The sequence below is a fragment of the Kitasatospora sp. NPDC050543 genome (assembly GCF_044457565.1).
Lineage (GTDB): Bacteria > Actinomycetota > Actinomycetes > Streptomycetales > Streptomycetaceae > Kitasatospora.
In genome coordinates this window covers 1-110,203 of the sequence record NZ_JBITGZ010000009.1, presented here as the reverse complement: position 1 = coordinate 110,203, position 110,203 = coordinate 1, and the positions used below count along the sequence as shown (strand labels likewise).

The 110,203-nt window shown below is 71.9% G+C and carries 106 protein-coding genes and 6 pseudogenes; 57 read left to right on the top strand and 55 right to left on the bottom strand.

The features are described 5' to 3' along the window. Window positions 1–443 precede the first annotated feature (443 nt). A complete protein-coding gene (locus tag ACIBH3_RS14060; RefSeq protein WP_396312347.1) occupies window positions 444–575 on the bottom strand; it encodes a hypothetical protein in 132 nt (43 codons plus the stop codon). Between ACIBH3_RS14060 and ACIBH3_RS14055 the strand changes: the two genes are divergently transcribed. Both ACIBH3_RS14055 and ACIBH3_RS14050 read left to right on the top strand, forming a co-directional pair. Continuing rightward, on the top strand, window positions 520–1,050 hold the full coding sequence (locus ACIBH3_RS14055; protein ID WP_396312344.1) for a helix-turn-helix transcriptional regulator: 531 nt from the start codon (window positions 520–522) through the stop codon (window positions 1,048–1,050). The two genes, ACIBH3_RS14060 and ACIBH3_RS14055, sit on opposite strands and share 56 nt — an antisense overlap. Continuing rightward, the gene (locus tag ACIBH3_RS14050; protein WP_396312188.1) at window positions 959–1,534 is read left to right on the top strand and encodes a TetR/AcrR family transcriptional regulator; all 576 of its coding nucleotides are present in this window, start codon (window positions 959–961) and stop codon (window positions 1,532–1,534) included. The genes ACIBH3_RS14055 and ACIBH3_RS14050 overlap by 92 nt, the downstream gene beginning before the upstream one ends. Window positions 1,535–1,683: 149 nt before the next feature. Here ACIBH3_RS14050 and ACIBH3_RS14045 read toward each other — a convergent pair whose 3' ends face one another. Further along, window positions 1,684–2,619, bottom strand: a complete 936-nt coding sequence (locus ACIBH3_RS14045; RefSeq protein ID WP_396312187.1) for a LysR family transcriptional regulator — start codon at window positions 2,617–2,619, stop codon at window positions 1,684–1,686. Window positions 2,620–2,818: 199 nt separating this feature from the next. Between ACIBH3_RS14045 and ACIBH3_RS14040 the strand changes: the two genes are divergently transcribed. Together ACIBH3_RS14040 and ACIBH3_RS14035 are read left to right on the top strand one after the other, a co-directional pair. After that, entirely contained in the window at window positions 2,819–3,517 is a 699-nt protein-coding gene (locus ACIBH3_RS14040; RefSeq protein ID WP_396312186.1) for a type 1 glutamine amidotransferase domain-containing protein, read from the top strand. A 4-nt stretch (window positions 3,518–3,521) separates the two neighbouring features. Further along, a pseudogene (locus ACIBH3_RS14035) lies at window positions 3,522–3,659 on the top strand (TetR/AcrR family transcriptional regulator); the annotation flags it as partial. Between the two features lie 48 nt (window positions 3,660–3,707). Here the strand turns inward: ACIBH3_RS14035 and ACIBH3_RS14030 are convergent. From ACIBH3_RS14030 to ACIBH3_RS14020, 3 genes are all read right to left on the bottom strand, one after another. After that, window positions 3,708–4,169 (bottom strand): DUF4262 domain-containing protein, encoded by a 462-nt coding sequence (locus tag ACIBH3_RS14030; RefSeq protein ID WP_396312343.1) that lies wholly within the window; start codon window positions 4,167–4,169, stop codon window positions 3,708–3,710. Window positions 4,170–4,447: 278 nt separating this feature from the next. Beyond that, window positions 4,448–5,143, bottom strand: a complete 696-nt coding sequence (locus ACIBH3_RS14025; protein ID WP_396312185.1) for a DUF1062 domain-containing protein — start codon at window positions 5,141–5,143, stop codon at window positions 4,448–4,450. Between the two features lie 671 nt (window positions 5,144–5,814). Continuing rightward, window positions 5,815–6,768 (bottom strand): helix-turn-helix domain-containing protein, encoded by a 954-nt coding sequence (locus ACIBH3_RS14020; RefSeq protein ID WP_396312184.1) that lies wholly within the window; start codon window positions 6,766–6,768, stop codon window positions 5,815–5,817. 71 nt (window positions 6,769–6,839) lie between these two features. Between ACIBH3_RS14020 and ACIBH3_RS14015 the strand changes: the two genes are divergently transcribed. Then, window positions 6,840–7,472 (top strand): DJ-1/PfpI family protein, encoded by a 633-nt coding sequence (locus ACIBH3_RS14015; protein ID WP_396312183.1) that lies wholly within the window; start codon window positions 6,840–6,842, stop codon window positions 7,470–7,472. A 122-nt stretch (window positions 7,473–7,594) separates the two neighbouring features. Here ACIBH3_RS14015 and ACIBH3_RS14010 read toward each other — a convergent pair whose 3' ends face one another. Next, window positions 7,595–8,872, bottom strand: a complete 1,278-nt coding sequence (locus ACIBH3_RS14010) for an MFS transporter (RefSeq protein ID WP_396312182.1) — start codon at window positions 8,870–8,872, stop codon at window positions 7,595–7,597. 100 nt (window positions 8,873–8,972) lie between these two features. Here ACIBH3_RS14010 and ACIBH3_RS14005 point away from each other — a divergent pair, with 100 nt between their 5' ends. Both ACIBH3_RS14005 and ACIBH3_RS14000 read left to right on the top strand, forming a co-directional pair. After that, complete coding sequence (locus tag ACIBH3_RS14005; protein ID WP_396312181.1) at window positions 8,973–9,962, top strand: DUF5937 family protein; 990 nt, start codon at window positions 8,973–8,975, stop codon at window positions 9,960–9,962. A 404-nt stretch (window positions 9,963–10,366) separates the two neighbouring features. Beyond that, window positions 10,367–11,731 carry a hypothetical protein gene (locus ACIBH3_RS14000; protein WP_396312180.1) on the top strand — a complete coding sequence of 455 codons (1,365 nt, stop codon included), beginning with the start codon at window positions 10,367–10,369 and terminating at the stop codon, window positions 11,729–11,731. Between the two features lie 129 nt (window positions 11,732–11,860). Here ACIBH3_RS14000 and ACIBH3_RS13995 read toward each other — a convergent pair whose 3' ends face one another. The 8 genes from ACIBH3_RS13995 to ACIBH3_RS13960 all read right to left on the bottom strand — a co-directional run bounded on the left by ACIBH3_RS13995 (window position 11,861) and on the right by ACIBH3_RS13960 (window position 17,713). After that, the gene (locus ACIBH3_RS13995; RefSeq protein WP_396312179.1) at window positions 11,861–12,445 is read right to left on the bottom strand and encodes a flavodoxin family protein; all 585 of its coding nucleotides are present in this window, start codon (window positions 12,443–12,445) and stop codon (window positions 11,861–11,863) included. 46 nt (window positions 12,446–12,491) lie between these two features. Next, complete coding sequence (locus tag ACIBH3_RS13990; protein ID WP_396312178.1) at window positions 12,492–13,385, bottom strand: universal stress protein; 894 nt, start codon at window positions 13,383–13,385, stop codon at window positions 12,492–12,494. A gap of 135 nt (window positions 13,386–13,520) precedes the next feature. Further along, window positions 13,521–13,985, bottom strand: coding sequence for a universal stress protein (locus tag ACIBH3_RS13985; RefSeq protein ID WP_396312177.1), 465 nt, complete (start codon window positions 13,983–13,985; stop codon window positions 13,521–13,523). 229 nt (window positions 13,986–14,214) lie between these two features. After that, complete coding sequence (locus ACIBH3_RS13980; RefSeq protein ID WP_396312176.1) at window positions 14,215–15,231, bottom strand: Acg family FMN-binding oxidoreductase; 1,017 nt, start codon at window positions 15,229–15,231, stop codon at window positions 14,215–14,217. 55 nt (window positions 15,232–15,286) lie between these two features. Next, the gene (locus tag ACIBH3_RS13975) at window positions 15,287–15,568 is read right to left on the bottom strand and encodes a dsRBD fold-containing protein (RefSeq protein WP_396312175.1); all 282 of its coding nucleotides are present in this window, start codon (window positions 15,566–15,568) and stop codon (window positions 15,287–15,289) included. 269 nt (window positions 15,569–15,837) lie between these two features. Continuing rightward, the gene (locus ACIBH3_RS13970; RefSeq protein ID WP_396312174.1) at window positions 15,838–16,281 is read right to left on the bottom strand and encodes a universal stress protein; all 444 of its coding nucleotides are present in this window, start codon (window positions 16,279–16,281) and stop codon (window positions 15,838–15,840) included. Between the two features lie 81 nt (window positions 16,282–16,362). Next, window positions 16,363–17,082 (bottom strand): CBS domain-containing protein, encoded by a 720-nt coding sequence (locus ACIBH3_RS13965; RefSeq protein WP_396312173.1) that lies wholly within the window; start codon window positions 17,080–17,082, stop codon window positions 16,363–16,365. A 115-nt stretch (window positions 17,083–17,197) separates the two neighbouring features. After that, window positions 17,198–17,713: a hydrogenase maturation protease gene (locus tag ACIBH3_RS13960; protein WP_396312172.1), complete on the bottom strand. Its 516-nt coding sequence runs from the start codon at window positions 17,711–17,713 to the stop codon at window positions 17,198–17,200. Between the two features lie 172 nt (window positions 17,714–17,885). Between ACIBH3_RS13960 and ACIBH3_RS13955 the strand changes: the two genes are divergently transcribed. Genes ACIBH3_RS13955 through ACIBH3_RS13935 form a run of 5 tightly spaced genes read left to right on the top strand, consistent with a single transcriptional unit; the run spans window position 17,886 to window position 22,509 of the window. Beyond that, entirely contained in the window at window positions 17,886–19,046 is a 1,161-nt protein-coding gene (locus ACIBH3_RS13955) for a 4Fe-4S dicluster domain-containing protein (protein ID WP_396312171.1), read from the top strand. Further along, window positions 19,043–19,513, top strand: coding sequence for a cyclic nucleotide-binding domain-containing protein (locus ACIBH3_RS13950; protein ID WP_396312170.1), 471 nt, complete (start codon window positions 19,043–19,045; stop codon window positions 19,511–19,513). Before ACIBH3_RS13955 ends, ACIBH3_RS13950 begins: the two co-directional genes overlap by 4 nt. Beyond that, window positions 19,510–20,343 (top strand): FAD/NAD(P)-binding protein, encoded by an 834-nt coding sequence (locus ACIBH3_RS13945; RefSeq protein ID WP_396312169.1) that lies wholly within the window; start codon window positions 19,510–19,512, stop codon window positions 20,341–20,343. The genes ACIBH3_RS13950 and ACIBH3_RS13945 overlap by 4 nt, the downstream gene beginning before the upstream one ends. Window position 20,344: 1 nt before the next feature. Next, the gene (locus tag ACIBH3_RS13940) at window positions 20,345–21,133 is read left to right on the top strand and encodes an oxidoreductase (protein WP_396312168.1); all 789 of its coding nucleotides are present in this window, start codon (window positions 20,345–20,347) and stop codon (window positions 21,131–21,133) included. Next, window positions 21,130–22,509: a Ni/Fe hydrogenase subunit alpha gene (locus tag ACIBH3_RS13935; RefSeq protein WP_396312167.1), complete on the top strand. Its 1,380-nt coding sequence runs from the start codon at window positions 21,130–21,132 to the stop codon at window positions 22,507–22,509. Before ACIBH3_RS13940 ends, ACIBH3_RS13935 begins: the two co-directional genes overlap by 4 nt. A gap of 26 nt (window positions 22,510–22,535) precedes the next feature. On the opposite strand, the gene ACIBH3_RS13930 is transcribed toward ACIBH3_RS13935, so the two are convergent. Both ACIBH3_RS13930 and ACIBH3_RS13925 read right to left on the bottom strand, forming a co-directional pair. Beyond that, a complete protein-coding gene (locus ACIBH3_RS13930; RefSeq protein WP_396312166.1) occupies window positions 22,536–25,475 on the bottom strand; it encodes a cation-translocating P-type ATPase in 2,940 nt (979 codons plus the stop codon). Next, the gene (locus ACIBH3_RS13925) at window positions 25,472–26,350 is read right to left on the bottom strand and encodes a universal stress protein (RefSeq protein WP_396312165.1); all 879 of its coding nucleotides are present in this window, start codon (window positions 26,348–26,350) and stop codon (window positions 25,472–25,474) included. The genes ACIBH3_RS13930 and ACIBH3_RS13925 overlap by 4 nt, the downstream gene beginning before the upstream one ends. A gap of 222 nt (window positions 26,351–26,572) precedes the next feature. On the opposite strand from ACIBH3_RS13925, the gene ACIBH3_RS13920 reads away from it, so the two are divergent. Continuing rightward, complete coding sequence (locus ACIBH3_RS13920) at window positions 26,573–27,010, top strand: universal stress protein (RefSeq protein WP_396312164.1); 438 nt, start codon at window positions 26,573–26,575, stop codon at window positions 27,008–27,010. A gap of 119 nt (window positions 27,011–27,129) precedes the next feature. Here the strand turns inward: ACIBH3_RS13920 and ACIBH3_RS13915 are convergent, their stop codons facing one another. Further along, entirely contained in the window at window positions 27,130–30,747 is a 3,618-nt protein-coding gene (locus ACIBH3_RS13915; protein WP_396312163.1) for a hydantoinase B/oxoprolinase family protein, read from the bottom strand. Between the two features lie 136 nt (window positions 30,748–30,883). Between ACIBH3_RS13915 and ACIBH3_RS13910 the strand changes: the two genes are divergently transcribed. After that, complete coding sequence (locus ACIBH3_RS13910) at window positions 30,884–32,050, top strand: NAD(P) transhydrogenase subunit alpha (RefSeq protein ID WP_396312162.1); 1,167 nt, start codon at window positions 30,884–30,886, stop codon at window positions 32,048–32,050. 93 nt (window positions 32,051–32,143) lie between these two features. Here ACIBH3_RS13910 and ACIBH3_RS13905 read toward each other — a convergent pair whose 3' ends face one another. Next, the gene (locus tag ACIBH3_RS13905) at window positions 32,144–32,785 is read right to left on the bottom strand and encodes a PhoU domain-containing protein (protein WP_396312161.1); all 642 of its coding nucleotides are present in this window, start codon (window positions 32,783–32,785) and stop codon (window positions 32,144–32,146) included. 433 nt (window positions 32,786–33,218) lie between these two features. Here ACIBH3_RS13905 and ACIBH3_RS13900 point away from each other — a divergent pair, with 433 nt between their 5' ends. From ACIBH3_RS13900 to ACIBH3_RS13890, 3 genes are read left to right on the top strand one after another with little or no spacing between them, the layout of a single operon-like run. After that, window positions 33,219–33,728, top strand: coding sequence for a flavodoxin domain-containing protein (locus ACIBH3_RS13900; protein ID WP_396312160.1), 510 nt, complete (start codon window positions 33,219–33,221; stop codon window positions 33,726–33,728). Between the two features lie 25 nt (window positions 33,729–33,753). Continuing rightward, a complete protein-coding gene (locus ACIBH3_RS13895; protein ID WP_396312159.1) occupies window positions 33,754–34,674 on the top strand; it encodes an ABC transporter ATP-binding protein in 921 nt (306 codons plus the stop codon). Beyond that, window positions 34,671–35,492: an ABC transporter permease subunit gene (locus tag ACIBH3_RS13890; protein WP_396312158.1), complete on the top strand. Its 822-nt coding sequence runs from the start codon at window positions 34,671–34,673 to the stop codon at window positions 35,490–35,492. Before ACIBH3_RS13895 ends, ACIBH3_RS13890 begins: the two co-directional genes overlap by 4 nt. A gap of 51 nt (window positions 35,493–35,543) precedes the next feature. Here ACIBH3_RS13890 and ACIBH3_RS13885 read toward each other — a convergent pair whose 3' ends face one another. Both ACIBH3_RS13885 and ACIBH3_RS13880 read right to left on the bottom strand, forming a co-directional pair. Beyond that, a complete protein-coding gene (locus ACIBH3_RS13885) occupies window positions 35,544–37,958 on the bottom strand; it encodes a glycoside hydrolase family 65 protein (RefSeq protein ID WP_396312157.1) in 2,415 nt (804 codons plus the stop codon). Beyond that, window positions 37,955–38,683 (bottom strand): helix-turn-helix domain-containing protein, encoded by a 729-nt coding sequence (locus tag ACIBH3_RS13880; protein ID WP_396312156.1) that lies wholly within the window; start codon window positions 38,681–38,683, stop codon window positions 37,955–37,957. The genes ACIBH3_RS13885 and ACIBH3_RS13880 overlap by 4 nt, the downstream gene beginning before the upstream one ends. Window positions 38,684–38,938: 255 nt before the next feature. Here ACIBH3_RS13880 and ACIBH3_RS13875 point away from each other — a divergent pair, with 255 nt between their 5' ends. Next, window positions 38,939–41,689 carry a GNAT family N-acetyltransferase gene (locus ACIBH3_RS13875; protein WP_396312155.1) on the top strand — a complete coding sequence of 917 codons (2,751 nt, stop codon included), beginning with the start codon at window positions 38,939–38,941 and terminating at the stop codon, window positions 41,687–41,689. 282 nt (window positions 41,690–41,971) lie between these two features. Further along, a pseudogene (locus ACIBH3_RS13870) lies at window positions 41,972–42,088 on the top strand (CBS domain-containing protein); the annotation flags it as partial. Window positions 42,089–42,169: 81 nt separating this feature from the next. Here ACIBH3_RS13870 and ACIBH3_RS13865 read toward each other — a convergent pair. Continuing rightward, the gene (locus tag ACIBH3_RS13865) at window positions 42,170–43,501 is read right to left on the bottom strand and encodes an MBL fold metallo-hydrolase RNA specificity domain-containing protein (RefSeq protein ID WP_396312154.1); all 1,332 of its coding nucleotides are present in this window, start codon (window positions 43,499–43,501) and stop codon (window positions 42,170–42,172) included. Window positions 43,502–43,755: 254 nt separating this feature from the next. Here ACIBH3_RS13865 and ACIBH3_RS13860 point away from each other — a divergent pair, with 254 nt between their 5' ends. After that, on the top strand, window positions 43,756–44,451 hold the full coding sequence (locus ACIBH3_RS13860; protein WP_396312153.1) for a CBS domain-containing protein: 696 nt from the start codon (window positions 43,756–43,758) through the stop codon (window positions 44,449–44,451). 33 nt (window positions 44,452–44,484) lie between these two features. On the opposite strand, the pseudogene ACIBH3_RS13855 reads toward ACIBH3_RS13860, so the two are convergent. Next, a pseudogene (locus ACIBH3_RS13855) lies at window positions 44,485–44,646 on the bottom strand (hypothetical protein); the annotation flags it as partial. Window positions 44,647–44,946: 300 nt separating this feature from the next. Between ACIBH3_RS13855 and ACIBH3_RS13850 the strand changes: the two are divergent. Genes ACIBH3_RS13850 through ACIBH3_RS13840 form a run of 3 tightly spaced genes read left to right on the top strand, consistent with a single transcriptional unit; the run spans window position 44,947 to window position 46,663 of the window. Further along, window positions 44,947–45,612 carry an OsmC family protein gene (locus ACIBH3_RS13850; protein ID WP_396312152.1) on the top strand — a complete coding sequence of 222 codons (666 nt, stop codon included), beginning with the start codon at window positions 44,947–44,949 and terminating at the stop codon, window positions 45,610–45,612. Continuing rightward, complete coding sequence (locus ACIBH3_RS13845) at window positions 45,591–46,064, top strand: cyclic nucleotide-binding/CBS domain-containing protein (RefSeq protein WP_396312151.1); 474 nt, start codon at window positions 45,591–45,593, stop codon at window positions 46,062–46,064. The genes ACIBH3_RS13850 and ACIBH3_RS13845 overlap by 22 nt, the downstream gene beginning before the upstream one ends. After that, on the top strand, window positions 46,061–46,663 hold the full coding sequence (locus tag ACIBH3_RS13840; RefSeq protein ID WP_396312150.1) for a CBS domain-containing protein: 603 nt from the start codon (window positions 46,061–46,063) through the stop codon (window positions 46,661–46,663). The genes ACIBH3_RS13845 and ACIBH3_RS13840 overlap by 4 nt, the downstream gene beginning before the upstream one ends. Window positions 46,664–46,682: 19 nt before the next feature. Here ACIBH3_RS13840 and ACIBH3_RS13835 read toward each other — a convergent pair whose 3' ends face one another. Continuing rightward, window positions 46,683–47,321 (bottom strand): hypothetical protein, encoded by a 639-nt coding sequence (locus ACIBH3_RS13835; RefSeq protein ID WP_396312149.1) that lies wholly within the window; start codon window positions 47,319–47,321, stop codon window positions 46,683–46,685. A gap of 394 nt (window positions 47,322–47,715) precedes the next feature. Between ACIBH3_RS13835 and ACIBH3_RS13830 the strand changes: the two are divergent. The 9 genes and pseudogenes from ACIBH3_RS13830 to ACIBH3_RS13790 all read left to right on the top strand — a co-directional run. Next, window positions 47,716–47,874 (top strand): annotated as a pseudogene (locus tag ACIBH3_RS13830) (response regulator transcription factor); the annotation flags it as partial. Between the two features lie 108 nt (window positions 47,875–47,982). Further along, window positions 47,983–48,264, top strand: a complete 282-nt coding sequence (locus ACIBH3_RS13825) for an SHOCT domain-containing protein (RefSeq protein WP_396312148.1) — start codon at window positions 47,983–47,985, stop codon at window positions 48,262–48,264. A 176-nt stretch (window positions 48,265–48,440) separates the two neighbouring features. After that, window positions 48,441–49,109 (top strand): DUF4389 domain-containing protein, encoded by a 669-nt coding sequence (locus ACIBH3_RS13820; RefSeq protein ID WP_396312147.1) that lies wholly within the window; start codon window positions 48,441–48,443, stop codon window positions 49,107–49,109. Window positions 49,110–49,146: 37 nt separating this feature from the next. Next, window positions 49,147–50,691: a cation-translocating P-type ATPase gene (locus tag ACIBH3_RS13815; protein WP_396312146.1), complete on the top strand. Its 1,545-nt coding sequence runs from the start codon at window positions 49,147–49,149 to the stop codon at window positions 50,689–50,691. Continuing rightward, complete coding sequence (locus tag ACIBH3_RS13810; protein ID WP_396312342.1) at window positions 50,682–51,761, top strand: HAD-IC family P-type ATPase; 1,080 nt, start codon at window positions 50,682–50,684, stop codon at window positions 51,759–51,761. The genes ACIBH3_RS13815 and ACIBH3_RS13810 overlap by 10 nt, the downstream gene beginning before the upstream one ends. A 697-nt stretch (window positions 51,762–52,458) precedes the next feature. After that, entirely contained in the window at window positions 52,459–52,713 is a 255-nt protein-coding gene (locus tag ACIBH3_RS13805; RefSeq protein ID WP_396312145.1) for a DUF1918 domain-containing protein, read from the top strand. A gap of 11 nt (window positions 52,714–52,724) precedes the next feature. Continuing rightward, window positions 52,725–52,909 (top strand): annotated as a pseudogene (locus ACIBH3_RS13800) (alcohol dehydrogenase); the annotation flags it as partial. Between the two features lie 608 nt (window positions 52,910–53,517). Beyond that, window positions 53,518–54,003 carry a pyridoxamine 5'-phosphate oxidase family protein gene (locus tag ACIBH3_RS13795; RefSeq protein ID WP_396312144.1) on the top strand — a complete coding sequence of 162 codons (486 nt, stop codon included), beginning with the start codon at window positions 53,518–53,520 and terminating at the stop codon, window positions 54,001–54,003. Window positions 54,004–54,094: 91 nt separating this feature from the next. Continuing rightward, the gene (locus ACIBH3_RS13790) at window positions 54,095–54,748 is read left to right on the top strand and encodes a hypothetical protein (RefSeq protein WP_396312143.1); all 654 of its coding nucleotides are present in this window, start codon (window positions 54,095–54,097) and stop codon (window positions 54,746–54,748) included. A gap of 123 nt (window positions 54,749–54,871) precedes the next feature. Here the strand turns inward: ACIBH3_RS13790 and ACIBH3_RS13785 are convergent, their stop codons facing one another. The 9 genes from ACIBH3_RS13785 to ACIBH3_RS13745 form a co-directional block, all read right to left on the bottom strand. Beyond that, entirely contained in the window at window positions 54,872–56,599 is a 1,728-nt protein-coding gene (locus ACIBH3_RS13785; protein WP_396312142.1) for an aminotransferase class V-fold PLP-dependent enzyme, read from the bottom strand. A gap of 263 nt (window positions 56,600–56,862) precedes the next feature. Continuing rightward, window positions 56,863–57,135, bottom strand: coding sequence for a BON domain-containing protein (locus tag ACIBH3_RS13780; protein WP_396312141.1), 273 nt, complete (start codon window positions 57,133–57,135; stop codon window positions 56,863–56,865). Window positions 57,136–57,199: 64 nt separating this feature from the next. Continuing rightward, window positions 57,200–57,964, bottom strand: coding sequence for a hypothetical protein (locus ACIBH3_RS13775; RefSeq protein WP_396312140.1), 765 nt, complete (start codon window positions 57,962–57,964; stop codon window positions 57,200–57,202). A gap of 846 nt (window positions 57,965–58,810) precedes the next feature. After that, window positions 58,811–59,338: a flavodoxin family protein gene (locus ACIBH3_RS13770; protein ID WP_396312139.1), complete on the bottom strand. Its 528-nt coding sequence runs from the start codon at window positions 59,336–59,338 to the stop codon at window positions 58,811–58,813. Between the two features lie 423 nt (window positions 59,339–59,761). Further along, entirely contained in the window at window positions 59,762–60,619 is an 858-nt protein-coding gene (locus ACIBH3_RS13765) for a universal stress protein (RefSeq protein ID WP_396312138.1), read from the bottom strand. A 419-nt stretch (window positions 60,620–61,038) separates the two neighbouring features. Beyond that, window positions 61,039–61,401: a cupin domain-containing protein gene (locus tag ACIBH3_RS13760; RefSeq protein ID WP_396312137.1), complete on the bottom strand. Its 363-nt coding sequence runs from the start codon at window positions 61,399–61,401 to the stop codon at window positions 61,039–61,041. A gap of 204 nt (window positions 61,402–61,605) precedes the next feature. Further along, window positions 61,606–62,586, bottom strand: a complete 981-nt coding sequence (locus tag ACIBH3_RS13755) for a zinc-binding dehydrogenase (protein ID WP_396312136.1) — start codon at window positions 62,584–62,586, stop codon at window positions 61,606–61,608. Window positions 62,587–62,666: 80 nt separating this feature from the next. Then, window positions 62,667–63,251 (bottom strand): TetR/AcrR family transcriptional regulator, encoded by a 585-nt coding sequence (locus tag ACIBH3_RS13750; protein WP_396312135.1) that lies wholly within the window; start codon window positions 63,249–63,251, stop codon window positions 62,667–62,669. 289 nt (window positions 63,252–63,540) lie between these two features. Beyond that, entirely contained in the window at window positions 63,541–64,158 is a 618-nt protein-coding gene (locus tag ACIBH3_RS13745; protein WP_396312134.1) for a TetR family transcriptional regulator, read from the bottom strand. 108 nt (window positions 64,159–64,266) lie between these two features. Between ACIBH3_RS13745 and ACIBH3_RS13740 the strand changes: the two genes are divergently transcribed. From ACIBH3_RS13740 to ACIBH3_RS13700, 9 genes are all read left to right on the top strand, one after another. Beyond that, complete coding sequence (locus tag ACIBH3_RS13740) at window positions 64,267–64,986, top strand: CocE/NonD family hydrolase (protein WP_396312133.1); 720 nt, start codon at window positions 64,267–64,269, stop codon at window positions 64,984–64,986. A gap of 141 nt (window positions 64,987–65,127) precedes the next feature. Beyond that, window positions 65,128–65,421, top strand: a complete 294-nt coding sequence (locus ACIBH3_RS13735) for a CocE/NonD family hydrolase C-terminal non-catalytic domain-containing protein (RefSeq protein WP_396312341.1) — start codon at window positions 65,128–65,130, stop codon at window positions 65,419–65,421. Next, window positions 65,346–65,855 carry a CocE/NonD family hydrolase C-terminal non-catalytic domain-containing protein gene (locus ACIBH3_RS13730; RefSeq protein WP_396312132.1) on the top strand — a complete coding sequence of 170 codons (510 nt, stop codon included), beginning with the start codon at window positions 65,346–65,348 and terminating at the stop codon, window positions 65,853–65,855. The genes ACIBH3_RS13735 and ACIBH3_RS13730 overlap by 76 nt, the downstream gene beginning before the upstream one ends. A gap of 29 nt (window positions 65,856–65,884) precedes the next feature. Continuing rightward, complete coding sequence (locus ACIBH3_RS13725; RefSeq protein ID WP_396312131.1) at window positions 65,885–66,331, top strand: DUF6069 family protein; 447 nt, start codon at window positions 65,885–65,887, stop codon at window positions 66,329–66,331. A 186-nt stretch (window positions 66,332–66,517) separates the two neighbouring features. Further along, complete coding sequence (locus ACIBH3_RS13720; RefSeq protein ID WP_396312130.1) at window positions 66,518–67,471, top strand: oxygenase MpaB family protein; 954 nt, start codon at window positions 66,518–66,520, stop codon at window positions 67,469–67,471. Between the two features lie 307 nt (window positions 67,472–67,778). Further along, window positions 67,779–68,111 carry a hypothetical protein gene (locus ACIBH3_RS13715; protein WP_396312129.1) on the top strand — a complete coding sequence of 111 codons (333 nt, stop codon included), beginning with the start codon at window positions 67,779–67,781 and terminating at the stop codon, window positions 68,109–68,111. A 50-nt stretch (window positions 68,112–68,161) separates the two neighbouring features. Further along, window positions 68,162–69,733: a WXG100 family type VII secretion target gene (locus ACIBH3_RS13710; RefSeq protein WP_396312128.1), complete on the top strand. Its 1,572-nt coding sequence runs from the start codon at window positions 68,162–68,164 to the stop codon at window positions 69,731–69,733. Between the two features lie 8 nt (window positions 69,734–69,741). Next, complete coding sequence (locus ACIBH3_RS13705) at window positions 69,742–70,182, top strand: protease inhibitor I42 family protein (RefSeq protein WP_396312127.1); 441 nt, start codon at window positions 69,742–69,744, stop codon at window positions 70,180–70,182. 46 nt (window positions 70,183–70,228) lie between these two features. Then, a complete protein-coding gene (locus ACIBH3_RS13700; RefSeq protein WP_396312126.1) occupies window positions 70,229–70,609 on the top strand; it encodes a hypothetical protein in 381 nt (126 codons plus the stop codon). Window positions 70,610–71,087: 478 nt separating this feature from the next. Here the strand turns inward: ACIBH3_RS13700 and ACIBH3_RS13695 are convergent, their stop codons facing one another. Beyond that, on the bottom strand, window positions 71,088–71,918 hold the full coding sequence (locus tag ACIBH3_RS13695; RefSeq protein ID WP_396312125.1) for a LysR family transcriptional regulator: 831 nt from the start codon (window positions 71,916–71,918) through the stop codon (window positions 71,088–71,090). Window positions 71,919–71,987: 69 nt separating this feature from the next. Here ACIBH3_RS13695 and ACIBH3_RS13690 point away from each other — a divergent pair, with 69 nt between their 5' ends. Further along, entirely contained in the window at window positions 71,988–72,710 is a 723-nt protein-coding gene (locus ACIBH3_RS13690; protein WP_396312124.1) for an SDR family NAD(P)-dependent oxidoreductase, read from the top strand. Window positions 72,711–72,984: 274 nt separating this feature from the next. Here the strand turns inward: ACIBH3_RS13690 and ACIBH3_RS13685 are convergent, their stop codons facing one another. The 5 genes from ACIBH3_RS13685 to ACIBH3_RS13665 all read right to left on the bottom strand — a co-directional run bounded on the left by ACIBH3_RS13685 (window position 72,985) and on the right by ACIBH3_RS13665 (window position 80,390). Next, window positions 72,985–73,404, bottom strand: coding sequence for a hypothetical protein (locus ACIBH3_RS13685; RefSeq protein WP_396312123.1), 420 nt, complete (start codon window positions 73,402–73,404; stop codon window positions 72,985–72,987). A 127-nt stretch (window positions 73,405–73,531) separates the two neighbouring features. Beyond that, window positions 73,532–74,683: a substrate-binding domain-containing protein gene (locus tag ACIBH3_RS13680; protein ID WP_396312122.1), complete on the bottom strand. Its 1,152-nt coding sequence runs from the start codon at window positions 74,681–74,683 to the stop codon at window positions 73,532–73,534. A 68-nt stretch (window positions 74,684–74,751) separates the two neighbouring features. Next, entirely contained in the window at window positions 74,752–75,828 is a 1,077-nt protein-coding gene (locus ACIBH3_RS13675) for an ABC transporter permease (RefSeq protein WP_396312121.1), read from the bottom strand. A 14-nt stretch (window positions 75,829–75,842) separates the two neighbouring features. Beyond that, complete coding sequence (locus tag ACIBH3_RS13670) at window positions 75,843–77,381, bottom strand: sugar ABC transporter ATP-binding protein (RefSeq protein WP_396312120.1); 1,539 nt, start codon at window positions 77,379–77,381, stop codon at window positions 75,843–75,845. 180 nt (window positions 77,382–77,561) lie between these two features. After that, window positions 77,562–80,390, bottom strand: a complete 2,829-nt coding sequence (locus tag ACIBH3_RS13665) for a SpoIIE family protein phosphatase (protein ID WP_396312340.1) — start codon at window positions 80,388–80,390, stop codon at window positions 77,562–77,564. A gap of 418 nt (window positions 80,391–80,808) precedes the next feature. Here ACIBH3_RS13665 and ACIBH3_RS13660 point away from each other — a divergent pair, with 418 nt between their 5' ends. Then, window positions 80,809–81,693, top strand: a complete 885-nt coding sequence (locus tag ACIBH3_RS13660; RefSeq protein ID WP_396312119.1) for a cyclase family protein — start codon at window positions 80,809–80,811, stop codon at window positions 81,691–81,693. A 189-nt stretch (window positions 81,694–81,882) separates the two neighbouring features. On the opposite strand, the gene ACIBH3_RS13655 is transcribed toward ACIBH3_RS13660, so the two are convergent. Beyond that, entirely contained in the window at window positions 81,883–82,500 is a 618-nt protein-coding gene (locus ACIBH3_RS13655) for a dihydrofolate reductase family protein (RefSeq protein WP_396312118.1), read from the bottom strand. A 413-nt stretch (window positions 82,501–82,913) separates the two neighbouring features. On the opposite strand from ACIBH3_RS13655, the gene ACIBH3_RS13650 reads away from it, so the two are divergent. Further along, window positions 82,914–83,570, top strand: a complete 657-nt coding sequence (locus ACIBH3_RS13650; protein WP_396312117.1) for a TetR/AcrR family transcriptional regulator — start codon at window positions 82,914–82,916, stop codon at window positions 83,568–83,570. A gap of 263 nt (window positions 83,571–83,833) precedes the next feature. Further along, window positions 83,834–84,577, top strand: a complete 744-nt coding sequence (locus tag ACIBH3_RS13645; protein WP_396312116.1) for a class I SAM-dependent methyltransferase — start codon at window positions 83,834–83,836, stop codon at window positions 84,575–84,577. Between the two features lie 114 nt (window positions 84,578–84,691). On the opposite strand, the gene ACIBH3_RS13640 is transcribed toward ACIBH3_RS13645, so the two are convergent. The 4 genes from ACIBH3_RS13640 to ACIBH3_RS13625 are packed head-to-tail and all read right to left on the bottom strand — an operon-like array spanning window position 84,692 to window position 86,414. After that, complete coding sequence (locus ACIBH3_RS13640) at window positions 84,692–84,817, bottom strand: hypothetical protein (RefSeq protein ID WP_396312115.1); 126 nt, start codon at window positions 84,815–84,817, stop codon at window positions 84,692–84,694. Then, the gene (locus tag ACIBH3_RS13635; protein WP_396312114.1) at window positions 84,814–85,233 is read right to left on the bottom strand and encodes an arsenate reductase ArsC; all 420 of its coding nucleotides are present in this window, start codon (window positions 85,231–85,233) and stop codon (window positions 84,814–84,816) included. The genes ACIBH3_RS13640 and ACIBH3_RS13635 overlap by 4 nt, the downstream gene beginning before the upstream one ends. Before the next feature lie 45 nt (window positions 85,234–85,278). Further along, window positions 85,279–86,025, bottom strand: coding sequence for an aquaporin (locus ACIBH3_RS13630; protein ID WP_396312113.1), 747 nt, complete (start codon window positions 86,023–86,025; stop codon window positions 85,279–85,281). Then, window positions 86,022–86,414 (bottom strand): ArsR/SmtB family transcription factor, encoded by a 393-nt coding sequence (locus ACIBH3_RS13625; protein WP_396312112.1) that lies wholly within the window; start codon window positions 86,412–86,414, stop codon window positions 86,022–86,024. Before ACIBH3_RS13625 ends, ACIBH3_RS13630 begins: the two co-directional genes overlap by 4 nt. 88 nt (window positions 86,415–86,502) lie before the next feature. Between ACIBH3_RS13625 and ACIBH3_RS13620 the strand changes: the two genes are divergently transcribed. Next, window positions 86,503–87,009, top strand: coding sequence for an ArsI/CadI family heavy metal resistance metalloenzyme (locus ACIBH3_RS13620; RefSeq protein ID WP_396312111.1), 507 nt, complete (start codon window positions 86,503–86,505; stop codon window positions 87,007–87,009). 315 nt (window positions 87,010–87,324) lie between these two features. Continuing rightward, entirely contained in the window at window positions 87,325–88,593 is a 1,269-nt protein-coding gene (locus ACIBH3_RS13615) for a cytochrome P450, cyclodipeptide synthase-associated (protein WP_396312110.1), read from the top strand. A gap of 136 nt (window positions 88,594–88,729) precedes the next feature. Here the strand turns inward: ACIBH3_RS13615 and ACIBH3_RS13610 are convergent, their stop codons facing one another. Together ACIBH3_RS13610 and ACIBH3_RS13605 are read right to left on the bottom strand one after the other, a co-directional pair. Next, complete coding sequence (locus ACIBH3_RS13610) at window positions 88,730–89,077, bottom strand: hypothetical protein (protein ID WP_396312109.1); 348 nt, start codon at window positions 89,075–89,077, stop codon at window positions 88,730–88,732. Window positions 89,078–89,191: 114 nt separating this feature from the next. Further along, window positions 89,192–89,764, bottom strand: coding sequence for a hypothetical protein (locus tag ACIBH3_RS13605; RefSeq protein ID WP_396312108.1), 573 nt, complete (start codon window positions 89,762–89,764; stop codon window positions 89,192–89,194). 329 nt (window positions 89,765–90,093) lie between these two features. Here ACIBH3_RS13605 and ACIBH3_RS13600 point away from each other — a divergent pair, with 329 nt between their 5' ends. After that, entirely contained in the window at window positions 90,094–90,552 is a 459-nt protein-coding gene (locus ACIBH3_RS13600) for a carboxymuconolactone decarboxylase family protein (protein WP_396312339.1), read from the top strand. Window positions 90,553–90,807: 255 nt separating this feature from the next. Here ACIBH3_RS13600 and ACIBH3_RS13595 read toward each other — a convergent pair whose 3' ends face one another. The 3 genes from ACIBH3_RS13595 to ACIBH3_RS13585 all read right to left on the bottom strand — a co-directional run bounded on the left by ACIBH3_RS13595 (window position 90,808) and on the right by ACIBH3_RS13585 (window position 93,337). Further along, complete coding sequence (locus ACIBH3_RS13595; protein WP_396312107.1) at window positions 90,808–91,602, bottom strand: VOC family protein; 795 nt, start codon at window positions 91,600–91,602, stop codon at window positions 90,808–90,810. Between the two features lie 143 nt (window positions 91,603–91,745). Beyond that, complete coding sequence (locus tag ACIBH3_RS13590; RefSeq protein ID WP_396312338.1) at window positions 91,746–92,921, bottom strand: RNA polymerase sigma factor; 1,176 nt, start codon at window positions 92,919–92,921, stop codon at window positions 91,746–91,748. An 8-nt stretch (window positions 92,922–92,929) separates the two neighbouring features. Beyond that, the gene (locus ACIBH3_RS13585) at window positions 92,930–93,337 is read right to left on the bottom strand and encodes a YciI family protein (RefSeq protein WP_396312106.1); all 408 of its coding nucleotides are present in this window, start codon (window positions 93,335–93,337) and stop codon (window positions 92,930–92,932) included. Window positions 93,338–94,107: 770 nt separating this feature from the next. On the opposite strand from ACIBH3_RS13585, the gene ACIBH3_RS13580 reads away from it, so the two are divergent. Then, entirely contained in the window at window positions 94,108–95,205 is a 1,098-nt protein-coding gene (locus ACIBH3_RS13580) for a hypothetical protein (protein WP_396312105.1), read from the top strand. Window positions 95,206–95,484: 279 nt separating this feature from the next. Here ACIBH3_RS13580 and ACIBH3_RS13575 read toward each other — a convergent pair whose 3' ends face one another. Further along, entirely contained in the window at window positions 95,485–96,444 is a 960-nt protein-coding gene (locus ACIBH3_RS13575; RefSeq protein ID WP_396312104.1) for a GNAT family N-acetyltransferase, read from the bottom strand. A gap of 54 nt (window positions 96,445–96,498) precedes the next feature. Between ACIBH3_RS13575 and ACIBH3_RS13570 the strand changes: the two genes are divergently transcribed. Continuing rightward, on the top strand, window positions 96,499–97,131 hold the full coding sequence (locus ACIBH3_RS13570; RefSeq protein WP_396312103.1) for a TetR/AcrR family transcriptional regulator: 633 nt from the start codon (window positions 96,499–96,501) through the stop codon (window positions 97,129–97,131). A gap of 289 nt (window positions 97,132–97,420) precedes the next feature. Here ACIBH3_RS13570 and ACIBH3_RS13565 read toward each other — a convergent pair whose 3' ends face one another. After that, window positions 97,421–98,710 carry a hypothetical protein gene (locus tag ACIBH3_RS13565; protein ID WP_396312102.1) on the bottom strand — a complete coding sequence of 430 codons (1,290 nt, stop codon included), beginning with the start codon at window positions 98,708–98,710 and terminating at the stop codon, window positions 97,421–97,423. Between the two features lie 306 nt (window positions 98,711–99,016). Here ACIBH3_RS13565 and ACIBH3_RS13560 point away from each other — a divergent pair, with 306 nt between their 5' ends. After that, window positions 99,017–99,583 (top strand): SUKH-4 family immunity protein, encoded by a 567-nt coding sequence (locus ACIBH3_RS13560; RefSeq protein ID WP_396312101.1) that lies wholly within the window; start codon window positions 99,017–99,019, stop codon window positions 99,581–99,583. Between the two features lie 353 nt (window positions 99,584–99,936). On the opposite strand, the gene ACIBH3_RS13555 is transcribed toward ACIBH3_RS13560, so the two are convergent. Beyond that, window positions 99,937–100,398: a VOC family protein gene (locus ACIBH3_RS13555; RefSeq protein ID WP_396312100.1), complete on the bottom strand. Its 462-nt coding sequence runs from the start codon at window positions 100,396–100,398 to the stop codon at window positions 99,937–99,939. Next, window positions 100,395–100,517, bottom strand: coding sequence for a hypothetical protein (locus tag ACIBH3_RS13550; protein ID WP_396312099.1), 123 nt, complete (start codon window positions 100,515–100,517; stop codon window positions 100,395–100,397). Before ACIBH3_RS13550 ends, ACIBH3_RS13555 begins: the two co-directional genes overlap by 4 nt. 142 nt (window positions 100,518–100,659) lie before the next feature. On the opposite strand from ACIBH3_RS13550, the pseudogene ACIBH3_RS13545 reads away from it, so the two are divergent. After that, a pseudogene (locus tag ACIBH3_RS13545) lies at window positions 100,660–101,134 on the top strand (helix-turn-helix transcriptional regulator); the annotation flags it as partial. 79 nt (window positions 101,135–101,213) lie between these two features. Here the strand turns inward: ACIBH3_RS13545 and ACIBH3_RS13540 are convergent. Beyond that, the gene (locus ACIBH3_RS13540) at window positions 101,214–101,609 is read right to left on the bottom strand and encodes an RICIN domain-containing protein (protein WP_396312098.1); all 396 of its coding nucleotides are present in this window, start codon (window positions 101,607–101,609) and stop codon (window positions 101,214–101,216) included. Between the two features lie 1,934 nt (window positions 101,610–103,543). Between ACIBH3_RS13540 and ACIBH3_RS13535 the strand changes: the two genes are divergently transcribed. The 3 genes from ACIBH3_RS13535 (at window position 103,544) to ACIBH3_RS13525 (ending at window position 105,340) form a co-directional block, all read left to right on the top strand. Then, the gene (locus ACIBH3_RS13535; protein WP_396312097.1) at window positions 103,544–104,047 is read left to right on the top strand and encodes an RICIN domain-containing protein; all 504 of its coding nucleotides are present in this window, start codon (window positions 103,544–103,546) and stop codon (window positions 104,045–104,047) included. A 59-nt stretch (window positions 104,048–104,106) separates the two neighbouring features. After that, entirely contained in the window at window positions 104,107–104,562 is a 456-nt protein-coding gene (locus ACIBH3_RS13530; RefSeq protein ID WP_396312096.1) for a hypothetical protein, read from the top strand. 367 nt (window positions 104,563–104,929) lie between these two features. Then, entirely contained in the window at window positions 104,930–105,340 is a 411-nt protein-coding gene (locus ACIBH3_RS13525; protein WP_396312095.1) for a VOC family protein, read from the top strand. 450 nt (window positions 105,341–105,790) lie between these two features. Here the strand turns inward: ACIBH3_RS13525 and ACIBH3_RS13520 are convergent, their stop codons facing one another. Then, a complete protein-coding gene (locus tag ACIBH3_RS13520) occupies window positions 105,791–106,405 on the bottom strand; it encodes a TetR/AcrR family transcriptional regulator (RefSeq protein ID WP_396312094.1) in 615 nt (204 codons plus the stop codon). A 107-nt stretch (window positions 106,406–106,512) separates the two neighbouring features. Here ACIBH3_RS13520 and ACIBH3_RS13515 point away from each other — a divergent pair, with 107 nt between their 5' ends. Then, window positions 106,513–107,631: an FAD-dependent oxidoreductase gene (locus ACIBH3_RS13515; protein ID WP_396312093.1), complete on the top strand. Its 1,119-nt coding sequence runs from the start codon at window positions 106,513–106,515 to the stop codon at window positions 107,629–107,631. 382 nt (window positions 107,632–108,013) lie between these two features. Here the strand turns inward: ACIBH3_RS13515 and ACIBH3_RS13510 are convergent, their stop codons facing one another. Then, on the bottom strand, window positions 108,014–108,775 hold the full coding sequence (locus ACIBH3_RS13510; protein WP_396312092.1) for an SDR family NAD(P)-dependent oxidoreductase: 762 nt from the start codon (window positions 108,773–108,775) through the stop codon (window positions 108,014–108,016). 292 nt (window positions 108,776–109,067) lie between these two features. On the opposite strand from ACIBH3_RS13510, the gene ACIBH3_RS13505 reads away from it, so the two are divergent. Continuing rightward, window positions 109,068–109,643, top strand: a complete 576-nt coding sequence (locus tag ACIBH3_RS13505; RefSeq protein ID WP_396312091.1) for a TetR/AcrR family transcriptional regulator — start codon at window positions 109,068–109,070, stop codon at window positions 109,641–109,643. Window positions 109,644–110,203 lie beyond the last annotated feature (560 nt).

Genomic DNA, 110,203 nt, shown 5'->3' with positions numbered 1-110,203 from the left:
CTTCGCGGCTTCCGGATCGGCTTCGGGCGGGGTGCCCGGCCCCTGTAAGAGACGCTAGGGCGCCCCTGCAGTCGATCTTGGACGGCGCTGCACCACGCCTTGACTGAGAACGCACGTTCTCCGCCATGGGTGGCAAGGGGCGGCACGGCGGTTCGAGGGCGCACCCCCGCCCCGAAGGGCGCACCCTCCGCCGAGCGAGGGCAGAGTGCCGGCCGAGCCGCCGTACGGCGCCGCGCACACCACCGGGGCGTACCCGGCGACCAGGCGACACCCGGGCGATCATGCCGCGCTCCTCCGGTGGAACGCCGATCATGCTTCGCATCCTGGGTGGATACGATGAAGTCGTCGAGCAGGACGGACGGCAGACCCTGCTGCACCCGGGGGATCTGGCCTTCTACGACACAACCCGCCCCTACATGCTCGGTTTCCGCGAACCCATGGAGTTAGAGCGGCGCGCGGCTGGCCGCCAGTGCCGTCGGCATGCTGGAGAGCCTGGCCGCCGAGCGCAGCGGGCGGCAGGTGCCCGGCGCGGAGGCCGCCCAGGTGTCGCTCTCGTTGCAGATCCGCGCCTTCATCAACGAACACCTGCCCGACCCCGGCCTTTCCCCCGACTCGATCGCCCGTGCCCACCACGTCTCGGTGCGCTACCTGCACAAGCTCTTCCAGCACGAGGGGACCAGCGTGCACAGGTGGATCCAGCAGCGCCGGCTGGAGGAGGCCAGGCGCGAACTGAGCAAGCAGGGCCGCGCGGCTGTCACGATCGCGTCCGTGGCCCACCGCTGGGGATTCGTCGACCCCGCCCACTTCAGCCGTTCGTTCCGCGCGGCCTACGGAATGACCCCGCGCGAGTGGCGGGAATGCGGCAGGACCGCGGGGGAAGCCGAGGCGGGCCCGGTGCGCGGGGCGAGCCTCGCGAGTACCGTGGGAGAACGAGAGTTCTCGAAAGAGGGTGCAAGGGATGCTCAGTCCGGAGATAGCCCGGGCGCAGGTGCTCGACGCGGCCGAAGCGCTCTTCTACCGCCGGGGCATCCAGGCCGTGGGCATGGATGAGATCCGCAACGCCTCGGGGGTCTCCCTCAAACGGCTCTACCAGCTGTACCCCTCCAAGAGTGAGCTCGTGGAGGCGTACCTGTGGCGACGCGATGCGAGGTGGCGCCGGCGACTGGCCGAGTACGTCGAAGCACGGCCCTCGCCCCGGGAGCGGATCCTGGCGGTCTTCTCCTGGCTCCACGACTGGTTCAGCCAACCGGACTTCCGCGGCTGCGCCTTCATCAACTCCTACGGGGAGCTCGGAGCGATCTCCCCGGCCGTCGCCGAAGCCGCCCGCGCACACAAGCAGGCGTTCCAGCGGTACCTCGCCGACCTGGTGGCCGACGCGGGCGAGCCGTCGTGGGCGGCCCAGCACCTCAGCCTCCTCGCCGAGGGCGCCATGACCACGGCCGCGATCTGCGGATCTCCCGAGTCCGCACTCCAGGCCCGGGATGCCGCACGGATTCTCCTGGACTCGGCCCGCACCGCCAGCCGGGCGGCGTGACGCGACTGCCGCCCACCCCGCCCGGTGCGCCACGTCCGGTACGCCCCGGGTGGTGCGCCCCGCGAACAGCCGATGGACAGCCGGCGGACGGTCGGCGGACGACCCGCGGCCTGGACGGGTACACGCGGCCGGCCGTCCTCACTCGGCCGTCACCAGGCGCGGGCCGCGTTCAGCAGCTGGTCGCGAACACGGGTCAGGTGGGGGTTGACGAAGGTGCCGGGCCGCTGGACGAGGTAGGCGGTGTTGATCGGCGGGTCCTCGGGTTCGTGCAGGCGCACCAGGGCGCCGGTGGCGAGTTCCGTCCGGCAGAGATAGCTGGGCAGGACGCTGAACCCGGCGCCCGCCGTGACGGCCGCGAGGACTCCGCGCAGGTCCGGGACGGTTACCGCGGCCGGGCAGTTGAGGCGGCGCTCGAAGACGTGCCGCCAGTAGCGGCGGGCGATGGGCAGCTCCTCCGCGTAGCTGATCAGCGGGACACGGTGCAGCGCGGCGGGCAGGTCGGCCCCGGCGAGGCGCTCGGCCCAGCCGGGCGCGGCGACCAGCACGAACTCCTCGTCGGCGAGCGGCACCGCGGCGAGCGCCCGGCCGCGCGGTCGGTGGGTGGAGATCACCAGGTCGTGCCGGCCGGCCCGGAGCTCCTCCAGCAGCGGCTCGGTCAGACCGGTGGCCAGTCGCAGCCGGACACCGTCAGCGACCAGCGGCGCCAGCGCGGGCAGCAGGGCCACGCAGAGGAACTCGGCAGGCCCGGCCAGGTGCACCGGCTCCGCCGGGCCGGTGCGCTCCTCGCCGGTGACGGCGACGGAGACGGCGGTCAGCTGGTCGAGCGGGCCGGAGAGCTGGGTCGCGAGCTCGTCGGCGAAGGGCAGTGCGGCGACACCGCGCGCCTGGCGTTCGAAGAGTTCGCGGCCCAGCCGTCGCTCCAGCGACCGGATCTGAGCGGTGACCGTGGGTTGGGAGAGGCCTAGCAGCTGGGCGCCTGCGGTGAACGAGCCGGCGCGGTGGACCGCCAGGAAGGTCCGCAGCAGGTTCAGGTCCATCGGGGCGGAGCCGGTAAGGCCTGAGCCATTGGCATTCCGATCGCTCATGGGGCCCAGTCTATGCCTGTGACGGCTACGCGACGTCGGCCATTCCCGTTCGCTCCATCGGTTCCCCGATGGCAGCCATCGGCGTTTCCATTGGTGACCGGTACTCGGCCAGGTCTACCTTCGAGGTCATGAGCACGCTGACGTTCTGGGTCCAGAACGTCAGAGCGTGGAACCACCACCCTTGGAGTGAACTCCCACCATGGCCAAGAAGATCCTCTTCGTGATGACCGGCGTCGACCACTGGACGCTGGCCGACGGCACCGAGCATCCGACCGGCTTCTGGGCCGAGGAGGCCGTCGCCCCGTACGAGGCGTTCACGGCGGCGGGCCACCAGATCGTCGTCGCCACCCCCGGTGGCGTGATCCCGACCGTCGACCGGGCCAGCCTCGCCCCGCAGTTCAACGGCGGCGAGGAGGGCGCCGAGAAGGTCGCGGACGCCCTCGCCTCGATCACCGAGCTCCAGCACCCCGTCAAGCTGGAGGACATCAGCCTGGACGACTACGACGCCGTCTTCTACCCCGGCGGCCACGGCCCGATGGAGGACCTGGCCGTCAACGCCGACTCCGGCCGGCTGCTGACCCAGGCGCTCAGGTCCGGCATGCCGCTGGGCGTGGTCTGCCACGGACCCGCCGCGCTGCTGGCCGCCGCCAACGACGACGGCAGCTCGCCGTTCGCCGGTCGAAGGCTGACCGGCTTCACCAACGCCGAGGAGATCCAGGCCGGCCTTGGCGACAAGGCCAAGTGGCTGCTCCAGGACCGCCTGGTCGAGCTCGGCGCCGACTTCCAGGAGGGCGAGCCCTGGGCCCCGCACGTCGTTGTCGACGGCAACCTGATCACCGGCCAGAACCCCTCCTCCTCCGCCCCGCTCGCAGCCCAGTTGCTGAAGAAGCTGGCCTGATCCCGTGCCCGCCGACCGGATCGGCGAGGTGCTCGACGCCACCTATGCCTGCCTGACCAGGTACGGGGTGCGGCGCACCACGATGGACGACATCGCCGGCGAGATGGGCGTGTCACGGTCGGCGGTCTACCGGCACGTCCGCAGCAAGGACGACGAACTCCACCGAGGCGTCGGCGCCACCGCTTCATCGTCAGGCGGCTTCCTCGGTCCAGACGCCCTTCGGGTGCTCGTCGACCGGAAGCCACAGGCTGGGCTGCGCGCGGCAGCCCGGGCTGGCCTGCTCGTCCGAAGGCCAGCGGTGTTCCCGGTCGGGCCAGACCAGCTGGACAACGGGGACCGGGGTCCGTTGGTAGAAGCCGACGGCGGTTCCGAGCAGGGGACGGTGCCAACCGGCATCCACAGGTTGGAGCTGGAGCTGGTAACCCTCGATGACATCGGGGAGCAGTGTGCCGGGATCCGTTGATGCCCCGTCTCGCAGGTGGGCCGCAGCAGCGCCGACCCAGTGCATCAGCCCGCGCACGTCCAGGCCGAACATGGCGACCTCCGGAATCCGATGGGAGTGCCACAGGCCGACGGTGAAGGCCCAGTCGGGGACTTCCTCTCCGCCACCCACGCCAACCACGTGCCAGCCATGCTCGCGGACGTGTGCCATCGCCGAGGCCCAGCGCTTCCTCCGCTGCCGCCGCGCGCGGAAGGTCGCGGCGGCGGCGGGAACACAGAGCACACAGGGGCATGGAGAAGTCGCAGTCAGGTCGGTCATCCGGGTATCCAAGCAGATCAGGGCCGGTCGCCCCGGCCGAGGGGCTGGACGATCCTCCCCACTGCCCGGACCGGGTTGTGGTGGGTGCCGCGCACGAGCGCAGGGCCTCCTGGTGGCTCGAAGGGTGTCTACGCCAACAAGCTCTCCAGGCGGCCCTGCTGCTCGCTGTCCTACGCTCCCGCCGTCGCCGAGCGCGACAGTTGCTGCGCTGTGTCGTGCAACCCGAAGTGGCTCAGATCAGTGCGCACGTCGGTCGGAGCGCCGAGGAGCTTCGAGTGTTCCGCGGCGTCGACGGAACCTGGTCCGTGGATGGTGAGCTCGAAGTCCTGATGCGCCTTGGCGTCCAGAGCCAGCGGCAGGTGGATACGCCCGGCCCCGACCATGCGTCGTATCCGAGTGCGGCTGAGACCGAGCCCGAGCATGAGCAGTCGTTCGACGCGGACCGGCGCGGGCAGCTCGAAGCTGACCAGTACCTTGAGCGGTGTCGGGTCGTCGAGTGCGTAGAGGGGCGTGCGGGTCGCCAGCTCCCAGGTACCGGTCCAGTCGAGGCGGTATCCGTTCTTCGCGGCGAGCGACGCACTCATCGTCAGCTCCCGTACCACGGCCGGGTCGTTGGTCTCGTACGCCACCCGGCGAGCGGGCTCCAGCGACGAGACGTGGACGCGTTCGTGGACGGGCACCTTCGAGGTCCGGTCGCACGCTGCACAGCTCAGGAGAAGCCAGACGTCGAGGAGCTTGCCGTTCGCGTTGACGCGGATCTTGCCCGAGGGACGGTGACGCGTGCCGGAGCAGTCCGGGCAGGGCCGTACGACGGTGGGCAGAGCGGACTGACGCACGGCCCACAGGGCCTTGCGGTCGGTATTCATGGATGTGGTTGCTTTCAGGGCTCAGCAGGAGCTCTCGCGGGCCAGGCCGCGGCTCCCGGGATCTGACGGATGCACACGAGGGCGCGAGTCATCGCCTCGGGGCCGAGTCGTCAGGCTCCGAGGTCGATCGCGCGACAGGTCGATGTGGGTACGTGCAGCCGTTACAGGTCCATGCGGGCCATCCTGATCGAGGCCGGGGCCCTCGGGCAACCCATTATCAGCCGGCCCGTCGGCCCGTCGGCCCGTCGGCCCGTCGGCCCGTCGACGAGCCACAGGCTCAGCGTTGGCGGCGCCTCACGCGAGGGCATCTGAACCACGGGTTCGGCGATGCCGGTATCGCTGTGCGCCCCTGATGCATCAGTCCTCCCGGCCCTCGGGGCCGATGTCCGGCCGCTCCTGGGCCGCCCCGCCGGCTACGTACGTGGGCGGCCCGGGGCGGGAGACCAACTCGTGCGGTGGCGTGGCGTCCGCACACACCGCCATCCCCGGTCATGACGGAGGCTCAACCACGGTGGCTCGGAGGCCGACTGGCTTCGCACCGAGCGTGCTCGCCTCCTGTACTTGAACTGCCGGTGAGAGGTGACGGCACTCCATCGAGGTGTCGACAGTGCTGACGGCCCCGCATCGACGGAGGGTGAAGCCGCCCTGGATGACGAGCCTCGTGCTGGTGGTCAGTGTTGGTACTGGCGCCGGTAGGCCGAGGGGCTGACACCCATCAGTTCCCGGAAGTGGTGGCGGAACCCCGCGACGGTCAGGCCGACGCGGTCGGCCACTGTGTCGATCGGATGGTCCGCGGCCTCCAGTAGTGCGGCGCCGGCCCGGATCCGCTGCTGCGTGATCCAGCGCCCCGGCGGCAGGCCGGCCGCGTCGACGAAACGGCGTTCGAACTGCCGCACCGACAGGTGCGCGACACCGGCCAGTTCGTCGACGGTGAGACGCCGGTGCAGGTTCTCCAGCGCGTACCGCATGGCGGTGCCGATCGGGTCGTCGGCGGGCTCCTTGCCCACCGGATGCTCCGCGAACTGGGCCTGGCCCCCCTCACGGTGTGCGGCCACGACCATGCGGCGGGCCACCCGGGCGGCAATCTCGGCGCTGTGGTCCTTGCGGATGAGGTGCAGGCAGGCGTCGATCCCGGCGGCGGTGCCGGCGGCGGTGATGACCGATCCGCCGTCGACGTAGAGTACCGACGCGTTCACCGTTACCTCCGGATGGCGTTCCTGGAGCAGCCGGGCGTGCCGCCAGTGCGTGGTCGCCTCCCTGCCGTCCAGCAGGCCCGCGGCGGCCAGGGCGAACGCGCCGCTGCAGATGGACACCACTCGCGCTCCTCGCGCGTACGCCTCCCGCAGTGCGTTCAGGACTGCCGGGGAGACGTCGCGGCGCACGTCCGCGACCCCCGGGACGATCACGGTGTCGGCGTACCGGAGCCGGTCCAGGCCGTGGTGCACCACGATGTCGAAGCCGCCGACGACCCGGTGCGGCCCGGGCGTCTCGGCGCACAACTCGAATCGGTACCACCAGTCCACGTCCAGCTCCGGCCTGGGGACCGCGAACACCTCGGCGACCGTGGCGAGTTCGAACGGGGCCATCCCGTCGAAGGCGAGGCAGGCGATCCGGTGATGGCGCATGACGGAATCCTAGCGGTCAATACCGTTTCCGACACTATCGGGCGGCGCCCGTCAGGCCCGAGCCTTGAGGCATGCAACCTCACACCACCACTCCGCTCACCTTCGCAGTGCTCGTGTTCGACGAGGTCGAGGTGCTCGACCTGGGAGGCCCCTTCGAGGTCTTCAGCACCGCAGGCCGGCTGGCCCGCACCGCCGCCGACGAGCCCCTGCTGCGCGTCCTGACGGTCGCCGCCGCCGGCCACCCGGTCCGCGCCCGCGGAGGACTGAAGGTCGTGCCGGATCACACCCTCGACGAGGATCCGCCCTTCGACGTGCTGGTGGTCCCCGGCGGCGTCACCGCGGCGGTCGAGGCGGACGCGGACGTCATCGACTGGCTGGCCCGGCGCCGGAAGACGTCCGCGCTGACGTTCAGCATCTGCACCGGGGCCTTCCTGCTGGCCTCCACCGGGGCTCTGAACGGCCGCCCGGCCACGACACACTGGGAGGATCAGGAAGAGCTGGTCCGGCGCTGGCCGGACATCCGGCTGCGCACCGACGTGCGGTGGGTCGACGACGGCGACATCGTCACCTCCGCGGGAATCAGCGCGGGCATCGACGCCAGCCTGCACATCGTGGGCCGGCTTTTCGGCGAACAACTTGCCCGGCGCACCGCCCGCCAGATGGAGTACGTGTGGACGGCTCAGCCCACCGCCGAGGCCGGCTGACACGACGGGAACGCCCTGTCGATCCGAAAGGTCCAAGGACGGTCCGGCTTCGGATGACAGCAACCGAAGGCGGAGCGGCTGACGGATCCGCCACTGTTTGACGCAGTCGGCGCCGGGCCGGTTCACGCTTGCGCCGCCGTGCCCGGCAGGTCCCGCATGCCGCGAAGCGGTGAGCGGTAGATCGGGACCCACACCACGGCCAGTCCCAGCGCACCGGCCCACAGGGCGGCGCGGAGGGAGGCGACGGTGGCCAGCAGGCCGGCCAGGGCGGCGCCGGCGGTGAGCGCGCCGGTGAGCAGGAAGCGCATGGTGGCGTTCATCCGGCCGAGCAGGTGGTCCGGAGTGACGTGCTGACGGAAGCTCACCTTGATGACGTTGTCGATGCCGACCTTGAGCGTGGTCAGAAGCCAGGCCCCGGCGGCGCACCAGAGCAGCGGGCCACGGTCGACCAGTGCGACCAGGACGCCGAGTGGCGCGACCGCCAGGCCCATCAGCCAGAGCACCCGCCCCGCTCCGAGCCGGCGGGCCAGCGGACGGGCGAGCAACGAGCCGAGGAAGACGCCCACCCCGCCGAGCGCGAAGAAGAGGCCGAGCACGCCGTTGGGCAGGTTCAGGGAGCGGGCGAAGAGTACCGGGAGCACGGTCTGGCAGAGCTGGATGGACAGGTTGGTGCAGGCGCCGGCCAGCGCGATCGGGCGCAGCAACGGGTCGCCCAGCACGAAGCGCAGCCCGTCCCGCACCTCGCCCACCAACCCCCGCCCAGTAGCGCCGGCCGGCCTGGGGGAGGTCACCGGCTCCGGACGGCGGATCCGTAGCAGCAGCAGGGCCGAGCCCAGGTAACTGATCGCGTCCACCAGCACCGCCACGGGCGACGACACCAGTGCCACCAGGAAGCCGCCCGCCGCGCGGCCGCCGACCTGGGTGGCCGCATCCGCCGTGACCAGGTGCGCGTTGGCCCGGTTGAGGCCGGCCCGGCCCACCACCGCCGGTAGGTTGCTCAGCGCGGCCACGTCGAAGAAGACGGTCGCCGCCCCCGTGAGGACCACCACCAGGGCGATTCGGGTGAAGGTCAGACAGCCGAGCAGCCAGGCCGCCGGGACCGAGGCGAGGAGCGCGGCTCGGACCAGGTCGGCGGCTATCATCACCGGGCGCTTCGGGAGCCGGTCCACCCAGGCGCCGACCGGGAGCCCGATCAGCAGGAAGGCGACCGTGCTCAGCATCGCCAGCAGGCCCACCTGGCCGGCCGAGCAATGCAGTGCGAGCACCGCGACCAGGGGCAGCGCGAGCGAACTGACAGCGGTGCCGAGCTTGCTGACGGTGGCGGCGGCAAGGAGCAGCCGGAAGTCCGAATCGGGCGAGGTGGAGAGGCCGGGCTGGTCGGCCCGCAGATCTGTGGTCATGGCGCACAAGCCTGGCCGCGGCCAGGAACCCCGGCCATGAATTTAGGCTGAGCTCAATTGACGGGCCGCCGCCCGCCACCCACCGAGGAGGGCCCGCCCCATGCTGGAGTTGGACTTCACCGCCCGCGACCTGGCCCACACCCGGTTCGCCGTCTCCCCGCTCTGGGAGGTGGTGGCCAGTATCCGGGTGCTGCGGCGGCCGGACGATCATCCGATGCACCGACCATGGCTGGCGGCGGTCCGCCCCCGGCTGGCCGCCGCCCGGCTGGACTGGCGGCTGCTCGCCGACCTGGTGCCGGAGGGGCCGTTGGCGATCCCGGTCTTCGTGGCGCCGCCGCCGACCTCCTCGGTGCCGGATCTCGGAGTGGAGCTCGCGGCGCTGCGGGCCACCCCGCCCGAGCAGGTCCGGGCCGAGCTGGACGGGCCACGGGCGCCGCGCACCGAGCGGGTCGAGGCGCTGCGCCAGGACCCGGAGGCCGAACTGGTCCGGCTGGCTGACACCGTGGCGGCGTACTGGGAGCTCGCGCTGGCGCCGTACTGGCCGCGGCTGCGCGCCCTGCTGGAGGGAGACGTGCTGCACCGGGCCCGGCTGCTCGCCCAGGGCGGCATCCAACAGCTCTTCACCGACCTCGACCCGCGCGTGAGTTGGGCCGGTGAGCGGCTGTCGATCGAGCACCGCTACGGGGGTGGCGGGCGCCGGCTGGGCGGGCGGGGACTGCTTCTGATCCCCTCGGCCTTCGTCTGGCCGCGGCTGTTCTCGGTGACCGTCCCCGGCCGCCAGCCGACCCTGCGCTACCCGCCGCGCGGGGTGGCCGCCCTCTGGGAGCGGCGCGAACGCGAGCCGGCGCAGGCGCTGGCGGCGGTGCTGGGGCGCTCGCGGGCCCAGCTGCTGACCGAGCTGGACGCCCCGGCGGCCACCGCGGAGCTGGCCCGCAGGACCGGGATCACGGCGGGCGGCGTCTCCCAGCACCTCGGCGCGCTGCGCGCCGCGGGACTGGTCGCCGCCACCCGGGCCGGCCGCCAGGTCCTGTACCGGCGCACCGAGGCGGCCGAGGTCCTGCTCACCGCGGCCGACCGCGACCCGGGCTGACACCGAAGGGCATCCCGCCGCCGCGTTCGCCGCTGGCGGCCCCAGCCTCCTCGGCGCCTTCACGGTGGACGGCTGCGCAGCCCCCGGCCTCGGCGTCGCGGAGCCGCTCGGGGCTGATGCCGACGGCGCACGAGGGCGCACGGGGGCGCGGGCGCCGATCAGCGAGTGCCTCTTGGCGCGGTGTGCGCCCCAGGTGTCGCTGCCGCCCGGACTCGATCGGTGCACATACCTTTCCCTGTTGGCAGGACCGCGCAAGTCATCGGTGGTGGGACACCGCCGCCGGCGCGGGCGCCCGGCGTACCCCGGGTAGCCAGAACCGCCACCGCGTCGCGGCACCACCCGGCCGACAGGCGGTCCCTGCGGTGACTCATCCGACGAACAAGGGAAGGCGGCAGTACATGGCCATGCGCAGCAGCGAACCGAGGGTCGACGTCAGCACCGATCCGTGGACGAACGCGGAGGGCGCCGAGACGACGCAGGGCAGCGCGCCGGAACCGCTCGGGCAGGGAGTACTGTTCACGCCCGCCCTGCGGACGGACACGGCCCGCAAGGTGAACAAGCCGAACACGGTGTGGCAGCTCACCGGCGCGTGGGAGTACGAGGGGGAGACGGCCACCGGCACCGCCGCCGTCTACTACGGTCTCGCCCCCGACGGCACGCCCCACGAGGGTCTGGTCAACCCGATGATCTTCGCGGACGGGTTCAACTTCGGCGAGAGCAACCTCGGCGATCTCTACGCCCACCTCGACGCGCCCTACAGCGCCGACGGCAAGCGGCTGCTCAGCCAGCTGCTCGCCGCGGGTGTGGACGTCATCCTGCTGGGCTTCAAGGTGCGCCACACCCACATCCAGGCCAACGCCGCCGTCGCGGTCAGCGCCATCCGCAAGGCCATCGCCGACCAGCAGGAGGGCGGCGCACCCCTGATCGTGGGCGGCGTCAGCATGGGCGGACTCATCACCAGATACGCGCTGACCTGGATGGAGAACGAGGGTGAGGACCACAACAGCCGCATCTACCTCTCCTACGACTCACCGCACAACGGCGCCTGGATCCCGGTCGCGCTGCAGCAGCTGGCGTACTTCTTCGAGTCCGTCCCGGACCCCTCCGGCAAGCCGAAGCAGGCCGAGCTGATCAGGAGCGCCGCCGCCCAGCAGCTCCTGTGGGCCTGGGTGCCGAACGCCAGGGACTCCGGCGCCGTCGCGACCTGGAGCGAGAAGCGCGGCAAGTTCCTCCAGGACCTGAAGGACATCGGATGGTTCCCGTCCAAGCCGGGCCTGCGCAGGATCGGCGTCGCCAACGGCACCGGCGACGGCACCACGGGCCCGCTGCTGCCCGACGAGCTGGTCTTCGACTGGACGTCCCCGGGAATCGCCCGCGCGGTGCTGCGCACCCAGCCGGCCTTCGGTCAGCTCCAGGAGGTCGTGCGGATGTCGGCCCTGATCCTCGGCTACCGTACGAGCCGAACCAGTGAGATCCCCCCACTCGACGGCGCGCCCGGCGGCACCCTCGCCTCCTACGGCATGCTCGCCGACGCGCTCGGCGCCACGATCGACGACCGCCACCGCTCCGGCTGCTTCGTGCCCTCGGTCAGCGCCGTCGCCCTCAAGTACGACCCCGTCACCTGGGACGTCGACCTCACCACCAACCTGAACGACCTCCCCGCCGGCCGCAGCGAGCTGGACGCCTTCCACTGCGACACCACCAACTCCGAGCACAGCCTGGTGACCGAGAGCCTCGCCGAGTGGATCCTCGCCGAACTCACCGCCTGACCGCACCGGCTGCCGGCACGGGTGGCAGCCTCGGCCTGAAGGGCCTGACCCCGTCCGCATGACCACGAGCACCGGTGCCGCTGCGCCTCACCACGGGCGCAGCGGCACCGGTGCGACCGCCGGCCTCACTTACGAACCGCCCGGACCGGGCCCGTACGAAGTACCCGACGGTGGGTGCGGCCGCCGGGTCAGCCCCGCTCCCCAGGCTACGGCCCGCTCGCGCTCACCCGTCCGCAGCGGACCCTCGGTGCCCTCGACGATGAATCCCTCGGGATCTGCCACCAGGTCGTAGTGGTGGTGGGCCAGCCTGCGGGCGATGCCGTGGGCGGCTCCACCGCTCATCAGCATGTCCGCGCGGGTGTCGAAGGCGGCCGCGTGGGTTCCGGGTTCCGTGTTCGGCAGTGAGTGGAACCAGGTGCGCAGCCCCGGGCCGACCTCAGGCCCCGAGGCGTGCGCCGCCTGCTCGTCCCCCTCGGCCATTGTCGCGGCGAGTCGAGCCATCCTGCGACTCGGTCCGGTGGTCATCCCGTAGACATGGGTGGGACCGCCGATCACCAGGAGGTCGGCCGTGCGGGTGACGTCCGGTCCCGCCTCGGCCACAGGAAGGCAGCTGACCGTGGCGTCGGGCCGGGATTCTCGAACACCTTCGGCGATCGCCTCGGCGATGGTGCGGGTGTTGCCGTACACGCTCTCGTACACGATGACTGCCTGCATGAGCTCTCGCCTCTCGATCGAGCCGTTCGGTCCGCCGGCTGTCGCGTCAGCGGTACGGGACGACCGCGACGGGGCATGACACGTGATGGATCGCGGCATGCGCGACCGGTCCGAGATGCGGCCCGACCGGTGTGCGCCGGGTGCGCCGGCCGATCACCAGAAGCCCGGCCTGCGAGACCGCCCCCACCAACGCGGGTGCGGCGCTGCCGAGCGTCACCTCCTCGATCACCACCACGTGTGGGTACCGCTCCCGCCCAGGCCTCAGCGCGTCCGCGAGTGCCTGGCGCTCGGCCGCGGCCAGGTTGTTCGCCATGGAGCCGGTCGCCGCGAAGGCCATGAACTCGCTGCCGTACGGAGGCGCCCAGGCATGGACGACCCTCAGGGGCGCCGAACGGAGTGCGGCGCTCTTGAAGGCGAAAGCCACCACCTCGTCGCACCGGTGCTGGAGGGCCAACCCGAGGGCGACCTCGCGGAACGGAGTGTCAGTCGACGGGTTGCCCTCGTCGGACACCAGGTGTTCGTCTGCCGCGGTGTCGCCCGCGCGAACCAGTACCACCGGGCAGGCGGCCCGGCTCAGCACCTCCTGGCTCACCGAGCCGACCAGGAATCCTCGCATCGTGCCGAGCCCACGTGAGCCGAGCACCAGCATCGAGGCGTTCCTCCCCGCCGCTTCCAACACCGAGGGCGCGGCGTCCGGAACATGGACGGCGCTCACCTCGACCCCGGGGAGCGCCGCCCGGAGCGCGACCTCCCGCTGGACCAGTCGCTGTCTGCCCCACCGCTTCGCGTCGTCGCTGCCGAGCACATGGGGCTCCGTCCAGGGCCAGGCGTGGACCAGTTCCAGGGGTAGTCGGTGCCGCAGCGCCTCGCGGGCTGCCCAGTCGGTGGCGGCGACGCTCTCGGGCGATCCGTCGAATCCGACGACGATCGGTCCGTCCACGGTGCCCTCCGAGGGTCGGGTCGTCAGGAACTGAAGTGCGGTGGGGAATCCGTACGGTCGCGCTGGCTGACTGGCTGACTGGCTGACTGGCTGGCGGGCCGGCGGCGACGCCAGACCGGGTGAGGCCTTCTCCGCTCAGCCTCGGGCGGTAGAGGTGCCCGTGCTGCGCACGACCACCACCGGGCAGGGCGCGTGCTCCACACAGTGCCGGCTCACGGAACCGAGCAGCGTGCCGGTGAAGCCGCCCAGACCCCTGCTCCCGACGACCAGAAGGTGCGTCCCGCGGGCGGCCTCCAGCAGGACGTCCGCCGGGTGGCCGTACTCGATGCGCTGCCGGACCGGGACCGGCGGCCGTGTCGAGTCCTGCTCCTGCTTCACGGTGTCGACCAGAGCCAGCCGGGCCGCCTCCTCGATCTCCGGCCCCGGGATCGTCAGGCCCCAACCGCTCAGTGGCGGGTAGTCCCAGGCAGCAACCGCGTCGATGGAGGAACCGTCCAGCTGCGCCTGTCCCAGGGCCCAGCGAAGCGCCGCCCGCGAGGAGGGTGAGCCGTCGACGCCGACGACGATGACGTGCTGTGCACTCTCGGGTGTGCTTCCCATGATGAACCTCCTCGCTTCGGTGTTCCGCCGGGCGGGTGGTGACGGACATCTGCTCGGGCGCCCGTCCGGTCCGATCGGTGACCGACACGACGCCGTCCACGGACCGGCAGAGACGCAGCACGATCGGTATGAGGTACGGGGGCGGCTCGATGGTGCCCCTGAGGACGACACGACCCTGACCGACCTCCACCCCCGTCGCGGGTCGTCACGTCCTGGACGGTGCGGTGCCTCAGCACGGCGACTCTCCGTGTGCGGCGGCGTCCCGATAGCCGGTCAAGTCGAGGATCTCGTCGACCGGACGGCGTGGGGTGGCAGGTCCGGGCGGGCCGAACCCGAGGCGCAGGACGAGCTGGACGTGGCCCACTCCTTCGGCGGGATCGCGCAGGCCCCAGCGGGTGTCGGGCCACTCGACGGCCTGGTGCAGGACGGAGGCGCGCAGGCCGTGGGCCGTCGCCAGCAGCCAGACACGTTGCAAGGCCTGGCCGGCGCGGAGCCAGTCCGCCGGCAGGTCGCCGTGGGTGGTGAGAGTGGCCAGCTGGGGCAGAGCCTCGAAGCGCTGGGACGGCGTCGTGGGCAGCGTCCGGCCGGCGAAGCCGCGCATGGGCACGCGGGCGTCATGATCCTGTGGGCCCAGAGCGGCTGCCGGGATCCCGTCCGCCGCCGGCTCCTCCAGCCGCAGCCAGGTGCGCGTCTCGGCCATCCGCGCCAGGTCGGCGCCGGTGCGGCGTTCGGCGTCGCCGGTGAGGGAGAGCACCCGGCGCACCCCGTCCTCCTCCAGGGCGGAGATCACTGCTCCTTCGCCGAGGGCCGCAGCGGTCAGCTCGCCGAGGACCGCCTCGGGCACGTCGCGGTTGGCGAACGGCTGGCGGCTGGAGTGGCGCTGCCAGATCGCCTCGAAGAGGTCCGTTCCGAACGCGGGCGACGAGGGGGCGGGACGGGAGAGGCGGACCGCGGCCGCCAGGTTCGGCTCGGCCGTGTCGGGGAGCAGCCGCACCTCCGGGTCCCGTCCGAGCCGGAGGGCGGCGACCCGCAGGTTGAACAGGGCCGCCCCCACCGAGATGTGCAGCGCCCGGCCGGCCGGGTCGGTGAGCGGCACGGCGCGCTCGGGGTCGGTGTAGACCTGCATGCCGAGTGAGTCGGGCATGGGTGCGAAACGCCACGGCTGGCTGTTGTGCAGTGATGGCGCCGCGCTTGCGGCGGAGGCCAGGAGGCGCAGCTGATCCAGGGTCAGTGCTTGCTCGGTCATGGCGGCAGCTCCTCTTCCAGCTCTCCCCGTTCAGGGGTGGGCGGCCAACGCGGTGTCATGAGTGGAGGTCCGGGTCGAACGCTGCGGCGTCGGTCGTCCCCGCGCGCAGCAGTTGGTGGCCGAGGTCGACCAGGGCGCGTCCGGCTGCGAACTCGTCGCCGATCTCGGGGACGGCCGGGTCGTCCGGGCTGCGCCGCGCGGTGGCGCGGCTGCGGAGGGTGTTGTCGCCGGTGTCGAGGACGGCGTGCACCGTGGTGAGGTCGCCCTCCTCGAACAGCTGCAGGTGCAGCGTCCACTGCTTGGTCCGGTGCTGCTCGGTGCTGCCGGTGGTGGTCATGACCAGTACGTCCTTCCGGTCGGCGCTCCGGGCTGCCGCTCGGGCGTCGGCACCCGGCTCCCCGTTCGATCTCGCTTCCATCCTGCTCCGCGCGGGGCGCCCGGGCATGGGCCCACCGGCCCCAGAACCTCCGCCGGCCAGCCCGGCCCGGGCGCGTGTCGGTGCTCTCACCAGCTTGCCTGCCGCCGGCCGGGTGAGGGCGACTCTGGTCAGGGCCGGCCGTGGTGTTGCCGGAACGAGTCGCAGCGGCGGCCGATGAGCTCGGCCGGTCAGTTCGCACGGTCGCGGATCACGACGACCGGGCATGACGCGTGCTGCACGCAGTACTGGCCCACCGATCCCAGGAGGGCGCCGGTGAACCCGCCGTGGCCTCGGCTGCCCACCACGAGCAACTCGGCTCCCCGTGAGCGCTCCACGAGCACCTCGGCGGCGTTGCCCAGCACGGCCGTCTCGCGGAGCCCCATCGGCCGGACCTCTCCGAAGGCGTGGGCGACCGCCTGCTCCAGCACCTTCGCGGCGACATGGCCGAGCTCCCGGTCCACCGACATCGGAGCCCGCCCGTACATCGTCGGGAGGAGCCAGCAGATCACCGCATCCACCGTGGCACCGGTCAGGCGTGCCTGAGCGACCGCCCACCGCAGTGCCTGTTCGGACGACGGAGAGCCGTCCACCCCGACGGCGATCCGGGGTGCCGCCGGGGTGACCCTGTCCATCGCGTACCTCGCTCTCGGCCGGCAGGGGGGATCGGTTCACAGTCGCGTGTCCGGGACGGCGTGCGCGGGTTCGGCCGGCGGTCAGCCGTGGGAGCCGTGGGAGCCGTGGGAGCCGAGGCTGCCGGAGACGCCGGGCCGCTGCCGGGTGCCGATGTCGTCGAGGGGGTGCTCGATGCTCTGGTGGACGGAGACCACGCCGTCGACGGAGGCGCAGAGACGTTCGATGACGGGGACCAGGTCGTTCTGTTCCACTCTCCCGGTCAGTGTGACAACCCCATCATTGACGGTGACGCGCACGGCGCTGGGGCTGAGATGCAGGGTTCGGTCGAGGATGTCACGGTTGATCTCCTCGCGGATGGCCGTGTCGTGCCGCAGGAAGAGCCGGAGCAGGTCGGAGCGGCTGACGATGCCGGTGAGTCGTCCGGCCTCGTCGACGACCGGGAGGCGCTTGATCTTCTCGCGGTCCATGGTCCGGGCGGCCTCGACGATGCTCCATTCGGGGCGGGCGCATACTGCCGGGCTGGTCATCAGGCCGTCTGCGGTCTCGGCATCGGTGAGGGCGCTGTCGTGAGGTTGCCCTCGGAGGTTGCCGGTGTGGCCCTGGGGGTCGGGGAGGTGGGCCTGCTTGCGGAGCAGGTCCGCCTCCGAGACGATGCCGAGCGGGTGGTCCCGCTCGTCCACGACCGGGACGGCGGTGATGTCGTTGCGCTCGAAGAGCTCGGCGATCTCCTTGAAGGGGGTGCCGGGCCGTGCGGTGACGACCCCGTGGGTCATCACGTCGCTGACGGTGCGGTGCTGCATGGTTCTCACTCCTCCGCCGGGTTCTCCTGTTCACACTGTCCACCTGCCTCGACGCGCCGGACAGGGCCGTTCGGGCCCCCTTGGGACGGCCGGTCGGGACCGAGCGGCCGTCGGTTCACCGGCGGCTCAGCGGCTGCTGGCGCGGCCCGTGGTGCTGCGCGATCTGCTCCGCGATCTGTTCGGCGAGGCTCTCCACGGCGGCCCGGACCGGTGCGGACAGGCCTGTCCCGAGGGAGCAGTCGGCTCCCTCCACGGCGTACACGATCAGGATGCGCGGCAGGCGATCCAGCTCACGGGCGAGTTCCACGGCATCGCCGAGGCCGAGCCCGTGGGAGCTCGTCGCGCTGTCCTCCCGTGCGAGCCGTCCGCCGGCCAGCTCCAGGCGGTGCACCCGGCCGGGCTGCCCGGGGTGCGCGTGCGCCGCATCCACGACGACGGCGAGGTCCGCCCCGTCCCAGTGCGAGATCAGCCGGGCGGGGTCGCCGTCGCACACCACGAGGGAGGGCCTGCCCGGCAGCGGATGCTTCTCGGCGCGTTCCGCCATCCGGGCGACGACGGCCCAGCCGACACCGTCGTCACGCCGGTACTCGTTGCCGACGCCGATGACGGTGATCCGGGCAGCGCTGTTCACAGGTCCTTCCCTTCCCGCCCGCGACGTCCCGCAGCCGGGGCAGGCCTCGCAGAAGTCCGCACGAGGTCGGGACAGAGCCACCTGGACCACACCGGCACCGGCTTCCCGCGCCAGGCGGCGGCTCGTTCCACATACTGGGCAGCACAGCGGCATCGGTCCGGGAGGTGCGGTGATGACGGACGGCAGCAGTTCGGCGGTGATCGACAAGGACGGCCTGGACGCGCTGATCGCGGTCCTCGGCGGCCGTGGCCGCACGGTCGTCGGCCCGACCGTCCGTGACGGCGCGATCGTGCTGGCCGAGATCTCCGGTGGAGCCGAGCTGCCCTACGGCTGGGGGGTCGAGCTGGAGGCCGGAACGTATCGCCTGCGGGCCCGCGAGGACGGTGCCGCGTTCGCGCACAGCGCGGGGCCGCAGTCCTGGAAGACGTTCCTGCACCCGGCGCGGGTGCGGGAGTGGAGCGCCGACCGCACGGCCGACGGCGACCTGGTGCTGGTCGAGGACGACGCCGCGCCCCCGTCGTACGCGTTCCTCGGGGTGCGCCCCTGCGACCTGCGGGCCATCGCGATCCAGGACCGGGTGCTGTCCGGCGGCCGGTACACCGATCCCACCTACCGAGGGCGCCGTGAGCGGGCCTTCCTGGTGGCGGTGGAGTGCACCGAGCCGGGCGCCACCTGCTTCTGCGTGTCGATGGGTACCGGGCCGGCAGTGGGGCCCGGCTACGACTTGGCGCTGACCGAGGTGGTGGACACCGAGGGCCACCGCTTCCTGGTGCGCGCGGGGAGCGAGGAGGGCGAGGCGGTGCTGGCCGAGCTCCCACGCACCCCCGCCGACGCCGCCACCCGGACCGCGGCCGGCGACCGCGTGGCCGAGGCGGCGGACCGGATGGGCCGCAGCATGCCGCCGGTGGACCTGCAGATGCTGATGCGCGAGACCCTCACGGCCGAACGCTGGGACGACGTCGCCGCCCGCTGCCTGACCTGCGGCAACTGCACCATGGTCTGTCCGACCTGCTTCTGCACCAGTACCGAGGACGTTACGGACCTGACCGGCGACCACGCCGAGCGCTGGCGGCGCTGGGAGTCCTGCTTCGACCTCGACTTCTCCCACCTGCCGGCCGGGCCGGTCCGCGAGTCGCCGCGCAGCCGCTACCGGCAGTGGGCCACCCACAAGCTCGGCACCTGGTTCGACCAGTTCGGCAGCTCGGGGTGTGTCGGCTGCGGGCGCTGCATCGTGTGGTGCCCGGTCGGCATCGACATCACCGAGGAGGCCCACGCACTCGACCGGGAGCGGGAGCGCGCGGCCCGGCCGCCCGAGCAGGAGAGCCGGTCGTGACGCTCGTGCACCAGGGCTTCCTCGGCGCGCTGCCGCCGGGTCACCGGGACCGGCTGGCCGCGTCCGCCCGCGAGGTCTCGATCCCCGCGGGCACCCGGATCTTCGAGGAGGGCGGCCTCGCGGACCGGTTCTGGATCATCCGTTCCGGGCTCGTCGTGCTGGACGTCCACGTCCCCGGCCGACGGGCGGCCGTCGTGGAGACCCTCGGCGAAGGTGACCTGCTCGGCTGGTCCTGGCTGTTCGAGCCGTACCGGTGGCAGCTGGGCGCCCGGACCCGTGGTACCGTGCTGGCCGCCGAGTTCGACGCCGAGCGCGTCCGGGCCGCGTGCGAGGACGACCCGGTGTTCGGCCTGGCGGTGACCCACGGCGTCGCGACGGTGGTCGCACGCAGGCTGAGAGCCACCCGCACGCGCCTGCTGGACCTCTACGGACCGCCCGGCGCCGATCCCGGCGGACCGGCGACATGACGGCTCCCACCATGGTGGCCGGCCCCGCCGTGCTCCCCGTGCCGTACCGGGTGGTCGCACGGGAGGCCGAGACACCCGACACGGCCACCATCGTCCTGGAGCCCGTCCGATCAGCCCTGCCGCCCTTCGCGCCCGGGCAGTTCGCGATGGTGTACGCCTTCGGCGTCGGCGACATCCCGCTGTCGGTCACCGCGATCGACGGAGACCGGGTGACACACACCGTCCGGGCCGTCGGCGCGATCTCCGCCGCCCTGCACGGACTGGGCGCCGGCCGGACGGTCGCGGTGCGCGGCCCGTTCGGCACCGGCTGGGACCTGCCCGCCGCGACCGGCCGGGACCTGCTGGTCGTGGCCGGCGGCATCGGCCTGGCGCCGCTGCGTCCGCTGATCCGCTCCGCCCTCGCCGCGCCGCAGGAGTACGGACAGCTGAACGTCCTGATCGGCGCCCGCACGCCCCGGGACGTGCTCTACGCCCCGGAGAAGCGCGAATGGGAGGCACAGGCCCGGGTGTTGACCACCGTGGACCGTCCCGACGCGCTCTGGAAGGGGGAGGTCGGTGTCGTCACGACGCTGCTCGACCGGGCCTCCTTCGACCCGCAGACGGCGGTGGCCTTCATCTGCGGCCCCGAGCCGATGATCCGAGCCACCGCAGCCGAGCTCACCCACCGTGGCGTCGGCCCGGACCGGATCAAGGTCTCGCTGGAGCGCACCATGCACTGCGGCACCGGCCACTGCGGGCACTGCCAGCTCGGCCCCCTTCTGCTGTGTCGCGACGGCCCCGTCGTCACCTGGACCACCGCCCGATCCCTCCTCGCGGTAAGGGAGTTGTGACATGAAGGCCGAGGCCCGCCGGCGCCCGAGGCTCGCGGTCTGGAAGTTCGCCTCCTGCGACGGTTGCCAGCTCACCCTGCTGGACTGCGAGGACGAACTCCTCCGCCTCGCCGACCAGGTGGAGATCGCGCACTTCCTGGAGGCCTCCAGTGCGAGCGCACCGGGCCCGTACGACCTGTCACTGGTCGAGGGTTCGGTGACCACCGCGCAGGACGTCGACCGGATCCACCACATCCGCGCCGTCTCGGACCGTCTGGTGACCATCGGCGCCTGCGCCACCGCCGGTGGCGTCCAGGCACTGCGCAACTACGCGGACGTCGCCGAGTTCCAGGCCGCCGTCTACGCCCGCCCCGACTACATCTCCACGCTCGCCACCTCCACCCCGATCAGCGCCCATGTGCCCGTCGACTTCGAACTGCGCGGCTGCCCCATCGACCGCCGCCAGCTCCTGGAGGTCATCACCGCCCACCTGGCCGGACGCCGGCCGGACGTCCCCGCGCACAGCGTCTGCTTCGAGTGCAAGCAGCGCGGTACGGTCTGCGTGACGGTCGCCCACGGCACCCCCTGCCTCGGCCCGGTCACCCACGCCGGCTGCGGCGCCATCTGCCCCGTCTACGGGCGCGGCTGCTACGGCTGCTTCGGCCCGAGCGACTCCACCAACTTCCCCTCCTTCGTCCCGCTGCTGCGCCGGGACGGGATGGACACCCTCGACGTGGTGCGGGTGCTGCGCACCTTCAACACCGCCGCCCCCGAGTTCGACGCGGCCTCGGGGAAGGAGCTGGAACGGTGACCCATCGCGGCTCCAGGGTGCTGCACGTCGGATCGCTCTCCCGCGTCGAGGGCGAAGGTTCGCTGTACCTGCGGGTGCAGGGCGACGAGGTCGCCGAGGCCCGACTGGCCATCTACGAACCCCCGCGCTTCTTCGAGGCGTTCCTGCGCGGACGCTCGTACACCGAACCGCCCGACATCACCTCGCGGATCTGCGGGATCTGCCCGGTCGCCTACCAGCTGAGTGCCTGTCGCGCGATCGAGGACGCCTGCGGTGTCGTCGTGGACGGCCAACTGGCCGCGCTGCGCCGCCTGATCTACTGCGGTGAGTGGATCGAGAGCCACACCCTGCACGTCCATCTCCTCCACGCACCCGACTTCCACGGCTGCGACAACGTCATCGAGCTGGCCCGGGCCAGGCGCGCCGACGTCGAGCGTGGACTGCGGCTCAAGCAGGCCGGCAACGCGATCATCGAGCTGCTCGGCGGCCGGGCGATCCACCCGGTGAACGTCCGCCTCGGCGGCTTCCACCGCGTTCCGAGCAGGTCCGAACTACGGCCACTGGCAGAGCAGTTGCGCCGGGCGCGCGAGGACGCCGTGCTGACCGTGCGCTGGGTGGCCGGATTCGACTTCCCCGACGCAGGGTGCGACCACGACCTGCTCGCCCTGGCCGAACCCGACACCTACGCCATCGAATCGGGCACGCCGACGGTCATGCCGGCCCCGCACACCGCCGCACTGCCCGCCACGAGCCGGCGCGCCCTGCCCACCCGCACCTTCGGCGTCCGCGAGTTCGGCGACCACGTCGTCGAGAGCCAGGTCCCGCACTCCACCGCCCTGCACGCCCGGCTGGACGGCCGCCGCAACCTCACCGGCCCGCTCGCCCGGTACGCCATCAGCGGCCGCCTGCTCTCCCCGATCGCCCTCCAGGCCGCCCAGGACGCCGGACTCGGTGACCCCCGGCAGGGCACCGTCTGCCGCAACCCCTACCGCAGCATCATCGTCCGGGCGGTCGAGGTGCTCCACGCGGTCGACGAGGCCCTGCGCCTCATCGAGGGCTACGAACCCCCGCCGCGCCCGTACGTCGAGGTGCCGCCGCGCGCCGGCACCGGTCACGGAGCGACCGAGGCGCCACGAGGCCTGCTCTACCACTGCTACACCCTCGACGCCCGTGGGACCGTCACGAATGCGGTGCTGGTCCCGCCGACCGCGCAGAACCAGGACGCGATCGAGGAGGACCTCCGCCGCACCGTGCAGGAACAGCTGCGGGCGGGGGAGCGCACGGACGCCGAGCTGACCACGATGTGCGAACGGGCCATCCGCAACCACGACCCGTGCATCTCCTGCTCCACCCACTTCCTCGATCTCACCGTCGACCGGACCTGCGGCGGCGCCTGAGCGCACTGCCGCCGGTCCTCGCCGCGTCACGGCGTCCGGCGGCCGTGCTCGGCGGCGACCCGGTGGGCGTGGGCGACGATCTCCTCAGCGGCGTGTTCGCTGATGCCGAGAGCGTGCTGGAGCCGGTGCGCGCTCCAGCCGTGGCGTGCGAGCAGGACGGCGACGGGGTGATGTCCGGAGGCCTCGACGGATGGTTGCAGCGGCGCGGGGGCGAAGCGCACCGGCGTGACAGGGGCGGGCGTGCGGCGGCATACCAGGGCTCTGCGCAGTTCGTCCGCGCCCCAGACGACGAACGGGAACGGTGCCACGATCGCCAGCTGGGTGGGATCGAGTGCGGCAGTGCCGAACACGTGGTGCAGCGGGGGGAGGTAGACGATCGCGGCGGCGAAGGCCAGCGAGAAGCCGATGCCGACGAGCAGTTGCCGGTTGCTGAGGACGCCGATGGAGCGCAGCGAGGCGCGCTCGGTGCGGGCGGCGAAGGCGGTGCCGATCTGGCAGGCGACGATGCCGAGCCAGGTGACCGTGGTGGCCTGCTGGTACGTCAGGTGCAGGGCGGTGCCGGGGCCGGTCGGGTCGCCGGGGTGCCACCCGCCCAGGGTCAGGGTGAGCAGGAAGCCGCCCATCACGAGGCAGGCCGAGATCAGGCCGAGGAAACCCCACGCCCGGGCCAGCATCGAGCGCTGGATCACCTTCTCGCCGCGCGGGCGCGGCGGGCGGTCCATCAGGCCGGGCTCGGCGCGTTCGCGGCCGAGCGCGAGCGCGGGGAGGGTGTCGGTGCCGAGGTCGACGGCCAGGATCTGCATCACCGTGAGGGGAAGCGGGACGGCGCCGCCCGCGAGGGCGAAGACCAGGAAGGGCACGACCTCGGGGACGGCGTGGGCGAAGATGTAGACGATGAACTTGCGGATGTTGTCGTACGTCCGCCGGCCGGCCTCGACGGCCGCGATGATCGTTGCGAAGTTGTCGTCGGTGAGCACCATCGTGGCGGACTCGCGGGCGACGTCGGTGCCGGAGCGGCCCATGGCGACGCCGATGTCGGCGCGCCGCAGGGCGGGCGCGTCGTTGACGCCGTCGCCGGTCATCGCGACGGTGTGGCCCTCGGCCCGCAGGGCGTCCGCGATCCGGAGTTTGGCTTCGGGGGAGGTACGGGCGAAGATCACCTCCTCGCCGCGGGCGAGCAGCGTGTCCAGCTCCCGGTCGCCCATGGCCGCCAGCTCGGTGCCGGTGACGATGCGGGAGCCGTGATGGCCGATACCGACCTGGCCGGCGATGGCGGCGGCGGTCAGGCCGTTGTCGCCGGTGACGACGTGGACGGTGATCCCGGCGCGGTGGGCGAGGGTGATCGCGTGGGCAACCTCGGGCCGGGCCGGGTCGGCCATCGCGATCAGGCCGACCAGGCAGAGGTTCTGCTCGGCCTCCTCCCGCCGGTCGGGCGGAGCCTGGCCAGGTGGAAGCGGCCGTCGGGCCACGGCGAGCACCCGCAGTCCCCTGGCGGCCAGGGTGCCGACGGCGTGGACCACCGCGGTCCGGTCGGCCGGTGTGAGATGCCGCTGCGAACCGTGATCGAGGAGCTGGTCCGCGTGGGTGAGGACCTCCTCGGGTGCGCCCTTGGTGTGCAGGACGACCGTGCCGTCCTCGGAGTCCGCGGTCGTCATCAGCTTGATGCGGGGATCGAACCGGAACAGCGCCCGCCGGTCGAGGTCGCGCTGCTCGGGCGCGCACGTCACACCGAGCCGGCCGGCCAGATCGAGCAGGGCCACCTCGGTGGGGTCGCCGTGGCCTGCATCGGGGTGGGCCGTGGTGCAGGCTGCCGCTGCTCTGGCGAGCAACTGGACCTCCGGAGGCGGATCCACCGCGACGTCGACAGGGCACTCGCCGCCCGGCGTCCAAACGGCGGTGGCCAGCATCCGGTTCTCGGTCAGTGTGCCGGTCTTGTCGGTGCAGACGACCGTGGTGGAACCCAGCGTCTCCACGGCGGAGAGGCGCTTGACCACGGCCCCGCGCCGGGCCAGGTCGCGGACCCCGGAGGCCAGCGACAGCGTGATCGTCGGGAGCAGACCCTCGGGCACGTTGGCGACGAGCAGGCCGATCGCGAAACTCACCGCAGCGGCGAGCGACAGCCCGGCGGCGAGGCCGATCGGCAGGAAGGCCAGCCCGACACCGATCGCCACCAGCGCGATCAGCCGGGCGGCCCGCTTGACCTGGTGCTCCAGCGGGCTCTCCTCGCGCCGGGTGCGCTGGCTCAGCGCCGCGATCCTGCCCAGCTCGCTGTGCATCCCGGTGGCGGTGACCACGGCCTGGGCCTGCCCGCCGGTACAGGCCGTCCCGGAGAACAGCAGGTCACGGGCGTCCAGCAGCGATCCCTCGACGTCCACCAGCTCCGCCGAGCGGAACACCGGCACCGATTCACCCGTCAGCGCCGAGAGGTCCACCTCCACCCCGCCGGACAGCAGCCGGGCGTCGGCGGAGATCCGCTCGCCCTCCTCGACCACCAGTACATCCCCGGGGACCAGTGACGTGGCCGCCACCTCCTGTCGCACGCCCTCGCGGACCACGGTCGCCTGCTCCGGCAGGAAGGAGGCCAGCGCCTCCACCGCGTTCTCCGCCTGCTGCTCCTGGGCGAAGGCGAGCATGGCATTCAGCAGGATCACGGCCACGATCGCCACGGCCAGCGCCGGCGCCCCGCTGACGGCGGCCAGGACCGCCGCGAGCGCCAGAAGCAGGGCGAGTGGGTGGGTGAACTGCTGCGCGAGCTCGCGGGGCCAGCGCCGGCCGCCGCGGCGGGCGAGGGTGTTGGGGCCGTACACGGCCTGGCGGCGGGCCGCCTCGCGTTCCGGCAGGCCCCGGCCAGAGGTGCGTAGGTCCCGGAAGAGCAGCGCGATCGGCTCGCGTGGGTCCGGCGTGTCCCCGCCTTCCGGCTGTCGGTCCGTGGCCTGCCGCAGGGCGCCGGGGCCGTCGGGCCTCATGCGCCCGGTTCGTCGGCCGGCCGGGGCACGGTGACGATCGGACAGTGGGCGTGGTGCAGGAGGCCGTGCGGTACGGAGCCGAGCCGCATGCCGGTGAACCCGCCGTGTCCGCGACGCCCGACCACGACGGCGAGGGCGTGCGCCGAGGCCTTGGCCAGTTCTTCCACGGGGTGGCCGCGGATCACCTCGTGGGTCAGCTTCACGTCGGGGTACCGGTCGGCATGACCGGCGGTGGTCTCGGTCAGCAGCCGCCGCAGCGTCTGGACGGCGTCATGCTCGTCGACCCGGGCGATCAGCTGCGACTGCCAGACCCAGATGGCGCGCAGCGCGGCTCCCCGCCGGGCCGCCAGGTCGAAGGCGACGTCGACCGCGGCGGCGGACGCCGGGCTGCCGTCCACCCCGACCACGAGGTAGGGCGGGTCCTGGGTGATGTGCTCGGGATCGCGCACCACGACCACCGGGCAGGCGGCCTGGGCACTGACCGGGACGGCCACCGAGTAGGTGCTGAGGAGCTCCTCCGTGCGGGAGAGCCGGCGCGAGCCGAGCACGACGAGCTCGGCGTGCCGCGACTGCCGGCACAGCGCCTGGCCAGGGTTGCCCTCCACCAGGGTGCTGGTCACCTCCAGGTCGGGGTGCCGCTCGCCTGTGAGGGCTGCGGCCTTGTCGAGCATCTGGCGGCCGTTGTGGTGGAGTTCCTCGTGGTGGCGTCTTTCGAAGCCGTGCAGATCACGTGCCGGCTTCGGAACGGCATGGACCATCACCAGGGGCAGTTTGCGGCGGTCGGCCTCATCGGCGGCCCAGGATGTCGCGAGTCGACCGGGTTCCCGGGCGTCCACGCCGAGGACGATCGGACGGCGTTTGCTGGCGGATGCCATGGCTCCTCCACGGGTGATCGTGGGGCGGCCCGAATCCTGGGCCCTGTAGGTACCGTAGGCGCGCACGACACGAGATGGCAGGGCCGAGCGGCCCCAAGGTGATGGCTGAGTGCCCTGGTCCGATGACCCCCGCCGCGATGAGCCTCAGTGGGACTTCGCTGGCGGACCGGGCGGGGGGAGTGCAGCGTGGGAGGTGACGGAAACGAAATGAGGTGGTTGCGCGTGACCGGGAACGGTTCGACCGCTCGTGTCGTGGTGGGCATCGACGGCTCGCCCTCGTCACAGGCTGCGCTGCGCTGGGCGGTGCAGCAGGCAGCCCTGCTGGGCGCGACGGTGGATGTGGTGGGCGCGTGGGAAGCCACCCCGCTTTTCGCGGGCCCGACCGTGGTCGACCCCACACTGGAGGCGGAGACGGCGCGCCGACGGTTCGACCAGGAGATCAACGAGGTGCTCGGGGACGCCCGGCCGGTCGAGGTCCACGAACAGCTGGTTCGCGGCAACCCGGCCGACGTCCTGCTGGCAGCGGCCGACGGTGCTGACCTCCTGGTTGTCGGCAGCCGCGGCCACGGGACCTTCGCCCGCGCCCTGCTCGGCTCGGTGAGCACGCGCTGCGCGATGCACGCGTCGTGCCCCGTGGTGATCGTCCGCCCGCCCAGCTGACCGCCGTCCCCGGCGGTTGCGGGGCGGGCTTCGGCGGCACAGACTTCGGCGGCCGGCGCACGGTCCCAGGATGCTGGGGCCTGCCGGTCTCGAACGAGCGGGAAGTGAGCCGGGTGCCTTCAACCGGTGCCGTAGCCGCCCCCGCCGGGGGTCTCGATCACCAGCACGTCTCCTGCCTTGAGGTCGGCGCGGTCGCAGCCGTCCAGGCGCAGGATGCTGCCGTCGGTGCGCTGCACCCGGTTGGCTCCGAGAGCGCCGGGCGATCCGCCGGCCATGCCGTAGGGGGCCACCCGCCGGTGTCCGGACAGGAGGCTCACCGTCATCGGCTCCCGGAACCGGATCCGGCGGATCGCTCCGTCGCCTCCGTGCCACCGCCCCGCGCCCCCGCTGCCGTGCCGGAAGGCGAACTCCTCCAGCAGGACGGGCAGACGCCATTCGAGCACCTCGGGGTCGGTCAGCCGGGAGTTGGTCATGTGCGTCTGCACCACGCCGGCCCCGTCGAATCCGTCGCCTGCTCCGGAGCCGGAGGCGACCGTCTCGTAGTACTGGTGGTGCTCGTTGCCGAAGCTGACGTTGTTCATCGTGCCGGACCCCTCGGCCTGGGCTCCCAGTGCCGCGTAGAGCGCGCCGGTGATCGCCTGCGAGGTCTCGACGTTCCCCGCGACCACGGCGGCCGGGTATGCGGGGGCGAGCATCGAGCCGGCCGGGATGACGATGCGCAGCGGGCGCAGGCAGCCGTCGTTGAGCGGGATGTCGTCGGCGACGAGGGTGCGGAAGACGTAGAGCACGGCTGCGGTGACCACGGAGGACGGTGCGTTGAGGTTGGTGTCGAGCTGCGGCGAGGTGCCGGTGAAGTCAACGGTGGCGCAGCGCCGTTGACGGTCGACGGAGATCCGTACCGCGATCACCGCGCCGGAATCCGTCTCGTAGCGGTAGGCGCCGTCGGCGAGGGAGTCGATGACGCGGCGGACCGCTTCCTCCGCGTTGTCCTGCACGTGCCGCATGTAGGCCTGCACGACGTCCAGGCCGAAGTGGTCGATCATCCTGGTGACCTCGTCGACTCCCTTCCGGTTGGCGGCGATCTGCGCCCTCAGGTCGGCGAGGTTGGTCGCCGGGTCCCTGGAGGGGTACGGCGCCTCGGTGAGCAGCCGTAGCGTCTCGGCCTCGCGTAGCCTGCCGTTCTCGACCAGCAGCCAGGTGTCGAAGAGGACGCCTTCCTCGTGGATCTCGCGGCTGTCGGCCGGCATCGAGCCCGGGGTGAGCCCGCCGATCTCGGCGTGGTGGCCGCGGGAGGCGACGAAGAAGAGGATCCGCCGGTCATCTGCGTCGAACACCGGTGTCACCACGGTGATGTCGGGCAGGTGGGTGCCGCCGTGGTACGGGTCGTTGACCGCGTACGCGTCGCCGGGCTTCAGCGCTCCGGCGCGGCGGCGGATCACCTCCTTGACGGTGGTGCCCATGGATCCCAGGTGCACAGGGATGTGGGGGGCGTTGGCGATGAGGTTCCCGTCCGGGTCGAAGAGCGCGCACGAGAAGTCCAGCCGCTCCTTGATGTTGACCGACTGCGCCGTCGACTCCAGCCGTGCGCCCATCTGTTGGGCGATGGCCATGAAGAGGTTGTTGAAGATCTCCAAGAGCACGGGGTCGGCCTCGGTCCCGACGCCGGCCTCAGCGCGTGCGGCCACCCGCTCCGCCAGCAGGTGACCGACCGGCGTCATCGTCGCCTGCCACCCCTCGTCCACCACCGTGGTCGCGCCGGCCTCGGCGATGATCACGGGGCCGGTCACCGTGTCACCGGGCCGCATCGCCGCCCGCTCCAGCAGCGGGGCCTCGCGCCAGGCCCCGCGCGTGTACAGCCGTACGGCCCCTGCCTCACTGCTGAAGCCCGGTCCGCCGAGGTGGCCCAGGTCGGGCTGTTCGGTGAGCCCGGTCGCCTCGACCGAGAGGGCCTCGATGACGATCGGACGATCCATCAGGAACGAGTAGGTGGCGCGGTGGCTCGTCTCGAAGGCGGCGGTCATGGCATCCGGCTCCGCCAGCTCGACCGCGACGGTGGTGTCGGTACCGTCGTAGCGCAGCTGCGCGCGGCGGGTCACCCGGATCCGCTCGGGTGGTGTCCCCTCGTCGAGCAGCTCCGCGCGCGCCGCCGATTCGAGGTCGTCGGCGACGGCCTGGACCCGCGGCATCGAGGCCGGTTCGAGCGGGCTCTCCACGGACTTCTCGCGCATGACCGTGGTGTCGGCGAGGCCGATGCCGAGTGCGGAGAGCACCCCGGCCATGGGGGGCACGAGCACGCTGCGGATGCCCAGCGAGTCGGCCACCGCGCAGGCGTGCTGGCCGCCCGCACCGCCGAACGTGGTCAGCACGTAGCGGGTGACATCACGGCCCTGCTGCACGGAGATCCGCTTGACGGCGTTGGCGATGTTCACCACCGCGATCTGGAGGTAGCCCTCGGCGACCTGCTCGGGCGAGCGCCGGTCACCGGTGCGCGCCCGGATCTCGGCGGCGAGCTCGGTGAACCGCCGGCGCACCAGGTCACCGTCGAGCGGCCGGTCGCCGGATGGTCCGAACACGTGCGGGAAGTGCGCGGGCTGGATGCGGCCGAGCATCACGTTGGCATCGGTGACGGTCAGCGGGCCACCGGCACGGTAGGACGCCGGGCCCGGGTCCGCGCCCGCCGAGTCGGGCCCGACCCGCAGCCGGCTGCCGTCGAAGTGCAGGACGGAGCCGCCGCCGGCGGCCACGGTGTGGATGGCCAGCATCGGTGCGCGCAGCCGCACCCCGGCCACCTGGCTGGTGGACAACCGCTCGTACGCTCCGGCGAAGTGGGACACATCGGTGGAGGTGCCGCCCATGTCGAAGCCGATCACCCGGTCGAAGCCGGCGAGTTGAGACATCCGCACCATGCCGACGATGCCGCCGGCCGGGCCCGAGAGGATCGCGTCCTTGCCGCGGAAGTGGCCCGCCTCCGCGAGGCCGCCGTTGGACTGCATGAACATCAGGCGCACGCCCCGCAGTTCCTCGGCGACCTGCGTGACGTAGCGGCGCAGCACCGGAGACAGGTAGGCGTCGACCACGGCGGTGTCGCCGCGCGGAACCAGCTTCATCAGCGGGCTCGCCTCGCTGGAGAGCGACACCTGCGGGAAGCCGAGCTGCTCGGCGAGGCGGCCGATGGCCTGTTCGTGCGCGGGGTGGAGGTAGCTGTGAAGGCAGACCACCGCCACCGCGCGGATGCCGTCCTCGTGGACGCGCCGCAGGTCTTCGCGCAGCCGGTCGAGATCCGGCGCGCGCAGCACGGTGCCCTCGGCCGTGATCCGCTCGTCGACCTCGATGACCCGCTCGTAGAGTGGCTCGGGCAGGATGATCCGGCGGTCGAAGATGCGTGGCCGGTTCTGGTAGCCGATGCGCAGCGCGTCGCCGAAGCCGCGGGTGATCACCAGGGCGGTTCGCTCGCCTTTGCGCTCCAGCAGGGCGTTGGTGGCCACCGTCGTGCCCATCCGTACCACGTCGATCCGGGCATCGGCCAGTGGCCGGTCCGCGGGCAGGCCGAGCAGTGCGCGGATCCCCGCCACCGCGGGGTCTCGGGTGGGATCGCCGCTCCCGGCCGAGCCTTGAGGGTGCCCCGGGGAGTGTGACAGCAGCTTGTGCGTCAGCAGCCGGCCGTCCGGGCTCAGGGCAACGACGTCGGTGAAGGTCCCGCCACGGTCGACCCAGAACTGCCAGCCCTCGTGTTCCACGCCCGGCTCCCTCCGCCGCCCGGCGCGATGGCCGTTTCCGCAGCGTGTCGTGGTCGAGTATCCGACCGGGCGATCGAGCACCGCAAACGCGACATACTGGAACGTGTCGGCTTCCTCCGGACGGAGGTGACGGGTGATGGTGGCCATCACGGTCGGCGTCTACCGGGAAACGGCGCCGGGTGAGCGGCGGGTCGCGCTCGTTCCCGACCTCGTCAGCACCGTCAGAGCCCTCGGCCTGGACGTCATGGTGGAGAGCGGAGCCGGCGCGGCGGCCTGGTTCGCCGACGACGACTACACCAGGGCCGGCGCCGACATCGTCCCGCGCGGCGAGTTGTTCCGCAGTGCGGATGTCCTCGTCGGGGTCCAGGCCCCCAACGTCGAGTTCCCCGACCCGTTCCGGAACGGGCAGACGCTGGTGGCGCTCCTGCGGCCGACTCGGATCCCCTTCCTGATCCGCCGCTGGGCGGACGAGGGGGTCACCGTGATCAGCCTCGACCTGGTCCCGCACACGCTCAGCGGCGCGTACCCGGTGGACGCCGGCGTGTCCCAGGCCAGGATCGCCGGTTACCGGGCAGTCCTCCTCGCGGCCGGTCTCCTGAGCCGCTGCCTGTCGCCGTGGGGATCGGCCGCGGCGGTCTTCGCACCCGTACGGGTGCTGGTCGTGGGTGCCGGAGCCGCCGGGCTGCAAGCGATCGACACAGCCCGCGGCCTCGGCGCGGTCGTCCATGCCCACGACCTACGTCGCCGTCCACGGGAGGAGATCACCGCTCTGGGTGGCACCTTCCTCGACCTCCCTGATCTCCGGCCGGCCGCCGACGACGCGGAATTCGTCCGGGCGCTCGACACCGAGCAGGACGCGTTGCGCCGGGGCCTGGCCGCGGTGCTGCCCCTCTTCGACATCGTCATCGCGGCCGTCGAGCCCCCCAGCGGGCCCGCGCCGACCCTGATCACCACCCGGGCGATCCGGGACATGCGCCCCGGCTCGGTCGTCGTCGACGTGACGGCCGGACCACCGGGCGGGAACGTCGAGGCCGCCGAGCCGGACACCACGACCCTGGTCGGTGACCAGGTCACGGTGATCGGCGCGGGCAACCTTGCGGCACAGGTCCCGACGACCGCGTCGACCGCCTACGCGCACAACGTCGCCGCGCTGCTCGAACGCCTGACGCACGGTGGATCCCTGACGATTGATCCGACTGATCCCCTGCAGGCCGCGATCGTGGTGACCCACCACGGCAGCGTCCTCCACGCTCCCACCTGGCAGCTGATCCTCGACGCGATCGCCGTGGCCGGTCTGCCCTGAACGGACCGGACCATGCTCTCCGGCCCGGTCGGGCGACCATCCTGACCGTTCGGCCGACGCCTGGGACCGTCAGGCGACGGACCCGACTGTCGTTCAGCCAGCCAGCTTGGAGTCGGCGAAGAAGGCCGCGTGGCGGGCCATGGACACGGCGTGGCTCGCGCATCGCTCGTAGCAACAGCTCAGCAGCGTCGCGTCGGCGACGTCACCGGGCTCGGCCTGGTCGGCTTCGGAGAGCATCTGGTCATACAGCAGCCGCTGGCGCTGGGCGATCTCGTGCATGCCTCCGAGAAGGTCGGCGACGGTCTCGGATTCTGTGGACTCCAGCACGTCACCCGCCATGGCGACCATGGTCAGGGCGAGGTTGCCCATGCCTCGCAAGGGGAGCCGCAGCCGTGCCGGCATGGGTTGCCCCGACTGCCGCGCCCAGGCGAGCGCGACCAGCTGTCGGGCGAGAGCCGCCAGGCATTCCACATCGGTGCCGACGTGGACGCCGACGACGATCGTGCGCAGGTCAGCCGTCGGCGAACCGTCCAGCAACAGGGCCGAAGCGTCGTCCTCGATCTCCTCGCGGAGCTCGTACAGCGCCTTCTCAGCGGCCGTCGCGTTCTCGGCGGCCGTGTCGGCCGTGTCGAGCAAGGCGGCAGTGGCTTCGCCCAGCGCCGTGTGCGCGAGCCGAATCATTCCGGCCAGGTCTCCGAGCAGCCGACCGGACCGGTCCTGGCCGGTCTCAGACATCCGCCAACTCCTGTTCCAGGACACCGGCTCCCTCGCCGACCGCGTCCGCGCGGTGCGCCTCTGCCGGCCGCGAGGGAGGCGACCGCCTGAGCGTGCGCCGTGTCCCATTCCTCCCTTCAAGTCTCACACCGCTCCTGCGGACGGCAAGGTGCAAGGTGCCGAACGGTCCGGACCGGGAAGAGCCGACCCGGTAGAAGCGGGAAGGGAGGCCGCGTCGACTGCAATCGGTCGGTCCCGCGCCACGGACGGCTCTGCGGATCGGGCTCCCACGTCTCACCCTCCCGGGACAGCGCCCCGCTGACGGTCGCGGCAGGGCCTACCGGCCCCGGGAACAGGGCGAGCGGCCCTGGCGCCGATGCCCTGCACAGGCCCAGGCTGGACCTGTCGGCAGCACCGACCGGCAGCCGCACCCGGCACCCACAGGAGGGCCGCCATGAAGAAGCAGAAGATCCTCGTGGCCTACGGCAGCAAGCACGGCGCCACCACCGGCATCGCCCGGGAGATCGGTCGCACGTTGGAGCAGGACGGGTTCGACACGGACGTCGTCCCCGCCTCGGACGTCCAGGACGTGACGCAGTTCGACGCAGTCATCCTCGGCAGCTCGCTCTACGCGGGCCACTGGCAGCGCGATGCCCTGAGCTGTGCCGATCGCAATGCCGAGGCGCTGGCCCACCGTCCGGTCTGGCTGTTCAGCAGCGGCCCGGTGGACAGCTCAGCCGAGCAGCACGAGATCCCGCCGGTGCCCGGCGCGGCCAAGGCGATGGAGCACCTGCACGCCCGCGGGCATGTCACCTTCGGCGGCAGCCTCACGTCCGAGACCCCCGGCTGGATCGCCCGCACCCTGGTCAAGCACGGCAAGGGCGGCGACTTCCGAAACCCTGAGCACATCCGGACCTGGGCCCACGAGATCGGGAACGAGCTGCGCTCCCAGAACTCGGCGTGACACCGAGGAGGGAAGGAGCGCGTTCGTGCCCGCCTCGGAGTCGGCGATCGAGATCGGCTCGCTGACCAAGCGCTACGGGCGGACGGTCGGCGTCGAGCAGCTCGACCTCACCGTGGCCGCCGGCGAGGTCTTCGGCTTCCTCGGGCCGAACGGAGCCGGCAAGACCACCACGCTGCGCTGCCTGATCGGCCTCCTGCGGCCCACCGCGGGGCGGGTCCGAGCACTGGGCCTGGACCCCGTCACGGATCATCGCCGACTCGCCCCCGCGCTCGGCTATCTGCCCGGCGAGCTGCGCCTCTACCCCGAACTGACCGGACACCAGACCCTCAAGCTGCTCGCCGATCTGCAGGGCGCTCCCACACCCCGCCGCGCAGAGCTGTGTGAGCGCCTGGCCCTGTCGGCGTCCGTACTGGGCCGCACCGTGCAGGAGTACTCGCGTGGCATGAAGCAGAAGCTCGGCCTGGTGCAGGCGCTCCAGCACGACCCCGAACTCGTGGTGCTGGACGAGCCGACCGAGGGCCTGGACCCGCTGGTCCAGGAGACCTTCTTCGAACTGCTGACCGAGGCGCAGGCGGCAGGTCGCACCGTGATGCTCTCCAGCCACGTCCTGCCAGAGGTACAGCGGACCTGCTGCCGGGTGGCGATCATCCGGGACGGGAGGCTGGTGACCGTGCAGAGCGTCGCGGCGCTGCGTGAGGCACGGGCACGGAAGATCCGGCTGACCTTCACCGATGGCCGTGGGCCGCGTCCGCTCGGCAGGGCGGAGCAGTGGTCTCCGCGCTGGAAGGGCGACCAGGTCGAACTCCTGGTGCCACCCCGCGAGGTGGTGGGCGCGCTACGCGGCCTGCTGGCCCTCCCGGTGGCCGACCTGGCGGTGGAGGAGGCAGGCCTTGAGGAGGCGTTCCTCGACCTCTACCGGGACGCCGACGCGGGGCCACGGTCGTGAGGAGCCGCTTCCCACTGCTCAGGCTGGCCCTGTACCGGCGTCGGCGGATGCTGGTCGCCCTGGTCCTGGGCATGGTCGTGTTCGAGACCCTCATCGTGGTCATCGCCGACACGCTCTCCCCGGCCCAGCTCTTCGCCGGCGGCGGGCGCACCCCGCCGAGTGCGTTCCGGGCGTTCAGCGGCTCCAGCGGTGACGTGTCGATCGCCAGCTACCCCGGACTGCTCGGCGCCGGGCTCACCCACCCGTTCTGGATCGCGATCCAGCTGACCGCCATCGGCTCGCTGGCGGCGGCCGCCGTCGCGGCCGACGTGGAGTCGGGGACGATCGAGCTCCTGATGGCCCGCCCCGTCTCCCGCAGCCGGCTGCTGGCCGAACGGACCGCGGCAGTGGCGGCTGCCTCGGTGCTGCTCAACATCGCGGCCACCCTCACCATGGCGGTCGGGGTCGCACTGTCCCCGCAGCTGCACCGGGCCGTGCCGATCAGTGGCGTGTTCGCGGCCGGGCTGCTGGGCTGCGCCTTCACGCTGTGCCTCACCGGTCCGGCACTGGCGGTGTCCGCGGCGGGCCGTCGCCGGTCCCAGGTGGTCGGTGCCACGATCGCGTTCGGCGCGGTCGGGTTCGCCCTGAACTTCGTCGCGCTCGCCTGGTCGAAGGCCGCGCCGCTGCGCTACCTCAGCCCGTTCCACTACTACACGCCGGGCGACGCGCTCGCCCACGGCGCCGTGCCGTGGAGCTCCCTGGGTGTGCTCGCCGCAGTCGGTCTGGCCGGGGTCGCGGCGGCCTTCGGGCTCCTGGCCCGTCGGGACCTCGCTCCCTGATGCGTCAGGTGTCCTCGACCACCACGGGACCGGCCGGCCGACGGCCCGTACTCAGAGCGAGAACCGGTGGCTCTCGCCCGGCCGGACGGTCGTCGAGGAGCCACGGAGGCCGACCCGGATGGGCTCCTGGGTGCTCTCCCGAAGGCTGATCGTGACGGTTCGCCGGTCGACGGAGAGGGAGATGCCCCAGTGGCCGCGGTAGCGGAGGTCCAGTTCCACCCGTCCGATCGCCGACGGCAGACGGGGGGCGAGCCAGAGCGCGTCCTGGCGGATCTCCAGGCCCGTGTAGCAGCGCTGCAGGAGATCGACGGTGCCGGCCATGGCGCCGAGGTGGATGCCCTCGGCGGTGGTCCCGCCCTGCACGTCGACCAGGTCGCCGGCGAGGGCGTCGCGGAAGAACCGCCACGAGGCCCGACGGTCGGTGCGGGTCAGGACCCAGGCGTGCACCACCGCGCTGAGCGTCGAGCCGTGGACGGTACGCCGGAGGTAGTAGTCGGTCGTGCGGCGCAGCAGCTCGTGGCCGGCCCGGTAGCCGAGCCGGCGCAGGAGGTCGCGGACCTCGCGCGCGGAGAACAGGTAGAACAGCATGAGGACGTCCGCCTGCTTGGACGCCTTGTAGTGGTTGACGGTGTCGCCCTCGGCCTCCAGGATCCGGTCGAGCCGGCGCAGGTCGGCGTAGCGCCGGTGGTAGGCGGCCCAGTCGAGTTCGGCGAGGCGCTCGTACCCGTCGAACTGGCTGAGCACGCCGTCGTGGAACGGCACGTGCAGGCGGCGGCCCACCTCCTGCCAGCGGTCGAGTTCACCCCGGTCGAGCCCGAGCCGCTCCAGCAGCTCCTCGCGCCGGTACCCCGGCAGCGCGTCCACGGCGTCGAGGGCGCGGGCGAGCACCCAGGAGGCCAGCACGTTGGTGTAGGCGTTGTCGTCCAGCCCCGGCCGGTCGGACCATGGATAGGCATCGTGGTACTCGTCGGGCCCGAGGACGCCGCGGATCGAGTACCGCTCGCGCGGCGGGTCGTACACCGCCTTCGAGGACCAGAAGCGGGCGATCTCCATCAGCATCTCGGCGCCGGTGGTGGCGAGGAAGTCCACGTCGCCGGTCGCCTGGTAGTGCTGCCACACGTTGTAGGCGACGGCGGAGCCGACGTGACGCTGGAGGTGGCTGTGGTCGGGCAGCCAGCGCCCGGACAGCGGGTTCAGGTGCAGCTGCTGGGACTCCTCCCTGCCGTCGGAGGCGCTCTGCCACGGGTACATCGCGCCGCGCAGTCCGATCGCCCGGGCGGCCTGCCGGGCGGCGTCGAGCCGGCGGTGGCGGTAGCGCAGCACGGCCCGGGCCAGCTCGGGAAAGCGCAGGTTGAGCAGTTGGAGGACGAACAGCTCGTCCCAGAAGACATGGCCGCGGTAGGCCTCGCCGTGCAGGCCGCGTGCGGGGATGCCGACATCGAGGTCGACGGAGTGCTCGGAGTAGGTCTGCAGGAGGTGGAACAGGTGCAGGCGCAGCGTGCCGATACCGTCGAAGTCCGCATCGATCCGGCAGCGGCGCCACAGCTCCGTCCACCGCAGGGCATGGTCACGGACGAGCTGGTCGAAGCCGGGCGCCTGCGTCACCAGCGCCCGGGCGGCGCGCAGGGGAGCGCCGATCGCCGGGTCGCGGGAGGTGTACACCGCCACCGTCTTCTCCACGGTGACCGGTGATCCCTGCGTCGCGTCCAGGACGAGCACCTGGGCCGCCAGGCCCTCCCGGATCTCGTCGGTACGGGCTGCCGGGAGGGGGGCGCCCGCCCGGTGCGCGCGGGTGCGGGCGGCGAGCGCGATGCGCAGCGGCGATCCGGCGGCGGCCACCTGAAGCCACAGCGTGCCGTCGGCGTCCGCACCCTCTCCGTCCGGAGCGAGGTGACGGCTGGCCAGGCCCTGGTAGCGGGCGACGCCGGTGTTGGACACATCCGCGTCGAGCGCGCAGCGGACCTCCAGCCGGCCGGACCAGTTCTCCGGGACCAGCTCGGTTTCCAGCGCGAGCAGGTGCGGCTGGGCCTGGCTGGCGATCCGACGCTGCGTCAGCCGGGTCCGGCGGCCGTGCTCGTCCACGACCAGGGCTCGCCGGGCCAGTACGCCGCGGCGCAGATCCAGTTCCAGCTTCTCCGTCGTGGCGGGGCCGGCGAACCAGTCGCCGCCCTCCGGCCGGAAGGTGAGGGGGAGCCAGTTCGGGCAGTTGATCAGGTCCTCGTTCTCGACGGTTCGGCCACCGACCACGGAGGCCGCCCGGTCGTAGCAGCCGGCCAGGTAGGTGCCCGGGTAGTGGACGCCGTCCGCACGGGACTCGGGCGCGGCCGCGCGGCTGACCAGGTAGCCGTTCCCCACCGCGCAGAGCACCTCGCGGATGCCCTCCTCGGCCGGGTCGAAGCCCTCGTAGCTGAGCTGCCAGGGGTCGGAAGGCGCGCAGCCCCGGCGGCCTGTGCTCCCGTCGCTCACGGTGCGTCGTCGGAGGGCTTCGTCTCGACGGTGCGGATGATGCGTCCGGTGATCCTGCCCGGGCGGATCCGCACCCGGGTGTCGCGCCGACCGCCGGCCCGGGGCTGGGGATCGGCGTGCTTTCCGAACCACTCCATGGCGTCCGCCTCGGTGACCTGATGTGCAAGGCCGGTGACGAGGACGCTCCAGCCGCTGCCGAGTGCCTCGTCGAGCCGGTCGACCTCGAAGGCGACATGCTCGCCCACCGCAGTGGCGGCGGTGCTTGGCGCCGTCGTCCGGTAGAGCACCGTGCCGTCCGGGGCGCGGTAGTTGACCGGCAGAATCCGTGGACCTTCGGGCGTCGACAGGGCGACCCGGCCGACGCCACCTGGTTCCATCTTCGCCCAGCACTCCCAGGGCTGCAGCTCCTCCATCACCGGGCGGACGGACGGCGAGGCCTGTCCGGGCGGCAGGTCCGGTCCGCCGCCGAGCAGATACCGGACCGAGGTGCCGAGCGGGCCCGCAAGCGAGATGATCGTCTCCAGGCCGACGGCGGCCGGCCGCGACTCCAGGTGTTCGAGGTAGTCGACGGCCGCACCGGACCTGGACGCCACCCGCTCGGGGCTGAGGCCCAGCTGCTCGCGGCGGTGTGCGATGCGGCGGCCGATATCGCCGGGGTTTGTGGGCTGGTCCTGGGCACGACCGCGAGGTCCGCTGTACTCATGAACGTCGTCCTCTCCTGTCACGGGCACCGTCATCCGGTCGGCAACCGACAGCCGTGGCCTCCTCACTCCTATCGTTCGCTGGGCCGGGGACCTGGTGCCAAGGCCGTTCGGGCCCCGAAGACGACGCAACGGGCCCAACGGAGGTGGGCTCCTGCCTCATCGGCGTGCCCTCTGGGCCGACCGGCCCTGGCGGGGCACTGCGGTGCGGGCAGACGCTGGAGTCAGACCCGCCACGGCGCGCTCTGCCGTGGTCGGGCCGGACCGAGGGAGTCGCAGATGTCCACCGCCCAGTACCTGCCGTCGGCCGCAGATGCCCTGCTGGCCGACGGCACCACCGCGGTCATCCGACCGCTCGGACCGGAGGACCGGGCCGCCATCCTTGACCTGTATGCCGTCCGGATGTCCGAGGCGAGCCGCCGGATGCGCTTCTTCGGGGTCAGCCGCCGGGCGCCGCAGCTGGCTGCCGACCGGCTGTGCGGGCCACCTCGGCCCGGTTTCCTGGCGTTGGGTGCGTGGGTCGCGGACGAGCTGGTCGGAGAGGCCGACTACGAGGCCGAGCAGGCTCACGCGGACACCGCGGAGCTGGCCCTCTCCGTCGCGGACGCGTGGCAGCACCGTGGCGTGGGGACGCTGTTGATCGAGCACCTGGTCCACGCGGCGCGCGAGCGCGGCATTCACGCGATCGAGGCCGAGACCCTGGCCGGCAACCGGGCGGTCCACAAGGTCTTCTCCGATCTCGGGCTGCCCGTTCACCGCCACTTCGATCGGGGCGAGATCCGTGTGCGTGTCCCGCTGGACGAGGCCGACGAGCACTACCGGGAGGCGGTCGACGAGCGCGGCCGCGCCGCCGACGTGGCCAGCCTCACCGCGCTGCTGCGGCCCCGCTCGGTTGCGGTGGTCGGCGCCTCCAGGCGGCCCGGTTCGGTCGGCCAGGCGGTGCTGCTCAAGATCCGCCAGGGTGGATTCACCGGTCCGGTCTGGGCCGTCAACCCGCATGCCGAGACCGTCGCCGGCGAGCCCGCCCACCGCTCGGTCGCCGTCCTCCCGGAGGTGCCTGACCTCGCCATGCTGGCCGTTCCGCCCGCCGCGGTGGCGGGCGCGGCGCAGGAGTGCGGCCGGGCCGGGATCCGGGCCCTGGTGGTCCTCACCTCCGGCCTCGACGCCACCACCGCCCGGCAGCTGATGCAGGCCTGCCGCCGCCACAGCATCCGCCTGGTCGGCCCGAACAGCCTCGGCATCGCGCAGACCGACCCGCTGGTCCGCCTGGACGCAGAGTTCGGCGGCGCGTTCCCGCTGCCCGGCACCGCCGGGGTGGCCGCGCAGTCGGGCGGAGTCGGCATCGCACTGATGGAGCGGCTCGCCTGGCTCGGCATCGGCGTCTCCAGCTTCGTCTCCCTCGGGGACAAGTACGACGTCAGCGGCAACGACCTCCTCCAGTGGTGGGAGAGCGACGGCCTGACCGACCTGGCCCTGCTCCACCTCGAATCCTTCGGCAACCCCCGCGCGTTTGCCCGCACCGCCCGCCGGGTCACCCGCAAGCTTCCCGTGCTCACCGTCGACGCCGGACGCTCCACCGCCGGCCGCCGCGGCGCCGCCTCGCACACGGCTGCCGCCGCGACCCCGACGGTCACCCGGGAGACCCTGTTCCGCCAGGCAGGCATCACCGCCGCCCACAGCATCGCCGAACTGGTCGATACCGCCGCCCTGCTGCACAGCCAGCCACTGCCCGGCACCCGCGGTACCATCGCCGTGGTCTCCAACGCCGGCGGCATCGGCATCCTGGCCGCCGACGCCTGCGCCGAGGCCGGGTTGAGCCTGCCGACGCTTCCCGCCGACCTGGCGGCCGAGCTGCTCGACCTGCTCCCCGCCGGCGCCAGCGCCACCAACCCCGTGGACACCACCGCGGCCGCCGGCCCTGCCCAACTGCGCAGGTGCGTCGACGCGCTGGTGCGCAGCGCGGCCGTGGACGCCCTGCTGGTCTGCCTGGTGCCCACGGCCCTGGCCGTGAAGGCCGAACAGGACCCGGTCCGTGCTCTGCTGGACGCACCGGCCCGAAGGAAGATCCCGATCGCCGCCATCATGATCAGCCAGGAGGTACCGGTCCGGTACCTCACTTGCGCCGACGGCGGCCTCCTCCCCGCCTACGCGGACTCCAGTGCGGCCGCCCGGGCCCTCGCACACGCGTGGGACCGGGCGCGGTGGCTGGCCGAGCCGACCGGCCCCGACGCCGCGGCCACCGGCACCGACCCCAAGGCGGCTCGGCGCCTCGCCGCCGACTTCCTCGCCGCCCACCCGGACGGCGGCTGGCTCGACCCGGCCGCAACCGCCCAGCTCCTTGAGCACTACGGCCTCCCGTTCACCATCTCCCTCTGGGCCCAGGACGAACACACCGCGGTCATCGCCGCGCAGTCACTGCGCCAGATCGGTCACGACGGCAAGGTCGCGCTGAAGGCCTACTGGCCGGGGCAGATCCACAAGAGCGCAGCCGGGGCCGTCCGCACCGGCCTCGCAGGGGACAGCGAAGCCCGCACGGCATACCGCGAGTTCACAGAACGCTTCGGCGACCGGATGGCCGGCGTCGTGGTGCAGCCGATGGCAGCCCCCGGCCTCGAACTGTTCGCCGGCATCGTGAAGGACCACGTCTTCGGCCCCCTGGTCGTCCTCGGCCTCGGCGGCACCGCCACCGATGTGCTCGACGACTGCTCCTCCCGGCTCGCCCCGCTGACCGAACGCGACCTCACCACGATGGTCACCGAACTGCGCAGCGCCCCGATGCTCCTGGGCAGCCCGGGTATGCCGGCTGTCGACCTGGCCGCCGTTCAACGGGTGCTTGCCGCACTGTCCCAGATGGCCACTGATCTCCCGCAACTCGCCGAGGCCGACCTCAACCCCCTGATGGCCAGGCCCGACGGACTCGTGGGCGTCGACGCCCGGATCCGTCTGGAGCCCCTGCCTGTCTTCGACCCGTACCTGCGTCGCCTGCGCCGCCCGCCGAACACGGACATTCCGGAGGAGGAACACCTGTGAACCACAGCATGCTCGACGGCACGACGAGCGACTCCATCGCCGACCCCGGTACCGCGCGGGCCATCGGCCGGGCCCCGGTCCGTCACTGGATGAGCCGGCCCGCCATCGCCGTCATCCCGACCTCCGACCACAGCGATCACCGCGTCCCGGCGCGGCGTGCTGCACGTGGTTTCGCCGGACAGCGCCCCGATCGGTGTGGTCGCGGCCTCGGACCTGCTCGCGGCCTACGCGGGTGAGGAGACCGGGCGCGATCACCCGGCCGTCATCACCGCGGGCGACCTGATGACCTCTCCCGCCGTCAGCGTGACGCAGGACCAGACAGTCGGCGAAGCCGTCCGCATTGCCCGGCACGCTTCCGTGCACCACCTCCCGGTCGTGGACGAGGACGGACGGCTCGTTGGGATGCTCTCACCGCACTGGGATGGGACGTCGACGACGTCGTGGCCGACACCACCTGAGCAGCCCGGCCGGCGGGCCGGCTCAGCGTACGAGCACGCGCTCACCGGAGCGTGGGACCACCGCGGTCCAGCCGAGTTCGCGGTCGATCCGGTTGCGCAATGCCTCAGAGCCCTCCGGTTCGCCGTGCACCAGGTAGGTGGCCTGCGGGGGCGGGGCGTCCCGGAGCCAGTCGATCACTTCGGAGGCATCGGCGTGGGCCGAGAACGCGGGCACGTTGACGATCTCGGCGCGGACCGGGACGTAGGCGCCGTACATCTTCAGCACCTTGGCGCCGTCCACCAGGTTGCGGGCCCGGGTGCCGGCGGCGGCGTAGCCGACGATGATCACGGTGTTGCGCGGGTCGGGCAGCAGCCGGCGCAGGTGGTGGACGACGCGGCCGCCGGTGGCCATCCCGGAGGCGGACACCAGGATCGACGGCACGCTGGAGCGCTCCAGGGCGAGTGATTCCTGCAGCGAGTGGATCAGCGAGAACGGCTCGGGGTCGAGGGCCGCCGCGCCGTCGTCCAGCACGTCGGGGCGCAGTTCGGGGGACCGGGTGGCGAAGGCCTCGCGGTAGATCTGCAGCGCAGCCAGAGCCATCGGGCTGTCCACGTAGACCGGTGCCCCGGCCGGCAGGCGGCCAGCCCGGCGCAGCTCGGCGAGTTGATGGAGCACCACCTCGGTGCGATCCACGGCGAAGGAGGGGATGACCACGGTGCCGCCGCGGGCCAGGGTGCGCTGGATGGCACCGGCGAACCATTCGCGGGCGGCGGTCTCTTCGTGGCGGCGGTTGCCGTAGGTGGACTCCATCAGCAGTACGTCGGCGCCGCCGAACGGTTCGGGTGGGCGCAGCAGGGGGTGGAATGGTCGGCCGAGGTCGCCGCTGGCGGCCAGGGTGTGCCCGTCCTCCAGGGTCAGGTGCGCCCACGCGGAGCCGAGAATGTGTCCGGCGTGGTGCAGCCGCAGCACGGTGCCCGCGGTGACTTCCACGTCGGTGTCCAGTGGGACGGGGTCGAACATCTGCAGGGCATGCTCGACATCGTCCTCGTCGTACAGCGGCTCGGCGGGTCGGTGCATCGACCAGCCGTGCTCGTTGGCGTGGTCGGCGTCCTCGCGGAGCAGGTGTGCGCTGTCGCGCAGGACGAGTTCCGCCAGGCGGGCGGTGTTCGAGGTGGTCAGCACCGGCCCCCGGAAGCCGCCACGGACCAGGCGCGGCAGATAGCCGCAGTGGTCCAGGTGGGCGTGGGTGAGTACCACCGCCTGGACGTCCGCCGGGTCGAGCGGCAGCGGGCGCCGGTTGCGGCGGCGCAGCTCGGCCAGGCCCTGGAAGAGGCCGCAGTCGACCATGATCCGGGCGTGGTCGGTCTCCACCATGAACTTGCTTGCCCGTGACGGTGCCGACCCCGCCGAGGAAGGTGAGCAGACCCGGGCGGGGCTCCGGGTGAGGGGTGGCGCCGTCCGCCGTCATCGCGACCTCCGGGTGGGATCCCCCGTTCCCATGGTGACGCCGTACCGGCCCGCTGTCCTGGGCCGCTCGCCCGGGTGGCCGGACCGAACGGCCCTGTGCCGGTCGCCGTATGAGCGAGGACAGTGGGACTACGCCACTACCTGCGAAGGGGTGAGGGACCATGCAGCACCGCAGCGTCCAGGACGTGATGACCCAGGAGGTCGTCACCGCCGGGCCCGACACACCGTTCAAGGAGATCGCGGCGCTCTTCCACCGCAACGACATCACGGCGATTCCCGTCGTCGACGAGCACGGGCGTCCGATCGGCATGGTTTCGGAGGCCGACCTGATCCGCAAGGCGGCTGTCCTGCCCGATGTCGAGGGTCGTACTCCCGGCCGCTGGCTGGACGCGCACGACCGCGCCCGGGCGGAGGCGGAGACCGCAGGCGGGCTGATGACCAGCCCGGCCGTCACCGCCCACGCAGGATGGACGATTCCCGAGGCCGCTCGCGCGATGGACCGGCACAAGGTGAAGCGGCTGCCGGTGGTGGACGAGGCAGGCCGACTGGTCGGCATCGTCAGCCGCCGGGACCTGCTCCAGGTCTTCCTGCGCCACGACGCCGCGATCCGCGAGGAGATCAACCACGACGTGCTCGGCCAGACCCTCTGGCTGGCCCCCGACGATGTCCGGGCTGCGGTGCAGGACGGCGTGGTGACGCTCACCGGACGGCTGCCGCGGCGAAGCCTGATCCCGATCGTCGAGCAGCTGTGCCGGGCGGTGGACGGCGTGGTCGCTGTCCACCAGACGCTCGACTGGGCGGAGGACGACACCGACTTCCCCGTGGAGCACCCCCGGGCCTACCGCGCGGGCAGGTGACGCGCAGGCGGGTGGGACATAAACGGGCGAGTGTCATGGAGCACTGCGAGCACGGCTTTCGGCAGCGGCGACGTGTTGCTTGACGGCGGCGAAGCTGTCCGGTGTCACCGAGACGGAGTCGATTCCGGCGTCAACCAGGAATCTCGTGAAATCAGGGTTGTTGCTGGGACGTTGGCCCCACAGGCCGACGGTGCGGGTGGAGCGGTGGCGGTGTCCACGAGTGCTCGAACTCGGCCATCACCCGGGTCCCGCGGGGCCGGGCCGGTGGTCGTCCCGACGCGCGTCACCGGTCTCGCGTACATCCGGACAAGCGCGGCGACGGCCTGCGGTGCCACCGCGTGGCTGCCGAGCACCGCCTGCCATCTCCAGCACACCGCCGGCGTGCCCTACCCGCCAGGGCCGACCGGCCCACCCGTTCGGTACCGGCCAGCCCTGGCCCCGCCCCGGAACCGGAGATCTCCTGGAGTCCGGGAGGTATTCCGAGGGAGGCGCGCCATGACGACCATCGAGGTCCCGTCCGAGCAGAGCCTGATGCTCACCCGTTGCGGCCGGAACATCGCGGTCTCCCGGTATGCCCGGGGGGTGTTGCCGCCCGGCCTGGGGCGCGTCGTCCTGGACACCGGTTGCGAGCCGTACGACCGCAACGGGGTGTGGGCAGAGCTGACGCCCGCTGAGGCCAGGGAGCTGGCGGCGCTGCTGCTACGACAGGCCGACGCGGTCGACCGGCCGCCGTCCCGGGGTGAGGGCCGCACGGAAGCCGTCGCCGTTGGCGGGGACGCGTACTCCCTCACGATCGGGAGGCACCATCTGACGGTCGATCAACCGGTCGCCGACGGTGGCACGGACACCGGGCCGAGTCCGGTGGAACTCGTGGTCGCGGGCCTTGTCGGCTGCGTCGCGCATTACGCCGGACGCTATCTCGACCGTCACCGGATCGCCCGGGACGGCCTGCGGGTCACCGCCGACCACACCATGGCACCCGGAGGGCCCGCCCGGATCGCGGCGATCACCCTCGGCGTGACCGTCCCCGACCTGCCTGCCGAGCGCACCGAGGCGCTGCTCGCCGTCGTCAGGCACTGCACCGTTCACACGACCCTCCGGCACCCGCCCGAGATCTCGATCACCCTGGAGCAGGAGCGATGCGAGTCGCCGACCTCATGATCACCCCACCGATTGCCGTGCTGCCAGGCGCCACCGCGCGGCAGGCGGCCCGCCGGATGGACGACGAGTCGGTCGGGTGTGTGCTCGTCGCCGAGGACCACACCCTGCGCGGCATCGTCACCGACCGCGACCTGGTCGTCCGGGCCGTGGCCCCGGGCGCCGACCTGGAGGCACCGGTGGCCGAGTTCATGTCCGCGCCCGCCGTCACGGTGGACGTGACCGACGACCTGGCGGCCGCCTACCGGGCCTTCCGCCGGACCGGCGTGCGGCGCCTGCCCGTGTTGGACGGGCACCGGCTGGTCGGGCTCCTCGCCGTCGACGACCTATTCCTTGACGTCCTGCAACGCCTGTCCGACCTGCTGGGGCCGGTCTCCTTCAGCACTCTCCGGGAAGGCAGCGCCGGTCCCGGCATCGCAGGCACACCCCCCGATCCCCTCAGGAGCACGCCATGACACGCCAGTGGAACACCGTCGGTGAGGTGATGACCCACGCCGTCGTCGCCGTCGGCCGCGATGCGACCTTCCGGGAGATCCTGGACACGCTCCAGCAGTGGAAGATCAGCGCCGTGCCCGTCCTGGCAGGTGACGGCCGGGTGATCGGCGTCGTCTCCGAGGCCGACCTGCTGACCACCCAGGACCGGGAACCCGAGCGCGTCGAGGCGTTCACCGCCGGCCAGATGATGTCGGAACCGGCCGTCACCGTGCACGCGGAGAGCTCCACGGCGGAGGCCGGCCGGGCCATGGCGCGCGGCCATCTCAAGCGGCTCCCCGTGGTGGACGACGAGGGCTTCCTGGTCGGCATCGTGAGCCGCAGCGACCTGCTCAAGGTCCACCTCCGGACCGACGAGGATCTCGCCGGCCAGGTGAAGTTCGAACTTCTCGCGGTACTCCACCCCACGCAGGCGGGGGCCGTCGAGGTCCGGGCGGAGGAGGGCCGGATCACCCTGACCGGTACCCTGCCCGACGCCTCGGCAGTCCCCGTTCTGGAGCGCCTGGTCCGGGCCGTCCCCGGAGTGGTGGACGTCGATGTCAGGGCTGTCGCCCCCGCCTGACGTCCTGGGGCAGTGGCCGCTACGCCTCGACCGTGCCCGCACCGGTGGCGGCAGTCGGTTCCGCGGCCGCCCGGACCGCCCGGAGCACTCCGCGCAGGACAACGCCCACGCCCGGCGAGACGACCGTCCAGTATCGGCCGAAGCGCGCGACGGACTCCGGGTCGGTGCAGGCGGTGCGAGCCTCGTACGTGAGCAGCGAGCGCCCGGTGCCGTAGGGGTGGACGACGAAGGCGGCCGCCATCTTCGCCCAGCCGGGCTCCTCGAAAGCCGTGAACCGGTCCGGCTCGACCCGGCGCCACTCGATAGAGGCCCGCCACGGCTGGCCGACCGCGCCGAAGACGAGCTCGCGCCCACGGTTCTCGCCGAGCGCCACCCAGGGCTGGTCCTGATCGGCGGCGTCGAACAGGTCGGCCACCCGCATGGACCGTGGTGAGGGCGCAGGCCGACGGTGGAGCCGGTCCGGCAGACCGCGCGCCCACATGGCCGCGTCGAGCAGCGGCGAGTGGACGGTGAGCAGGTCCAGGCTGCGCGCGACTTCGAAGGCCACGGAGGGGGCCGCGGCGAGCGGGGTGCACTCCAGGCGGGAGAACCCGAACCCGGGCAGGACACCGTCCAGCAGCAGCGGCGCAGAGGGGTCGACGGTCCAGTCGGTGCTCATCGGAGCCTCCCGAGGTCGGTACGTCCAGTGTGATCCCCCCTCGCGCGTCGGCACCATCAGTCCCGGGGCGACCACGGCAGCGGGGCCGGCCCAGCTGACCGCCGGTGACGCTGTCGACCACGCCCGCGCCGGCGGCGAGCAGGACCAGGAAGAACGTTCCCACGGCCTCGGTGCTCAGCCGCCGCCACCCGAACCGCTGGCTCGTGGTCATCCGTCCCACCTCGCGGGTTGTTGCCGCGACGGTGCGCCGTGCGCGCATTGGCCGACCAGGGCCCATCGGGCCACCTCAGCGCCCACTCGGGTTCGTGCGTTCCCTGCCGTCCTGTGCGGCAGGGACGGGCCACTGGGACAATCGAGGCAGGTGTCCGCCGTCCGGTTCAGGAGACGATCGAAGACCACCCGGGAGATCGGCCAGGAGCTCTACCTCGCCGAGAAGACCGTGAAGAACCACGTGTCGCGGCTGCTGGCCAAACTCGGCGTCGAACGCCGGCTCCGGGCAGCCGTGATCGCCGCCCACGCCGGTACCGAGCAGCACCCGACCCGGCCGCATTGAGCCCGCCCGGCCCAGCAGTTTGAGCCGGTCGGCCCAAGCGAGGGTCTCGCGACCGGGCGCACCGTGGGAGTGAGGCAACAGCCTCGCCCCCACGACCGGGAAACCGTGATGATGTACTGGAATGACCACGACATGGGTGGATGGGGCTTCGGTCTGATGGCCATCGGCATGCTGCTGTTCCTGGGGCTGCTGGTCGTCGTCGCCGTCGCCCTGGGCCGCTACCTCGGCCAACTGCCCCGGCAGCGCCCGCCCGATTGGCAGGCCACCCCGCCGCCGTTGCCGGAGCAGCTGCTGGCCGAGCGTTTCGCCCGGGGCGAGATCGACGCCGACGAGTACCGCCACCGCCTCGACACCCTGAGATCCGGCCCCGCCGGGCCGGCATCCGGCTGAACCCCGCCGATCCGAGCCACCCGGCGGCGGCGGAGGCCCCCGCTCCACGGACCGACCGGCCCGGACCCGGCGGGCGGGGCGGCCCTATCGTCGGCCCCGGCTGCCGAAGGACGATGGGAGATGGGGGACCGCCGAGGCAGCCATGACCCCGGTGGCATCCGAGGGAGATGATCCGTATGGCCTTCTCGGTAACCGGCCAACCGGTACGTGTCGATGCGCGGCTGGACCTGCCACTGTCACGCTGGCTGTGGCTGGTGAAGTGGATTCTGGCGATCCCGCACTGGATCGTCCTGTTCTTCCTCTGGATCGCCTTCGTTCTCCTGAGTGTGGTTGCCTTCTTCGCGATCCTGTTCACCGGCCGCTACCCGCGCCCGATCTTTGACTTCAATCTCGGCGTGCTGCGCTGGTCCTGGCGGGTGTCCTACTACGCCTACGGGGCCCTGGGCACCGACCGGTACCCGCCGTTCACCCTGGCCGAGGAGCCCGACTACCCCGCGCACCTGGACATCGCCTACCCCGAGCAGCTGTCGCGCGGCCTGGTACTCGTCAAGTGGTGGCTGCTGGCGCTGCCGCAGTACGCCCTCGTAGCGATCTTCGTCGGGGGTGGCCGCGAGGCCTGCGCCGGCGGGGGACTGGTCGCCCTGCTGGTGCTGTTCGTCGGGGTTGCCCTGGCCGTGACCGGCCGCTACCCGCTCGGGATCTTCGATCTCGTCGTCGGCCTCGACCGCTGGGTGCTGCGGGTCGTCGCGTATGCGGCGCTGATGACCGACGCCTACCCGCCGTTCCGCCTCGACCAGGGTGGTCCCGAGCCCGGCGGCTTGCCCGACACGGCAGGACCGCGGTAACGGTCGGCGACCGTACCAGCGGGGAACGGAGCCCACTGTGACTGTGTCTCCTCCCGGTACCACCCCGCCGTCTGACCTGCGGCCCCGGGGCCTGGAGGACACCGAGGCCGCCCGGCGGCTGGCGCGGCATGGGCCCAACGCACTCCGGTCCGCGCCCCGGGTGCCGCTGTGGTCGAGAGTGGCCGTCCAGCTGCGCGACCCGCTGATCATGGTCCTGCTGGCGGCCGTCGTGCTCACTCTGGCGATCGGGGACCATCCGGACGCCGTCGTCATCACCCTGGTGATCGTGGTCAACACCACGGTCGGGGTGATCCAGGAGATCCGCGCCGACAATGCGGTCGCGGCTCTGTCGGCCATGACCGCTCCCACCGCGCGGGTCCTGCGTGCCGGAGCGGAACGCGCGGTGCCCTCCGCCGCCGTCGTGCCGGGCGACGTGGTACTGCTCGGCGAGGGCGACATCGTCCCGGCGGACGCGGTGCTCGACCAGGCATCCGCGTTGCTCGTCGACGAGTCGATGCTGACCGGCGAATCCGTTCCGGTCGAGAAGGACGCCCACAGTGCGCAGTCGAACGTCCTGCACGTCCAGGCAGGGACGGTCGTCGTGCGCGGCCGGGCGGTGGCCACCGTCACGGCCACCGGAGCGGACAGTGCCCTCGGCCGCATCGCAGCCCTCCTCCATCCGAGACCTGAACCCACCCCACTGCAACGGCGCCTGGCCGACCTCGGCAAGGTCTTGGCGTTGGTGGCCGTCTGTCTGTGCGTCGTGGTCTTCGTCCTCGGCCTGGCCCAAGGCCAGCCGCCCGCCGTCATGGGGGTGACGGCCATCAGCCTCGCCGTGGCGGCCGTCCCCGAGTCGCTCCCCGCCGTGGTCACCCTGGCACTCGCGCTCGGCGCGCGGCGCATGGCCGCCCGCCACGCCGTCGTCCGCAGGCTGCCCGCCGTGGAGACCCTCGGCTCGGTAACCGTGCTCGCCACCGACAAGACAGGCACCCTCACCGAGGGACGCATGGTCGTCGAACAGCTCTGGACACCCCACGGGGCGGTTACGCTCACCGGCAACGGCTACGAGCCGCTCGGCGAGATCCTGGCCGATGGCCACCTGGCCGGGCCGGCCGAGCTGTACCCCGTCCAGGACCTGCTGGCCGTGGCGGCGCTGTGCAACGACGCCGCGCTACGGCCCCCCGGGGCGGGCACCCACGACGGGGACGGACGGTGGACCGCACTCGGCGACCCGACCGAGGCAGCGTTGCTGGCCGCCGCCGCCAAGGCCGGCTGGGACCACGACCAACTCCTGCGCGAGCGGCCGCGGTGCGGCGAAGTCCCTTTCGACAGCATCCGCAAACGCATGACCACCCTGCACCGCGAGCCGTCGGGCCAGGTCCAGGTCTGCCTGAAGGGCGCTCCTGAAACGGTCCTCGACGCCGCCCTGCTCGACGAGCCACCGGACCTGATCGAACGCGCCCACCGTGAGGCTGCCCGCTTCGCCGCAGACGGCTTCCGGGTCCTCGCCGTCGCCACCGCCTTCCCGAACCGCCGGCACGGGCGGAGGACGCAGAGACCGGGCTACGACTACTGGGCCTGACCGCGATGAGCGACCCACCCAAGCCCGCCGTTCCCGCCACCCTGGCCGCCTGCCACCGGGCCGGCATCAGCACGGTCCTGATCACCGGCGACCACCCCGCCACGGCCCACGCGCTCGCCACCCGGGTCGGCCTGCTGGACGCGGACGCCCCACCCGCCGACGTGGCCATCGGCCCTGCCCTGGCAGCGGGCGCCGTCGCGGACCCGACCACGGTCCGGGTGTTCGCCCGCACCGACCCCCAGCAGAAGCTCGACATCATCCAGGCCTGGCAGCAGCGGGGCGACGTCACCGCCATGACCGGTGACTGGGTCAACGACGGGCCCGCCCTGCGACAGGCCGACATCGGCGTAGCCATGGGACGGCGCGGGACGGAGGTGGCCAGACAGGCCGCCGACCTCGTCCTCGCGGACGACGAGCTGACCAGCGTCGTCGCAGCCGTCGAGGAGGGCCGCCGGGTCTACGACAACATCCGCCGCTTCCTGGTCTACGGACTCGCCGGAGGCGCCGCCGAGATCCTCGTCATGCTCATCGGCCCCGTCGTCGGCCTCGCCCTGCCGCTGCGGGTCGGCCAGATCCTGTGGATCAACCTGCTCACGCACGGCCTGACCGGCGTCGCGACGGGCGCCGAGCCGGTGTCCCCGCACACCATGAGCAGACCCCCGCGTCCGCCGCACGAACACGTGCTCGGCGCCGGACTCTGGCAGCACGTCCTGGTGCTGGGGACAGTGGTGACCGTGGCGAGCCTCGCGGCCGGTATCTGGGCGCACGAGACGGGGCGCCCGTGGCAGAGCGTCCTGTTCGTCGCGCTGCTGGCGGCGCAGCTCGGCGTGGTGCTCGGGCTGCGCGACCGACTGCTCACCCGCGAGAACCTCTTCCTGCCGGCAGCCGTCCTGGCCTCGGCGGGGCTGGCCTGCGCGGCGCTCTACGTGCCCTTCCTCCGCACTGTTCTGGAGACCGAGCCGTTGGCGTGGCCGGACCTCGTCGCAGCCGCCATGGCGGCGCCCATCGGCTTCGTGGCAGCCCGTCTGAGCACGCGATCCGGGCGTCGCGCAGGTCGTACCACCGGTTGAGGTGTTCCACGCAGTTCAGGACGCCCACCGTGGTCACCACCCAGGGGCATCAGGCCAGAGGGACAGCCCGAGGCGCCCGCTCTAGTCTGGGATCTGAGGCAGTGGAAGCCGTGCCACCGGCGAACGGAGCAATGCGGTGGGCTCATCCTTCGAACCGGGCCCCACCGACTCGGCGCAGCCGAGACCCGATGGCTCGCCAACCTCGCGGAGCGGGCGCAGCGCCTCGGCGGGAGCTTCCGGGCCGCTGCGGGACCCGACGGCGGGACCCGGCTGGTGTGGCGGGTACCGCTTCCCCCGCCGGAGCGCCGGACGCGATCGGGCTGATCCGCGCGGAGGGGTAGGGTCGGCAGACGTCGAGATCGAACGTCGACATCGCCGGCTCCTTCCCCGCGGTCTCTCCTCCGCCTGAGTCCGGCGGCCTGGCAAGGACGGCCGGCCCGGAACGAGACTCGCCACTCACTCCCTCGTCCACCACACCCGGCCCGGATGGATCAGGGTCGAACGGCCCCAGATCAGGCCTGAAGGCCCCGGTGCCAGGAACGACGGCGCGAGGGAAAGTGGAAGCACTCGGGCTGTGTCCGGCAGCTCGGGCGACCGCGGCTCCTCGGACGCTGTGGCGGATCCAGCTCGACCCGTCACGAGCGAGGCCGCACTCCGGGCGGGCGCTACCAGGCGCCTGGACAAGAAGAAGGCGAAGATGAAAGCGGCAGTAGGGGACCAGCTGATCATCGAAGGTCCGACCACGGGCACGCCCCGCCGTGACGGCGAGGTCGTCGCCCTGCACCACGAGGACGGAACCCCGCCCTACGACGTCCGATGGTCGGACACCGGCCGGGTCACCCTGGTGTTCCCCGGGCCCGGTGCCCATGTCCACCACTTCGAGCACGCTCATCACCCGCGGACGGGGTCGGCGGCCACCGACGGTTCGTCCCGTGGTAGCGGCTCCGGTTGACGATCGGGACCGCCCTCCTGCCAGCCGACATCCTCCCGAACGGACACATCAGCCCCGGTGACACGGTGACGATCGTCGGCGCCGACCGATCGGACTCGCCGCGATTTCCACCGCCAAGCTCTACAGCCCCGCCCGGATCATCGCCGTCGACCTCGCCGCCGGCCGACTCGACACCGCTCAACGCGCCGGAGCCGACCGTCGCGGCAGACGACCTGAGCAGAGACCGAGCGGCCTGTCGCGCTACTGGTGGCTCGTCAGGTGGTCGATCTCCCACCGCCGGCTGTCGCAGGCGGCGTCCGCCCTGCCTCCAGGACCGGCGCACCTTCCGCGACCCCCAGACCGGGCTCCGGTGGGCGGTCGGCCCCTCCGGTGTCACCCATTTCAGGCACCCGGCCCACAGCGTCGAGGCCACGACTTTAGAACGCACCGCACTGGGCCAGCGCGTCATGCCTTGGCCGTGATGCAGTGCTCGTCTCGGCGCAGAACAACCGAAGGCCATACGGGCAGGCGTCCCGTTCCCGGGCCCAGGGGCAGGCGACATGGGAATAGGGCCGTTCGGCGTGCCCTACGGCCCGAGCGGCCCCCGGTGCGAGGTGACAGAGACGCGCACGCTGGCCAGTGGGCGGGGGACTTCCGCCCAGGACTCACCGGAGGAGGCCCACGTCATGTGCAGGAACTCCCTCCGCCACCTGCGCTCGAGGCCGACAAGATCTGTCGCACCCGCAGCGAGGGACTGCCCGGCCGGGCGGATCTCCCAGAAGTCCGAGGTGCTCGATCTCTCCGGCGACAGGGAGGCCGCTGCCAGTGAACCTGCGGCCGCAGTACTCGGAGGTGGGCACGGTGGTTTGCTCTGACACCCCCGATGGCGATGTCCTGGAGGCACGATCGGCGGATGGCCACGGAGCCGAGGAGTGCACGCGCGAGCAGAGCCTGGACCTGCTCCGGCAGACGGCGATCGGGCGTCTCATCCACACCGATGACGCGCTGCCCGCCGTGACTCCGTCCTGTTACACCCTGGACGGCCTTGGCGAGGTGGTCATCCCCTTGCCTGAAAGCTGGCGGGCAGACGTGATGGACGGGGAGGTGGTCGGGTTCCAGGCGGACAGCTTCGACAAGCGAACGCTTCGAGGGTGGACCGTACTGATCGTCGGCCGCTCCCACCTGGTGACCGACCCCGTCACGGTCGCGGAGCTGCGCCACCGGGGCCCTCTCCGGTGGGGACACCGACCGACCAGGGGCTACTTGACCATCCACCCGGAACTCGTCACCGGCCAACGGTTCGGATCATGACCCCACCGGCACCACTCGGGCACCTGCCCGCCCCGGATGCCGAGGGGCGAGAGCCCGTCGCCCCCGGCACTCCCCAGGGAGGAGGAGCACCATGAGACCCGGACATCTCAGGGCCACGGGCGACGCCACCGGGAGCACCCTCCGACAGCACATCCGGAGGGCAGCAGGCCGGGAGCCGAACCCCCTGAGCCGTCACTGCGATGCTCAACGCAGCCGCCTCGCCATTGCCCTCACACTCGCCCTGTTCGTCGCGTGCGCCCTCGCGCTGCTGACGGCCCTCCTCGTGCTACGAGCCGACCAGCGCCAGGCACGGTACGAGGGACAGCACCGCCACCGGACCACCGCGACCACCGTCACAGCGGCAGTACCGGACGAGCCCGGTGCGCGCACCGGGGCGGATGGCTTCCACGCGCAGGCGGTCTGGCAGTTCCCGGCGGCGGCGCGCGGCACCGGGCCGGTCTCGGTCGGCCCGGACGCCGGCGCAGGAACCGAGGTCGCTATCTGGGTCGATGACCACGGCCGGCCGGTATCCCCACCCCGGCCGGGAACGGAAATCGCCACGACGGCTGTCCTGACCGGGGCCGGAGCCATGGCCGTGCTGTCCGGCGCTGCCCTCACGGGCTACGCGCTCGGGCGCCGCGTGATCGACCGGAGGACCACGGCAGCCTGGGGAGAGGAGTGGGAGGGCGTGGAACCCGGGTGGTCCGGCCGCCCCCGGCGCCGCCCGGAGGTCGGCGACCAGTGAGACCCGCGAGACATCCGGCTCGCCGCCAGGTACGAGACCGGGCCGCTCGTCGGCCCGGGCGCGGCGCCTAGGCGCCGAGAGCGGCCCAGGCGGCCGTACGGGCGATGGCCGGCCCGTCGGCCGTCACGGCGCCAGGCACTGCGCCGGCAGCGGGAACCAGCGCAGGGCCTCGAAATCCTCGGGGAGGCCGCTGGGCCGGCAGTCGACCGTCTCGGGCCGGCCTGCGAGCAGGGTGCGGGCCTCGGCCAGCTGCCGGGCGAGGACCTCCTCGCCCATCATCGCCCGCCCATGCGGCCATCCCAGGCGTCCGTGCTCGTCGTAGCCGACGTCGGCGAGCCGCAGGGGCGGCCCGGCCGCGGCGTTCCGGTGGCGCCACAGCCCGGTGTGCGGGTCGAAGCGGTAGTCGGGCAGCAGCCGGTAACCGCCGTCCGCGAGCAGGTCGACGGCCTCGATGAGGTAGTCCCGCACGGTGTCGGACAGGAAGTAGTGGAAGTTGATCCGGGTCCAGCCGGGCTTGATGCCCTCGCACCTGTGCCCGACGATCTCGTCGCGGAAGGCGTGCGAGTGCGACGCGTCGATCGCGAGCAGGCGGTGGCCGTACGGGCCCGCGCAGGAGCAACCGCCACGGGACTGGATTCCGAAGAGGTCGTTGAGGACGGCGACCACGAAGTTGTGGTGCAGGAACCGGTCGCCGTGGCGGATCCGGAAGGAGACGATGGACAGCCGCCGGGAGTGGTGGCTGCCGAGGACCTCGATGCGCGGGTTCCGCTCCCACCGGTCCAGGGCGGCGTGCCACATGTGCTCCTCGCGGGCCTGGATCAGGTCGGTGCCGACAGCCTGCTTGAGGCCGAAGACCAGGCCGGCGCGGATGGATTCGACGATGGCGGGTGTGCCGCCCTCCTCCCGGGCGACCGGGTCGTCCAGGTACCGGTGGGTGCGGGGGTCGACGAATATCACCGTGCCGCCGCCGGGGACGGTGGGCACCCGGTTGCGGACGAGGTCGCGGTGCACGACCAGCACGCCGGGTGTCTGCGGTCCGCCGGGGAACTTGTGCGGCGACAGGAAGACGGCGTCCTTGTGGTCGTCGCGCCCCGGCGCGCTCTCGCTGACCCGGATCGGCACGTACGGGCCGGCGGCCGCGTAGTCCCAGAACGACAGGGCGCCGTGCTCGTGGAGTGTGCGCGCGACGGCGTCCGCGTCCGTCAGGATGCCGGTCACGTTGGACGCCGCGGAGAAGCTGCCGATGACCAGCGGCCGGTCGGCGAAGTGCCGCAGCCGGGCCCGTAGGTCGGCCAGGTCGATGTGGCCGTCGGCGTCGGCCCCGATCTCGGCGACGTCGGCGATCGTCTCCCGCCAGGGCAGCTCGTTCGAGTGGTGCTCGTAGGGCCCGACGAGCACGGCCGGCCGCTCGGCGGCGGGTATCCGCGCCTGCAGGCCGTACCGGTCGTCGAGGTCGGCGGGCAGGCGCAGGCCGAGGATGCCGACCAGCTTGTTGACGGCGCCGGTGGCCCCCGAGCCGCAGAAGATCACCAGGTGGTCGTCGGTGCCGCCGACGGCGTCCCGGATCACCCGGCGGGCGTCCTCGCGCAACCGGGTCGTCTGCAGGCCGGTGCCGGAGCTCTCGGTGTGGGTGTTGGCGTAGCGGGGGAGGACGGCCGAGCGGATGAAGTCCTCGATGAAGTCGAGCGAGCGTCCGGAGGCGGTGTAGTCGGCGTAGGTGACCCGCCGGGGACCGTAGGGGCCGTCGAGGACCTCGCCCTCGCCGATGACGCCCTCGCGGATCCGCCGCAGCAACGGTGACGTCGGCGCGGACGACACGGTCCGGTTGCCCGATGCGATGGTGGTGGCCACGCCGGCCTCCTTTCAGGGCGGCCGGGACCGGTCGGTGCGGCCGGGGGAAGCCCTGTCCTCTGCCAGCATCCCGCAGCCGATCCCGGCAGGCCAGGGGCCGATGGCCCTATTGCCCCGCCGGCCGCGGGGACGCCCTGCCCGTAGCGGAGCCGGGCGCCCGACAACCCGCCCCGGAGACGGGTGGGACGTGGCCCAGCGGCCCGCCCGGCGCCGGGCCCGGCCTGTCGTGGCCGCGAGGTTCGCGGCCTCCGGCTGAGACGGCGTCACGACTGGGTGAGGTGGTCGACCACGCCGACCACGGCTTCGATATGCCAGATCTGGTGGATCAGCTCCGCGATCTCGGTGATGGGAAGACCGCCGCTGAGGGTCACCACGGCGTTGTCGAAGCGCACCTCGACCGCGCCGGAGGCGATGCCGAGCTGGCGCTCGATGACGCGGGAGGAGGACGGGAGCGGCGACCGGACCGGCGCGAGGCACGGGCCCCGGCGCCTGACGGGTCGCTTCTCGGGATCGGGCCGCAGGATCGGCGCACTCACCGGTGCGCCGACGGTACGCCGACGCACGGAGCCGGGGCCCGGCCGGTGGGTCCGGCCGGGCCCGTCAGTTCGCAGGCGAGGGTGGCGCGGTCCCGGCGGGCCCGGACGAGGCGGCTCCGAGCAGCTCCGTCACACGCGCGCGGAAGATCCGCCAGCGGCGCTCGTTGTCGTGCACGAGGCCTGCCGACTCGCTGAGCAGGTCCGCCGCGCGGGCGACGAGCTCAGCCGCCGAGTAGAGGCGCTTCGGGGCGAGGGCGCCTGCGGCCAGGTCGGCCCGCAGAGCACCGGGACTGAAGTCCACCCGGTCGAGGATCTCCCCGGCGCGGCGCAGCAGCCGACCGGCCCCCTCACTCATGTGCGCGGCCTGCCAGTCGTTGCTGATGATGCGATGCCGCTCACCGAGGAGATCGGCGAACTCCGCGAAATCGAGAAGTGCGGCCGCGGCGTCCCAGGATGCCTGCATCGCCGCAGACAGCCAGTTCGCGACCGCCAGCAGGTCATCAGCACCCGCCGCGAGGTCTCTCCTGAGCCGGCCGATCTCGGCGGGCTCCCCCTCCCCCTCCATGAACAGCACGCCCCGCAGCTGCATCGCGGCGGGCGCGGTGAGGTCCTCGGCACCCTCGAACGGATTCAGGGGTGACGGATCCGAGCGCGGGGCCGTGGACCAGTGATCGGCAAGGGCGAGCAGGGTGCGAGCATCTCGCTGAAGCTCGATGGCCTGTTCCCGGGGTGCTGCGGCGTAGAACTTCTCGTGCTCACGATGGAACCTCGCAAGGTTCGCCATCGTGCTCAGCAGCACTTCCGGAGGCGGCTCGGCGGACTCGATCACACGGCAATCATCACCCGGCCGGAGCCTTCGTGCCCGCGGTCGTGACGCGGAGCGAAAGGTGAGGTCACCTGGCAGGGCACGCCGGCGGAGCGGCTTCCCGATCGAGCGGGCGCCATTGTCACCCTCGCGGCCTCCCTGCTGGGTGCGCGCGGCCCGGCCCGCCGTGCCACGCGCATCAGACCGGCGCTCGCCGTCCGCCTCCCGGACTGACCGCTCGCCCGGCGCCCGGCCGGGTACGCCGCACCTGGGCGGCTCGGTGGCGATCCTCCGCTCGCGCGCCGGCACCCCACCGGCAAGGTCACCGCAGGGGCCGGTCGCGAGGGCGGCGGGCGATCCCCTCGGCCCACTCCTCGATCTCGGCCCAGTCACGGTGATCGCCATACCGGCTGTCCATCAGACGGAACGTCGGCCTGCCACCGGCCAGTGCTCGGGGGCCACCGCTCCGGCGAAGTCGTGGCGGCCGAGCGGACGGCAATGGTGACGTCCAGTCGGCGGGAGTGCGCCCGCTCGCCCGCGAGGCGGCCGGCTCCCCGCCTTCGGCGTCGAGTACGTCGGCGACGGTCACCTGTGCACCCTCATCGGCGATCCGCCGCACGATTGGCCGTGCCGATGCCCGCGCGCCCGCAGGTGACCACGGCGGTCTTCCCGTCCAGACGTCCTGTGCCGTCCTCCTCGCGTGGGCCGATCGCGGACTGCCCTGATGTGGTGGCGCGGCGCGGGCGTCCGGAGCGGCGCGCGCTCCGATCTGCCGGTCGCCCCGGGCGGTCCGGTCCCGCGGACCGGCTTCGCCACCGCACCCACCGGCGCCCGGTGGTCGGGCCACTGGGCGTGTGCCGGGATGCGGCGTCAGACGAGGCTCGCCCCCCAGGCCCTGGCCCGATCGAGTTCCCCGGCGCGCAGGGGGCCTTCGGTGTCCTCGACGATGAAGCCCTCGGGCTCCACCACCACGTCGTAGTGGTGCTGGGAGAGCCGGTGGGCGATCCCGCCGGCTGCGCCGCCGCTCATCCGGGAGTCGGCGCGGGTGTCGAAGGCCGCGGCATGGGTGCCGGGTTCGGTCTTCGGCAGGTCGTGGAACCAGGAGCGCAGCCCCGGGCCCTCGGCTCCCGCCGCGGGCTCGCGCGAGGTCCCGCCCTCGTGCTTGGCCCCGGCGGACTGCGCCATCTTGCGGCTGAGGCCGGAGGACATCCCGTGCATGTGGGTCGGACCGCCGACCACGAGCAGGTCGGCCGCCCGGGTGACGTCCGGCCCCGCCGCGGCGGCCGGGACGCAGCTCACCGACGCCTCGGGCTCGGCCTCGTGGACACCCTCCGCGATCGCCTCGGCGACCTCGCGGGTGTTGCCGTACATGCTCTCGTACACGATCAGTGCCTGCATGGCGTCTCGCCTCTCTCTACTTCCTCACGTACCCGTGCTGCGGGAGTGTCGGCCCGACGATCGGGGGCACGAGAGGCGGACCGCGACACGCTGCCGCGCCGAGGCCCGGCGCACGGCCCTCCTGCTCGCCCCGGACCGCACGATGCCCGTGGCGACGGGACGGGGCTCTTGGACCCGTTCATGGGAGTCCCTTCGGCCGGCGTCGGAGGCGCTCCGGCGCTCCGGCAGAATTGATCACCTTCATCGTCCGCCGCCCGCCGCCCGTGGGGGAGGGCCGGTCGGGCCCGGGGCGGAGGCCGGTCGGCCCTGTGTGTGGGGCGAGGGGCCTCACCGGCCCGGCACCGGCCCGGCGCCGGGCGGGCTCCGGGCGCAGCCGCCGCTCTCGTCGCAGGCACCCGGCGGCCCACCCGGCCACCGGCCGGCTCAGCCCACCGGCACCACCGCGACCGGGCAGTGCGCGTGCTGCACGACCGCCTGGCTCACCGAGCCGAGCCGCCGCATGGGTCCGCGTACCGCTCCGTGGCGCCCGACCACCACCAGCTGATGGGACTCGGAGCGAGCCACCAGCAGTTTCGCCGCGCTGGAGCGCACCGCGGCCTCGGTCACCTCGACCTCGGGGAACTGCTGGCGGCTGCCCGCAAGCGCCTCGGCCAGGAACCGCTCCCGCTCGGCGGCGACGTGATTCTCCTCGTACACCGGAGGGAACGCGTGACCGGGCCCGCTGATCAGGGGATAGCTCCAGGCGTGCACCGCCTGCAGTGGCAGGCTCCTCCTGAGCGCGGCCTCGAAGGCGAAGGCGAGGACGTCGTCGCTGTACTTCTCACCGTCGACTCCCACCAGCACGCCGCCGGCCGCGGCCCGGACGTCCGGCGAGTGGACGACGACGACGGGGCACAGGGCGTGGGAGGACACGGACAGGCTTGTCGAGCCGACCAGCAGCCGGGGGAACCCACCCGAGCCGCGTGTCCCGAGTACCAGGAGGTCCGCCTCGCCCGACACGGCGAGCAGGGCGTCCCGGGCGTAGTCGTCGGCCAGATCGGTGGTGACCGCCAGATCCGGACGGTGCATCCGGGCCTGGTCGCGAGCCGCTTCAAGGGCCTCCTCCCCGGCGTCCCGGGTGCGCCGGGTGTCCTGCCCGGCCGGCGCGTTCAGTGTTTCGCCGAGCCAGGCGTGCAGGATGTGCAGGGGGGCCCGACGCAGGGCAGCCTCCTCCGCGGCCCAGTCGATGGCGTCGTGACTGGCGTCCGTACCGTCGATTCCCACGATGACCGGGTATCTCATGGCCCGCTCCTTCGAAGTCCAGGCTGCCGCGGTCGCTCACCGCGACCAGGAACAGACCGTCCACCGGGGCGCGGCACGCCGGCCCATCCACCCCGGCTCGTGTGATGCGCGAGCAGTTCGAGCTCGGTGGAGGTGGATCTCCATCCGCCGTCCCCCTCCTCTCTCATCGTCCCGCCGGAGCGGCCCGCTGTCCTGGGCTGTCCTCACGATGGGGCAGGGGCGGCAAGAGCAGTGTGAGACCGGGAGGGAGGTGTCGGACACGGCGCACCCTGGGGCGGCAGTCACCGGCAGGCCACCTGGAGGCCGCCACCGAGGGGCCGGGGCGGCGGGAGCCGTCGGTGCCCTCGGTGGCGCGGTGAACACCGGTGCCGACATGCCGACTGCCACAAGCACGACGCCGGCGGATCGGGGCCGACGCGTCACTTCTTGGCGTAGTCCGCGAAGCCCTGCCAGTCGATGACAACGCAGGCCTCGTCGCCCACGACCCAGGCGTCGTGGCCGGGCGGGCAGATCATGAAGTCACCGGGGCCGAACTCCGCCGACTCGCCGTCGTCCATCACGATGTGCATCCGGCCGGAGATCACGTAGCCCATGTGCGAGGCCTGGCAGCTGTCGGTCCCGGCGATGGGCTTGATGTGCTTCGACCACTTCCATCCCGGTTCGAAGGTTCCCCGGCCGACCGCTCCGGCATCCAGGTTGACCAGCTCCACCTTCCCCGCGTCCTGCTCGAAGGGCCGGACCTCCTCGGGTGTGTCGAGGCTCTTGCGTACGAGACCTGACATGGCGTACTCCTCACCGAAACGCCGGGATCTGTCACTCCAGTCTCATCTCCGGAGGGTCGGACCGCGACGTCAGTCGCGACGGGCATACAGCCGGATCTCGTCGGGGGTCCGGGCCGAGGAGCACTTGGCCGCGGGCCGGCGCTCCGGCGGGCGCGGACAAAGGCCAGGATGATCACGGCCCCCCGGCCTACCGGGCGGGACGAATCAGTCCAGAGCGACGACCATCTTTCCCAGCGCCCGGCCGGCCTCCAGCACGCGATGAGCCTCCACGATCTCGTCGAAGCCGAACACCCGCGTGGGTCGGGCCTTCAGGGTGCCGGCCTCGACCTGGGCGTAGATCGCGTCCAGCGGGATGTCCGCGAGCGGGAACGCGGGGCTTCCCAGGACGAAGGCGCTGCCGAAGAAGCTCAGCTGTACTCCGCTGGGCAGGTCGGTGATCGGGTCGAAGTCCGGCACGGGCGCGAAGCCGCCGAGAAAGCCCACTTGGCAGACCCTCCCGCGCGGGCGGACCGAGGCCAGCGAGTCGCGCAGCACGCTGTTGCCGACGACGTCGAGCAGGGCGTCGACGGCGAGGCCCCGGCGTTCGACCTCGGCCGCCAGGTGGCCGCCGTCGATGAGCACGTCGGTGGCTCCGATCTCCTGGAGCAGCGGTACGTGTGCCTCGCTGCGGGTGGTGGCGATCACGCTCGCACCGTGCTGGACGGCCAGGTTGACGGCGGCCTGCCCGAGCGAGGAGGTCGCGCCCCGGACCAGCAGCGTCTCCCCGGGGCGCACGGTCAGGTTGCCGTGCAGGGCGCTGAACGCCGTCGCGTACACCTCGGGCACTGCGGCCAGGTCGGCCCAGGGCAGCTGCGAGCGCACGACCGCCACGTTGGCCGCCGGGACGGTCACGAGCTCCGCGTAGCTGCCGTTGCGGGTCCGCCCCATGCCGCCGAGAATCGCCACCACCCTCGTACCGACGGGGAGTTCGCCCGAAGGGTCGGCCTCGACCAGGCCGGCGCACTCGATCCCCGGAACAGCGGCGACCTGGCCCCAGGCGCCGCTGCGCATGTACGCCTCGGCGTGGTTGAGGCCGAACGCCTTGACCCTGATGAGGATCTCGCCGACGGCGGGGACCGGGTCGGGCAGTTCCGTGACGGTGAGCACCTCGGGGCCGCCGTGGGCGGATATGACGATGGCCTTCATGTCCTACCTCATTCTTGAATGGTTATTCATCTATTGGGCCGACGAAAGGGCCACCGTGTGGTGGCCCGTGTGCCGCGCCGTCAGGAGAGGGCGGCGAAGGCGTTGTCGACGATCGCCCGCAGGAGCGCCTCGTCGGGATTCGCCTTACCCACGACCATCAGACCCTGGCAGGTCGCGACCAGCAGCTTGGCGCTGCCGCCCGCATCGAGGGATTCGCGCACCTCGCCGCGGCGGGCCGCGTTCTCCAGTGCGTGGGTCATGCACCGCTCCAGGCGCGCGAGGTGGCCGCGCACCACCGCCGCCGCCTCGTCGTCCTCGGCCGCCTTCTCGATCGCGGTGTTGACCAGGAGGCATCCCTGCCGCCCTTCCGGGCTCAGCAGGTCGCGCACGAGTCCGTCGAAGTAGCCACGGACCTCCGCCACCGAGGCGTTCGGGGCCCCCAGTTCGCCCAGCTTCTGGGGGACGACCAGCTTGGAGTAGCGCTCCAGCGACTTCACGAAGAGCGCGTGCTTGCCACCGGGGAATGCGCTGTAGATGCTGCCGGGCTTGACGCCGGTGGCCTTCACCAGGTCCTCGATGGACGTGGCCCGGTATCCGCGCTCCCAGAACCGCAGCATCGCCTGGTCGAGCACGGTGTCGGGGTCGAACTCGCGGGGTCTGGGCATGGAGCGAACATACATGAGCGACCATTCAAGAACAACGCCCGTCCGTCCATGGCCCGCGCGTGGGTGCGAGACGCCGTACGCCGCCTGGTTCCTACCCCGGGTACGGCTCCGGCCGAGGACGGGTCGTCGCCGTGCTCGGACGGTCGGCCCCGGTCGGGTTGGAGGTGCCGGGCGGTGTCGGCGGGCGCATCCTCCGGCCGGGGGGAGTCGGCCACCTGTATCGGTGGTGGCAGGGGGTGGCCGGTGACACCCCGGACGGATGGCGGGGCCGATCGCCGAACGGATCCGGTCAGCCCAGGCTCCAGCGGTCGCCGGGCTTCGTGGGCAGGGGGTCGGCGAGGTAGTGCTGGATGGTGGGGGCGAGGAGGTCGGTGACGGTGTCGGCGGGGAGGGTGGCGATGTCGCCGACCTGCCAGATGTAGCGGTTCATGACCATGCCGACGATCTGGGTGGCGATGAGGCTGGCGCGCAGGGTGCGTTCGGTGTCGGGCAGGCCGTGGGAGACGACGGCCAGGACGAGTTCGGAGAACAACTGCCGCAGACGCTGCATGGCGGCGGGTTCCTGGGAGGCGGTGAGGATGATGGAGCGCAGGATCTCGGCGGAGGCCGGGTCCTCCCACAGGCGGAGATTGGCCTGGACGAACGCGCGCCCGCGCTGGTGCACGGGCTGTTCGGCGGCGGCGGCCACGGCCGCGCCGAACGCCTCGGGGGGTTGCATGACCGCTTCCAGCAGCCCGGTCTTGGTGCGGAAGTAGTAGTGCACCAGGCCGGGGTCGACACCGGCGTCCTGGGCGACCGCCCGGAGTGAGGTCGCAGCGTAGCCGCGGGTGGCGAACGATCTGCGGGCCGCGGCGATGATCTTGTCCGCCTGTTCTCCGCGTTCCCCTCGCGGGCCTCGCCCAGTCACGCCACATCACCTTCCGCAACGGTCCGAAGAGGGACTCCCTTGCCGTCCCCGGGAGTTTCATCATGCGCTGAAACTAGTTTCCACATGTGAGGAAATTAGGAGTTGATCATGCGCATGCTCAAAGATGAGTGGATCACGGCGTCCGACGGCGCCCGGATCTGCGCCGATGTGTACCTGCCGGACGGGGACGGCCCGTTCCCGGCGCTGTATGCGGTGGCGCCGTACCAGAAGGACCTGGTGTACCTGCCGGCGGTGTCGATCCGGTTCATCGAGACCGGCCCGCTCGACTACTGGACGGGCCACGGCTATGCGCTCGTGGTCGCCGACCAGCGCGGCACCGGCAGGTCCGAGGGGGACTTCGCGCTGTTCGGGCCCGCCGAGCAGCGCGACCTCTACGACACCATCGAGTGGATCGCCTCTCGTCCCTGGTCCACCCAGAAGGTCTCGATGATCGGGGAGAGCGCCTACAGCGTGAACCAGTGGCTGGCTGCCGCGCAGCGCCCGCCGCACCTGACCTGCGCGCTGGTCTACAACGGGTTCACCGACCTCTACCACGACGCGGTCTACCACGGCGGGGTCTACTCCATGGGCTTCGTCACCTTCTGGTCGACCGACCACCTCCGTGCCGCCGCCGCCATCGGCGGCGGCACCCCGCCCCGGCCCGGCGGCATCACCGCCGACATCATCGGCATGAGCCTGGACCGGCCCGTCTTCGACGACTGGTGGGACCAGCGAGCGGTGAAGGTGGAGGACATCGACGTCCCGGTGCTCAACATCGCCTGGTGGTACAGCGTCGGACTGCACCTGCGCGGTCAGCTCGACGGCTAGGAACGGCTCAAGGGGACCGACAAGCGCCTGGTCGTGCTCGCCGGCACCGACAGCCACGAGCGCTACTACCAACCCGAGTTCCTCGACACCTACATCCGCCCCTGGTACGACCACTGGCTCAAGGGCATCGACAACGGTGTCATGGACGGCCCGCCGGTCCGTATCCAGGTCGGCAACGCAGGGAGCCGGCTGCGGGAGGAATCCGAATGGCCACTGCGGCGAGCCGTGCCGACCACGTTCTACCTGAACCCCGAACCCGCGCACGCCGTCCACTCACTCAATGACGGCAGCCTCACCACCGCCCCGCCCAGCCGGCCGGAGAGCCGACCGGCTACGACTACCCCAACCCCGAGTGGACGGTGGGCACCACCGTCATCACCGACGGCATCCCGCAACCCACCCGCGGGATGCTCACCTTCACCACTCCGCCCCTAGAACACGACATCGAGGTCACCGGGAAGATCACCCTGGTGCTGTACGCGGAGTCCGACCGGACCGACACGGATTTCCACGTCAAGATCTCCGAGCAGAAGGCCGTTGCGAAGCTCAAGCAGACCCTCATGCGCAAGGTCGCCAAGAACGTGCCGCGGCCCTCCGCGATGGTCACCCGCGGCTGGCTGAAGGCCTCCCACCGCACCCACCCGACCCAGCCGATCGAGCCGGGGACCGTCGTCCGCTACGAGATCGAGTTCTGGCCGACGTCCCATCTCTTCCCCAAGGGCAGCCGCATCCGCCTGGAGATCGCCAACGGGGACTCCGCGGTCGCCGACGGCCTGCTCCACCACTACTACGGCCACCAGGTGGGCCGCGACCTCGTCCACCACGACGGCGACCACCCCTCCCACCTCATCCTGCCCGTCATCCGCTGACCCCCGACTCTTCCAACGGAGCAGCCATCATGGCCACCGCATCGCCCTCACCGAGACCATCCACCCCTCGCCCCGCCGGCGCCCCGACCTGGCCGGTGCGCTCCGCTGCCATCTGCGTCGGCCTCCTCGCGAATCTCCTGTACATGATCGTCCTCACCGACATCGCCGGGTTCGACCTGAAGACGCCCGCGGTGTTCGGCCTGCCGGCCCAGTCCGTCCTGATCAGCCTGGTGAGCGCCTCCTCCATCGTCCCGACCCTGCTCGGCTGGGCCCTGCTGGAGCTGCTGGAACGATTCGTCCCACGCCGGGCCACCGTCATCTGGACCGTGCTCGCGGTCCTGACGCTCGTCGGCAGCCTTCCCTACAACGGGACGGGAATCAGCACGACCGACCAGCTCCTGCTGGCCCTGATGCACCTGATCGTCGGGGCGGTCGTGATCCCCACCTTCGTGATCACGTCACTGCGCCGTTCCTGACGCCCGGCCCAGGCCGTCCGAGGAGCCCGTGGCCCGCCACGCCCCGGCTCATCCCCGCCCGCCTCCGCGGGTCGCCGCACCCGCCCCCGGTCGCCGGCGGCACATCAGGAGCGCCCCGCCGCCTCCCCGCCCTCGCCGCCCCGTCGGTACTGTGGGGTCCCTGGGCGGCGAGCGGCAGGGGTGGGCATGACGGGGTCGGGAACGGGTGCGGGCGGGCTGCGGCGCACGCCGCTCGCCGCGCTCCGGGCGCGGCTGCTGGCGGAGATCAACGCCACCGTCCACGGGCCGGACCTGCACCTGGAGCGCTACGACCGCCCGGCCGGGGACCCCGGTCTGTTCGGCCCGGACAGCGTGGTGTGGCGGGTGCACGGACACCCGGCCGGGATGCTGGCGGGTGGATTCGCGGCACTGCTGCTGCAGTCCCTGCACCCGCTGGCGATGGCCGCGGTCGACGCGCACTCCGACTTCCGGGTCGACCCGACCGGGCGGCTCAACCGGACGGCCCGCTTCGTCACCACCACCACGCTCGGCTCGACGGCCGCGGCCGAGCGAGCGATCGCGAGTGTACGCAGGATCCACCCGCGGATCCGCGGAATCGCACCGGACGGCCGCCCCTACCGCGCCGACGACCCCGAGCTGCTCACCTGGGTGCACGTCGCCGAGGTCCACTGCTTCCTGACCGGTTACCAGACCTTCTCCGCCATCCCGCTGACCGCCGCCGAGTGCGACGGCTACTACGCGGAGGCGGCCCGCGTCGCCGAACGGCTGGGCGCCACTGCCGTGCCCCGGTCCCGCGCCGAGGTGGCGGCCTACCTCGCCCGGATCCGGCCCGAGCTGCGGATCACGCCGCCCGCCCTGGAAGTGCTCCGGCTGCTTCGCGGCTTCGGCCGCAGCCGTCGCGAGCGTCTTGCCGTACGGGTGCTGACGAACGCCTCGATCGGCCTCCTTCCGGACTGGGGCAGGGCCGAACTCGCAGTACGCCGGCCCTGGTTGGTCCGCGCGGGCTGGGACCGCCCGCTGGCGCGGACCGGTGGCCGGGTCATGGTGTGGGCCTGCGGCCCCTCCCAGATCCGCGCCGCCGCGTACGCGCGCGCCACCACGACGACCAGCGCCACCGCCGAACCACCGGAGACCGGTTGAGGATGGGGTGAGCGAGCCACGGCGGTCACGAGGGGGACCTGGGCGGCGGACTCGTCACGGCATCGGCGCCCGAAGGCGCCCTCTTCTCCCAGCGCGGTCTCCAGCGCCTCGCGGTCGAAGGCCGGTATGCCGAAGAGCAGCCCGCCGACGGACCGCGGTCGTCCGGCGATGTGTGTCACGGCCTGGTCACAGGCCTGTCGTCGCGCCGCACCAGCCGCTGCCCGTGCCCCGTGAAGCGCAGGTCGGAGGGTGTTTCCTCACGTAAGTTGATGCGTTGTCGGGCGAAGAACTCTGAGGGGGGTCGGCAATGCCTGGTGGTACCGGGTACATGGTCCAGAGCGTGGGTGCGCAGGAGCAGGCGAAGGCGCTGGACAGGGCGGCGGAGGGGGTCGGCGGGATCAGGGCGGCGGTGGCTGACCCGGTCTGCTACGCCGTGGACGTGTTCGGTGGTGGTGACTCCGGAGCCGCGTACACCGGGTTCGCCGCCGCGTGGCAGTCCGAGACCAGCACGCTGCAGGGCGCGCTGAGCGAACTCGCCGGCAAGGTCCGTACCTCGACAGCGGGTTACCAGTCCGCGGACCAAGGGGTGGTGGCCGACCTGTCGGCCGCGGCCGCCGGCGAGCACCGCCCGTTCGGCTGAGCCGGACCACGACGGGCCACGACACCGGACATCGACGGGGAGCAGGACGTATGGCGGGCGGGTCGACCACCCAGCGGCGCAGTGAACTCGCGGAGCGGGTGCGCACCATAGGCGGGGCGGGCAGCAAGAACGAGTTGATCTCCGAGATCAGGAAGGCCCTGGCGGTGCAGGCCCCGGTCGGGGAGCCCGCCACGATAGAGGCGGCCGGACAGCGCTACATCCGGGAGGCCGCGAACTCGGAGGACGTGCACGGCCGCGTCACCCAGGTCGCCCAGCAGGGGCTGCCGGACGTCTGGACCGGCTCGACCGGGGCGAAGGCGAGCGAGGTGGTGGGCGCGGCGGCCCGCGCGGTGGACCAGCTGACCACCGCCCTCCACCAGGGCGGTCGCGCGCTGCTGGTACTCGCCGACGCACTGCAGTCGGCCCAGCAGTTGGACCGTTCCGGTCGTCCGGCGCTCGAACACGCCCTGAAGATCCTGGGCGACAAGGACGGCTGGTTCGACGACCTGGTGGAGAAGGACGCCGAGGAGGCGCAGCGCAAGGAGGCGCAGGGGCACGCCAACATCGGCGTGAAATCCCTGCTCCAGGCGGCGGAGGAGGCGGACGACGCGGCCCGCGCGGCGGCGCGGGACCTGAACAAGCTTGCATCCGAGGCCCGTGCGGGCAAGATCAGCACGCACGAACTCTCGGACGCGGACAAGCTGGTGCTGGCGGACGCGTCCGGCCCGGACGGGCCGACGGAGCTCAACGAGCTGCTGTCGGCCAACGACCTGAAGAGGTCGGGCGAGTTCCTGGAGAAGATGAACGAGAAGGACCGTGCGGAGTTCGAGAAGCTGCTGGCCGACTCCAAGTCGCCGCAGGAGCGGGCGTACCTGATGAAGGCGCTGGCGGCCGGGCACGACATGGACCAGATCCGGGCGTTCCAGGGCAAGATCCACGGCAAGGACCCGCAGTGGCTGCGCGAGCACCTGACCCCGGTCCGCACCGAGGACGACGACAACTCCAGCGGCGGCAGCAACGACAACGGCTCGAACAAGAACACGGACGGCGTCTGGTTCGGCCCCGCGGCCTGGTCGCAGACCGACGGCACCTGTGTGGCGACCTCCACCGTCGTCGCGCGGGCGATCGTGGACCCGGTCTACGCCCTGGAACTGACCGGTGGTGCATCGGGCAGCGACGACGATCCGGAGGCGTTCCGGCGCCGTCTGCTGGACGAGCAGCACCGTGTCCACACCGATGGCAAGGGCGGGGACAACTGGTACGGCATGGGGGTGGATGGCCAGAAGGCGGTCGCCGCGAAGGAGATCAGCGCCCACACGGGTGCGAAGTACGACTACCGGAACCTGGGCAAGGCGGACGACAAGAGGGCGGTCCTGCCGGGCATCGACAAGGCCGTGGCCGAGGGCAAGCCGGTGCCCGTGGTCGTCGACGGACACGATGAGAAGGGCAAGCCCACCTCACATCAGATGATGATCATTGGACAGGAGGGCGGCATGCTGCAGATCTACAACCCCTGGGGCACCACCACCTGGGTCAGCGAGGACGACTTCGTCAACGGTCGGATGGACAAGGCCTCCGACAACCGGTTGCCGAACGTCTCCGCCGTCCAGCTCCCGGAGTGAGGCAGCAGATGGGAGTTCATACGCTCGGCCGGGCCGCGGTGGCGGCCGCCCTTGTCGTGCTCGTGGCCGCCTGCGGCGGTCAGCCGGAGCAGTCCGAGAAGGGCAAGGTCTTCGCCGCCGACCAGACCTCCATCGAGGTGGGCAAGGGGAAGCCGTTCTCGATCCGGGTGGCCGAGAATCCCTCGACGGGCTACTGGTGGACGGTGGGGGACCCCCAGCCGGATACGGCTGTCGTGCGCCTGACGAAGAAGTCGTACCTGGCTGACCCGGGAAGCGAGGACATGGTCGGGGCCGGAGGGTCCGGCTACTTCACATTCCGGGCACAAGGCCCGGGGCAGACCTGGATCGTCCTGCGGAAATGCCCTCCGAACACCTGCAACGGCGCGAGCATCGCCGCGGGGAAGGAGAAGAGCGTGGAGTGGTTCACCTACTCGCTCACGGTCCGATGACACCCGGCCCGGTCCAATTCCCTGCAACCCCGGAGAACGAGGCACCGTGAACACCTACCAGCAGTGCACCGACGGCGAGCTGTCCGCGCTCGACGTCCCCACCCTGATCCGCTACGGCATCGCGATGGGCGGCGCCCACCGGGCGGTGCTCTTCGGCGAAGGCGCGGTCGCCGCCGGACTGGCCGCCGACCGGCTCGGCGTCATCCCCCGCTCGCTCGGCTTCCTCGCCGAGGTGGTGCGCAGCGGCGGCACCCGCTACGCGGCCGACCTGCCCGAGCCGCTGCCCGGTGCCGCCCCGGCCGGGCTGGCCCGGGAATGGCTGGCCACCGCCGCAGCCGTGGTGCAGAACGTCGACGGGGACGAGACGCTGGCGCGCTGGCTGGAGGCCGTCGCCGCGATCCTCGCGCTGCGCCGTAGCGTGGACTGAGGCCGCGCAGGCGGCGGCGCGCTGAACCCGTGGTGCGCACAAGCTCAGGCCCACTGTCGGGCGGCCGCCGCCCCCGGCGCGGATGGCCGCGGAGGAAGGTCCGGTCGGGGCCCAGCCGGGGAATGGCCTTGACTCTCCAGTGACTGGAGACTGCAGGGTGGGGGAGGCGTGGAGCGACAGTCCCGGTCCGGTGGTGCGGTGTGTGCCGCCGGACGGCAGCCGTGTGAGGAGCGTCGCGTGGCCTATCGGCGGACGCGCGAAGTTCAAGGAGCGCACAGCCAGGTCCGCTTGGGTTTGGCCTCCGCCGATGGCCGTGCGGCACGCTGCTTCCGTCCAGTCGCCGAGTGCTGCGTCGTTCAGTCCTCTGCGGGGGCTGCTGGACCTCCGGCCGAAAGCGCGACGCTCTCGCCCGCCTCCTTCCGCGTCCTCGTCTGCGACGAGGCCCACCGGCCTCCTGGGAGGGCTTCGAGTACTGGCGCTACCCGTGGGACGGATCGCCGGAGTACCGGCGCAGGGTCACGGTGGCGATGTCCAGGAAGTCGGGTACGGGGCCCGCGCAGCCGTTCACCGGTACCGCGAGGCAGGTCTCGACGGGCGGGGCGTCGGAGACGGTCACGTGGACGAGGTCGGGGCGGGAGTACGAGCCCGCGACGCTCAGGGGGACCAACGCGATGCCCTGCCCGGAGGCGATGAGCTCGAACTTCTCCTCCAAGGAGGACGTCCGCCGCGTCCTGGCGTCGAGGATCGGCTCGCCGTCGAGGTCGGCGGAGGTGAGCGAGTCACGGCTGGCCAGCGGATGCGTCACGGGCAGGCACGCGACCTTGCGCTCGTGACCGATGGGGATGGTGCGCAGCCCCGAGTCGTCGAAGGGCCGCCGCAGGAATCCGAGGTGCGCGCGGCCGTCGCGCAGCGGCGCATCCTGTTCCCACCAGCGCAGCGGGAGGACGTCGACCCCGACCTCCGGGTGGCTCGCCGCGAACGCCCGGATCGCGTGCGACACGTGCAGGCCGGGTGAGAAGGCGATGACGAGCCGCCGCTCGCCCCGCTCGGCCTCGTGCACGCGTCGCAGGGCCGTGTCCACCACTGTGGTGATCCTGCGCGCCTCGTCGTACAGCTGCCGTCCGGCGGGGGTCAGTTCGACGCTGCGCGTGGTCCGGGTGAGCAGCCGGCATCCCAGCTCCTGCTCGAACGCGCGGATCTGCCGGCTCAGGACCGGCTGTGCGATGAAGAGCGCCTGCGCCGCGCGGCCGAAGTGCCGGTGTTCGGCCACCGCGACGAAGTAGCGGAGCCTGCGCAGATCCAGATCCATGTCCGCACCGTATCAATGCGCTCGGAAGGGTATTGGACACCCGGCGAGGACCGCTCGGAGACTTGGCTTATGATCGCCACAACTACTCCGACGGGCGGCTCCGGCTCCCGAAAGACCGCCCTCGTCGTCGGCGCCTCCCGGACCCTGGGCCTCGGGCTCGCCGCTGAGTACCTCCGCCGCGGCTGGGACGTCATCGGCACGGTCCGCGGCAGCCGGCGCACCGGCCTGCACGACCTGCTCGACGCAGCCGAAGGGCGGCTGACCGTCGAGTCGCTGGAGATGACCGAGCCGGAGCAGATCTCGGCGCTGCGCGACCGGGTGGCGGGGCGCACCCTCGATCTGCTCTTCGTCAACGCCGCCATCACGCGCGGCGACATTCCGATCGGCGAGGTGCCGACGCGGATGTTCACAGAGGTCATGATCACCAACGCGCTCAGCCCGATGCGTGTCGTGGAGAGCCTCCGCCCGCTGGTCGCGCCGACCGGGACCATCGGCGTCATGTCCTCCGACCAGGGCAGCATCACCCTGAACACCGACGGCGGGCAGGATCTGTACCGGGCCAGCAAGTCCGCGCTGAACCAGCTGATGCGCAGTTACGCAGCGCGCAACGCACAGGACACGCGGACGTTGCTGCTCATGGACCCGGGCTGGGTGCGCACCGAACTCGGCGGGCCTGACGCCGATCTCAGCGTGGAGGAGAGCATCCCCGGGGTGGCGGAGACGATTGAGCGCCACCGTGGGAAGCCCGGTCTCCACTTCGTCGACCACCGGGGCCAGGTGGTGCCCTGGTAGCCGCCGCGACCGGACCTGCCGGGTGGAGGGCGCGGCGCTCGGTGCGCTGTGGGGCTCGGGCCGGCCGCAGTGCCCATACACTCGGCGGTCCTGCTGCTTGTCGGCGACTGGCGGCACCAAACCCGCGGCCGAGTGGGTCCTGCACGCGAGGGGCCCCGCGGCCGTTCCCGAGCTGCCGGCCACAGCCGCCGACCGGCGTCGAAGTAGGCCCTGGTCAGCGGCCAGCCGGCTGCCGACCGGCGGACCAGGACGCACGGCTGGGGCTGTTCTCCCGCTAGTCAGAAGCTGCTTCGAACCGGGCCAGTGCAGTCCAGTCCAACGGTCGCACGATCTCGGCCAACCGGCCGAAGGGGTCCTCGCCGGCCTGTTGGAACCACACCACGGACAGCTCGCTGTGGCCGGGTTCGGTCATGCCGTCGGGGCGCCAGGGCGCGCTCAGCCTGGCATGCACCCTGGCCCGTGGCAGCCAGGTGTCCACCCGCGCGGCGGCGTCGGCCCGGATGCGGTCCAGGTCGTGGACATACATACCCTGCGGACCTGCGAGCTGCTTCTCCAACTGCATAATCCTGAACCGACGATGCAGGTACGGCGTGCCCTCGATCATCCCTTCGAGGTCGTCCGACATGTGCAGCTCGCGCAACTCGGCGTGGATCCCGCCCACCTGAAACGTACGCAGCTCAAGATTCTCGGTCACAGCGCGCAGCCTAACGATTCGGCGCCGGCTGCTGGCGAACGCAATTCGTCTGCCCCCTGCTCAGGTGGGTTGTCCCGCAGTCGGGATGGCTTCCCACGCTCGATTCTCTGCATTCCGACAATCGCGTCTACTTGCCCCAGATCTTCCGGTATGCCTCGCGGTAGCCCGGCGGATCCCAGGAGGTGGCCCCGCCGCTGTTGTCAGCGGTGGCGATGTGGACCGGTGCGACGTATCCGCTGGCGGAGGTGCCGGAGAAGGCGCGGTTGAACTCGTCGACGATCTGCCAGCCCTGTTCGGAGAGCGGCTCGGGCACGGTGGCGGCCTGGAACTGCGCGCTGTTGATGCGCTGGAAGGCCGAGGGGTCGCCGTCGCCCGCGCCGATGTTGAACGGGGGGCCACTGCCCGGCTTGCCGGCCGCGCGCAGGGCCGGTGCGGCATCGGCGAAGTACAGGTCGTTGATGGCGACGGAGTACGTCCACTGACCCTGGAAGCGGGCGAGGAGGGAGGAGACCTCCTGAGGGGTGCGGGTGCTGGCGTCCGGGATCGGGATGTTCTCGGAGGCCAGGAGGTTCACGCTGGGGCAGGTGGCGAGTTCATTCTTGATCAGTTCGGACTTGTTCCTGGCGAACGGGATCGAATCATCGGTGAAGGCGACGACTCCGGCGTTGCCGTTGGACTCCGCGATGATCCAGTCCGCGCTGATCTTCGCGACGTCCCCGACGTTGGTGGTGATGTTGCTGAAGAGCAAGGGGTTCTCGCTCGGGCCCGGGGCGGCGACCGCGTGCCAGCCGACGAGCGGGATGTGCGCCGCATTGGCACGCGCCGTCTGCTGCGACGTCAGATCGGGGTCGAAGCCGCCGATGACGATGCCCGAGGGTCTGAGGTCGAGCGCCTGGTTGAACGCCGCCTGGATGCCGACGGGCGTGCCCTGTCCGTCGATCACCCGGACGCTCCACCCGATGGTCCTCGCGGCTTCGAGGACTCCCTCCGCGACGCCCGCCACGCCGGGGTTGGTCATGGTCTGGGCGACGTAGACGATGGTCTTTCCGGAAACCGCCGTGGGGCCGCTGGTGGGGCCGTTCCAGGCCATGTCGGCCTTCTCCGCCTGCTGAACGTCTGTCTTGGCCGCGGCGAGAGCGGCCGGGCAACCGGCGGTCGAAGGCCCGCCGACGGAGGGCCCGCTACCGGTCGACACACCGCGCTCGCAGCCGGCGAGGACGCCGGCTGCTGCTGCCAGCAGAGCCGCGACTCGGAGGGCGGTGCTGCGGTTCGCGTACACGGTGCTCCTTGCGGCGGGGACGGCAGCGGGGGAAGACCACCGGAGGTCGGGGAGGGCCGCCGGGCGGCTCATGGCGTGCCCTCGGGAGGAGGGCCGTCCGTCGGCGGCACAGCCGACGGCTCGGCGGGTGAACGGCGGGGTTGGGTGGCGCCGACGCGCTGGCGGCGGCGCGCGGAGTAGCCGGCCAGGCCGACGGCGATGAGCAGGGCCGCACCGTTGAACAGCGGGATGACCCAGAAGTCGGCGCCGAGCTGGCCGATACCGGCAAGGCCGATGGCGAGGACGGCCACCGCGACGAGGGTTCCCAGAGCGTTCGGCCGGCCGGGTTTGATCGCTGTGGAGCCGAGCAGCGCGCCGACGAAGGCCGGCAGCAGGTAGTCGATGCCGACGCTCGGGTTGCCGATCTGCTGTTGCGCGGCGAGCAGGACGCCCGCGAAGCCGACGACCAGACCCGAACCGGCGAAGGCGTAGATGCTGTAGCGGCGGGTGGGGATGCCGACGAGTTCGGCGGCGCGGGTGTTGGAGCCGATGACGTACATGTACCGGCCGAGCGGCAGCCGCTCCAGCAGCAGCCACAGGGCGGCGGCGAGGGCGAGCACGTAGTACGTGGAGACCGGCAGGCCGAGGAACTTGGAGTCGTAGATGTCGGTGAAGGCAGCCGGCAGGCCGCCCGCTCCGGGGACGATCCGAGCGCCGCCGGTGATCCAGCCCGTGAAGGCGTACAGGATGCTGCCGGTGCCGAGCGTGGCGATGAAGGAGTCGATCCGCCCGAACTCGACGATGACACCGTTGAGAGTCCCGAAGGCCGTTCCTCCGAGGATCACCACGAGGCAGGCGAGGGGCCAGGGCCAGCCCCCCTCGACGATGAGTTGCAGCACCATGACGTGCGCGAGACCGAGGCCGAAGCCGATGGACAGGTCGAACTTGCCGGTGACGATGGGAATGGTCGCGCCGAGCGCGAGGATCGCGGGGATCGACTGGTTGGAGAGGATCGAGGAGACGTTGTCCAGGGTGGGAAAGGTGTTCGGCAGAGCGAGGGAGAAGATCAGGAACAGCAGGGCGGCGAGGGCCGGCAGGCCGTAGGCGCCGATGAGGTGCCCGTGCGGGCGGTCCGGCAAGGACCGGCGGGAAGGGGATGGGGTCATCGGTCCGTCGCACCTCAGTTGGTGTCACTGCCGGTGACGGCAGGCAGCGCCGACGCGGCGCGGGTGAGTTCGGTGACGGTGAGGGCCTCGCCGGTCAGCGCGGCTGCCACGGTCCCGCGGACGAACACCAGGGCGCGGTGGCACACGGCGGCGACCTCCTCGAGGTCGGAGGAGATCAGCAGTGCCGCCAGGCCGGCAGCCAGCGCCTCGTCGAGCAGGCGGTAGATCTCGGCGGTGGCGCCGACATCCACGCTCGCGGTCGGCTCCTCGAGGATCAGCAGCCGCCGCCGCACCCCCAGCCACCGCCCGACCACGACCTTCTGTTGGTTCCCGCCGGACAGGGTGGCGATCGGCGCCTCGCTGTCGCGGGGGTGCACGGAGAACCGCTCGATCAGGGCGGTGGCCTCGGCGCGCTCGCGGCGAGGGCTGATCCGGTGCAGCGCCGGTACGCCGGCCGCGCGGGGGTTGGCCAGGAAGTTCTCACGTACCGTCAGTTCCGCTGCACAGCCTTCCTGCTGGCGATTTCCGGTGACGAAGCCGACGCCCAGGGCGACGGCCGCGGTGACCGTGTGCGGGTTGTAGGGACGGCCGTCGAGCAGGGCCCGCCCGGCGAGGATCGGGCGGGTGCCGGCGAGAGCGCGGCCCAGGTCGAGGTGGCCGGCGCCGGTGAGGCCCACCATGCCCAGGATCTCGCCGGCGTGCAGTTCCAGGCTCACCGGTCCGCTGTTCTCGGTGCGAACGCCGTCGAGGCTCAGCACGACCGGGCCGGCGGTGGCGGCGGCGCGCCGGTAGCCGGTCTGTTCCCGGCCCACGATGTCGTGCACCAGGCGCCCGGGAGTGTGGCCGGAGAGCGGCCCGGAGCTGGTGAGGCGGCCGTCACGCAGGACGGCGAAGGTGTCGGCGACCTTGTAGACCTCGTCGAGCCGGTGGGTGACGTAGACGATGCCGTGCCCCCGGTCGCGCAGCGTGTGCAGCACGTCGAACAGCCGGGCGCAGTCAGCGGCGGGGAGGCTGGCGGTCGGCTCGTCCAGGACGATCAGCTCGGCCCGCGTCGCCAGGGCGCGGGCGATGGCGACCAGCGAGCGTTCGGCGGGGGAGAGATCGGCGATCGGCGCGTCGGCGTCAAGGTGTCCGGCGACGATCCTGAGCGCCTCCGTGCAGCGCTCCCGGGTCTGCCGCCAGGAGATCAGCCCGCGACGGCGCGGGTAGCCGGTCACCAGGGCGATGTTCTCGGCGACCGTCATCCACTCGACGAGACCGAGGTCCTGGTGGATGAAGGACATGCTCCGGGAGGCGGCGTCGGTGCCGAGCGGGTGCCCGGCCACCGTCACCTCACCCTCGTCCGCGTGGTGGACCCCGGCGAGTGTCTTGATGAGGGTCGACTTCCCGGCGCCGTTCGGACCGAGCAGGGCCAGGATGCTGCCGCGGTGGATGTCGAGATCGACCCCCGCCAGGGCGAGAGTGCCGCCGAACCGCTTGCTGAGACCACGGATGCGGACGAGTGGGCCGCGGCGCGCGTGTCGGCTCACTGACGTGCTGGGAGCGTCGTGCATGGACCTCTCCAGGGCTCGGCCTCCGAGTCCTTCCCCATTGCGCCGGGAACGCTGCTGAACGCCTGGCGCGGCTTCTGCGCCGTGCGCCTTCTTGCGGTGCACCGTTCCTACCATCCGGGCCTGGCCACCGCATTTCCGACACGCGATGACCGCTTTGTTCCTCTGATCCTCGAAGGCGGGCTATTCGATGGCGGCGATGTCCTCCAGATCGATCCCGGATATGCCGGGGACGGCTTCAGGTGTCTCCAGGGCGCACTCGGCCCAGATGACCTTGCCACGGGCGGTGTACCGGGTGCCCCATGCCTGGGTGAGCTGTGCGACGAGGAACAGGCCGCGGCCGCCCTCGTCGGTGGTGGCCGCGCGGCGCAGGTGCGGGGCGGTGCTGCTGGCGTCGGAGACCTCGCAGATGAGGGTGCGATCGAGGATCAGCCGCACCTGGATGGGCTCGGAGCCGTAGCGGATGGCGTTGGTGACCAGTTCGCTGAGCAGCAGTTCGGTGGCGAACGCGAGCCCGTCCAACCCCCAGTCGCTCAGCTTGCGGGAGGCGGCGGCGCGCATGTCGCAGACGCGGGCCGGGTCGGCGGACAGGTCCCAGGTGGCGATCCGGTGCGGGGGAAGCGCACGGGTACGGGCGACGAGCAGGGTGACGTCGTCGGCGGGCTTGTCGGGTGCCACGGCGTCCAGAACCGCGCGGCAGGTCTCCTCGGGCGAGCGGTCAGGGTGCGCCAGGGTGCGGCGCAGCTGATCGAGGGCGGTGTCGATGTCGCGGTGGCGGTCTTCGATGAGTCCGTCGGAGTAGAGAACCAGCCGGCTGCCTTCGGGGAGGTGGAGCTCGGCGGTTTCGAAGGGGAGGCCGCCGAGGCCGAGCGGGGGCCCGGCGGGTAGGTCGGGGAACGTCACGGTGCCGTCGGGGAGGACGACCGCGGGTGGTGGGTGGCCGGCGCGGGACACGGTGCAGCGCTGCGAGGTCGGGTCGTAGATGGCGTACAGGCAGGTGGCGCCGATGATGCCGGTTCCGGCGGGCTCCTCGCTGCTCTCCTCCCGATCGAGGCGCGCCACCAGATTGTCCAGATGGGTGAGGAGTTCGTCGGGCGCGAGGTCCAGGTCGGAGAAGTTGTGCACGGCGGTGCGCAGGCGGCCCATGGTGGCGGCGGCGTGCAGTCCGTGGCCGACGACATCGCCGACGACCAGGGCGACGCGGGCACCGGAGAGGGGGATGACGTCGAACCAGTCTCCGCCGACTCCGGACTCGGCGGGCAGATAGCGGTGGGCGATCTCGACGGCGTTCTGCTCGGGCAGCCCGCGCGGGAGCAGGCTGCGCTGCAGCGCCAGGACCATGGTGTGTTCGCGGGTGTACCGGCGGGCGTTGTCGATGCAGATGGCGGCGCGGGTGGCCAGCTCCTGGGCCAGTGACCGGTCGTCGTCCCCGAAGGAGGCGGAGTCCCGCGAGCGGTAGAAGCCGGCGATGCCCAGCACGACGCCGCGGGCGAGCAGGGGGACGGTGATGAGCGAGTGGACGTTGTGCGCGAGGAGACGCTCGGTGTGGTCGGCCTCCTGGGAACGCCAGCCCGCGGCCGCTCTCAGGTCAGGTTCCAGCACCGCTTCTCCGCTGGCCAGGCAGCGGAGATGGGGAGTGCTGGGGCGGAGGTGGACCCGTTCGCCGACCGGGTAGAAGGGGCGGTCGTCGTGGATGCCGTGGACCACCGCGCGGTACAGGTCACTGCGGGGGTCGGCGGACTCCTCGCCGCGCAGGACGGCCTCCGGCAGGTCGATGGTGACGTAGTCGGCGAAGCGCGGGACGGCCATCTCGGCGAGTTCGTGGGCCGTGCGGCTCACGTCCAAGGTGGTGCCGATACGGGTGCTGGCCTCGGACAGCAACTCCAGGCGGCGGCGGGCCGCGACGGCGTACTTCCCCACTCCGGGCTCGCCCACGAGCAGGAGCCCGGTGGCCGTGCCGCCCGCGGTGTCACCGGTGGTGCCGGACGGGCCGACCGTCGTGAGCAGCGGACCGGCGACGGCGCCGGGCAGGCGGCGGGGCGGCGGGGCGGCGGGGGTCGCCGAGTGCACCGAGAGGCTGAGCGGGTCGCCGACGGGCACGGGGGCGGCGAGCCGCTGCGGCGAGTCGCCGTGGAGGACCGCCTCGATGGCGACACCCTCAACCCCGGACGGGCTCGTCACCGGACGACTCAGGAGGGTGACGCGCCGGCCGCGCGAGAGGGTCACCTCGATGGCGGCCCGCTGAGCGGAGGAGATCAGCGCGATGGCCTGCTCCGCGAGGATCATGTGATCACGCCGGTCCAGTCCGCTCTGGGCCACCTCGCCCACCCCGATCACGCGCCCGTTCCCGGCCGCCTCCCCGCTCTGCGCGTGCAGTCCGGAATCGAGGTACGCCTGGAGCAGGGAACGCTCTCGCGCCGAGCTCTGATCCAGCAGCCGGCGTTCGATGGCAGCGGCCGCCCTGCAGATCACGGTGTCCAGCGCCGGGTCCGCTTCGGTGCGCGGGAAGCCGAAGCAGAGGACGCCCTCGATACGTCCGCTGAGCGGGTCGCGCACGGGAATCGCCGCGCAGGCGTTCGATTGGGAGCGCTCGGCGAAGTGTTCGGCTCCGTAGACGTGGCAGAGCTGTCTGTCCGCGAGCGCGAGACCGATGCCGTTGGTCCCCCCGAACTGCTCGGCGAACACGAAGCCCGGGACGGTCTGGATCGCTGGGAGTTGCCCCACCATGGACGCTTCGCCGAAACGGCGCTGGAGCACCGCTCCCGTCCCGTCGGTGAGGGCCACGTTCATCCGACTGCCCGCGAACCTGGCTTCCAGCCGGTCCAGCACGGGTCTGGCCGCACGGACGAGGCGGCCGTCCAGATCCAGATCCTGCCGGTACGGAAGATCGATCCGGTCCGGTGACAGCCCCAGCGACCGAGAGCGCTTCCACGAGCTCAAGATCGCACTTCTCGCCCCTCCCTCGGCCGATCCGCCGCCGAGGAACCGCTCACGAGCCCGTACGGGGCCCATGCTCTCCCCGCCGGAACCTGTCAGGATCGCCACAGCACACACCTCGAGGAGTTGCACCCTTTGGGGCAATATTAGGACTTTGTCCACACTACGGTGCTTACCATCCGGCTCGGGCGTCGCACCGGTCACCCGGTGTCGCGCCCGAGCAGCGGCGGCAGTCTGTTCTGCCGGGCAGACGTCGGGGCAGGCGTCCGGGCCGACGTCCGGGCCCGCCCGCCCGGAGCGCCGACATGCGCGTCGGCGGGGCTGCCCAGGCCCGTCAACCCGCTGCGGTGGCGGCAACCCGAACCCCACCGCATCATCGGCTGTGCGGGGGGAAGCGGGGGCGGGAAAGCGGTCGAGGAGCGCCATGAGTGGTTCTGCCTTCCCACCCGAGCGGCCTGCCGGACACCGCACGTCGCCCGCGGGTGGACCGGCGATGGCCCGCGACGAGTTCGACGCACTCTTCCGGCAGCTGTGCCGCGACCGTCTCCCCGGCCCGGTCCGGAGGTCGCAACGCGCGACAGCGGCGGGACTGGTGCGCAGCGGTGAGGTCGTCGCGATGGGCCGGCCGTGGGACAGCGTTCCGGGGCCCGACAACCGCAGGCCGGCGCTGCACCAGATGACCGAACTGGCGGACGTCACGGCCCCGGAGCCGACCGTGCACAAGGACTTCATCGCCTCCGACTACCACGGCAAGTCGCAGACCCACCTGGACGCGCTCTGCCACGTCGCGTACCGCGGACTGCTCTTCGCGGGAGTGCGGGCACGGGAGGTCCTCTCGTCGCAAGGTGCCTCCTACGGCGCGGTGACCGACCTGCTGCCCGGGCTGGTGGGACGAGGCGTCCTGCTGGACGTGGCACGTCTGCGCGGCCGTGACTGGCTGGAGCCGGGAGAGGCGGTCGGCGGCCCGGAACTGCTCGCCTGCGCCGACGAACAGGGCAGCCCGCTCGGGCCCGGGGACATTCTCCTCGTCCGCACAGGTCACCTCGCGAGACGGCGGCGGCTGGGTGCCTGGGACGCCGACGACCTCAGTGCCGGACTTCACCCGAGTGCGATGCGGGTTCTGGAGGAGTCGCAGGCCTCGGCGCTCGGCGGTGACGGCGACAGCGACGCGCGTCCGAGCCCGGTCAACGGCGTCCACTCGCCGATCCACGTGCTGGCCGTCACCGCCATGGGGCTGCCGCTGATCGACAACATGGACCTGGAGGCCCTGGCCGAGACGTGCGCGCGCACCTCTCGGTGGGAGTTCCTCTTCGTCGCAGCGCCCTTGAACATCCCCCGGGCCACCGGTTGCCCGGTCAATCCGCTTGCGGTCTTCTGAGCCCGGTGATCCGCCGCCCGGTGATCCGCCGGTCATCCCGTCGTGGCGCGACGGCGGGTGAGAGGCAGTGCGCGTCCGGTGGTCGCCGGGCGCGTCCTGTCCGGTACCAGGCGATCCGCTCCAACCGGGTGCCGGCCCGTCCCAGAGGCGCGGCTGCGGCTTGCAGGAGTTGCCGACCTCGTGCGGGTCCTACCGTCCGGGCTGGGGCAGGTGGGCCTTGGCTTCCTCGTAGCCGGCCTTGCCGACCGACTCGGCCGGGGCGTAGACGAGGTTCAGCACGCCGGTCGTGAAGGTCTGCGACGAGATCAGCGTGAGTGGGATCGCGGGCTCACCCTCGTCGAACAAGCGCATGCCCTTGCGGACGGCGATCGGGTGTACCAGCAGGTGCAGCTCGTCCAGCAGCCCTGCGACCAGCAGCTGGCGGACAACGGAGACCGAGCCGCTCATGGCGATGGTCCCGTCACCGGGTTCGTTCTTCAACGCGGTGACGGCCTCGATGAGGTCGCCCTGGAGTCGTTCCGAGTTGCGCCAGGTGAACTCGAGCTGCTGGTTCGACACGACGATCTTGCGGGCGTCGCCGAGCGTCTTCGCAAAGGCGGCGTCCTCTCCGCCGGCCGCCTCCCGCTCGGGCCAGGCCCCGGCGAAGCTGTCGTAGGTCCTGCGGCCGAGGAGGATGGTGTCACTCGAACCGACGGTGGCGACCACGGCGGCGCCCATCTCGTCGTTGAAGTACGGGAAGTGCCACTGATCGGGCGCCTCGACGACGCCGTCGAGCGAGATGAACAGGTCTGCGGTGATCTTCCTCATGGCGCGCCTCTCTCAACTCAACCGAGTCACACCGTTCGCCGGACGGAGCCGTCCTCGCCACGCAGTCCTGACGGACGGAACATCATGAGTCTTCCTTTCGGCCGGATACGGGTCCAGGCCACACGCAACCGACCCCCTGGGTCCTTCTCGGGGATTCCAGGGTCATCCGCAGCGGGTGACGACGCTCGGGTGAGTAGGCCGAATGGCTCCGGCCACACTCTCGGACCCGCCACCGACCGAGATCCCGATCCGCATCCGTGCCGCGCTCAAGGGGGAGTCGCGAGGGCCGTCCGGGTCCGGCGGTCCGGCCGGCGGAGGCCGTGGGTGCCGGTCAGTCGCGCGCCACGCCGCGACCAGGCCCGATACAGCAGGTCGCGTAGACAGTGTCTACGGAGATCTGATAGACAGTGCCCATGGAACCTGAGAGCTCCCTACGGGAACGGCTGATCGACGTCGGAGTGGACCTCGTGATGACCGACGGAAGCGCCTCGCTGGGGCTGCGCGAGATCGCCCGTCAGGCGGGGGTGTCGCACGGGGCTCCGCGCCGGTACTTCCCCACCCATCAGGCCTTGCTCTCCGCGATCGCCCGCCGCGGTTTCGAGGATCTCGGGGCCCGGTTCGCGGCTGCGACCGGCGGCATGATGTCGCCGCGTGGCCAACTGCACGCGATTGGGCGGGCGTACGTCGGCTATGCGCTGGAGCACCGCGGCATGTTCGAGCTGATGTTCCGTCACGACCTGCTCGACAGTGAGAAGCAGGAATCGGACCAGCCGCGGCTGCGGGAGTCGACACTCCCCCTGTTCGAGCTCACCGTCGGGCTCATCGCCCAGTACCGGACGGAGCGGGCCGTCGCGCGTCGGCCCTTCGTGCCGAGCGACTCCGGGCCGCCACCGGCCGTGGCGGCCGCGGCCCTCTGGGCGAACCTGCACGGCGTCGCCCAGCTGTGGGCGTGGGGCAGCCTGCAGCTCGCCCTCGATGCCCCGCCACCGGACGGGGCACCTGGTGTCGACCAACTCGACCGGCTCGTCGGGGCGGTGCTGGACGCCCACCTCGGCCCGGTCAACATGTGACCTGAACCGGGCGGGTGCGCCGTCCAGGGCGTGTGCGACGCGCTCCTTCGGTCGGCGACGCAACAAGGGCAGCTCCCCGACGCTTCGACGAATCCCTGGACGGCGGCTCGGGCGGGGGAGCTCGCCCCGCCGACTTCTCTGCCAGTACGGCGGCAAGGCAGGGCGGAGGAGACTCTCTGCCACGACCGCGACCCCGGCGAGCCTCCGGGTCCGGAGGGTCGGCGTGGGCCACGTACAGGACGAAGCGCAGGAGGGGGCGGCACGTGAGCGTGCAGCAGTACGACGAGATCGGTGAGGCATTCGAGGGGTTCAAGTCCCTGCCGCTGATGCGTTACGGGGAGGTGCCGAGCTTCCTGGACATGGTCGGGGATGTGAGCGGCAGGTCGGTTCTCGACCTGGCGTGCGGCACCGGTTTCTACAGCAGGGAGTTCAGGCGGCGCGGCGCGGCGGATGTGTTCGGCGTCGACATCTCAGTCGAGATGATCGCCGCCGCGCGGGAGATCGAGCAGCGTGACCCGCTGGGTGCGCGCTACGAGGCCGGTGACGTGGCCGAGCTGCGGCCTCTCGACCGGCGCTTCGAGATCGCGGTGGGAGTGCAGTGCCTCAACTACGCCGAGAACATCGCGGCGATGGAGCGGATGTGCCGCAACATCCACCGGAGCCTGGTGCCGGGTGGAGAGTTCTTCGTGCTCGCCCAGAAGCCCGACTACCGGTTCGACTGTCCGACCCTGGACAAGTACGGGTTCCGCTGCGAGCCGACCGGCGAGGCGATCGAGACGGGTCCGCGGGTGCGGGTCACGGCTCTCCTCGACCCGCAGCCGATCAGCATTGTCACCACGGCCCCGCGCCGCGAGGTCTACGAGGAGTGTCTGCGGGCGACCGGGTTCAGTGAGCTGAAGTGGGTTCCGCTGCAGGTGTCCGAAGCCGGCATCCGTGAGTTCGGCGAGGACTTCTGGGTGGACCTCCTCACGAAGCCGCCGCTGGAGATGCTGCGCTGCCGTGCCTGACCGGCCGGCCGGCCGGACCTCGGGTACGGTTCCGCCCTGCGGAAGACCTCGGGCCGGCGCGAAACCCGCTGGAGCGGGGCGGGTGGCCACGGCGATGCCGTCGGCGGTGTCCGATCAGGACGACGTCGCGCCACCGGCCCAGGTGGCGTAGCCGCCGTCGATGCCCGGCTGGTGGATCGCCGGTAGCTGTCCGGCGTGCCCGGGGAGCATCGCCGAGACGCTCATCGCGGCGGGGCTCATGCGGCTGCCTCGATGCCGAGTTCGGTGAGCAGGGCGCGGACGCGCTGCTCGATCTGGTCGCGGATCGGGCGGACCGCGGCGACGCCCTGGCCGGCAGGGTCGTCCAGCTTCCAGTCCAGGTACCGCTTGCCGGGGAAGTACGGGCAGGCGTCGCCGCAGCCCATGGTGATCACCACGTCGGAGGCCTGTACCGCCTCGACGGTGAGCACCTTGGGCACCTCGGCCGAGATGTCGATCCCGGCCTCCGTCATCGCCTCGACCACGGCCGGGTTGACCGTGTCGGCCGGAGCGGAGCCGGCCGAGCGAACCTCGACCCGGCCTCGGCCGAGGTGGGAGAGGAAGGCGGCGGCCATCTGGGAGCGGCCGGCGTTGTGGACGCAGACGAACAGCACGGACGGGACGGTGGGAGCGCTCACGAGCGGGTTCCTTCGGGGGAGGGGGAGGACGGGCGGGGCGCCGGGTCAGCGGCCCGAAGCGGCGGGGTGGTGCTCGCCGTGCGCGACGATGACGTCCTCCGCGGGTGCGGGACGGCCGAACAGTACGGCGACCAGAGCGATGCCGATCGCGCCGCCGAGGAGTTGGGCGGCGATGAACGGGAGCACGGAGGCGGGGGCGATGCCGGCGAAGGTGTCGGTGAACGCCCGGCCGATCGTGACGGCGGGGTTGGCGAAGCTCGTGGAGGAGGTGAACCAGTAGGCCGCGCCGATGTAGGTGGCGACCGCGAGCGGCGCGAAGTGCGCGCGGCCGGTTCGGGACAGGCCGAAGATCAGCAGGATCAGGCCCGCGGTCGCCACGACCTCGCCCAGCCACAGATGAGGCGCGGAGCGGTCGTGCGAGGACCAGCGCACCAGGGGTTCGGCGAACATCGCGTCCGCGAGTACCGCCCCGCCGATCGCGCCGGCGATCTGCGCGGGCACGTAGGCGGCGGCCTCGCGCAGGCTCGGCCCCTCGCCGCCGCCGCGCCGGCCGGTCCACCAGGCCGCGAGAGTGACGGCGGGGTTGAAGTGGGCGCCGGAGACCGGGCCGAGCAGGGTGATGAGCACGCCGAGGCCGAAGACCGTGGCCAGGGAGTTGGCGAGCAGTTGCACGCCGACGTCCTGGGAGAGCTGGGTGGCCTGGATGCCGGAGCCGACCACGACGGCGACCAGCGCGGCGGTCCCGGCGAACTCGACCGCGGCCCGGCGCCCCAGCGGCGCCATCTCGGTCATCTGGTGTCCCCTGCAGTCACTGCAACCGCACCGGCGGGAGCTTCGAGGAGGGAGGACAACCTGGCCAGGGCTGCCGGCAGGACCCAGTAGTAGACCCAGGTCCCACGCCGCTCGGAGCCGACGAGGCCGGCCTCGCGCAGCACCTTGAGGTGGTGGGAGATGGTCGGCTGGGAGACGTCGAACGGGCCGGTCAGGTCGCAGACACAGGCCTCGCCGCCTTCGTGCGAGGCGATCAGCGACAGCAGTCGCAGCCGGACCGGGTCGGAGAGTGCCTTGAACATCCGGGCCAGGTCGACGGCGGCCTCCTCGCCCAGCGGCTCGCGCACCATCGGTGAGCAGCACACCACGGTGTCGTCCTGCCCGAGGACGACCAGTTCTGATTTCGACATACGTCTATGTTGACATCCGTCTAATCGGAGAGGCAAGCTCGCTGTATCGACATCTGTCGAATCAAGACCTCGGATCGGGGAGACCGCCATGTCCCGTGTTCAGCTCGCCCTGCGCGTCGCCGACCTCGAAGGCTCCGTCGCCTTCTACGCCAAGCTCTTCGGCACCGAGCCGGCCAAGCGCCGCCCCGGCTACGCGAACTTCGCCATCACCGAGCCCCCGCTCAAGCTCGTCCTCATCGAGGGCCGGGCCGGCGAGGACACCCGCCTCGACCACCTCGGCGTCGAGGTCGAGAGCACCGAGCTGGTCACCGCCGCGACCACCCGCCTCCGGGAGGCCGGCCTCGCCACCTTCGAGGAGAACGACACCTCCTGCTGCTACGCACTCCAGGACAAGGTCTGGGTCACCGGGCCCGGCCGGGAGCCCTGGGAGGTCTACGCCGTCAAGGCCGACGCCGACACCCTCGACAAGGCGTCCGGCGCACCGGACGCCTGCTGCGGAACCACCGCCTGCTGCACCCCGGACGAGCAGGCCCTCGACCCGGCCCGGAGCCCGGCCGAGGCGAAGGCCGCCACGGGCTGCGCGTGCGGCAGCTGACGCCGGCTGAACCGCGACGAGGCCGAGTGGCGGTCGAGCTGACGGTGCGCCAGGGCCGCAGCTCCCGACGGTTCGCCAGGGTGTCATCCACCCGGCACCTCCATGGGCGCAGGCGGCGCCGCGCCGTCCTGACGGTAGGGTTTGCGGACCTCCCCGACGTAGGAACCGACATCGTTGCCCAGAGTGCGAGCTGCCTGCCCGGCCGTGATGCCGGAAGTGGGGCTCGGCTGTCTGCCACTCACCGGCACAGAAGCTCCTGCCGTCCCCAGCCCCTGGCGCTCCCTCGGTGCCCCGTTCCCCCTTGAGAGGTTTGCCATGCCCATGGTCGACCCCCGCTTCAGCATCCTGTCCGCGGATTTCGCCGCTGCTCCCTACCCGTACTTCGCCAGGCTCAGAGAGCAGTCGCCGGTGCACTACGAGCCGGCGGTGGACAGCTACTTCCTGTCCCGCTATCAGGACGTGAAGCGGGTGCTGACCGACCATGAGGCGTTCACGACCGAGACGCTGCAGGTGCGCGCCGAGCCGGTGATGCGCGGGCCGGTCCTCGCCCAGCTGACCGGGCCCGAGCACACCGCCAAGCGAAAGATCGTCGTCCGGGGCTTCACCGGGCAGGCCATGCAGGACCAGATACGCGCCATCCACACCAACGCCGCCGAGCTCTTCGCGCCCTTCCTTCCCCAGGGCCGGGTGGACCTCGTCAACGACTTCGGCAAGCCCTTCGCCGTCCATGTGACACTCGACGTCCTCGGCCTGGACAAGAAGGACTGGCAGCAGGTCGCCGCCTGGCTCGGCGGGGTCGGCGAGTTCATCACCAGCATCGCGCTCACTCCCGAACGCCGCCGACACTGCCTGGACTGCGCCGGGCAACTGGAGGCCTACCTCGTCCCCGTCATCGAACAGCGCCGCCGCCACCCCGGCGGGGACCTCATATCGAAGCTGTGTACCGCCGAGTTCGACGGCATCGCCATGAGCAACCGCGACGTCACCGCGCTCGTGATCAACGTCCTGGTGGCCGCCGTCGAGCCCGCCGACAAGACCCTCGCCCTGCTCTTCAAGCACCTGATCGACCACCCCGAGCAGCTCGCGCAGGTCCGCCGGGACCCGACCCTGCTGCCCGCCGCGATCGCCGAGACCCTGCGTTACACCCCGCCCGTCCAGCTCATCCCCCGCCAAGCGGAGCAGGACGCCGTGTTCGCCGGCACCATCGTCCCGGCGGGCGCCACCGTCTTCTGCATGATCGGCGCGGCCAATCGCGACCCCGACGCGTTCACGGCACCGGACTCCTTTGACCTCCACCGCCCGGACCTGGGCACCGCCCGCTCCTTCACCGCAGCCGCCCAGCACCTCGCCTTCGGCACCGGACTCCATCAGTGTGTCGGCGCGGCCTTCGCCCGAGCCGAGATCGAAACCGTCGCCGCGATGCTCCTCCCCCTGCTCGACCAGGTCCGCTACAGCCCCGGCTTCCACTACCGGGAGACCGGCCTGTACACCCGTGGCCCCGCCTCCCTGTGCCTGGACTTCACCCCCGTCCACGAAGGCCCCGGCATGGCTGACGCCGCTGCCGTTCGGGAGGTGTGCAGTTGAGGGTGCGGGGTGGCGGCCTAGGGCCTGCGGTTGTTGCGGGTCGACTCGTGCTCCCGCTGGTCGGGCGGCCGATCGGCCCGGGCGCATCGGCCGGGTGGCCGGGGCGGCGGGGGCGGGGTTCTCAGGGGGCAGACGCTCAGCGTGCCGCCGTCCCCGCCGGGTAGGCGCTGTCCTCCGGGTGGTCTGTGTTTGTCGGCTCGGTGATGGTGGGCGCGGTGTTCTGCCTGGCGGTCTGGCAGATGCTGCACGCGTGCCAGTGCGGTGGCCACCACGGCTGGTCGGGGTCGGCGGGTCGGTGCGGGGCGAGGGTCATCTCGCCGGTCTCCAGGCCGCAGAGGGTGAGGGGGCCGCAGACCCCCGAGGCGTCTGCGGGGGCGGCGTGCGCGCGGCGCACCGGGCCCCTTGGGTCGGCAGGTGTGCGGTCGGTTCCCAGGACCCGCACGTTGGTCGGCACGTCCAGTTCCAGCACGACGACGATGTTCATTCCCTCACCGTGGCCACTGGGCCGGTCTGCCGCACCCGCGCGGTGCCATTCGGACCAGCGAGGCGGCCCCACACGCGTCAGCGGGTCGTGCCCGGTGCCGGCCTGCCGCGCGCTTCAGGCGGGTCGACCGGGCACCGTCCGGCTGCGGTGTCGGCGCTGGAAGGAGAGGGTGACGGCAGCGAGCAGCGGGCCCCAGGCCACGGTGGGGACGTAGAGCAGGCCTACAACGTCGACACCGAGCGGAGTCATGTCCTCCTTCGGGATCAGCCACCAGGTCCCGACCAGGGCCGTCCACACCCCGGTCAGGGCCACGACCGTGAGCCAGGCGGTCGTGATCAGCGCCCGTGGTGGGATCCGGCGGCCCCCCAGCAGCGGCAGCCGGCCCGGCAGCCGCTCACCCCACGGCCGGACCAGCGCGAGAGTGGCCAGCGCGAGCAGTTCCATCGTCACGCTCACGGCGACGACCAGGAGCGCACCCCAGCCGGTCGATCCGAGTGCCCGGAAGCCGGCCTCGGTGTAGCCGGCCGGCATCCCGGCGGCCAGCAGCAGCCGCCAGAGGCCCGAGGGAAGTGTGACCAGGACGGTGGCGTGCGCCGCCCGGACGGCCCAGCGAGGCGCGGGCGGCAGCGGCCCGGGCTCGGAGGCGGACGGGGCGGGCTCGGCGGACGGGGCGGGAGTGAGAGGCATGGCAACGATCCTGCCGCTGAAGGCCTCACGGGTCGTCAGCCTCGAAGACTGCCTCGTCTGCCGCGCGAGAAGGAGCCGTCTCACCCGCACGGGGGAGGCGACCGGCCGTCAGGCTCAGGGCGGAGCCATTCGGCCGCCGCCACCCGGCTTCGCCGGCCCGTACCGCCCGTGCTCGTCAGATTCCTCCCGGCCGCCTGTCACATCCCGGGCTCCGGATCGGTCATAGAGACGCAGGCACCGGAAACCACCCAAGGAGAAGGCCCGCCGTGAACACCACCACCACCGAGCAGTCCGCCGCCGCCGCAGGCGGACAGGCGCTGGTATCGCGGATGCCGGACCCGTCCGAGCTGGTCCCGGAGCTGAAGGAGCTGGGCGGCTGGTTGTACCGTGCGACGGGCAACCGCTCGGTCCCGCGCACCACGATCGGCCTGATCCAGCTGCGCGCCGGGCAGATCGTCGGCTCGACCTACCTGACCGCGATGCACGCCTCCCTGCTGCGCAAGGCCGGCGAGAGCGACCAGCGCATCGACGCCGTCGCGACCTGGCACACCGCCACCTGCTTCACCGACGCCGAGCGCGCCGCACTCGCCCTGGTCGACGCGGTCCTCACCGCGAACCCGCACGGCGAGCGCGTCCCCGACACCCTCTACGCCGAGGCCGCCCGCCACTACGACCCCAAGGCCCTGGCCACCCTGACCATCGCGATCGGCCAGGTCAACTTCTTCGTCCCCCTCGCCCTCATCGGCAAGCCGATCCCGGGTGTTGCCCCCTCCGAGCAGTGGACCTGAGAACGGGCCCGGTGGGGCTGTGCGACCAGCCCGGCGGGCGCCGAGCGCGAGCAGGCCGGGGCTGCGGCGCTCGCGAGCTCCTGCCCGCGCTGTTGCCGGCGGGGCGGCGCCCCCGGCCTCGCCGGTCTGCTCGGCGAGGCGGCTGCGAGGGGGAGCGGGGCCGCATCGCTCGCCCGGGGCCCGGGGGGATGTCGCAGGGCTGGTGGGAACGGGCTGCCGATCCCGTCCGGCGAGCTGGCCGGCCAGTCCTGCGCGTCACATCCGCGGGTCCGGCTTCAGCAGGGCGAACGCCGCTCCGGCCGGGTCTGCGGCCCAGGCGATGCGGCCGACCTGCGCCACGTCCGCCGCCGGCATCAGCACCCGTCCGTCGCCGTCCTCGATCGCGCTGACGGTGGCGTCGACGTCCGCGACGTTGAAGTACGGGACCCACCGCGGCACCTCGTTGGACCCGGCGCCGGCTCCGTCGCCCTGCGGCGCGACCCCGCCGAAGGAGCCCTGTTGCTGGTCGCCGTCGGCGATGCTGAGCACCCGGTAGACCATCCCGGGGGCCTGCATCTCGGAGTGCCGCCACCCGAAGAGGGAGGCGTAGAAGGCGATGGCCGCGACCGGGTCCGGCGCGTGCAGTTCCACCCACACCAGGGAGTTCTCGGCGGAGGTGAGCCCCAGTCCGGGGGTCTTCCCGGGCTGCCAGCAGGCGAACTCGGCGCCCTGCGGGTCGGTGAACTGCGCCAGCCAGCCTTCTCCCATGACGTCCATGGGCTCCATCCGGACGACCCCGCCGCCGGACCGGACGGCGCCGGTGGTGGCCTGCACGTCGGCGCTCTGGAAGTGGATCATCCAGGCGGATGTCGCGCCCTCCTCGGTGAGCGGACCCAGCGCGGCGACCGTCTTGCCCTGGACCCGGAAGAAGCCGTAGCCACCGGCGTCGGGCCCGGCGGAGACGAACTCCCAGCCGAAGACCCGGCCGTAGAAGGCGGCGGCCGCCCCTGTGTCGGGGCTGCCGAGGTCGAGCCAGTTGGGCGATCCGGTACGGAAGTCGGTGCCGAGCATGATGTCCTCCTGGGATGTACGGGGTCCGTCCGCCCCATACGATGCCGAGCCCCCGCGCGCGGAGGTCCGTACGGGCCGCGCGGAGCGGCCGGTTTCACCCGTACGGCGGGTCGAGGGCCGCGGGGAACTCCGAGCGAGACCCGTCAGCGACGCCGGCCGGCGTTGAGCCGGGCGGCCTGGCGCGTCAGGTGGTCGCGCTCGGCGAGATCGGGGGCCTTTCGGGCCGCCTCGGCGTACAGCCGTGCCGCCGTCACCAGGTCACCGGCACGCTCGTGGAGGTACGCCGCCACCGCCGTGTGGCGGGGCAGTGAGTCGTCCAGCGCCGCGAGCGCCGCCAGGCCTGCGCGCGGTCCGTCGGCCTCCCCGACGGCCACCGCGCGGTTGAGCCTGACGACCGGGCTGTCGGTCAGGCGCGCGAGCTCGTCGTACCACTCGACGATCTGCATCCAGTCCGTCTCCCCGGCGGTGGGCGCGTCAGCGTGCAGCGCCGCGATCGCGGCCTGGGCCTGGAACTCGCCCAGCCGGTCGCGGGCGAGGGCCGCCTGCAGGATCTCGACGCCCTCGGCGATCGACTCGGTGTCCCAGCGGCCGCGGTCCTGCTCGGCGAGCGGCACCAGGCTGCCGTCGGGCGCGGTCCGGGCGGCGTGCCGGGCGTGGTGGAGCAGCATGAGGGCGAGCAGCCCCGCCACCTCGGGGTGGTCGACCTGGGCCGCGAGCTGCCGGGTGAGCCGGATGGCCTCGGCGGCGAGGTCGACGTCGCCGGAGTAGCCCTCGTTGAAGACCAGGTAGAGGACGCGCAGCACGGTGGCGACGTCGCCGGGCCGGTCGAACCGCACGCCGGAGACGGTGCGCTTGGCCCGGCTGATGCGCTGCGCCATGGTCGCCTCGGGCACCAGGTAGGCCTGGGCGATCTGTCGGGTGGTCAGCCCGCCGAGGGCGCGCAGCGTGAGCGCGACGGCGGACGACGGTGTCAGCGACGGGTGGGCGCACAGGAAGTAGAGCTGGAGCGTGTCGTCCACCGCGGGCGCGGGCCCGGGCGCCGGCTCCTCGTCGAAGCGGTCCTCACGCCGACGGCGGGCGGCGTCCGCCCGGGCCCGGTCGAGGAACCGGCGCCAGGCCACGGTGACCAGCCAGCCCTTCGGGTCCCGCACGGGGTATACCCTGCTCGAAGAGCTCGGGGAGGGGTCGGTGGGCCAGACGCGGACCGCCTCGACCAGCGCGTCCTGCACGGCGTCCTCGGCCGCCGCGAAGTCGGCTCCGCGGCGGACGAGGATGGCGAGCACGCTCGGCGTGAGGCTCCGGAGCAGGGCCTCGTTCATCGGTGAGGTCACTCCGTGATGGTGGGCGGCGCGGCCAGGAACGGGCGCACCTCGAGCCATTCGTGGATCGGCTTCCCGCCCGCACCGGGGGCGGCCGACAGTTCCCCGGCCAGCTCGATGGCGCGCTCGTAACCGTCGACGTCGATCACCATCCAGCCGGCGATGAGGTCCTTGGTCTCGGCGAACGGGCCATCGGTGACCGGCGGGCGACCCTCGCCGTCGTACCGGACGAACGTGCCCTCGGGGGCGAGCGCCTGGCCGTCGACGAACTCGCCGGTCTTCTCGAGCCGGGCCGCGAAGTCGTGCATGTACTGCATGTGCGCCGAGATCTCCTCCGGCGTCCACCGGTCCATCGGCACGTCGTTGACCGCAGCCGGGGCGCCGCGGTAGTGCTTGAGCAGCAAGTACTTGGCCATCGTGTCTCTCCTCGGTGCTGGTGCGACCCATTGTGGTCGCGTTCACCCCGGGGACGGAGGCAGTCGCGGGTTCTCGACATCGCTGTCCGAATTCATTTGGCTCTCTTGGACGAGCCCGGGGGAGCCGTCGGGGTCGGGCTGCTCCCACGGGCGGGCGTGGGCGGTCGGCGGCGCGGCCGGGTGCTCATCGCCGATCTTGGGGTGCTGGCGCTCGACGAAGGCCCGCGGCCGACGGCGCCAGGCTCCAGTGCCGGCGGCGTGGGCGAGGTGGGCGGCCGGGCGATGCGGGATGTCTCCTCGAAGGGGATGAGGAGGCCCATGACCTGGCGGCCGAGCATCCGGGGCCGGGTCTCGGGAGCACCCGCACTTGCACCGTCGGGGGTTGGCCGATGCCCAGCCGCGCGTGGGGGGATCGGTCCCGGGGCGCCGGGACGGTGGTGGCGTCCTAGCGTGGAGGTGGCCGTGCCAAATCCCGGTCGGCGGCCGATGTCCGGGCTGCTCTGCTCTTCTGACCGGCACCACCTGAGGCCCCGGCTTTCGTTCGGTGCCTGTCCGCGTTGCGCCTTCGTTGTCCCGGCGGTGCCCGGGCGCCTCGCCTGCCCCACGGCTCCTGCCGTCGCTCGCTCGGCCCGCCCGCCACCCCGTCCGGCCGGAGATCCGCTCGGCCCCGCCCGGGCGTCTGTCCAGGCACCGGCCGCCCCGGTTCGCCGGACACGGCCGCTGGTTGGAAGGCAAGCTGTTCGCCAACGGACGGGACAGGGGAGACCAGGGTGATCGAGACGATCGTCGCCGTCGTGGGGGCGTTCAGTACGTTGGCGGGTGTCGGAGTCGGGGTCGCCGGCTACCGGAGCCAGGCTGCGCAGCTCCGGTTGCAGGCTGCGCAGCTGGAGCGCCAGATCGCGGAGGCCGAACGGGCTCGGCTGCTGGCGGTAGCCGCCGAGCAGCGGGCCGCGTCGGCCGAGGAACGTGCTGCACAGGACGCCCAGCGGCAGATCGACCGGGAGGAGCGGGCCGACCGGAGGAGGCAGCGCCTGGCCCTGATCGAGCATGCGCGGGGTCTCACCGTGGTGCCGGGGGACGGCAACAACGTGCGGGTCGTCTACAGTGGCCGGCTCCCGGTGACGGACGTGCGCATCTTCTGGTGGACGAGTGAGATCACTCCCGATGGCCAGAGCATTGATCTGCACTACCCTCCAGGTGTCCGGGAAAGCAACGGCACCGGTGTGACGGTGCTCGCCCCCGTGCCAGGCCTGCCGGAAGGCACGCGCGTGCGTCTGTCCGACATCCACGTCGACTTCACCGACGTGCACGGGCGGCGGTGGCGCCGCCGCGGGAACGGAGCCCTGCTCCAGCAGGTCGACAACGACCACTGGGACCCGGCCCCCACGGCATGGCTGGACGAAGCTGAAGGCAACACCCCGCCCGAGTACCAGGCGTACCCGTACCCGCAGCCGCAGCCGCAGCCGCAGCCGCAGTCGCAGTCGCCGTGGACCGCAGCCGGTGACGAGTCGCCGTTGCCCGCACCCTCGGGCGCATACCCGCAGCCGCAGCCGCAGTCGCAGTCGCCGTGGACCGCAGCCGGTGACGAGTGGCCGTTGCCCGCACCCTCAGGCGCATACCCGCAGCCGCAGCCCAGGCCTTGGTTCGTACCTGCTGAACAGCGACCGCGGCCGCAGTCTGGGCCCAAGCCCGAGACTGTTGCGGGGCGGCTGCGGACGCGCCGGCGGCCCGAACCCGTTGTCCAGCGTCGGCCGCAGGAGAAGGACGACACCAGGAGCGCCACCCTGTGGACTCGACGGCCCGGGCCGATCCTCGCCTTGGCCCTGCTCGGTATCGGCATCGCCTGCCTGACCTACCTCGCTCTCTGACCCTCGCCGGTCGGCCTCCACGACACCACGCAGGTGTGACTGGACCTGGCGGCCGGGAGCCGCCGCAGAGCTGTCCTGCGGCGGCCCGCAGTATCGTCGTCCTCGCAGGTCGGGGCCGTTCCGTCCCCCGGTGGTCGCGGTGGTTGCACCGGTGGGCTCGCCGCGTCGGGCGCCGCGCGCGGGCGGACCGGCCCGGCCGGTCGAATCCTTCCGGCCAGGAAGGTATCGGCAGGAGCGGGTGGCGCCGGGCGCGGTCGTCGGGGCTGGGTTGGGGCGCCCCTACACGTCTTCCCAGGCCATCGAGCTCATCCTCCAGCCGGCAGGCGTCCGGATGAACTGGGTGGTCTTGCGGCCGGAGCCCTCGAACCACTCGCCGTTGAGGAAACCGGACTTGCGGTATTCGCTGAACCGATGCGCGATCGACTCGAAGATTTCAGTCCGCTCGGCGACTTCCCATTCGGAGAACTCCGTCAGCGTCCCATCGGTGAGGATCCTCAGCCGGGGCTCGACGAACGCGTCGAGGTCGTAGACCACGGGCTCAGCCCCGACGTGACTGATGATCATCCCTTGTGGAATGAACACCTCACGGACAGCATCGACGTTCGGCTCGCTGCCGCCGGTGTTGGTGAACGCGCCAAGGAATGTGCGCATCAGCTGGTCGAGCTCGGCTTTGACATCGGACGCGGCTACTCCTCCCACGGGTGACCACTCCTCGGAGAGGATCGACCAGATCTCGCTGTCGCGCCGAATACCCCGGTACGGAGAGTGTTGCCGCAGAACGCCGTCGCGGGTCATCCCGAGCCGGCGCGCGGCGTCGATGCTGCGGGTGTTGCCCGACGCGACCCACCATTCGACCCGGCTCATCCCGCGCTCTCCGAAAGCCCAGTCGATCAACGCCCGGCATGCCCGGGTCACCAGGCCGCGGCCCGCCCCCTCCGCCTCCAGCCAGCAGCCGATCTCGCACACCCCGGAGGCGGCGTCGAACTTCGTGAACATGACGCCGCCGACCAGCGTGCCGTCCAGCCAGATCCCGTAGATCCGGCGGGTGTCCGCGGCCTGCTGGTCCGCGTACCGCTGGAGGACGGCCGTGGCGGAGGCGAGGTCGGTGCTGAACGTCGCCCAGGGTATCCAGGGGTCCACATGCGGCCGGGCGCGGTCGATATGGGCGAGGAACTCCTGCGCGTGCCAGGGCTCCAGGGGGCGGAGCTGCGCATGGTTCCCGAGCGGCAACGCGAACACGGATACCTCGATCCCTGGGGTACGTAACGAGCGTTCGGTATGTAAGGTAGCAGCATGCCACCCGCACCCGGAGATCGTGAAGCCCGCCGCGAGGACGTCTCCCAGGCGGTGTGGCACGTACTCGCCGACAAGGGGTTCGGCGGGCTGACCCTGCGCGCCGTCGCCGCCGCGATGGGCGTTTCGACCGGGATGCTCATGCACTACTTCCCGACCAAGCAGGCCTTGATCGCGCATGCCCTGCATCTGCTGGAGAAGCGCAGCGCAGAACGTCCCCGCCGCGAGCGTCCCACCGCGGGCCTCGCCACGGTGCGAGCCATGCTGCTGGACATCCTGCCGCTGACCCCGGACGGCACGGCCCGCAACCGCATCTGGGTCAGCTCCTGGGACCTGGCCCTCGCCAATGACGGCCTGGCCGCGGACCAGGCCGACCGCTACACCCGGATGCGCTCGGCGATCCGCCCGCATTTCGAGGCCGCGCGCGACCTGGGCGAACTCCCCGCAACCACCGACTGCGAGCAACTCGCCGCCACAGCCGTCGCGTTCACCCACGGACTCGTCGTCCAGGCCCTGTTCGACCCCGACCGGTTCCCCGAGGGCGTACAGACCGCCATGCTCGACGACTTCCTCACCTCAATCGCGGTGCCCCGGCCTGCGGCCGGCGCCGGCAGGCCGGCCCCTGACGGGTAAGCCAGACCACCCGGAGCGTCTGTCGGCCTTGGTGAAGACCCTGTCGTTGCCGACGGTGTCGTCCTCGCGGACGGCGAGGACGCGGATGTGTCCGGCCCGGGTGTCGAGACGTAGAGCCGATGTTCGTCGTGGGAGAGCACGAGTCCGTTGGGTCCGGCGATGTTCCATGACCCCCCTGCTCATCCCGCCCGATGTCACCAGGGGCTCCTCCGTGGGCGTGGTCGGCCGGCGCTCGGATGCCCGAAGGGGCGCACCGGTTCCGGTGCGCCCCTTCGGGAGGGTGGTCTGGTCAGGTGTGAGGATTCAGGTCGATGCCGAACGCGTCGATGATGTCCGGGGCTTCGGTCCACCACAGGTTCGTGTGGTTTCCGGACTCGCCGGAGACGATTCCCCGGGCCTTTCGGTCGGTCCTGTTGGTGACGCTGAAGACCAGTGCGCCGGAATCACCTTGGGTGACGGCCCAATGCGAGTTGCGGCCCATGACACCGCGCACCGCGTGCACTGAGCCGTCCTCCCACTTGAGGTTGTACCTGACGTCCGAGTTCTGCACCTTGATGCCACACGGGACGCCGTGGCCGGTGTAGAAGGAGCGCGCACCGTCCTGGCAGACTGACTGGCCGTTGTAGGAGTAGGCCGTGCCCTTGACGCGGTACCACTTGCCGCGCGGCTGGTCGGCCTCGGCGGAGTTCGTACCGGCGCCGTTGAAGCCGCCGGTTTCGATGAGCTGGGCGTCCCAACGCGCGTTGGTGTTGACGACGTGACCGATCCGATGGCCGTACCTGGCGCCGAAGTGTCCCTCGGGGTCTCCCTCGCCGTAGACGTCGGTTCCGTTGCGGAAGCAGTGGGCGGCGGTGACCAGGGAGTCGCGGCCGACGCCGTTCTCAAGGGCCAGGCCCGCGGTGCACTGGCTGATGTAGCCGCTGCGGTGGGACGGGCCGAGCAGGACGTCGCCGCCGATCTGCGGAGCGGTGTCGTTCCATCGCCAGGAGGCGGGGGCGACCGGGTCACCCGCGACGACCGACACGGGAGCGCCGGTGATGCCGGCGGTGAACTTGCTCTTGATCGAGTCGAGTTTGTCGCTCTTGCCGGCCACGGTGATGCCGGAGCCGTCCGGGTTGACCGAGACGGCGTAGACCTCGGGATCGGCCGCCTCGCCGGCGACGGTCACCTCAAGGATCTGGTCGGCCTGCGCATCCAGGTCCTTCTTCGCGTACTTCGCGGCCGCGACCTTGATCAGGCTGGTGTCGATGCCCGCGTGAGCGGCCTTGGCCGAAGCGATGAGCTTCTGGCCCTGCACGGCGTCGGTCACGTACAGGGTGACCTTGCCGGCATCCTCGTCCACGTACAGGTTGCCGTAGATGCCGGAATAGGCTTTCCGGCCCTGCTCGCCGAGGGCATCGGCGACCGCGTTCAGCGGTTCGGCCCTCGTCGCGAGCGCCAGGATCGCGGAGTCGGTGTCCACCGCCTCCCCGTCCCCGTCCTTGGCCTGCGCTGCTCCACTACCGGTGATCAGGATGGAGCCGGTCACCAGACCGGCCGCCGTGATCGCTGCCAGCGCTTTCTTGCGTAACCCCGTCAAGACTTCCCCCTTGTACGGCAGTTCGGGTTCCGAACTGTTGATTGGGGTCATTCAAACCACGTGATTGGCATCGATGCAAATCGAACATCACCATTCCGGACGGCAGCGATCCGATGCCGTCGTCGAGGCGATGATGCGCACCCTCCGGGATGGCCGGACTTCCCGTCACGGCGAGCAGACCACCAACGCCGAAACCTGGAGCCGGCCCGCAGGCGTGCACCTTGCCGTAGTAATCGCGGCGCGGGCGGGCGGCAGGACGGTCCAGCGGGGTCGATAGGCTCCGCGGAGGACGAGAGGGGACAACGGATGCTGGTGTCGGTGGACTGGCGGGTGGTCGTTGAGGAACACATGCCGCCTGGGTCGATGCTGCGGCTGCGGAAGGATGCCGCGGTGGAGATCTGGCCGGACGACGCGGACGCCGTACGGTTCGCGACCGAGGTCGGTGTGCCGTTTTCCGGCGGGCTGTTCCGGCTGTCGGAGGAGCTGGCGGAGCGGCGGCCGCAGAACCCGGACCGGGCGTTCGCCCGGCCGCTGACCGCCTCGCTGGTGGAGACCGAGCACGGCCGGCTGCGCCAGCTGGGCGAGCTGGCCTGGGGGTTCGTCTTCGTCCACCTCGACGACGGCACGATCTGGGGGTACGACCCGGACGCCGACGAGGACTACGAGCTGATCCACCGCGACCTCTCCTCGCTGGCGTACCTGGTGTACAAGGTCGCCATCGAGCGGCCGCTGCCGGAGGAGCGGCCGACGCCGTACGACTGGGCCGATACCGAGGAGGTCGTCCGGGAGGGCATGAACCGCTGGGACGGGCTGCCGTTCCAGAGCGGTGCGCAATTCTGGGAGTCCTTCCTCGACTCCTATCACATGACCTGAGAGGACCGGCTCAAAGCGAAGCAGGCCGCCCGGAATACCGGGCGGCCTTCGGGCGGGTTGCGGCGGTCCGTCGCACGCAGCGAGTATCTCTTCGATGGCGGCGCGGACGGCGTCGTCCTAGGTGAAGCCTCGCCAGCCGCCGTTGCGACGCGGCTGCTGATCATTGGTCAGGACGCGGATGGCCCGCTCGGCGGCAGCGCGTCCAAGCGCCGCCAGGGCGGGCCGGTCCGGGCTCGCCGCCCACCTTCCAGTCGGCCGGCGTTGCCGCGGCCTTGATCGGCCTTGATCGGCCTCGGGAGCATCGGTGCAGCGGTCAGGACCGGTCGCGGCTCCGCGACCACAGCTGAGCTGCGTCAGTCCAGGCAGAACTCGTTGCCCTCCGGGTCGGTCATCACGATGAAGCCGGCGCCTATCGGGGGAGCGGGCTCGTGGCGACGTACCCGCGTCGCTCCCAGCGCGACGAGCCGGTCGCACTCGACCTCCAGCGCCGCCATCCGCTCCTCTCCCCGCAGTCCGGGAGCCGCGCGGATGTCCAGGTGGACGCGGTTCTTGACGACCTTGTCCTCCGGCACCTGCTGGAAGAACAGCCGTGGACCGTGCCCGTCCGGGTCCTCGATGGCCGATCTCGTGTTGCGCTGCTCCTCCGGTACGCCGATCCGCGCGAGGAAGTCGTCCCACGCGGCCAACGGGTCGGCGTCCTCCGGCACGTCGACTCCGGGCGGGCCGGGGTGGCGGTAGTCCAACACGTCGCGCCAGAAGGACGACAGCGCCCGCGGGTCGTGGGCGTCGAAGGTGACCTGGATGTGGCGGCTCATCGGGTTGCTCCGTTCGTGGCGGGTTTCGTGCGCGGGTAGAGGTCGCGCGGCGCGCAGACCGCGGACCGGTGGTCGATCAGCTCGCGGTGGACGTGCAGCATCAGGTCGGCCATGGGCATCCCGGGGAAGGGCTCCTTCGCGCCGATTGCGACCCGGAGCCCGGTGTCGCCGAGGCCACGCACCCAGGCTAGCCAGGGGTCGAGCTGGTCGAGCGCGGCGGCCGCGCTGTCGGCATACTCCCAGGTCTCGTACGACGCCGTCGGCGCGGGTGGTGCGGTCGCCGGCGCCGGCGACGCCGCGCTCCGGGCACTGACCAAGCTCGACCAGGTGCTGCCCACCCGGCTCCGGCACGAGGTGCGCGCGCTCTCCGGCTCGGTGGAGACCTTCGGTGGAGGCGGCACGCCGGTCGACCCCGAGGCGCTCATGACGCTGGCCAGAGCCTGCCGCGACGAGGTCGAGCAGGCTTCGACGACCCCTCCGGGGGCGATGTGCGACGGCGGCGCGTCGAGCCCTACCGCCTGGTCGCCTCCGAGCGGCGGTGGTACCTCCTCGCATACGACCTCGATCGCGACGACTGGCGCACCTTCCGCGTGGACCGGATGACCGGGGTGTCCGCACGGACCTGGCGCTTCCGCCCGCGCGCGGCGCCCGACGCGGCGAGGTACGTGCAGGAGCGGGTGGCGAGCCGGGTCCACCCGCACCCCAGGCGCGCTTCCTCGTGCACGCGTCGGCCGAGACGGCTGGCCCGGTGGACACCTTGCTCCACGTCCGTCGGCTGCGCTCGCGTCACGCAATGAGATCTGGAGGCTGCTCTGCTACCGGCGTGGGCCGTAGCTCCAGTAGTGGTCCGGGTAGTCCCCGCACGGGTACTGCATCAGCGGGGCCTGCGGGGCGGTGCTGCGGTAGGTGACGGCGAGGCACAGGCGGCTGTTGTCGTTGACGAAGCGGAGACCGTTCGGCCACTTCTCGATCTTCCAGGACTGCCCAGGGTTGTTCCTGCACGTGGACTGGATGACAGGGGCGGCGGCCTGGGTGCTGGAGTCCCGGACGGAGAGGCACAGCGCGCTGTTGTAGCTGACGATCCGGTAGTAGGTGTCGCCTTCGGCGTCCGTGTAGGTCTTCTGGGCTTCCCAGAAGTGGTCGGGGTAGTCCCCGCAGGGGTACTGCTGGACCTCGCGGCCTTCGTCCCTGGTGCCCCCGGGCGTGGCCATGCACTGCAGGCTGTTGCCGTTCTTGAGCGCCACCGGTCCCGTCGGCGGGACGGCCGGGGTTCCGCCGAGACGGCCGGGCGGCGAGGGTTCCGTCCCTGGTTTCGGCACGGAGGTGGTGGGCGCGGACGACGGCGCGGGCTTCTCGCTCCCGCCCGGCGGCGACGGGGCGGCAGGCTCCGGCAGGGCACCGGGGCCTGCGGCCGGAGCCGCCGTATCCGTTGGTGCGGGGACCACGGGCGCGGGGACCGTTGGTGCGGGGGTCACGGGTGCGGGGACCGCCGGTGCGGGGGTCACGGGTGCGGGGACCGTTGCTTCGGTCCGGGGAGGTGTACCGCCCGGTGGGGGAGAGGCCGGTGAGGTGATCGGCCCCACGCCCGGAGCGGGTGGTGAGGGTGGTGAACTGCCGTCTGCCGTCGCCGGGGAGGGGCCGGCGGTGGTTGCACCGGTTCCCGGCCCCACGCGGGCGCCGGCTGCCCGGGGGGCCGTGTCAGACCCGGCGGGCGCCGCCTTGCCCACGTGGATGCCCACCAGCACCCCGGTGAACAACAGCACACCGGCCAGGGCCGCCCCGACCGCACCCATGGCTGCGGCGCTCCGGGCCGTTCGGGGGCGCCCTGCGCGGGCCCCCTCGGCGCGCGACGGGCCGGTCGACGCTCGGCCCAGCACAAACGGACCGGTCAGGCGATTGTCCGGGGCCCGGACCAACTCGCCACGGACAATCCTCGGGTCGGCACAGGCGGGGGCCATCCGGATCACTTCCCGGTACCGGTCGGCCAAGGCCTCCCGCACCCTCACCAGGTCGGTCTCCAGACATCGCAGCACCGGGAGGTGTGCCGCCACCCCGCCGGTCCCGGCCGGTTCGGTCCCCGCCGCCTCGCTCACCACCGGCTCGCCCCCCGCCCGGTGCCGGTCATCGTTCGCCAGGGCAGCCGTCCGCCCCTGGCCGACCAGGAGACCGACGGCGTCGTGCTCCCGTCCAGCCCTCCGTTGCACCTCCCGCGCGCTCTCCCTGATCCGTCGCACCTCGGTCAGGCAGCGAGTCGCCTCCCGCAGTCGGGCCCGCCGCCACTCGGCCGCTTCTCCGTCGCCGAGGAGCCGGGCTGCCGGACTCGCTTCGTCCGTGGCATCGGCGCCCAGCTCACTCCGCAACTCGGCCACGATCGCCACCAGCACCCGGATGAGTTCTTCCGACTCCGCCACGCCCGCCTCGGCCTGCCGCTGCGCCTGTCGGGCCCGGTCCAATGCCTGCTGGGCGGCCGAGCGTTCCGCCGCGGGCGGACGGAGCCCCTCGGCCGCCCGGGTGGCTTGTTCGTGCAGGTGACCGGCGCGTTCCAGCAGCATCGTCCGGGCCCTCGGGTCCGCCTCGTGGTCGTGGATCAGCCGCTGGAGCAGGTGCCACGGGATGTCCTTCTCCGCGGAGCGGTACTCGCTCCAGCTGGTCCTGCCGGCCGGGTACCGCTGAGCGAGCTTGCGGACGGTGATCCCCGCGGTCACCTCCCGTACGAACCTGGCCAGGGCGTCCGCCTGCTCGGTCTCTCCCTTGAGCCGTCCCTGCGGGCGTCCAGCACCAACCACCCTGTGCCCCCTGCCTTGTCCGCGGCCAAGCCGAATTGTCCGCCGCTCACCTGAGGGTTGGCGACTTCTTGTAGATGGACAATCAAAACAGGTCGCACTCTGGAGTCTCCACCGGTTCTTCGGACAACTTGCAGGCCTCCCAAAGTGTTTGGGAGGCGCCCGGTCGTGTCGCGAGGCGTGGTGCGTAGCCGGAGATGAGGCGAGCGCGGGGATCGCTGTGAGGCGGCCGCCAGCCGTGTCACGAGTTCACCGGGCGCAGTGGTGCGTTCGGCAGGAGTCCTCCGTACCTCGCGAGTCGTCCGGAGCGCAGCGGGTGGAAAGCACGGAAGACCGCAACACCGACAAGAAGGAGGAACGAGATGCGCAAGCAGTTCGCGCTGGCTGCGGCCAGTGCCGTCATGATGATCACGTCCGCGGCCGGCACCGCCTCGGCCCAGGCGCCCGTCGGAGCGGGCGGCGGTGCCCCGGTCGTCGCGACGGCCGGGGGAGTCTTCCCCAACGTCGACAGCGGCAAGTGCATCGATGCTGCGTGGAGTCACACCAATGGCACGGCCGTCACGCAGTGGGACTGCTACGGCGGTGCCACCCAGTCGTGGAGCTGGAGCAACGGGCAGCTTGTCAACGCCGACAGTGGCAAGTGCCTCGACGCCGGGTGGAGTCACACCAACGGCACGGCCGTCACCCAGTGGGACTGCTACGGCGGCGCCACCCAGTCGTGGGGCGTGGCCCTGACGTTCTCCGGGTGGCAGATCATCAACAACGACAGCGGGAAGTGCCTGGACGCCTCCTGGAGTCAGGCGAACGGCACCACCCTCGTCCAGTGGGACTGCTACGGCGGTGCGACGCAGCTCTGGCGGCTGTGAGCATCGCGTCGGGTGAAGACCGATCAGACAGTGTCCTGACCAGGAACCGGAGGGTATTCGTGTTCAAGAAGACTGCCGTTGTCGCGGCCGCCGTCGGAATGGTTCTCCTGCCGTTCGCGGGGGTCGCCTCCGCCGCCACGCCGCTGCCGTGCGGATCGGGCTACCAGTGCGACGACTTCGACCCGGGGAAGGCCAGCTGGGACAGGAAGGACACCGACGACCGGAAGAGCCTCGGCTGCTCGACGGTCGAGCTCCGGTCCGGCAAGAACAACGGCTCCTGGTACGCGTGGGGCCGGCTCACCGTCGGGAGCGTCTGTGGCCGGTACGACGCCTGGATCGACCGCTCCTACGACGGTGGCAGGAACTGGCAGCTGGTCGGCTACTTCGAGGTGACCGACATCGAGGGGTCGAACTTCGGCAACATGTTCTACTGGCCGGACGGCGCCAAGATCCGGGCCGGTCTCAAGAAGCACGGGGACCCGTTCAGCAAGTCCAAGACGACGGCGTGGCACTAGGGGTACTGACCGGGAGGTTGGTGACGGGGTCCATGGCCGGCTGATCTTGAGTTGGGTGAGGGCCTTCTGGCTCGGTGTGGATGGCGACATCTGCACCCGCTGTCGGAAGGCCCTCACGCCACACCGCAAGGCAGCGCTGACCGAGACTGGCCGCCTCCGTCTCGCCCGCTGCGTGGTCGAGGAGGGTTGGCCACTGTGCCGGGCCGCCGAACTTTCCCGGGTCTCACGACCACGGCCGAGCTGTGGATCATCAAGGGGTCGCTCATCGAAGCCGTCGGTCGGCAGGATTCCCCCGTCCATCCGTCACATTCTGCGGTCGGAATCCGTCAGTGAGCCAACGCAGACCGACAGATGGAAGGACCCCACGATGCTGACGAACATCATGTACGTGACGCTCTACGTCACTGATCAGGAGCGCGCGCTGAGGTTCTACACGGAACAGCTCGGCCTGGAGAAGCGCGTCGACTACCCCGGTCCTGACGGACGCTTTCTCACCGTGGGCGCCCTCGGCAGTCCGGTGGAGATCATCCTGTGGGCGCACGCGGCGGCTGCGGGGCAGCCGGCCGAGGTACTGCCGGGCGCCACGCCCGGTCCGGTCATCCTTGAGTCGGACGACCTGCGGGAGGACTTCAAGGTGTTCTGCGACCGCGGTGTGGCCTTCGACAAGCCGGAGCCGGAGGAGTACGGGTTCGGCATGGGCATCGAGGCGGTGGATCCGGACGGCAACCGCATCTCGCTGCGCCAGCGCGCAGCCTGGCAGAGCCGTGGCGATGGCTGACCGTTTGTAGGCCCGGTGGGGCCGGCACCGCCCGGCGCCAGCCCCACCGGGCTCGAACAGGTTCGTGCGGTGAGCGACCCACTCCGGACGCAGACCCTGACCCTGCCGAGGCGCTCCAGCATGCCGACGTGCGATCGACTCCCTGATCGATCACGTGACTGCTGCCTCGGGTCTTGCCGATCCCGGCCAGACCCGCCGCCGAAACCACCGCCGGTACCACCGCCGCCGTCGGCCCCGCCGACGCCAGTCCCGGGGCGAGAGCGGCCAGCAGCCGCAAGGTCGTGACCACGGTCATCGCCGGCGCTGCTTGGTCGTCGGCTCTGTAAGTGGGCCCGAGCTCGTTCCGCGGTTCCGAGAAGATGCGGGCAGTGGCCGTCGGGGGTGACCACTGCCGCTCCAGGACGGTGGATTGGCGTGGGTGTACCGGTGCGGGCGGCGTCGGGGAGCCGGTCAGTGGTGGGGATGCAGGGTCGCCCAGCCGTGTTCGAGCAGGGCGAAGGCTTCCTCGGCGGTGCGCCGCGGGTCGGTGTGCCGCCGGATCAGGACGCGGGCCTCCAGTGCGAAACGGGCCAGGGCGGCGCAGGCGATGTCGTCCTCAGGGGCGCCGACCTCGTTCGCGATGGCGCGCGCCAGAGCCGCTTCGTGGCGGGTCCACATGTGGTGGGCGTAGTCGCGCAGGGCCGGGGTGTCCTGCACCATGCGCGTGAAGGCGGCGAAGCGTGGGTCCGTGGTGTTGACGGCGAGCTGGGTCTGCGTCAGCAGGATGTGCTCGCGCAGGGCGAGTGGGATCGACTGGCCGGGGGGCCGGTTGTGGACGGCGGCGACGAGTGCCGCCTCAATGTCGTCGTCCTGGTCGAAGACCAGTGATTCCTTGCCGGGGAAGTGCTTGAACAGGGTGGTCACGGACACGTCGGCGGCGTCGGCGACGTCTTTGACGCCGACCTGGTCGTAGCCGCGGTCGAGGAAGAGCCGGAGAGCGGCGTCGGCCAGCGATTGGCGGGTCTGGGCCTTCTTGCGCTCGCGGCGCCCGGTCGGTTCGGTCACCGGTACACCGTACGCCACCATGAACCCGCTGTGAAAGTATAGTCATTGCACTTTCATAGTGACTGTGCTTTCTTGGTCGTGCGCCGGAACCATCGGCAGCTCACCCCATCTCCCCGAGGAACATCCCTATGAACTCTGCTCGTGACCCACGCATCGCGGTCGTCGGTGCCGGCCTCGGAGGCCTGGCCCTGGCCGGCGTCCTGCAACGCCACGGCCGCTCCGTCACCGTCCTCGAACGTGAGCCCTCCGCCGGCGCCCGCCCCCAGGGTGGCACCCTCGACATACACGCCGGCACCGGTCAGCTCGCCCTGCGCGCGGCCGGCCTGCTCGACCGGTTCCGCACACTCGCCCGTCCCGAAGGCCAGGAGTGGCGCCTGCTCGACCCCGCCTCCGGCGCCGCCCTGCCCTTCACCGGGCCCGCCCATGACGACGACAGCCCGGAGATCGACCGCGGCCAGCTGCGCGGCCTGCTTCTGGAATCCCTCGCCGCGGACACCGTCCGGTGGAGCTGCGCCGTCACCGGGGCCGCCCCGCTCGGGGACGGCACGTGGCGCCTGCACCTCGGCGACGGCACCACTGAGGACTTCGACCTGGTGGTCGGCGCCGACGGCGCCTGGTCACGCATCCGTCCGGCCCTGTCGGACGCCACGCCCACCTACACCGGCGTCACGTTCGTCGAGGCCGGCTTCGACGACTGCGACCTCCGCCACCCCGCGCTCGCGCGGATGGTCGGCAATGGCAGCCTGCTCGCGAAGTCCGACGGCAGGGCCCTGTCCGCCCAGCGCAACAGCAACGGCCACATCCGCGCCTACATCGCCTTCCGCGGCCCGCAGGACTGGAACCTGGTCGCCGACGTGGACCTCGGCGACCAAGAGGCCGTGCGCACCCACCTGCTGGAGACGTTCGACGGCTGGGACGAGCGCCTGCTGTACCTCCTGCGGCACAACGACAGCGCGTTCGTCAACCGGCCCCTGTTCGTACTGCCCGCCCCGCACACCTGGGAGCACGTCCCCGGCATCACCCTGCTCGGCGACGCCGCGCACCTGATGCCCCCGGTCGGACTCGGCGCCAACCTCGCCATGCTCGACGGCGCCGACCTCGCACACGCCCTCATCACCGAATCCGGCATCGACGACGCCGTCCAGGCCTACGAGGGCATCATGCTGCCACGCTCCATCAAGGCCGCTCACGACTGCGCCGGTGCGCTCAACCACATCGTTCCCCCGACGAGTGTGTCCCTCGGGTGAGCGCCTGAAGGTTGGCGTCCCGGCAGCGGCCAGTGTTCGGCTCGTTGAAGCAGGGGGCGTGTTCCAGCGACGGCATCCGATTCGAGAAGTCCCGGCCTGCCTGTTGGATGCGGTCGGTCGGCTCCCGGGCCTGGCGGGGTAGAGGCCGCAGGCGTAGTCCAGGGCGTCCTCGGGGCTGCTGGCGCAGCGCTGCGATGCGCCAGGCGGGGGTGGCGGGGCCGCCGGGGGGGCCGGCCCCCCGGGGGGGGGGGCCCCCCCCCGCCCGGCCCCCCGCCCCCCCCCCCCCCCCCCCCGGGGTGGGGGGGGGGGGGGGGCCGGGCGGGGGGGGGCCGGGGGGGGGGGGGGGGGGGGGGGGGGGGCCCCCCCCCCCCGGGCGGGTGGCTCACACCTGCGCCATGCCGCCGTCCGCGAAGAGCTCGACGCCGGTGATGAAGCTGGAGGCGTCGCTGGAGAGGAAGACCGCGGCCTTGCCCATCTCGCGCGGGTCGGCGATCCGCCCGGTCGGGTTGCCCTCTCCCATGGTCTTGACGGCGGCGTCGACGTGGTCGGCTCCCTGGGCCATCGCCAGTGCGCTGCGCAGGGAGTCGGTGTCGACCGCGCCGGGGCTGAGGATGTTCATTCGGACGCCCGATCCCTTGGTGTCCTGGATCCAGGCCCGAATGAAGTTGCGTACGGCGGCCTTCGAGCCGCCGTACAGGCTCATCCCGCGCGGCGGCTGAATGGACGCCGTGGAGCCGATGATGACGACGGTGCCGCCGGGCGGCAGCAGCGCAAGCGCGGGCTGGACGGTGAACAGGACACCCTTGACATTGACGTCGAAGGTCCGGTCGAACTGCTCCTCGGTGATCGCCCCGAGCGGGGCGTGCGCGCCGATCCCGGCGTTGGCCACGATCGCGTCGAGTCGCCCGTGACGCTCCTTCACCTGCCGGTAGGCGGCTTCCATGTCCGCGAGCCTGGTGACGTCGGCCACGATCCCCGAGCAGTTCGGCCCGATCGCCGTGACCGCCTCTTCCAGTGCCTCCTGCTGCAGGTCGGTGATGACCACGCGGGCGCCACTGGCGGCGAACTCGTGGGCGATGCCCAGGCCGACCCCGGACGCGCCGCCCGTGACGACGGCGACCTTTCCTTCGAGCGAGAGACTCATCTTTTTCTCCTGTGAGTGAGCGGATTCCCACGTGTGCGTTCGCGACAGGAATCGTGCAGACGGCTGTGAAGGCCCAGGCCGTGACGGGGCCGGGCCGGTGGTCCACCCGTTGCTCCGGGGACTGGCGGCAGTGGCCGCGCGACGTCGGGAGTATGGGAGGGGAGGCACGCATGCGCGCGCGGCGGATGCGGGCGGCGTATATGCCCTAGAGTGGAAGTGGAGGCGCCTCCAGTTCCTTGACTGTAAGTGGAGGCGCCGCCAGTTAGCAAGCCGGGACCACAGGAGACCGCCGATGGCCAGAGAGACAGGGCGCCCGCTACGGGCCGACGCGCAGCGCAACCGGGACAAGATCCTCGCGGCCGCAGTGCGCGTCTTCGCCGAAGAGGGACTGGACGCGCACCTGGAGCGCATCGCCAAAGAGGCCGGCGTCGGCTCCGGCACGCTCTACCGCAACTTCCCCACCCGGGAGATCCTCATCGAGGCCGCCTACCGTAACGAGCTGAGCCGGCTGTGCGACGCCGCCCCCGACCTGCTGGCCGCGCTGGCCCCGCGTGAGGCCCTGCGCGCCTGGATGGGCCGCTTCATCGACTACGCGACCGCCAAACTGGGCATGGCCGACGCCCTGCGCGCCCTCGTCGAATCCGGCGTTAACCCCTACGCCCAGAGCCACGAGATGATGCTGGCCGCCCTGACCTCACTCCTGGCCGCCGGCGTCGAAGCCGGCACCATCCGCTCCGACATCGGTCCCACCGACATGTTCGCCGCCCTCACCGGCATCGCACTCGCCTCCGGAAAGCCGGAACAGCGAGCGCAGGCCGAACGCCTCCTCGACCTCACCCTGGACGGCCTGAGCACCGACCGACCCTGACAGGCGGCGGCACCCAAGACCTCGTTGCCTCCGCGAGAGCCCCAGCCGCCGACCGGGTCGAACAGGGCGGAGGAGCAGACCACATCCTCGGACGTCAGTGGCCGATCCCCGGTGAGCAGGCTCGGACGTCCGGCGGTCCGCGCTCAGATCCGGGCATTGCCGAGATTGCCCTACCGGCCCTGCGCAATTCGGCGCTGACCGAGTTGTCGTGGCGGAAGACGCCCGGCTCGAAGTCCAGCGGCTGCGTCCCACAGGACGTGGCGGGCGAAGTGTGACTTCGAGGGGTGCTGACCACCGCCGGCCGTGGTGATCATCTCGTCTGGAGCGGTTCGGGCTGAACAGGCACAGCGCCGATGCCGTCATTCCCCATGTTCCAGGGACGTGACCACAGGCCTGCGTTCCGCGTAATTCAGCGGCCTAGAGTCACGAATCTGGGGTCTGACCTGCGCGGACATGGGTGAGGGTGCCTGAGAGTCGTTTCTCTAGGCGCTGGTGTTCGTGCTGGTCAGCGGGGTGCGGGTTCGAGGGCGATGATCTGCTTCGGTGCGGGGATGCCGAGC

Bases quoted from the DNA above. Each gene is read 5' to 3' on its own strand.
- ACIBH3_RS13505 (WP_396312091.1), top strand. From the start codon at position 109,068: ATGGCCAGAGAGACAGGGCGCCCGCTACGGGCCGACGCGCAGCGCAAC.
- ACIBH3_RS13930 (WP_396312166.1), bottom strand. From the start codon at position 25,475: ATGAGGCCCGACGGCCCCGGCGCCCTGCGGCAGGCCACGGACCGACAG.
- ACIBH3_RS13825 (WP_396312148.1), top strand. From the start codon at position 47,983: ATGATGTACTGGAATGACCACGACATGGGTGGATGGGGCTTCGGTCTG.
- ACIBH3_RS13615 (WP_396312110.1), top strand. From the start codon at position 87,325: ATGCCCATGGTCGACCCCCGCTTCAGCATCCTGTCCGCGGATTTCGCC.
- ACIBH3_RS13940 (WP_396312168.1), top strand. From the start codon at position 20,345: ATGAAGGCCGAGGCCCGCCGGCGCCCGAGGCTCGCGGTCTGGAAGTTC.
- ACIBH3_RS13605 (WP_396312108.1), bottom strand. From the start codon at position 89,764: ATGCCTCTCACTCCCGCCCCGTCCGCCGAGCCCGCCCCGTCCGCCTCC.
- ACIBH3_RS13910 (WP_396312162.1), top strand. From the start codon at position 30,884: ATGGTGGCCATCACGGTCGGCGTCTACCGGGAAACGGCGCCGGGTGAG.
- ACIBH3_RS13770 (WP_396312139.1), bottom strand. From the start codon at position 59,338: ATGCAGGCACTGATCGTGTACGAGAGCATGTACGGCAACACCCGCGAG.
- ACIBH3_RS13965 (WP_396312173.1), bottom strand. From the start codon at position 17,082: ATGCAGCACCGCACCGTCAGCGACGTGATGACCCACGGGGTCGTCACC.
- ACIBH3_RS13655 (WP_396312118.1), bottom strand. From the start codon at position 82,500: ATGAGGAAGATCACCGCAGACCTGTTCATCTCGCTCGACGGCGTCGTC.
- ACIBH3_RS13570 (WP_396312103.1), top strand. From the start codon at position 96,499: ATGCCACCCGCACCCGGAGATCGTGAAGCCCGCCGCGAGGACGTCTCC.
- ACIBH3_RS13840 (WP_396312150.1), top strand. From the start codon at position 46,061: ATGACACGCCAGTGGAACACCGTCGGTGAGGTGATGACCCACGCCGTC.
- ACIBH3_RS14030 (WP_396312343.1), bottom strand. From the start codon at position 4,169: ATGGCACACGTCCGCGAGCATGGCTGGCACGTGGTTGGCGTGGGTGGC.
- ACIBH3_RS13995 (WP_396312179.1), bottom strand. From the start codon at position 12,445: ATGCAGGCAGTCATCGTGTACGAGAGCGTGTACGGCAACACCCGCACC.
- ACIBH3_RS13670 (WP_396312120.1), bottom strand. From the start codon at position 77,381: ATGCACGACGCTCCCAGCACGTCAGTGAGCCGACACGCGCGCCGCGGC.
- ACIBH3_RS13585 (WP_396312106.1), bottom strand. From the start codon at position 93,337: ATGGCCAAGTACTTGCTGCTCAAGCACTACCGCGGCGCCCCGGCTGCG.
- ACIBH3_RS13660 (WP_396312119.1), top strand. From the start codon at position 80,809: ATGGCCCGCGACGAGTTCGACGCACTCTTCCGGCAGCTGTGCCGCGAC.
- ACIBH3_RS14045 (WP_396312187.1), bottom strand. From the start codon at position 2,619: ATGAGCGATCGGAATGCCAATGGCTCAGGCCTTACCGGCTCCGCCCCG.
- ACIBH3_RS13970 (WP_396312174.1), bottom strand. From the start codon at position 16,281: ATGGACAGGGTCACCCCGGCGGCACCCCGGATCGCCGTCGGGGTGGAC.
- ACIBH3_RS13760 (WP_396312137.1), bottom strand. From the start codon at position 61,401: ATGTCAGGTCTCGTACGCAAGAGCCTCGACACACCCGAGGAGGTCCGG.
- ACIBH3_RS13955 (WP_396312171.1), top strand. From the start codon at position 17,886: ATGACGGACGGCAGCAGTTCGGCGGTGATCGACAAGGACGGCCTGGAC.
- ACIBH3_RS13850 (WP_396312152.1), top strand. From the start codon at position 44,947: ATGACGACCATCGAGGTCCCGTCCGAGCAGAGCCTGATGCTCACCCGT.
- ACIBH3_RS13595 (WP_396312107.1), bottom strand. From the start codon at position 91,602: ATGCTCGGCACCGACTTCCGTACCGGATCGCCCAACTGGCTCGACCTC.
- ACIBH3_RS13790 (WP_396312143.1), top strand. From the start codon at position 54,095: ATGAGACCCGGACATCTCAGGGCCACGGGCGACGCCACCGGGAGCACC.
- ACIBH3_RS13650 (WP_396312117.1), top strand. From the start codon at position 82,914: ATGGAACCTGAGAGCTCCCTACGGGAACGGCTGATCGACGTCGGAGTG.
- ACIBH3_RS13725 (WP_396312131.1), top strand. From the start codon at position 65,885: ATGGCCACCGCATCGCCCTCACCGAGACCATCCACCCCTCGCCCCGCC.
- ACIBH3_RS13720 (WP_396312130.1), top strand. From the start codon at position 66,518: ATGACGGGGTCGGGAACGGGTGCGGGCGGGCTGCGGCGCACGCCGCTC.
- ACIBH3_RS13520 (WP_396312094.1), bottom strand. From the start codon at position 106,405: ATGGTGGCGTACGGTGTACCGGTGACCGAACCGACCGGGCGCCGCGAG.
- ACIBH3_RS13600 (WP_396312339.1), top strand. From the start codon at position 90,094: ATGCCGGACCCGTCCGAGCTGGTCCCGGAGCTGAAGGAGCTGGGCGGC.
- ACIBH3_RS13525 (WP_396312095.1), top strand. From the start codon at position 104,930: ATGCTGACGAACATCATGTACGTGACGCTCTACGTCACTGATCAGGAG.
- ACIBH3_RS14020 (WP_396312184.1), bottom strand. From the start codon at position 6,768: ATGCGCCATCACCGGATCGCCTGCCTCGCCTTCGACGGGATGGCCCCG.
- ACIBH3_RS13625 (WP_396312112.1), bottom strand. From the start codon at position 86,414: ATGTCGAAATCAGAACTGGTCGTCCTCGGGCAGGACGACACCGTGGTG.
- ACIBH3_RS13875 (WP_396312155.1), top strand. From the start codon at position 38,939: ATGTCCACCGCCCAGTACCTGCCGTCGGCCGCAGATGCCCTGCTGGCC.
- ACIBH3_RS13640 (WP_396312115.1), bottom strand. From the start codon at position 84,817: ATGAGCCCCGCCGCGATGAGCGTCTCGGCGATGCTCCCCGGGCACGCC.
- ACIBH3_RS13750 (WP_396312135.1), bottom strand. From the start codon at position 63,251: ATGCCCAGACCCCGCGAGTTCGACCCCGACACCGTGCTCGACCAGGCG.
- ACIBH3_RS13900 (WP_396312160.1), top strand. From the start codon at position 33,219: ATGAAGAAGCAGAAGATCCTCGTGGCCTACGGCAGCAAGCACGGCGCC.
- ACIBH3_RS13510 (WP_396312092.1), bottom strand. From the start codon at position 108,775: ATGAGTCTCTCGCTCGAAGGAAAGGTCGCCGTCGTCACGGGCGGCGCG.
- ACIBH3_RS13665 (WP_396312340.1), bottom strand. From the start codon at position 80,390: ATGGGCCCCGTACGGGCTCGTGAGCGGTTCCTCGGCGGCGGATCGGCC.
- ACIBH3_RS13715 (WP_396312129.1), top strand. From the start codon at position 67,779: ATGCCTGGTGGTACCGGGTACATGGTCCAGAGCGTGGGTGCGCAGGAG.
- ACIBH3_RS13540 (WP_396312098.1), bottom strand. From the start codon at position 101,609: ATGGCCACGCCCGGGGGCACCAGGGACGAAGGCCGCGAGGTCCAGCAG.
- ACIBH3_RS14060 (WP_396312347.1), bottom strand. From the start codon at position 575: ATGAAGGCGCGGATCTGCAACGAGAGCGACACCTGGGCGGCCTCCGCG.
- ACIBH3_RS13905 (WP_396312161.1), bottom strand. From the start codon at position 32,785: ATGTCTGAGACCGGCCAGGACCGGTCCGGTCGGCTGCTCGGAGACCTG.
- ACIBH3_RS13755 (WP_396312136.1), bottom strand. From the start codon at position 62,586: ATGAAGGCCATCGTCATATCCGCCCACGGCGGCCCCGAGGTGCTCACC.
- ACIBH3_RS13845 (WP_396312151.1), top strand. From the start codon at position 45,591: ATGCGAGTCGCCGACCTCATGATCACCCCACCGATTGCCGTGCTGCCA.
- ACIBH3_RS13865 (WP_396312154.1), bottom strand. From the start codon at position 43,501: ATGGTGGAGACCGACCACGCCCGGATCATGGTCGACTGCGGCCTCTTC.
- ACIBH3_RS13740 (WP_396312133.1), top strand. From the start codon at position 64,267: ATGCGCATGCTCAAAGATGAGTGGATCACGGCGTCCGACGGCGCCCGG.
- ACIBH3_RS14015 (WP_396312183.1), top strand. From the start codon at position 6,840: ATGCAACCTCACACCACCACTCCGCTCACCTTCGCAGTGCTCGTGTTC.
- ACIBH3_RS14000 (WP_396312180.1), top strand. From the start codon at position 10,367: ATGCGCAGCAGCGAACCGAGGGTCGACGTCAGCACCGATCCGTGGACG.
- ACIBH3_RS13820 (WP_396312147.1), top strand. From the start codon at position 48,441: ATGGCCTTCTCGGTAACCGGCCAACCGGTACGTGTCGATGCGCGGCTG.
- ACIBH3_RS13610 (WP_396312109.1), bottom strand. From the start codon at position 89,077: ATGAACATCGTCGTCGTGCTGGAACTGGACGTGCCGACCAACGTGCGG.
- ACIBH3_RS13535 (WP_396312097.1), top strand. From the start codon at position 103,544: ATGCGCAAGCAGTTCGCGCTGGCTGCGGCCAGTGCCGTCATGATGATC.
- ACIBH3_RS13620 (WP_396312111.1), top strand. From the start codon at position 86,503: ATGTCCCGTGTTCAGCTCGCCCTGCGCGTCGCCGACCTCGAAGGCTCC.
- ACIBH3_RS13690 (WP_396312124.1), top strand. From the start codon at position 71,988: ATGATCGCCACAACTACTCCGACGGGCGGCTCCGGCTCCCGAAAGACC.
- ACIBH3_RS13765 (WP_396312138.1), bottom strand. From the start codon at position 60,619: ATGAGATACCCGGTCATCGTGGGAATCGACGGTACGGACGCCAGTCAC.
- ACIBH3_RS13555 (WP_396312100.1), bottom strand. From the start codon at position 100,398: ATGAGCCGCCACATCCAGGTCACCTTCGACGCCCACGACCCGCGGGCG.
- ACIBH3_RS14010 (WP_396312182.1), bottom strand. From the start codon at position 8,872: ATGACCACAGATCTGCGGGCCGACCAGCCCGGCCTCTCCACCTCGCCC.
- ACIBH3_RS14040 (WP_396312186.1), top strand. From the start codon at position 2,819: ATGGCCAAGAAGATCCTCTTCGTGATGACCGGCGTCGACCACTGGACG.
- ACIBH3_RS13550 (WP_396312099.1), bottom strand. From the start codon at position 100,517: ATGCCCATGGCCGACCTGATGCTGCACGTCCACCGCGAGCTGATCGAC.
- ACIBH3_RS14025 (WP_396312185.1), bottom strand. From the start codon at position 5,143: ATGAATACCGACCGCAAGGCCCTGTGGGCCGTGCGTCAGTCCGCTCTG.
- ACIBH3_RS13805 (WP_396312145.1), top strand. From the start codon at position 52,459: ATGAAAGCGGCAGTAGGGGACCAGCTGATCATCGAAGGTCCGACCACG.
- ACIBH3_RS13945 (WP_396312169.1), top strand. From the start codon at position 19,510: ATGACGGCTCCCACCATGGTGGCCGGCCCCGCCGTGCTCCCCGTGCCG.
- ACIBH3_RS13735 (WP_396312341.1), top strand. From the start codon at position 65,128: ATGGACGGCCCGCCGGTCCGTATCCAGGTCGGCAACGCAGGGAGCCGG.
- ACIBH3_RS13980 (WP_396312176.1), bottom strand. From the start codon at position 15,231: ATGACCGAGCAAGCACTGACCCTGGATCAGCTGCGCCTCCTGGCCTCC.
- ACIBH3_RS13590 (WP_396312338.1), bottom strand. From the start codon at position 92,921: ATGAACGAGGCCCTGCTCCGGAGCCTCACGCCGAGCGTGCTCGCCATC.
- ACIBH3_RS13710 (WP_396312128.1), top strand. From the start codon at position 68,162: ATGGCGGGCGGGTCGACCACCCAGCGGCGCAGTGAACTCGCGGAGCGG.
- ACIBH3_RS14050 (WP_396312188.1), top strand. From the start codon at position 959: ATGCTCAGTCCGGAGATAGCCCGGGCGCAGGTGCTCGACGCGGCCGAA.
- ACIBH3_RS13675 (WP_396312121.1), bottom strand. From the start codon at position 75,828: ATGACCCCATCCCCTTCCCGCCGGTCCTTGCCGGACCGCCCGCACGGG.
- ACIBH3_RS13975 (WP_396312175.1), bottom strand. From the start codon at position 15,568: ATGACCACCACCGGCAGCACCGAGCAGCACCGGACCAAGCAGTGGACG.
- ACIBH3_RS13630 (WP_396312113.1), bottom strand. From the start codon at position 86,025: ATGACCGAGATGGCGCCGCTGGGGCGCCGGGCCGCGGTCGAGTTCGCC.
- ACIBH3_RS13515 (WP_396312093.1), top strand. From the start codon at position 106,513: ATGAACTCTGCTCGTGACCCACGCATCGCGGTCGTCGGTGCCGGCCTC.
- ACIBH3_RS14005 (WP_396312181.1), top strand. From the start codon at position 8,973: ATGCTGGAGTTGGACTTCACCGCCCGCGACCTGGCCCACACCCGGTTC.
- ACIBH3_RS13705 (WP_396312127.1), top strand. From the start codon at position 69,742: ATGGGAGTTCATACGCTCGGCCGGGCCGCGGTGGCGGCCGCCCTTGTC.
- ACIBH3_RS13985 (WP_396312177.1), bottom strand. From the start codon at position 13,985: ATGGGAAGCACACCCGAGAGTGCACAGCACGTCATCGTCGTCGGCGTC.
- ACIBH3_RS13925 (WP_396312165.1), bottom strand. From the start codon at position 26,350: ATGGCATCCGCCAGCAAACGCCGTCCGATCGTCCTCGGCGTGGACGCC.
- ACIBH3_RS13560 (WP_396312101.1), top strand. From the start codon at position 99,017: ATGCTGGTGTCGGTGGACTGGCGGGTGGTCGTTGAGGAACACATGCCG.
- ACIBH3_RS13835 (WP_396312149.1), bottom strand. From the start codon at position 47,321: ATGAGCACCGACTGGACCGTCGACCCCTCTGCGCCGCTGCTGCTGGAC.
- ACIBH3_RS13860 (WP_396312153.1), top strand. From the start codon at position 43,756: ATGCAGCACCGCAGCGTCCAGGACGTGATGACCCAGGAGGTCGTCACC.
- ACIBH3_RS13695 (WP_396312125.1), bottom strand. From the start codon at position 71,918: ATGGATCTGGATCTGCGCAGGCTCCGCTACTTCGTCGCGGTGGCCGAA.